The organism is Rhodococcus sp. UYP9 (genome assembly GCF_040547235.1).
GTDB lineage: Bacteria > Actinomycetota > Actinomycetes > Mycobacteriales > Mycobacteriaceae > Rhodococcoides.
Map to the genome: position 1 here is coordinate 225,734 of NZ_JBEPPH010000002.1, position 115,343 is coordinate 341,076.

At 63.4% G+C, this 115,343-nt stretch carries 106 protein-coding genes, 1 tRNA gene and 2 riboswitches (2 of these 109 running past the window's edge); of the genes, 76 read left to right on the plus strand and 31 right to left on the minus strand.

The annotated features are described in order from the left end of the window. Positions 1-1,608: the 5' portion of an acetate--CoA ligase gene (gene acs / locus ABIB36_RS07390; RefSeq protein WP_354559974.1), read on the minus strand. It extends 339 nt beyond the left edge of the window; 1,608 of the gene's 1,947 nt are visible here — the first part of the coding sequence; it begins with the start codon at positions 1,606-1,608; its stop codon lies off the left edge, out of view. Positions 1,609-2,090: 482 nt separating this feature from the next. Here acs and ABIB36_RS07395 point away from each other — a divergent pair, with 482 nt between their 5' ends. The 5 genes from ABIB36_RS07395 (at position 2,091) to ABIB36_RS07415 (ending at position 8,297) form a co-directional block, all read left to right on the plus strand. Then, entirely contained in the window at positions 2,091-3,719 is a 1,629-nt protein-coding gene (locus ABIB36_RS07395; protein WP_354559972.1) for a peptide ABC transporter substrate-binding protein, read from the plus strand. Between the two features lie 146 nt (positions 3,720-3,865). Further along, positions 3,866-4,792: an ABC transporter permease gene (locus ABIB36_RS07400; protein ID WP_354559970.1), complete on the plus strand. Its 927-nt coding sequence runs from the start codon at positions 3,866-3,868 to the stop codon at positions 4,790-4,792. Beyond that, positions 4,785-5,747, plus strand: a complete 963-nt coding sequence (locus ABIB36_RS07405) for an ABC transporter permease (RefSeq protein WP_354559968.1) — start codon at positions 4,785-4,787, stop codon at positions 5,745-5,747. Before ABIB36_RS07400 ends, ABIB36_RS07405 begins: the two co-directional genes overlap by 8 nt. A 23-nt stretch (positions 5,748-5,770) precedes the next feature. Beyond that, a complete protein-coding gene (locus ABIB36_RS07410; RefSeq protein ID WP_354559966.1) occupies positions 5,771-7,480 on the plus strand; it encodes a dipeptide ABC transporter ATP-binding protein in 1,710 nt (569 codons plus the stop codon). Between the two features lie 61 nt (positions 7,481-7,541). Then, positions 7,542-8,297, plus strand: coding sequence for a Fic family protein (locus tag ABIB36_RS07415; protein ID WP_084345622.1), 756 nt, complete (start codon positions 7,542-7,544; stop codon positions 8,295-8,297). A gap of 378 nt (positions 8,298-8,675) precedes the next feature. Here the strand turns inward: ABIB36_RS07415 and ABIB36_RS07420 are convergent, their stop codons facing one another. Beyond that, positions 8,676-9,509 (minus strand): HAD family hydrolase, encoded by an 834-nt coding sequence (locus tag ABIB36_RS07420; RefSeq protein ID WP_354559964.1) that lies wholly within the window; start codon positions 9,507-9,509, stop codon positions 8,676-8,678. Positions 9,510-9,831: 322 nt separating this feature from the next. On the opposite strand from ABIB36_RS07420, the gene ssd reads away from it, so the two are divergent. From ssd to ABIB36_RS07455, 7 genes are all read left to right on the plus strand, one after another. After that, positions 9,832-10,959, plus strand: a complete 1,128-nt coding sequence (ssd, locus tag ABIB36_RS07425) for a septum site-determining protein Ssd (protein ID WP_354559962.1) — start codon at positions 9,832-9,834, stop codon at positions 10,957-10,959. After that, a complete protein-coding gene (locus tag ABIB36_RS07430; RefSeq protein ID WP_179142182.1) occupies positions 10,956-12,137 on the plus strand; it encodes a TadA family conjugal transfer-associated ATPase in 1,182 nt (393 codons plus the stop codon). Before ssd ends, ABIB36_RS07430 begins: the two co-directional genes overlap by 4 nt. After that, the gene (locus ABIB36_RS07435) at positions 12,134-12,931 is read left to right on the plus strand and encodes a type II secretion system F family protein (protein WP_084345618.1); all 798 of its coding nucleotides are present in this window, start codon (positions 12,134-12,136) and stop codon (positions 12,929-12,931) included. The genes ABIB36_RS07430 and ABIB36_RS07435 overlap by 4 nt, the downstream gene beginning before the upstream one ends. Further along, positions 12,931-13,503: a type II secretion system F family protein gene (locus ABIB36_RS07440; RefSeq protein ID WP_143542054.1), complete on the plus strand. Its 573-nt coding sequence runs from the start codon at positions 12,931-12,933 to the stop codon at positions 13,501-13,503. The genes ABIB36_RS07435 and ABIB36_RS07440 overlap by 1 nt, the downstream gene beginning before the upstream one ends. 80 nt (positions 13,504-13,583) lie before the next feature. Beyond that, the gene (locus ABIB36_RS07445; RefSeq protein WP_084345616.1) at positions 13,584-13,787 is read left to right on the plus strand and encodes a DUF4244 domain-containing protein; all 204 of its coding nucleotides are present in this window, start codon (positions 13,584-13,586) and stop codon (positions 13,785-13,787) included. Positions 13,788-13,807: 20 nt separating this feature from the next. Then, entirely contained in the window at positions 13,808-14,104 is a 297-nt protein-coding gene (locus ABIB36_RS07450; RefSeq protein WP_084345903.1) for a TadE family type IV pilus minor pilin, read from the plus strand. Further along, on the plus strand, positions 14,101-14,448 hold the full coding sequence (locus ABIB36_RS07455; protein ID WP_084345615.1) for an Rv3654c family TadE-like protein: 348 nt from the start codon (positions 14,101-14,103) through the stop codon (positions 14,446-14,448). The genes ABIB36_RS07450 and ABIB36_RS07455 overlap by 4 nt, the downstream gene beginning before the upstream one ends. A 178-nt stretch (positions 14,449-14,626) precedes the next feature. On the opposite strand, the gene ABIB36_RS07460 is transcribed toward ABIB36_RS07455, so the two are convergent. Genes ABIB36_RS07460 through ABIB36_RS07475 form a run of 4 tightly spaced genes read right to left on the minus strand, consistent with a single transcriptional unit; the run spans position 14,627 to position 17,644 of the window. Next, positions 14,627-14,995: a hypothetical protein gene (locus ABIB36_RS07460; protein ID WP_084345614.1), complete on the minus strand. Its 369-nt coding sequence runs from the start codon at positions 14,993-14,995 to the stop codon at positions 14,627-14,629. A 59-nt stretch (positions 14,996-15,054) separates the two neighbouring features. Further along, positions 15,055-15,630: an LppA family lipoprotein gene (locus ABIB36_RS07465; protein WP_354559959.1), complete on the minus strand. Its 576-nt coding sequence runs from the start codon at positions 15,628-15,630 to the stop codon at positions 15,055-15,057. Next, positions 15,630-17,309, minus strand: coding sequence for an alpha/beta hydrolase (locus tag ABIB36_RS07470; protein ID WP_354559957.1), 1,680 nt, complete (start codon positions 17,307-17,309; stop codon positions 15,630-15,632). The genes ABIB36_RS07465 and ABIB36_RS07470 overlap by 1 nt, the downstream gene beginning before the upstream one ends. A gap of 38 nt (positions 17,310-17,347) precedes the next feature. Beyond that, entirely contained in the window at positions 17,348-17,644 is a 297-nt protein-coding gene (locus tag ABIB36_RS07475) for a hypothetical protein (protein WP_084345611.1), read from the minus strand. Between the two features lie 753 nt (positions 17,645-18,397). On the opposite strand from ABIB36_RS07475, the gene ABIB36_RS07480 reads away from it, so the two are divergent. The 5 genes from ABIB36_RS07480 (at position 18,398) to ABIB36_RS07500 (ending at position 24,405) form a co-directional block, all read left to right on the plus strand. Continuing rightward, positions 18,398-19,354 (plus strand): ABC transporter permease, encoded by a 957-nt coding sequence (locus tag ABIB36_RS07480; RefSeq protein ID WP_084345610.1) that lies wholly within the window; start codon positions 18,398-18,400, stop codon positions 19,352-19,354. Further along, positions 19,347-20,489 carry an ABC transporter permease gene (locus ABIB36_RS07485; protein WP_256895487.1) on the plus strand — a complete coding sequence of 381 codons (1,143 nt, stop codon included), beginning with the start codon at positions 19,347-19,349 and terminating at the stop codon, positions 20,487-20,489. Before ABIB36_RS07480 ends, ABIB36_RS07485 begins: the two co-directional genes overlap by 8 nt. Positions 20,490-20,580: 91 nt before the next feature. Next, positions 20,581-21,699: an ABC transporter ATP-binding protein gene (locus ABIB36_RS07490; protein WP_354560218.1), complete on the plus strand. Its 1,119-nt coding sequence runs from the start codon at positions 20,581-20,583 to the stop codon at positions 21,697-21,699. Continuing rightward, positions 21,699-22,685, plus strand: coding sequence for an ABC transporter ATP-binding protein (locus tag ABIB36_RS07495; protein WP_084345608.1), 987 nt, complete (start codon positions 21,699-21,701; stop codon positions 22,683-22,685). Before ABIB36_RS07490 ends, ABIB36_RS07495 begins: the two co-directional genes overlap by 1 nt. Positions 22,686-22,782: 97 nt before the next feature. Then, on the plus strand, positions 22,783-24,405 hold the full coding sequence (locus ABIB36_RS07500; RefSeq protein WP_354559954.1) for an ABC transporter substrate-binding protein: 1,623 nt from the start codon (positions 22,783-22,785) through the stop codon (positions 24,403-24,405). 595 nt (positions 24,406-25,000) lie between these two features. Here ABIB36_RS07500 and ABIB36_RS07505 read toward each other — a convergent pair. Beyond that, on the minus strand, positions 25,001-26,602 hold the full coding sequence (locus ABIB36_RS07505) for an ABC transporter substrate-binding protein (protein WP_084345607.1): 1,602 nt from the start codon (positions 26,600-26,602) through the stop codon (positions 25,001-25,003). Positions 26,603-27,057: 455 nt separating this feature from the next. Here ABIB36_RS07505 and tmpA point away from each other — a divergent pair, with 455 nt between their 5' ends. Both tmpA and ABIB36_RS07515 read left to right on the plus strand, forming a co-directional pair. Further along, complete coding sequence (gene tmpA, locus ABIB36_RS07510) at positions 27,058-28,179, plus strand: 2-trimethylaminoethylphosphonate dioxygenase (protein WP_354559951.1); 1,122 nt, start codon at positions 27,058-27,060, stop codon at positions 28,177-28,179. Continuing rightward, positions 28,179-28,736: an HD domain-containing protein gene (locus ABIB36_RS07515; RefSeq protein WP_143542051.1), complete on the plus strand. Its 558-nt coding sequence runs from the start codon at positions 28,179-28,181 to the stop codon at positions 28,734-28,736. The genes tmpA and ABIB36_RS07515 overlap by 1 nt, the downstream gene beginning before the upstream one ends. An 82-nt stretch (positions 28,737-28,818) precedes the next feature. Here the strand turns inward: ABIB36_RS07515 and ABIB36_RS07520 are convergent, their stop codons facing one another. The 6 genes from ABIB36_RS07520 to ABIB36_RS07545 all read right to left on the minus strand — a co-directional run bounded on the left by ABIB36_RS07520 (position 28,819) and on the right by ABIB36_RS07545 (position 36,173). Beyond that, positions 28,819-29,583 carry a GntR family transcriptional regulator gene (locus tag ABIB36_RS07520; RefSeq protein ID WP_354559948.1) on the minus strand — a complete coding sequence of 255 codons (765 nt, stop codon included), beginning with the start codon at positions 29,581-29,583 and terminating at the stop codon, positions 28,819-28,821. 16 nt (positions 29,584-29,599) lie between these two features. Next, the gene (locus ABIB36_RS07525) at positions 29,600-30,676 is read right to left on the minus strand and encodes an ABC transporter ATP-binding protein (RefSeq protein ID WP_218775707.1); all 1,077 of its coding nucleotides are present in this window, start codon (positions 30,674-30,676) and stop codon (positions 29,600-29,602) included. A 2-nt stretch (positions 30,677-30,678) separates the two neighbouring features. Continuing rightward, on the minus strand, positions 30,679-31,575 hold the full coding sequence (locus tag ABIB36_RS07530) for an ABC transporter permease (protein WP_084345604.1): 897 nt from the start codon (positions 31,573-31,575) through the stop codon (positions 30,679-30,681). Continuing rightward, positions 31,563-32,393, minus strand: a complete 831-nt coding sequence (locus ABIB36_RS07535; RefSeq protein ID WP_218775706.1) for an ABC transporter permease — start codon at positions 32,391-32,393, stop codon at positions 31,563-31,565. The genes ABIB36_RS07530 and ABIB36_RS07535 overlap by 13 nt, the downstream gene beginning before the upstream one ends. Before the next feature lie 77 nt (positions 32,394-32,470). After that, positions 32,471-33,607: an ABC transporter substrate-binding protein gene (locus ABIB36_RS07540; RefSeq protein ID WP_256895486.1), complete on the minus strand. Its 1,137-nt coding sequence runs from the start codon at positions 33,605-33,607 to the stop codon at positions 32,471-32,473. Between the two features lie 208 nt (positions 33,608-33,815). Continuing rightward, positions 33,816-36,173, minus strand: a complete 2,358-nt coding sequence (locus ABIB36_RS07545) for a DEAD/DEAH box helicase (protein WP_354559945.1) — start codon at positions 36,171-36,173, stop codon at positions 33,816-33,818. 431 nt (positions 36,174-36,604) lie between these two features. Here ABIB36_RS07545 and ABIB36_RS07550 point away from each other — a divergent pair, with 431 nt between their 5' ends. From ABIB36_RS07550 to topA, 3 genes are all read left to right on the plus strand, one after another. Beyond that, positions 36,605-36,808 carry a cold-shock protein gene (locus tag ABIB36_RS07550; protein ID WP_084345600.1) on the plus strand — a complete coding sequence of 68 codons (204 nt, stop codon included), beginning with the start codon at positions 36,605-36,607 and terminating at the stop codon, positions 36,806-36,808. Positions 36,809-36,984: 176 nt separating this feature from the next. Continuing rightward, positions 36,985-37,572 (plus strand): hypothetical protein, encoded by a 588-nt coding sequence (locus tag ABIB36_RS07555; protein ID WP_084345599.1) that lies wholly within the window; start codon positions 36,985-36,987, stop codon positions 37,570-37,572. 144 nt (positions 37,573-37,716) lie between these two features. Then, positions 37,717-40,716, plus strand: a complete 3,000-nt coding sequence (gene topA / locus ABIB36_RS07560; protein WP_354559942.1) for a type I DNA topoisomerase — start codon at positions 37,717-37,719, stop codon at positions 40,714-40,716. A 149-nt stretch (positions 40,717-40,865) separates the two neighbouring features. Here the strand turns inward: topA and ABIB36_RS07565 are convergent, their stop codons facing one another. Further along, entirely contained in the window at positions 40,866-41,513 is a 648-nt protein-coding gene (locus ABIB36_RS07565; protein ID WP_084345597.1) for a TetR/AcrR family transcriptional regulator, read from the minus strand. A gap of 69 nt (positions 41,514-41,582) precedes the next feature. Here ABIB36_RS07565 and ABIB36_RS07570 point away from each other — a divergent pair, with 69 nt between their 5' ends. From ABIB36_RS07570 to ABIB36_RS07590, 5 genes are all read left to right on the plus strand, one after another. Beyond that, positions 41,583-42,704: an FAD-dependent oxidoreductase gene (locus ABIB36_RS07570; RefSeq protein ID WP_354559939.1), complete on the plus strand. Its 1,122-nt coding sequence runs from the start codon at positions 41,583-41,585 to the stop codon at positions 42,702-42,704. 198 nt (positions 42,705-42,902) lie between these two features. Next, complete coding sequence (locus tag ABIB36_RS07575; protein WP_179142181.1) at positions 42,903-43,418, plus strand: DUF3558 domain-containing protein; 516 nt, start codon at positions 42,903-42,905, stop codon at positions 43,416-43,418. 73 nt (positions 43,419-43,491) lie between these two features. After that, a complete protein-coding gene (locus ABIB36_RS07580; protein WP_084345594.1) occupies positions 43,492-44,679 on the plus strand; it encodes a DNA polymerase III subunit delta' in 1,188 nt (395 codons plus the stop codon). A gap of 144 nt (positions 44,680-44,823) precedes the next feature. Continuing rightward, positions 44,824-44,896, plus strand: a tRNA-Thr gene (locus ABIB36_RS07585). A 386-nt stretch (positions 44,897-45,282) separates the two neighbouring features. After that, positions 45,283-47,130 carry an APC family permease gene (locus ABIB36_RS07590; protein WP_354559937.1) on the plus strand — a complete coding sequence of 616 codons (1,848 nt, stop codon included), beginning with the start codon at positions 45,283-45,285 and terminating at the stop codon, positions 47,128-47,130. Positions 47,131-47,169: 39 nt separating this feature from the next. Here ABIB36_RS07590 and ABIB36_RS07595 read toward each other — a convergent pair whose 3' ends face one another. The 4 genes from ABIB36_RS07595 to ABIB36_RS07610 form a co-directional block, all read right to left on the minus strand. Continuing rightward, positions 47,170-48,189, minus strand: coding sequence for an LLM class flavin-dependent oxidoreductase (locus ABIB36_RS07595; RefSeq protein WP_354559935.1), 1,020 nt, complete (start codon positions 48,187-48,189; stop codon positions 47,170-47,172). A gap of 271 nt (positions 48,190-48,460) precedes the next feature. After that, positions 48,461-48,871, minus strand: coding sequence for a hypothetical protein (locus ABIB36_RS07600; protein ID WP_354559933.1), 411 nt, complete (start codon positions 48,869-48,871; stop codon positions 48,461-48,463). A gap of 84 nt (positions 48,872-48,955) precedes the next feature. Next, positions 48,956-50,626 (minus strand): phospholipase D family protein, encoded by a 1,671-nt coding sequence (locus tag ABIB36_RS07605; protein WP_354560216.1) that lies wholly within the window; start codon positions 50,624-50,626, stop codon positions 48,956-48,958. Between the two features lie 73 nt (positions 50,627-50,699). Next, positions 50,700-51,059, minus strand: a complete 360-nt coding sequence (locus ABIB36_RS07610; RefSeq protein ID WP_084345898.1) for a YybH family protein — start codon at positions 51,057-51,059, stop codon at positions 50,700-50,702. A gap of 70 nt (positions 51,060-51,129) precedes the next feature. On the opposite strand from ABIB36_RS07610, the gene ABIB36_RS07615 reads away from it, so the two are divergent. Then, the gene (locus ABIB36_RS07615; protein WP_084345591.1) at positions 51,130-52,005 is read left to right on the plus strand and encodes a LysR family transcriptional regulator; all 876 of its coding nucleotides are present in this window, start codon (positions 51,130-51,132) and stop codon (positions 52,003-52,005) included. Between the two features lie 25 nt (positions 52,006-52,030). On the opposite strand, the gene ABIB36_RS07620 is transcribed toward ABIB36_RS07615, so the two are convergent. Continuing rightward, positions 52,031-53,182: an NADH:flavin oxidoreductase gene (locus ABIB36_RS07620; RefSeq protein WP_354559931.1), complete on the minus strand. Its 1,152-nt coding sequence runs from the start codon at positions 53,180-53,182 to the stop codon at positions 52,031-52,033. 79 nt (positions 53,183-53,261) lie between these two features. Here ABIB36_RS07620 and ABIB36_RS07625 point away from each other — a divergent pair, with 79 nt between their 5' ends. Together ABIB36_RS07625 and ABIB36_RS07630 are read left to right on the plus strand one after the other, a co-directional pair. After that, complete coding sequence (locus ABIB36_RS07625) at positions 53,262-54,083, plus strand: SDR family oxidoreductase (protein WP_084345896.1); 822 nt, start codon at positions 53,262-53,264, stop codon at positions 54,081-54,083. A 70-nt stretch (positions 54,084-54,153) separates the two neighbouring features. Next, the gene (locus ABIB36_RS07630; RefSeq protein WP_502944898.1) at positions 54,154-55,299 is read left to right on the plus strand and encodes an acyl-CoA dehydrogenase family protein; all 1,146 of its coding nucleotides are present in this window, start codon (positions 54,154-54,156) and stop codon (positions 55,297-55,299) included. A 73-nt stretch (positions 55,300-55,372) separates the two neighbouring features. Here the strand turns inward: ABIB36_RS07630 and ABIB36_RS07635 are convergent, their stop codons facing one another. Both ABIB36_RS07635 and ABIB36_RS07640 read right to left on the minus strand, forming a co-directional pair. Next, positions 55,373-56,482 carry an NDMA-dependent alcohol dehydrogenase gene (locus ABIB36_RS07635; RefSeq protein ID WP_084345589.1) on the minus strand — a complete coding sequence of 370 codons (1,110 nt, stop codon included), beginning with the start codon at positions 56,480-56,482 and terminating at the stop codon, positions 55,373-55,375. An 86-nt stretch (positions 56,483-56,568) separates the two neighbouring features. After that, positions 56,569-58,185: a sigma-54-dependent Fis family transcriptional regulator gene (locus ABIB36_RS07640; RefSeq protein ID WP_354559926.1), complete on the minus strand. Its 1,617-nt coding sequence runs from the start codon at positions 58,183-58,185 to the stop codon at positions 56,569-56,571. A gap of 108 nt (positions 58,186-58,293) precedes the next feature. Here ABIB36_RS07640 and ABIB36_RS07645 point away from each other — a divergent pair, with 108 nt between their 5' ends. Further along, entirely contained in the window at positions 58,294-59,295 is a 1,002-nt protein-coding gene (locus ABIB36_RS07645) for an aldo/keto reductase family protein (RefSeq protein ID WP_084345588.1), read from the plus strand. Between the two features lie 20 nt (positions 59,296-59,315). Next, positions 59,316-60,668 (plus strand): NAD(P)/FAD-dependent oxidoreductase, encoded by a 1,353-nt coding sequence (locus tag ABIB36_RS07650; protein WP_354559924.1) that lies wholly within the window; start codon positions 59,316-59,318, stop codon positions 60,666-60,668. An 85-nt stretch (positions 60,669-60,753) separates the two neighbouring features. Here ABIB36_RS07650 and ABIB36_RS07655 read toward each other — a convergent pair whose 3' ends face one another. The 3 genes from ABIB36_RS07655 to ABIB36_RS21925 all read right to left on the minus strand — a co-directional run bounded on the left by ABIB36_RS07655 (position 60,754) and on the right by ABIB36_RS21925 (position 64,474). Continuing rightward, on the minus strand, positions 60,754-62,595 hold the full coding sequence (locus tag ABIB36_RS07655) for an NAD(P)-binding domain-containing protein (protein WP_084345587.1): 1,842 nt from the start codon (positions 62,593-62,595) through the stop codon (positions 60,754-60,756). 137 nt (positions 62,596-62,732) lie between these two features. Continuing rightward, positions 62,733-63,677, minus strand: coding sequence for a LipP1 family hormone-sensitive lipase (lipP1, locus tag ABIB36_RS07660; protein ID WP_084345586.1), 945 nt, complete (start codon positions 63,675-63,677; stop codon positions 62,733-62,735). Between the two features lie 62 nt (positions 63,678-63,739). Continuing rightward, the gene (locus ABIB36_RS21925) at positions 63,740-64,474 is read right to left on the minus strand and encodes an IclR family transcriptional regulator (RefSeq protein WP_502950151.1); all 735 of its coding nucleotides are present in this window, start codon (positions 64,472-64,474) and stop codon (positions 63,740-63,742) included. A 171-nt stretch (positions 64,475-64,645) separates the two neighbouring features. Between ABIB36_RS21925 and ABIB36_RS07675 the strand changes: the two genes are divergently transcribed. From ABIB36_RS07675 to ABIB36_RS07815, 29 genes are all read left to right on the plus strand, one after another. Then, the gene (locus ABIB36_RS07675) at positions 64,646-65,401 is read left to right on the plus strand and encodes a class II aldolase/adducin family protein (RefSeq protein ID WP_084345584.1); all 756 of its coding nucleotides are present in this window, start codon (positions 64,646-64,648) and stop codon (positions 65,399-65,401) included. Then, positions 65,398-66,297 (plus strand): NAD(P)-dependent oxidoreductase, encoded by a 900-nt coding sequence (locus ABIB36_RS07680; protein WP_354559920.1) that lies wholly within the window; start codon positions 65,398-65,400, stop codon positions 66,295-66,297. Before ABIB36_RS07675 ends, ABIB36_RS07680 begins: the two co-directional genes overlap by 4 nt. A gap of 51 nt (positions 66,298-66,348) precedes the next feature. Beyond that, positions 66,349-67,914: an ABC transporter substrate-binding protein gene (locus ABIB36_RS07685; RefSeq protein ID WP_256895481.1), complete on the plus strand. Its 1,566-nt coding sequence runs from the start codon at positions 66,349-66,351 to the stop codon at positions 67,912-67,914. 48 nt (positions 67,915-67,962) lie between these two features. Beyond that, positions 67,963-68,904: an ABC transporter permease gene (locus tag ABIB36_RS07690; protein WP_354559918.1), complete on the plus strand. Its 942-nt coding sequence runs from the start codon at positions 67,963-67,965 to the stop codon at positions 68,902-68,904. Continuing rightward, the gene (locus ABIB36_RS07695) at positions 68,901-69,788 is read left to right on the plus strand and encodes an ABC transporter permease (RefSeq protein ID WP_084345580.1); all 888 of its coding nucleotides are present in this window, start codon (positions 68,901-68,903) and stop codon (positions 69,786-69,788) included. Before ABIB36_RS07690 ends, ABIB36_RS07695 begins: the two co-directional genes overlap by 4 nt. Beyond that, a complete protein-coding gene (locus ABIB36_RS07700; RefSeq protein WP_354559916.1) occupies positions 69,781-70,824 on the plus strand; it encodes an ABC transporter ATP-binding protein in 1,044 nt (347 codons plus the stop codon). Before ABIB36_RS07695 ends, ABIB36_RS07700 begins: the two co-directional genes overlap by 8 nt. Continuing rightward, positions 70,824-71,639 carry an ATP-binding cassette domain-containing protein gene (locus ABIB36_RS07705; protein WP_084345578.1) on the plus strand — a complete coding sequence of 272 codons (816 nt, stop codon included), beginning with the start codon at positions 70,824-70,826 and terminating at the stop codon, positions 71,637-71,639. The genes ABIB36_RS07700 and ABIB36_RS07705 overlap by 1 nt, the downstream gene beginning before the upstream one ends. 40 nt (positions 71,640-71,679) lie before the next feature. Continuing rightward, positions 71,680-72,858, plus strand: a complete 1,179-nt coding sequence (locus ABIB36_RS07710; protein WP_084345577.1) for an acyl-CoA dehydrogenase family protein — start codon at positions 71,680-71,682, stop codon at positions 72,856-72,858. 37 nt (positions 72,859-72,895) lie between these two features. Continuing rightward, positions 72,896-74,044, plus strand: coding sequence for an acyl-CoA dehydrogenase family protein (locus ABIB36_RS07715; protein ID WP_354559913.1), 1,149 nt, complete (start codon positions 72,896-72,898; stop codon positions 74,042-74,044). Then, positions 74,034-75,230: a CaiB/BaiF CoA transferase family protein gene (locus ABIB36_RS07720; RefSeq protein ID WP_354559911.1), complete on the plus strand. Its 1,197-nt coding sequence runs from the start codon at positions 74,034-74,036 to the stop codon at positions 75,228-75,230. Before ABIB36_RS07715 ends, ABIB36_RS07720 begins: the two co-directional genes overlap by 11 nt. Then, the gene (locus ABIB36_RS07725; RefSeq protein ID WP_354559909.1) at positions 75,227-76,498 is read left to right on the plus strand and encodes a CaiB/BaiF CoA transferase family protein; all 1,272 of its coding nucleotides are present in this window, start codon (positions 75,227-75,229) and stop codon (positions 76,496-76,498) included. The genes ABIB36_RS07720 and ABIB36_RS07725 overlap by 4 nt, the downstream gene beginning before the upstream one ends. Before the next feature lie 43 nt (positions 76,499-76,541). Then, positions 76,542-77,048, plus strand: a complete 507-nt coding sequence (locus tag ABIB36_RS07730; RefSeq protein ID WP_354559907.1) for a MaoC family dehydratase — start codon at positions 76,542-76,544, stop codon at positions 77,046-77,048. Positions 77,049-77,077: 29 nt separating this feature from the next. After that, positions 77,078-77,518: a MaoC/PaaZ C-terminal domain-containing protein gene (locus tag ABIB36_RS07735; protein WP_084345893.1), complete on the plus strand. Its 441-nt coding sequence runs from the start codon at positions 77,078-77,080 to the stop codon at positions 77,516-77,518. Next, positions 77,518-78,720: a thiolase family protein gene (locus ABIB36_RS07740; protein WP_084345572.1), complete on the plus strand. Its 1,203-nt coding sequence runs from the start codon at positions 77,518-77,520 to the stop codon at positions 78,718-78,720. The genes ABIB36_RS07735 and ABIB36_RS07740 overlap by 1 nt, the downstream gene beginning before the upstream one ends. A 2-nt stretch (positions 78,721-78,722) precedes the next feature. Beyond that, positions 78,723-79,145 carry a Zn-ribbon domain-containing OB-fold protein gene (locus ABIB36_RS07745; protein ID WP_088941921.1) on the plus strand — a complete coding sequence of 141 codons (423 nt, stop codon included), beginning with the start codon at positions 78,723-78,725 and terminating at the stop codon, positions 79,143-79,145. A gap of 15 nt (positions 79,146-79,160) precedes the next feature. After that, positions 79,161-79,961: a mycofactocin-coupled SDR family oxidoreductase gene (locus ABIB36_RS07750; RefSeq protein ID WP_354559904.1), complete on the plus strand. Its 801-nt coding sequence runs from the start codon at positions 79,161-79,163 to the stop codon at positions 79,959-79,961. Beyond that, positions 79,958-80,674, plus strand: coding sequence for an SDR family NAD(P)-dependent oxidoreductase (locus ABIB36_RS07755; protein ID WP_354559902.1), 717 nt, complete (start codon positions 79,958-79,960; stop codon positions 80,672-80,674). The genes ABIB36_RS07750 and ABIB36_RS07755 overlap by 4 nt, the downstream gene beginning before the upstream one ends. Before the next feature lie 61 nt (positions 80,675-80,735). Further along, the gene (locus ABIB36_RS07760) at positions 80,736-82,352 is read left to right on the plus strand and encodes a flavin-containing monooxygenase (RefSeq protein ID WP_354559900.1); all 1,617 of its coding nucleotides are present in this window, start codon (positions 80,736-80,738) and stop codon (positions 82,350-82,352) included. A 165-nt stretch (positions 82,353-82,517) separates the two neighbouring features. Next, positions 82,518-83,369 (plus strand): IclR family transcriptional regulator, encoded by an 852-nt coding sequence (locus ABIB36_RS07765; protein WP_502944892.1) that lies wholly within the window; start codon positions 82,518-82,520, stop codon positions 83,367-83,369. A 45-nt stretch (positions 83,370-83,414) separates the two neighbouring features. Then, entirely contained in the window at positions 83,415-84,716 is a 1,302-nt protein-coding gene (locus ABIB36_RS07770; RefSeq protein WP_354559896.1) for a GAF domain-containing protein, read from the plus strand. 44 nt (positions 84,717-84,760) lie between these two features. Then, a riboswitch (cobalamin riboswitch) is annotated at positions 84,761-84,906 on the plus strand. A 100-nt stretch (positions 84,907-85,006) separates the two neighbouring features. After that, entirely contained in the window at positions 85,007-86,002 is a 996-nt protein-coding gene (locus ABIB36_RS07775) for an ABC transporter substrate-binding protein (RefSeq protein WP_354559894.1), read from the plus strand. Continuing rightward, positions 86,002-87,090 carry a FecCD family ABC transporter permease gene (locus ABIB36_RS07780; protein WP_084345566.1) on the plus strand — a complete coding sequence of 363 codons (1,089 nt, stop codon included), beginning with the start codon at positions 86,002-86,004 and terminating at the stop codon, positions 87,088-87,090. The genes ABIB36_RS07775 and ABIB36_RS07780 overlap by 1 nt, the downstream gene beginning before the upstream one ends. Further along, positions 87,087-87,854 carry an ABC transporter ATP-binding protein gene (locus ABIB36_RS07785; RefSeq protein ID WP_084345565.1) on the plus strand — a complete coding sequence of 256 codons (768 nt, stop codon included), beginning with the start codon at positions 87,087-87,089 and terminating at the stop codon, positions 87,852-87,854. The genes ABIB36_RS07780 and ABIB36_RS07785 overlap by 4 nt, the downstream gene beginning before the upstream one ends. Then, complete coding sequence (locus ABIB36_RS07790) at positions 87,851-88,543, plus strand: (2Fe-2S)-binding protein (protein WP_354559891.1); 693 nt, start codon at positions 87,851-87,853, stop codon at positions 88,541-88,543. The genes ABIB36_RS07785 and ABIB36_RS07790 overlap by 4 nt, the downstream gene beginning before the upstream one ends. A 70-nt stretch (positions 88,544-88,613) precedes the next feature. Continuing rightward, complete coding sequence (locus ABIB36_RS07795; RefSeq protein ID WP_354559889.1) at positions 88,614-90,689, plus strand: FUSC family protein; 2,076 nt, start codon at positions 88,614-88,616, stop codon at positions 90,687-90,689. A gap of 60 nt (positions 90,690-90,749) precedes the next feature. Next, positions 90,750-91,277, plus strand: coding sequence for a hypothetical protein (locus tag ABIB36_RS07800; protein WP_256895479.1), 528 nt, complete (start codon positions 90,750-90,752; stop codon positions 91,275-91,277). 84 nt (positions 91,278-91,361) lie between these two features. Then, positions 91,362-92,768 (plus strand): PepSY-associated TM helix domain-containing protein, encoded by a 1,407-nt coding sequence (locus ABIB36_RS07805; protein ID WP_179142179.1) that lies wholly within the window; start codon positions 91,362-91,364, stop codon positions 92,766-92,768. Continuing rightward, positions 92,765-93,244: a copper chaperone PCu(A)C gene (locus ABIB36_RS07810; protein WP_354559887.1), complete on the plus strand. Its 480-nt coding sequence runs from the start codon at positions 92,765-92,767 to the stop codon at positions 93,242-93,244. Before ABIB36_RS07805 ends, ABIB36_RS07810 begins: the two co-directional genes overlap by 4 nt. Next, on the plus strand, positions 93,237-94,412 hold the full coding sequence (locus ABIB36_RS07815) for a Dyp-type peroxidase (RefSeq protein ID WP_354559885.1): 1,176 nt from the start codon (positions 93,237-93,239) through the stop codon (positions 94,410-94,412). Before ABIB36_RS07810 ends, ABIB36_RS07815 begins: the two co-directional genes overlap by 8 nt. Before the next feature lie 10 nt (positions 94,413-94,422). Here the strand turns inward: ABIB36_RS07815 and ABIB36_RS07820 are convergent, their stop codons facing one another. Beyond that, the gene (locus tag ABIB36_RS07820) at positions 94,423-94,857 is read right to left on the minus strand and encodes a hypothetical protein (protein ID WP_354559883.1); all 435 of its coding nucleotides are present in this window, start codon (positions 94,855-94,857) and stop codon (positions 94,423-94,425) included. A gap of 83 nt (positions 94,858-94,940) precedes the next feature. On the opposite strand from ABIB36_RS07820, the gene ABIB36_RS07825 reads away from it, so the two are divergent. The 4 genes from ABIB36_RS07825 (at position 94,941) to ABIB36_RS07840 (ending at position 97,864) form a co-directional block, all read left to right on the plus strand. Continuing rightward, positions 94,941-95,294 (plus strand): cupredoxin domain-containing protein, encoded by a 354-nt coding sequence (locus tag ABIB36_RS07825; RefSeq protein WP_354559881.1) that lies wholly within the window; start codon positions 94,941-94,943, stop codon positions 95,292-95,294. Between the two features lie 18 nt (positions 95,295-95,312). Further along, positions 95,313-95,762, plus strand: a complete 450-nt coding sequence (locus ABIB36_RS07830) for a DUF2752 domain-containing protein (protein WP_354559879.1) — start codon at positions 95,313-95,315, stop codon at positions 95,760-95,762. A 207-nt stretch (positions 95,763-95,969) separates the two neighbouring features. Further along, positions 95,970-96,632, plus strand: coding sequence for a GntR family transcriptional regulator (locus ABIB36_RS07835; RefSeq protein WP_354559877.1), 663 nt, complete (start codon positions 95,970-95,972; stop codon positions 96,630-96,632). Then, a complete protein-coding gene (locus ABIB36_RS07840) occupies positions 96,629-97,864 on the plus strand; it encodes an MFS transporter (RefSeq protein ID WP_354559876.1) in 1,236 nt (411 codons plus the stop codon). Before ABIB36_RS07835 ends, ABIB36_RS07840 begins: the two co-directional genes overlap by 4 nt. Positions 97,865-97,986: 122 nt before the next feature. Here ABIB36_RS07840 and ABIB36_RS07845 read toward each other — a convergent pair whose 3' ends face one another. Both ABIB36_RS07845 and ABIB36_RS07850 read right to left on the minus strand, forming a co-directional pair. Then, positions 97,987-99,330, minus strand: coding sequence for a M1 family metallopeptidase (locus ABIB36_RS07845; RefSeq protein ID WP_354559874.1), 1,344 nt, complete (start codon positions 99,328-99,330; stop codon positions 97,987-97,989). Continuing rightward, positions 99,327-103,256, minus strand: coding sequence for a Pls/PosA family non-ribosomal peptide synthetase (locus ABIB36_RS07850; protein WP_354559872.1), 3,930 nt, complete (start codon positions 103,254-103,256; stop codon positions 99,327-99,329). The genes ABIB36_RS07845 and ABIB36_RS07850 overlap by 4 nt, the downstream gene beginning before the upstream one ends. 221 nt (positions 103,257-103,477) lie before the next feature. After that, positions 103,478-103,593: riboswitch (SAM riboswitch) on the plus strand. Between the two features lie 54 nt (positions 103,594-103,647). Between ABIB36_RS07850 and ABIB36_RS07855 the strand changes: the two genes are divergently transcribed. Next, entirely contained in the window at positions 103,648-105,060 is a 1,413-nt protein-coding gene (locus ABIB36_RS07855) for an aminotransferase class V-fold PLP-dependent enzyme (RefSeq protein WP_084345888.1), read from the plus strand. 141 nt (positions 105,061-105,201) lie between these two features. Beyond that, positions 105,202-105,741, plus strand: coding sequence for a hypothetical protein (locus ABIB36_RS07860; protein WP_354559870.1), 540 nt, complete (start codon positions 105,202-105,204; stop codon positions 105,739-105,741). Between the two features lie 63 nt (positions 105,742-105,804). Here the strand turns inward: ABIB36_RS07860 and ABIB36_RS07865 are convergent, their stop codons facing one another. Both ABIB36_RS07865 and ABIB36_RS07870 read right to left on the minus strand, forming a co-directional pair. Then, entirely contained in the window at positions 105,805-106,278 is a 474-nt protein-coding gene (locus ABIB36_RS07865; protein ID WP_354559869.1) for a YbaK/EbsC family protein, read from the minus strand. A gap of 39 nt (positions 106,279-106,317) precedes the next feature. Continuing rightward, positions 106,318-107,310 (minus strand): hypothetical protein, encoded by a 993-nt coding sequence (locus tag ABIB36_RS07870; RefSeq protein WP_502944891.1) that lies wholly within the window; start codon positions 107,308-107,310, stop codon positions 106,318-106,320. 131 nt (positions 107,311-107,441) lie between these two features. Between ABIB36_RS07870 and ABIB36_RS07875 the strand changes: the two genes are divergently transcribed. From ABIB36_RS07875 to ABIB36_RS07890, 4 genes are read left to right on the plus strand one after another with little or no spacing between them, the layout of a single operon-like run. Then, positions 107,442-108,023, plus strand: coding sequence for a TetR/AcrR family transcriptional regulator (locus ABIB36_RS07875; RefSeq protein WP_084345887.1), 582 nt, complete (start codon positions 107,442-107,444; stop codon positions 108,021-108,023). A gap of 28 nt (positions 108,024-108,051) precedes the next feature. Beyond that, positions 108,052-108,273, plus strand: a complete 222-nt coding sequence (locus ABIB36_RS07880) for a DUF6480 family protein (RefSeq protein ID WP_084345549.1) — start codon at positions 108,052-108,054, stop codon at positions 108,271-108,273. 35 nt (positions 108,274-108,308) lie between these two features. Next, positions 108,309-109,136: a crotonase/enoyl-CoA hydratase family protein gene (locus ABIB36_RS07885; protein ID WP_354559865.1), complete on the plus strand. Its 828-nt coding sequence runs from the start codon at positions 108,309-108,311 to the stop codon at positions 109,134-109,136. Positions 109,137-109,142: 6 nt separating this feature from the next. Next, the gene (locus tag ABIB36_RS07890) at positions 109,143-109,595 is read left to right on the plus strand and encodes a MarR family winged helix-turn-helix transcriptional regulator (protein WP_354559864.1); all 453 of its coding nucleotides are present in this window, start codon (positions 109,143-109,145) and stop codon (positions 109,593-109,595) included. 67 nt (positions 109,596-109,662) lie between these two features. Here the strand turns inward: ABIB36_RS07890 and ABIB36_RS07895 are convergent, their stop codons facing one another. Further along, positions 109,663-110,136, minus strand: coding sequence for a PAS domain S-box protein (locus ABIB36_RS07895; RefSeq protein WP_084345546.1), 474 nt, complete (start codon positions 110,134-110,136; stop codon positions 109,663-109,665). Positions 110,137-110,254: 118 nt separating this feature from the next. Continuing rightward, entirely contained in the window at positions 110,255-110,746 is a 492-nt protein-coding gene (locus ABIB36_RS07900; RefSeq protein ID WP_084345545.1) for an inorganic diphosphatase, read from the minus strand. A gap of 132 nt (positions 110,747-110,878) precedes the next feature. Here ABIB36_RS07900 and dacB point away from each other — a divergent pair, with 132 nt between their 5' ends. The 5 genes from dacB to ABIB36_RS07925 all read left to right on the plus strand — a co-directional run. Then, positions 110,879-112,288 carry a D-alanyl-D-alanine carboxypeptidase/D-alanyl-D-alanine endopeptidase gene (gene dacB, locus ABIB36_RS07905; RefSeq protein ID WP_084345544.1) on the plus strand — a complete coding sequence of 470 codons (1,410 nt, stop codon included), beginning with the start codon at positions 110,879-110,881 and terminating at the stop codon, positions 112,286-112,288. After that, positions 112,285-113,352: an Rv3626c family coenzyme F420 biosynthesis-associated protein gene (locus ABIB36_RS07910; RefSeq protein WP_354559863.1), complete on the plus strand. Its 1,068-nt coding sequence runs from the start codon at positions 112,285-112,287 to the stop codon at positions 113,350-113,352. The genes dacB and ABIB36_RS07910 overlap by 4 nt, the downstream gene beginning before the upstream one ends. Before the next feature lie 14 nt (positions 113,353-113,366). Then, positions 113,367-114,347 carry a tRNA lysidine(34) synthetase TilS gene (gene tilS / locus ABIB36_RS07915; protein WP_373270516.1) on the plus strand — a complete coding sequence of 327 codons (981 nt, stop codon included), beginning with the start codon at positions 113,367-113,369 and terminating at the stop codon, positions 114,345-114,347. Between the two features lie 47 nt (positions 114,348-114,394). Continuing rightward, entirely contained in the window at positions 114,395-114,949 is a 555-nt protein-coding gene (gene hpt / locus ABIB36_RS07920) for a hypoxanthine phosphoribosyltransferase (RefSeq protein WP_084345542.1), read from the plus strand. A 378-nt stretch (positions 114,950-115,327) separates the two neighbouring features. Then, positions 115,328-115,343: the beginning of an acyl-CoA dehydrogenase family protein gene (locus ABIB36_RS07925; RefSeq protein ID WP_354559862.1), read on the plus strand. It continues 2,144 nt past the right edge of the window; 16 of the gene's 2,160 nt are visible here — the first part of the coding sequence; its start codon is at positions 115,328-115,330; its stop codon lies off the right edge, out of view.

Here is a 115,343-nt window from a genome sequence, read left to right on the forward strand (position 1 = left end):
CACCTCGGAGGTGGAGATCCGGTGGCCGGAGACGTTCATGACGTCGTCGACGCGTCCGAGGACCCATAGTGCGCCGTCCTCGTCGTACTTGGCGCCGTCGCCCGCGAAGTACCAACCTTCTTCGGCGTAACGGGACCAGTACGTGTCCTTGTATCGCTCCATGTCACCCCAGATGCCGCGGAGCATCGCCGGCCACGGCTCGTCGAGGATCAGATATCCGTTTCCGCCCTTGCCCAGTGGCTTTGCGTCGTCGTCGACGATCTTGGCGGAGATCCCTGGAAGCGGAGCCATCGCCGAACCGGGCTTGGTCGACGTCACGCCGGGCAACGGCGAAATCATGATCGCGCCGGTTTCGGTCTGCCACCAGGTGTCGACGATGGGTGCCGTTCCGCCACCGACGACGTCGCGGAACCAACGCCACGCCTCCGGGTTGATCGGTTCGCCGACGGAGCCGAGCAGCCGGATCGACGTCAGATCGTGGGCCTCGGGAATCTCCTTGCCCCACTTCATGAATGTGCGCACGAGGGTGGGCGAGGTGTAATAGATCGACACCTTGTACTTCTCGATGACAGTCCAATGCCGGTGCTCGTCAGGGGAATTCGGTGTTCCCTCGTACACGACCTGCGTCGCGCGGTTCGAGAGCGGACCGTAGACGATGTACGAGTGGCCGGTGACCCAACCGACGTCGGCGGTGCACCAATAGACATCCTTGCCTGGCTTGTGGTCGAACACATTGTGGTGCGTGTACGAGGTCTGAGTCAGGTAGCCGCCGGAAGTGTGCACGATGCCCTTCGGCTTACCGGTCGTGCCGGAGGTGTAGAGAATGAACAGTGGGTGCTCGGCCGGGAACGGCTGAGCCTCATGCTCTTTCGATGCCTCAGCGACGCTCTCGTGCCACCAGATGTCGCGTCCTTCGGTCCAGGCGACCTCGGAGTCGGTCCGCTTGACGACCAATACGTGTTCGACTGATTTCGCGCCGTCGACGGCGGTGTCGACGGTGTCCTTGATCGGCGCGGGCTTACCGCGTCGCCACTGCCCGTCCGTGGTGATGACGAGTTTGGCTTCGGCGTCGTCGATGCGTGAACGCAGTGCCGTGGCGGAGTAGCCGGCGAAGACGACGGAATGCATCAGGCCCAGGCGTGCGCAGGCGAGGATCGAGATGATGGCTTCGGGGACCATCGGCATGTAGATGGCGACGCGGTCGCCGGAGACCAGTCCGAGGTCGGTCAGGGTGTTGGCCGCCTGACTGACCTCCGCGAGAAGGTCGGCGTAGGTGAGGTCGCGGCTGTCACCGGGTTCGCCCTCCCAGTGAATCGCAACCTGCTCGCCGTGGCCGTCGAGGACGTGGCGGTCGACGCAGTTGTAGGCGACGTTGAGCTCTCCGTCGGCGAACCATTTGGCGACGGGCGCGTCGGACCAGTCGAGCACCTCGGTGAACGGGGTGTGCCAGTGCAGTCGACGTGCCTGCTCGGCCCAAAATGCGAGGCGGTCCTTGGCGGCGACGTCGTAGAGATCTGCTGTGGCGTTCGCCTGCGCGGCGAATTCTGCAGACGGCGGGTAGGTCTCCTCGGCGGCAGTGTCGTGGTCACCGGAGGTACTGATCGTCATCTCGAATGGCTCTCTTTCGTCGTGGTTCTCTTCGCGCTCGGGCAGCTACTGATGCCATCACGAACGAGCTGAACAGTCGCTCTGCAGCCTCCGCGCGAGCCCTTGTGAGGGTAGTCACATGTGAGCGCTGTCGCATCGTTGCATCTGCCTGCAACCCTCTGATCTGCGGTGATCGGTAGGTTTCGAGCGGTGGGCGGTACCGCACACTGCATGATCGGAGAGGTTGGCGGGAGATCGCTCTCACCTCGTGGGAATTCAGTTGCCGAATCGTTTCGAACATGTTGCGAGCCTGTGCGAGGGTCTGCTGTTTCCGGGGGAGTTCACAGGTTCGTTTCAGGGTGTGTCTAAAGTTTCAACCATTGGATCGTTGCTTCGGCTCATCGAGCTGTGGCCGGCGGTCGCCCCACATACCCCCGTGGGCGTGACGCCCCGGGGTCGACCACGGCTGACACCGTGGTCAAACCAAAGATGGAGGATTTGTCTTGCGCAGAACACGCATCGCGACGGCTGCAGTAGCAGTGGTCGTGGGAGCGGCGCTGGTGACGGCGTGCTCATCGAGTGATTCGACCAGCGGCGGTGGGTCCGGTGACGGCGCTGCAATCATCAACGCGTGGAGTGGTGAGCCGCAGAATCCGCTGGTTCCCACCAATACGAGTGAAAACACCGGTGGCCGAGTCGTGGACTCGATCTTCGCCGGGCTGGTTTCGTACACCCCCGAGGGCGGTATCGAGAACGAGGTCGCCGACTCGATCGATTCCGCCGACGGCCAGAACTACACCGTGACGCTGAAGGACGGCTGGAAGTTCACCGACGGCACGCCGGTGACAGCGAAGTCCTTCGTCGACGCCTGGAACTTCGGCGCGTTGTCCACCAATGCACAGCTGCAGGGGTCGTTCTTCGACCCGATTCTCGGCTACGACGAGGTCGCTGCCGAGAACCCGACGGTCCAGACGATGTCCGGGCTGAAGGTCGTCGACGACAAGACGTTCACCATCGAGCTCAAGCAGCCCGAGGCAGCGTTCCCCGATCGTCTCGGATTCGCCGCGTACTACCCGCTGCCCGAGGTCGCCTACGCCGACATGGCAGCGTTCGGGGAGAACCCGATCGGCAACGGACCGTACATGTTCGCCGCCGAAGGCGCGTGGCAGCACAACGTCCGCATCGATCTGGTGACCAACCCGGACTACGACGGGAATCGCAAGCCCGCCAACGGCGGCATCAACTTCATGCTCTACAGCAACCTCGACACCGCGTACACGGATCTGCTGTCGAACAACGTCGACGTCCTCGACAACGTTCCTTCCAGTGCGGTGACGACCTTCGAGTCGGATCTGCCCGGCCGTACGGTCAATCAGCCGTCCGCAAGCATCGAAACCTTCACCATCCCCGGCCGTCTGCCGCACTTCGGTGGCGAAGAGGGTGTGCTGCGTCGTCAGGCGATCTCCAAGGCGATCGATCGCGATCAGATCACCAAGCAGATCTTCAACAACACCCGCACGCCTGCAAAAGATTTCACCAGCCCCGCCATCGAAGGCTGGACCGGGGATCTCAGCGACGTGGACAACGTCGAGTACGACAAGGACGGTGCCAAGGCACTGTGGGCACAGGCCGACGCCATCGCACCGTGGTCCGGTAGCTTCGCCATCGCTTACAACTCCGATGGCGGACACCAGGAATGGGTCGACGCAGTCAGCAACAGCATCCGCAACACGCTCGGTATCGAGGCACAGGGTGCTCCCTACCCGACGTTCGCGCAGCTGCGGACCGAAGCCACCAACCGCACCATCCCGACGGCGTTCCGTTCGGGCTGGCAGGGTGACTACCCGCAGCAGTACGGCTTCCTTGCCCAGAACTACCAGACCGGTGGCAGCTCCAACGACGGCGAGTACTCCAACCCCGAGTTCGATCGTCTGCTGCGTGAGTCGGCAGGCGAGACCGACAAGGACAAGGCGCAGGACCTGATCAACCAGGCACAGGAAGTCCTCCTGAACGATCTGCCTGCAGTACCGACCTGGTACCGCAACGCAGCCAGTGGCTGGTCGGAGAATGTCACCAACGTCAAGATCGGTTGGGACGGAATCCCGATCTACAACCAGATCGAGAAGAACTGATCTTTTCTCACGGCTCTTGATTCAGCCGAGCAGGGCAGTAGGCCTGTTGCCTACTGCCCTGCTCGGCTGCTTGCCTTGCTCGCCTCGTACGACGCCCACGCTGAATTCCGCTGTGACGTCCACCTTCCTCCTAAGGAGGTGATCCGGTGCTCTGGTACATCGGACGCCGATTACTTCAGATGGTCCCCGTTTTCATCGGGGCCACATTCCTGATCTACGCAATGGTCTTCCTGCTCCCGGGGGACCCGATTGCTGCGCTCGCCGGAGACAAGGCGATCAGCCCCGCGGTGGCCGACCAGCTGCGCGCGCGCTACAATCTCGACCAACCCTTCATCGTGCAGTATCTGCTCTACCTCAAGGGCATCTTCACCTTCGACTTCGGTATGTCGTTCTCGGGTCGACCGGTCAGCGAGGTTCTGCTGCAGGCGTTCCCGATCACCGCGAAACTTGCCGCCATGGCACTCGTGATCGAAGGTGTCTTCGGTGTCGGCTTCGGTCTCATCGCCGGTCTGCGTAAGGGCAAGCTGTTCGACAGCTCGGTCCTCCTCGTCAGCCTCGTCATCATCGCCGTCCCGATCTTCGTCATCGGCTTCCTTGCACAGTTCTTCATCGGGATCAAATGGGGAATCGTGCCTCCCACCGTCGGTGGCAACACGAGTTTCAAAAACCTGCTGCTGCCGGCGTTCGTCCTCGGTTCGGTGTCGTTCGCCTACGTGGTCCGGCTGACCCGTACCTCGGTGGCAGAGAACCTGAGCGCCGACTTCGTCAGAACAGCGACAGCCAAGGGCCTTTCACGCAGGCGGGTCGTCAACGTCCACGTGCTACGCAACTCGTTGATTCCCGTCGTGACATTCCTCGGTGCCGATCTTGCTGCACTCATGGGCGGCGCGATCATCACCGAGGGCATCTTCAACATCAACGGCGTCGGTGGCACCATCTACCAGGCCGTCATCAGGGGCGAGGCGCCCACGGTCGTCTCGTTCGTGACCGTCCTGATCGTGGTCTACCTCATCGCGAATCTCGTCGTCGACCTCCTGTACGCCGCGCTCGACCCAAGGATCCGCTATGCCTGAGACGATTACACCCCAAGGCGGACGTGAGGTCCGTCAAGCACGCTTCGTGGAATCCGACGAAGTAGTCGACGTCAGCCAGACCGACGTCGTGAACATCGACGAGGCTCCTACGAGTATCTGGAAGGACGCTTGGCACAGCCTGCGGAAGCGCCCGATCTTCATCGTCTCGGCCTTCATCATCTTCGTCGTCATCTTGGTCGCAGCGCTCCCGAGCCTGTTCACCGATACCGATCCACGCTACTGTGACCTGGCGTTCAGCATGCAGGGCCCCGGATCCGGTCACATCTTCGGCTTCGACCGTCAGGGCTGCGACATCTACTCCCGAGTCATCTTCGGCGCGCGAGCATCGGTGGTCACCGGAGTAGGCGTCACGTTCCTGGTGGTCGTGGTCGGAGTTCTCTTCGGTGCCTTCGCGGGCTTCTACGGTGGCTGGGCCGACTCCCTGCTGTCACGGTTGACCGACATCTTCTTCGGTGTCCCGCTCATCCTCGCCGCGATCGTGCTCATGCAGTTGTTCACCGACCGGACGATCTTCACCGTCATCGTGGTACTGGCGTTGTTCGGCTGGCCGCAGATGGCTCGTATCACTCGTGGAGCGGTGCTGTCGGCCAAAGGAAACGATTACGTCATGGCATCTCGTGCGCTCGGGGTATCGAAGGTGCGCACCTTGATTCGGCATGTCCTGCCGAACTCGATGGCGCCGATCATCGTCATCACGACGATCTCGCTCGGTACCTTCATCGTCGCCGAGGCCACCCTGTCGTTCCTCGGTATCGGTCTACCGCCGACCGAAGTGTCCTGGGGTGGCGACATCAGTGCAGCCCAGGTCACCCTTCGTCAGGGATCGACGATTCTGTTCTATCCCGCTGCCGCGCTGGCGATCACAGTGTTGGGCTTCATCATGATGGGCGATGCACTGCGCGACGCCCTCGATCCCAAGGCTCGGAAGCGATGAGCGAACACGAAGGAGAAGTTGCGATGAGTGAGCAGCCGTTGCTCGACATCAAGGACCTCGAGGTGTCGTTCCAGTCCAATTCCGGTGCGGTACCAGCTGTTCGCGGCGTCAGCCTGACGGTCTATCCGGGCCAGACGGTAGCGATCGTGGGCGAGTCCGGCAGTGGCAAATCCACGACCGCGCACGCGATCATCAATCTCCTCCCGGGCACCGGCAAGGTGACCGCGGGCGAGATCTGGTTCGACGGAAAGAATCTGACGAACGCGAAGGAGAAGGACTTCGTCGCGATCCGCGGAAGCCAGATCGGGTTGGTTCCGCAGGATCCGATGTCGAACCTGAACCCGGTGTGGAAAATTGGCTACCAGATCGAAGAAGCGTTGGCGGCCAATGGAATCGCCAAGGGGAAGGCCGCACGCGCCCGTGCCGTCGAACTCCTCGACGAGGCTGGGTTGACGGACTCGGAGAAGCGTGTCAATCAGTACCCGCACGAATTCTCCGGGGGTATGCGCCAGCGGGCGTTGATCGCAATCGGATTGTCCGCGCGACCCAAACTGTTGATCGCCGACGAGCCCACCTCCGCTCTCGATGTCACGGTCCAGCGTCAGATTCTCGATCACCTCGAGGGACTGACGAAGGAACTGGGCACAGCGGTACTGCTCATCACCCACGATCTCGGCCTCGCCGCTGAGCGGGCGTCGCATCTGGTCGTCATGAGCAAGGGCCGAATCGTGGAATCCGGTCCGGCGCTGGAAATTCTGCAGAATCCGCAGCATGCGTACACCCAGAAGTTGGTCGCCGCGGCGCCGTCGCTTGCGTCGCAACGGTTGAAGTCCTCGGTGGTGCGTGGTGACATCGTCGCGCATGCGAAGCAGGCTGCCGAGGAGGTCGTCGCCGAGAAGACTGCCCACGGTGAAGGCGACTTCGAACCGGCAAAAGATTGCGTCCTCGTGGTCGACAAGCTGACCAAGGAGTTCAAGCTTCGTGGTGGCAGTCCATTCAAGTCAACGGTGTTCACTGCCGTCAAGGACGTCTCGTTCACCGTGGCACGTGGCACGACGACCGCCATCGTCGGTGAATCGGGATCCGGTAAATCGACTGTGGCACAAATGGTTCTGGGTCTACTGGAACCGACGGCCGGATCCGTCCAGTTCGACGGACGTGACGTCGCGGGTTTGAACAACAAGGATGCCTTCGCGTTCCGGCGTCGTGTACAGCCGATCTTCCAGAACCCCTATGGGTCGCTGGATCCGATGTACTCGATCTACCGCACTATCGAAGAGCCGCTGCGGACCCACAAGGTCGGCAGCAAGAAGGAACGTGAGGCTCGGGTCCGTGACCTGTTGGACAAGGTGGCGTTGCCGACTTCGGTCATGCGCCGATTCCCGAACGAGCTTTCCGGCGGCCAGCGTCAACGCGTAGCCATTGCGCGCGCTCTGGCTCTCTCGCCGGAGATGGTGATCTGCGACGAGGCGGTCTCGGCTCTCGACGTTCTCGTGCAGGCGCAGATTCTGTCCTTGCTGAACGATCTGCAGGCTGAGCTCGGTCTGACCTACCTCTTCATCACGCACGATCTTGCCGTGGTGCGGCAGATCGCCGATGACGTGCTGGTCATGCGATCAGGAGAGATCGTCGAGGCGGCCACGACCGACGAGGTGTTCGACAACCCGCAGCAGGAGTACACACAGCGACTGCTGGCCGCCATTCCCGGTGGTTCGGTTCAGCTCGGCGTATAGCGATCGGCTGGGGCAGTCCGGCGAGTCTGCTCCAGCCTGCGAGGGGGTACCGTCGCCTATCGTGACGGACCCTCTCGCCCCGCTGCTCGAACTCCCCGGCGTCATCGACGCCGCCGAACGTGCCCGCGACGCACTCGGAGCAGTGCATCGGCACAAGACGAACCGTCGAGGCTGGCCTGCCACGGCGGCAGAAGCCGCAGTACGTGCAGCTCGATCTTCGTCCGCCCTCGAAGGCGGGTCGATGGACTTCCCACGCGAAGGTGAAGACGGCGACCCGATTCTGGCAGGCGCTTTGCGGGTAGGTGCAGCGCTCGACGGTGATGCGCTGTCGATCATGCTCTCGACATGGAAGAGCGCGCCGCTTCAGGCCCTCGCTCGACTCCATCTACTTGCTGCGGCGGACCTGGTCGAGGACCAGTCAGCACTCGGGCGACCACGTTCGGACGGCGGGATCGGTGAGCGTCTGGACTTTCTGGCCCAGCTGGTCACCGGTGGATCCTCCGCGCCGGCGCCGGTCATTGCGGCGATCGTGCACGGTGAGCTGTTGACGTTGAAGCCGTTCGAGTCGGCCGATGGTGTCGTCGCCCGGGCAGCGTCTCGGCTCGTGGCCGCGTCTTCGGGTTTGGATCCGCACAATCTCGGAGTACCCGAAGTGAGTTGGCTGCGCCGATCGCAGGCCTACCGAGACGGAGCGGCAGGGTTCGCTTCCGGTACTGCCACCGGTGTCGGCAGCTGGGTCATCCTCTGCTGCGGCGCACTCGAGGCCGGGGCGATGGAAGCGACGTCGATCGCCGAGGCTGCAGGCTCCGACAAGTAACCACCTGGCTGTGTCGGCACATCAAAAGGGCGGCGCCGCCGACCTGAGTCGACTTCGCCGCCCGTTAGCACGGACTGCCGGGTTACCAAGCGTGCATTGGTGGGCTGTCACGATCGCTAGGATCGCATGGCCTCGGCGATGGTCCGGTGAGGTAGGAGGTCATCCCTGCAACCCGTGCAGGGTTCTTGCTGCTACATCCCGAATCTCGCAGACCCACAGCGCTTTTGCCATGTCAGCGGCGAGCTCAGCGTGGGTGCCTGGTGTCCGTGCTGGGAATCGCGGTTGGGAGAGGGAACCTTCTCTTCCGGTTCGATCTTGGCCTTCCGTTCTTCCGTAAGTCCTTTGTACCCCGTGACGGCGCTCACAGCAAGGGGTGCGTCACGGTTTTCTTCTCAGCAATCCGTAGGTAACCGCTCCGGCCAGCAGCGCACTGAAAAAGACTGCGGCACTTGCCGCCACGGTTGTACCCGATGGTGCTTGGATACGTGATCGAAGTGAGACCGGATTGGAAAAAGTCAGAATCGGCCAACCAAGCGATGCGGCCTCCTTGCGAAGCGCACGGTCGGGATTGACGGCAGTCGGATTGCCGACGGCATGAAGCATGGGAAGGTCTGTGATCGAGTCCGAATACGCGAAACACCTTGACAGGTCGTAATTTCGGGACTCGGCGAGTGCGTTCATCGCTTCGACCTTGCCCTCACCGTAGCAGTAGAAGGCGACGGTTCCGTTGTATCGGCCGTCCTCGACCTCCATCTGAGTGGCGGTGCTGAAGTCTGCGCCGAGCGCTTCGGCGATCGGACCGACGATTTCCTCACCGGATGCCGAGACGATCACGACGTCGTGTCCGCGGAGTTTGTGATCTGCGATCAAGTCCGCTGCTTCGGCGAATACCAACGGATCCACTATGTCGTGCAACGTTTCTGCAACGATCGACCGAATTTGTTCGACGTCCCATCCGGCGGACATTGCAGCAATATGCGCTCGCATTCGCTCCATTTGGTCGTGATCGGCGCCGGATAGCAGAAACAAGAACTGTGCATAGCTGCTTTTGAGTACGGCCCGTCTGTTTATCAGCCCCTGATCGAAAAATGGTTTGCTGAAAGCGAGCGTGCTCGACTTGGCGATGATCGTCTTGTCCAGGTCGAAGAACGCGGCGATCTTTCCGTCTGGACGGGGGGATTCGGCGTGGTCGATACCGGTGCTGGTGGTCACGGACTTCACAATAGAGCGTTTGGATTTTTCGGCCATTTCCCGGTTTGTCTCACTGTGTAAGAACGAAGGTTGAACTTGCAAACACCGTCATCGCCAGGTGTAGTATCGACCTGTCCGGATTCGTCCGGGCAAGTTCAGCCCGACCCCCCGGGGCTGAACTCGACGACCCTCGCCTCCTCCCCCCTGGCGAGGGTCGTCCTCGTTGTAGGGGTATGCGTGAATTTGGTACGGATGTACACGATCTCGTCCACACGTTGCGAGTTATCCCCATTCGGCATGAACGCTGTTTTCTCCGAGCGCAATTCACTGCAGGCTCGCACCCATGGAATTCCAGGACATGTCGCCGATTCGGCGCCCGATCGTGTTGTCCACCGGCGATCCCGTACTGCGCGACGAAGTACTCAGGATCGCCGCGGCGGCCGAATGCACTGTGCTGGAAAGGAACTTACCAGTCGGTATTGCCGCGACAGTAACTCCGCCGAGCAGGATCGAGTGGGATGAAGCCGACGCAATACTCCTCGACGCCGCCCACGCTCGCGAGGCGTCGTCCCGAAGACTGCCCCGTCGCGACGCGATCTTCGTGTTGGGCCGAGGAGAACCCGGCGTCGACCAATGGCGTGCTGCCACTGCCGTCGGAGCATCACACGTTCTGGGACTTCCGCAAGACGAAGCGACGTTGATCGGGCTCCTCGGACGGGAACACGACCGGACCGAGGGCGGCGGCGGGGTCATCACCGTCGTCGGTGGCCGGGGCGGTGCTGGAACGTCGACGCTCGCCGTGGCGTTGGCCCTGTCGGCCTCCGCGGCAGGAGCGCGCACGCTGTTGGTCGACGGCGACAGCTACGGTCCAGGACTCGATCTCATGCTCGGCTGGGAGGATCAGCCGGGCCTGCGATGGCCCGGACTCGTCGTCGAGGCAGGCCGGATTTCCGGCGATGCCCTACACAGTGCGTTGCCGTCGAGCGGCTCGTTGGCCGTCCTCTCGGCCGGCCGCGCGGACTCGGGATCTTCGGGCCTGGATGTGACGGCATGTGCCGCGGTGGTCGACGCCGGACGCCGATCCGGAGATCTGGTCGTGTGCGACGTTCCCCGTCACCCAGGCCCACACACCGACGTCTTCCACGACGCCGCGGACCTGGTGGTGTTGGTCGTCCCCGCCGAGATCGGAGCCGTCGCTGGCGCCGAGAATCTCCTCGGCTACCTCCGCGGCCGCAATTCGAACGTCGGACTCGTCGTGCGGGGGCCCGCGCCCGGGGGATTGCGCGGCACCGACATCGCCGACGCCCTCCGATTGCCCCTGCTGGCTACGATGCGACCCGAGCCAGGCTTGGCGCAGCGTATCGAACGCGGGGGGCTAGGGCTCGGACGTCGATCGCCTCTGACCGATGCCGCGGAGTCGATTCTCGCGACGTTCGCGCGCAAGCCGGCGCCGAGGCGGTGGGCGGCATGAGCGCCGTCGTCACGCCGGAGTTGTTGGACCGCGTTCGCGACAGGCTCGTCCACACGACGGGTGAACCGACGCCCGCGTTGGTCGCTGCAGCCATCAGAATCGAAGCGGGCGGGGTATTGAGCGATACCGATCTCTTGGCGGCGCTCCGTGTCCTGCAGACCGAGCTGACCGGTGCAGGCCCGCTGGAGACGCTGCTACTCGATTCCAGGGTCGCCGACGTTCTGGTCACGGCACCGGACGAAGTATGGGTCGACCGCGGCGCGGGACTCGAGCGCACCGACATCCGTTTCGCCGACGAGGCCGCGGTACGACGCCTCGCGCAGCGACTGGCACTGTCCGCGGGCCGACGGCTCGACGACGCTCAACCGTGGGTCGACGGGCAGCTACCCGGAGTGGGCGACGGCACTTTCGGCGTCCGACTGCATGCGGTGCTGTCGCCCGTCGCGCGAGGCGGTACCTGTCTGTCGCTGCGCGTGTTGCGCCCGACCACCCAGGGGCTCGGAGCCTTGGCGGACCGTGGAGCGCTCGAGCCGAGTGCTCTCGCTCTGGTGAAGCGGATCATCGAGGCGCGCTTGGCATTTCTGGTCATCGGCGGAACCGGCGCAGGAAAGACTACGTTGTTGGCCGCCATGCTGGGCGAGGTCGCGCGCAGCGAGCGCATCGTGTGCGTCGAGGATGCTGCCGAGTTGGCGCCGTCGCATCCGCACGTCGTTCGAATGGTTGCTCGGGCGCCCAACGTCGAGGGCGTCGGCGAGGTCACCGTTCGGCAGCTTGTTCGTCAAGCGCTACGGATGCGGCCGGACCGGCTCGTTGTGGGAGAGGTTCGCGGCGCAGAAGTCGTCGACCTGCTCACCGCGCTCAACACCGGTCACGACGGCGGAGCGGGCACGATTCACGCCAACTCTCCCGCCGAGGTGCCCGCACGCCTGGAAGCTCTTGCCGCACTGGGTGGTTTGGATCGTGCGGCTTTGCACAGTCAACTCGCGGCCGCGGTACAGGTGGTCTTGCATGTGCATCGCTCGTTCGATGGCCGGCGTCGGTTGCGTGAAATTGCCGTGGTCGTTCCCGATGATTCCGGTCGCGTGCAGATGGTGTCCGCGTGGAGTGTGGACGGCGATGTACACCGCGGCCGAGAACGGCTGGATGCACTCCTCGAGCAACGGTTGGCGCGGTTGTGACCGCGCTGGGTGTTCTATCTTGTGCCGCGGCACTTCTGGTGCTACCGCGTCCACGTGTGCGAGTGCCGTCGTTGCTGCGTGGCAAAGTCGCTCGTGCCGATCGAACGCGCTCTCGGGCACTGGGTCTCACGTCGGTGGTAGTGGTGGGGTTGGCCCTTGCCGTGGTGGCGGGTGGCCTGCATGCGCTCTGTGCCGCCATCATCGTCGGTGCAACGGTGGTCCGTCGGAGAAAGAAAGCTCAGCGGCGGAGATCGCATCGCGGTGAGCTCGACTCGCTCATCGCTGGACTCGACGTCGTCATCGGTGAGCTCCGAGTCGGCTCGCATCCGGCGTTGGCCTGCGCGAGTGCTGCTGCCGATTGCAGTGGAAGCGTGGCTGTCGCGTTCGGCACCGCGGCGGGGCGTGCGCGGCTGGGTGGTGATGCGTGTGCGGGCTTGCTCGTCGCGGATTCGCCGGTGCACGTGGAACTCTCGCGATTGTCCGCAGCCTGGCACATCGCGGACACCCGCGGATTGGGGCTTGCCGACCTGCTCGGGGCAGCGCGGCAGGACCTGTTGGGTAGGAGTCGGTTTCGCGATCGAACCGAGGCGAGCCTGGCCGGTGCCCGGGCGACGGGAACAGTGTTGTCGGGTTTGCCGGTCCTCGGGGTCATCCTTGGTCAATTCATGGGGGCGTCCCCGATCGGTGTGCTGTTCGGCGGCGGCCTGGGCGGAGTCCTTCTGGTGCTCGGCTCGATGTTGGCGTGCGCCGGGCTGATGTGGACCGATGCGATCACCGAAAAGGTGTGCCGTTGATGTGGGTGGCGGCGGTGTGCGCGGCGGCGTCACTCGCCGTGATCCCAACAGCTCCCTCGTACGTCTCTCGTATCGCGCCCAAGGATCCTTTCGACGAGAAGAGCGGAGACGACGCCGACATTGCCGATCCACATTCGGTTGCGACCACGTTCGATCTGCTGGCTGCATGTTTGCGCGGCGGACTTCCGGTGGGCATCGCAGCCGCTGCGGTTTCCGAGTCGACGAACGAGCCCTTCGCCGAGGCATTGCGCACCACCGCAGACTTACTCGCGCTGGGCGCGGACCCCGCTGCCGCGTGGGAGCCCGTAGCCGCCAGGCCCGACATCGAATCCCTCGCGCGAATGGCGCGGCGATCGGCAAGATCGGGAGCCTCGTTGGCACAGGGGATTTCCGAGCTCGCCGAGGCGCGGCGTGCACAGACCGAGGACTCGTCGGCAGCCGCAGCCGAGCGCGCAGGGGTGTTGATCAGTGGGCCGCTCGGCCTGTGCTTTCTGCCGGCGTTCGTGTGCCTCGGGATCGTTCCCGTCGTCATCGGACTCGCCGGGAACGTACTGGGTGGGGGACTGCTGTGAGCACACGAGGGTCGCTGTGACGAGACACAGAGGATTCCGAGGCGGAACCGCCGTCTCGGAGGTCGAGGGAGGGAATAGGCATGGTGCACAGGATGGTTCGAGAGCTTCAGGTGAGATTGATCTTGGCCGCGGCGGACGACGATGGAATGTCGACAGCCGAGTACGCAATCGGCACGATCGCCGCTGCGGCGTTCGGGGCGATTCTCTACACAGTGGTGACCGGCGATTCGATCGTGAGTTCGTTGACCGGAATCATCGACCGAGCCCTCAAGACAGCTGTGTAGCCGACGACGGCGCCGTGACGGTGGAGGCGGCTATCGCCATCGCGTCCATCGTTGCGGTCGTCGTGACATGCATCGGGGCGATACTTGCTGTGTCGATGTATGTCCGGTGTGTGGATGCGGCGCGGGAAGCAGCGCGATTGGCGGCCAGGGGTGATGCGGTATCGGTTGCCCAGTCGGTGGCGCCGAGTGGGGCGCAGATCACCGTCACCGAGCACGATGGGTTCGTGACAGCCCGCGTGCAGTCCGACACGCCGTTGCCGGGTTTGACTGTCAGTGCCGAAGCTGTCGCCGCGATCGAACCGGACACTGCGGAATGACGGTGTCCAGTGAGGAAGGCAGTGTGACGGTTCTTGCTGCAGCTGCACTGGCCGCATTGCTGGTGGTCGTGGTGGCGATCGTTCACGTCGGCTCGGCGGTCGGTGCCCGGCATCAGGCCCAGTCGGCTGCGGACCTGTCGGCTCTCGCGGCCGCCGGGGAATTGAACCGAGGCGTCGGGGATGCGTGTGCGACGGCGCGGGAGATCGTAAGCCGCTCGAAGGGTGAGGTGACGGAGTGCGTCGTAGAGGGTTGGGACGTCGTGGTCACCGTGACGATCACTCTGCCGCTCGGGCGATTCGGGATCGCCGACGCGGTCGCGTCGGCGCGGGCGGGGCCGGCGTGAAGTGTCGATGGGGTCGGAGGGTCCCGATGATTCCGGTCGTGTGCAGATGGCGTCCACGTGGAGTGTGGACGGTGTTGTGCACCGCGGTCGGAGCCCAGCCGGACGTGGCCGAGAAGGCAGCCCGACGAGCAGAGGAAGCGAATCGTGAAATGTGGGCTCTACCGAACTGAGTCGAAGGTCATCGATTCCGGCCGAGTGGATCCTGCTCGAGATTTTGGAAGTAGGTGTCGTCGTCCTCGACGGGCTGCGGATGGTGCGCTGGTATGACAGCGGAGCTGGTATGTACGAACGAGGTGATTGCGTGGACGTCGGGATCGTTGAGCATTTCTCGCATCGCTTCGTCCACCTGCGGCTGCTTGTCCAGGAGCGCCGCTCGGTACGCGGCCAGGATGATGTGTGCGTCCGGATGATGCAGTGCGACAAGCCGATTCTCGGCGTCGACCTCGACAGCGATGCCGCCGGCCCGTCCCACACCGCGGATCGCGGAGACAACTGCCTGTGCACGTTGAACTTTGATGCCCAGCTCGTCGAATGCGCTGTTGGGCATCGTCACGGGGGGTCCTTTCGATGCTGAGTGCAGGTCGGCCAAGGGTCCCGGCGAACGTGCTATGTTCCGGCCATATTCGCCTGCGGCAGTCGGCATCCCGTGTTCGCGGAGATGACGGCGCCCCTGGTGCCGATGAAGATGGACGTGCCCTCCGGGCTGTAGAAGCGAACCTCGTGATTGTCCGGGTCGTCGTGAAAGGTTTGCACCTTGGTTGCGCCTACAGCCGTAGCGAGGGTCGACGCGTGCTCGAGCACCTGCGGCCACACCGCATCCGGAATCGGCCCCACCGACACATAGTTTTTCAATTGGACATCGTCGCCGTCGGTATCGCTGAACGGCCGGCTGCAGCTGCCGGCGCTCCTCTGTCGTATCCAGGTCCACCCCATGTCGGGCACGAGGGTGTCGATGAAGGCCGCGAGCTGCTCGACGGCGTTCTGCATCTGCACCTCGGTTTCTTCGAGCGACGGGAGAGTCGCCAGAATCGCTGCTGCATCTGCCGTCTCGGCCGGGCTCGGCTTTTCGTAGGGATTATCGAGCACGTCGGATCCGCATCCTGTCAGGGTAAAGACTATGGCGACGGCTACCGTCGTCATCCACCGTCGCGATCGTGTGTCGGTAGTTCGTGTCTCGCGCATCAGCGCACCGCATCCATGAGTTGGGTCAATACATCGCGTCCGCCGGTCTGGATGGCCGAGTCGCCGATGACGAGTTGGCCGGGCACATCCGCCAGGCCGGCGATCACGACGGCCGTGTTGTAGCCGGACGTGCGCAATTCACCGTCGTCGCCCGACCTCGGATACTCGCTGTGCCCCGTCGCAGCCTGGCGCGCCACCCCGTCGGCGGTCGTCTCGGCGTCGGTGTCCAGGTGGGTGAATTCAGACATGTAGCCGGGACTCCAGCCGAATCGGTTCAAGTGCGCGACGGGATCGTCGTGCGCGGTCATCTCGTACGCGTGCCCCGGTTCGATGTTGAGCTTGTCGAGACTGCTGTCTACGAAGTCATGGCCGGTGCCCAGGCCGGGTGACCCGTAGACAATCACGTCGTCGACGATTCCCGCAGGAGTTTGTTGCAAGGCAAGTCCTGTGGTCAGAGAGCCGTACGAATGCCCCACTGCGGTCAGGTGCGGGTCGCCGTCGTGGTTCGAGGCGTCGATGCCTTCGTAGAATTGCGACAGGTTCGGCGCAGCGGCCTGCGCGTTCCATTCCTCCGACACCTGTATCAGCCCACCGAGACTTTCCTCGGAGGTGTAGTCCTCTTTGTCGAGTTGCGGTGCGTCGTAACCGATCCACGCAACGGTCGACACCGTCTCACCCGCGTGCCCGGGCATGTTGTCGAGTTGCTTCTCGGCGGTCAGCTTGATTTGCTCGCCCTCATCGGTCATGGCCCCGATCGCACCACCGACGGTGGTGCCCAGTCCCGGTGTGGTGACGGATACGTGATCCGCGGTGTCCGGGTTACCGACAGCCACCGCCGCATGGGTTTGCACACCCGACTGGGTGTCGAGGAGCAGCAACATCCGGTCCGGGTTGTTGGCGATGGTGTCCAGGACGGCCTGTAGATCCACGAGCCGATCCGACACGGCCGGGTCGCGGGCCTCGGCGCGAGACAACTCGTCGTCGAGTTTGATTCGGTTGTAGTGGTCACGATCGGTGACCGGGAGACCGTCGCTGTTGCCGATGTAGTTGTCGTGAGCGAACAGCGCGTCCTTGTCGGCCGGGGACAACGTGGACCACAACTCGCTCAAGTGGGCAGGGTCCGACGGCAGCGAGGTCTTGCCATTGACGATGTCCGATACGGCCGGGCTGATCGTCGCGGCCTCCGGCGAGTTCGAGACGGCGTCGAGCTGGTGCTGCGCTACTCGAATAGCCTGCGTCGCTTGCACTTCACCGTCGCCGAACTGTGCGAGGAGCGCCTTGATGCGCACCTCGATGGCGTCGGCCTGCGCGTCGAGTTGACTCTGCAGGAGCATCGCGATGACCACACCGCCGCCGACCGGGACCGTCGGCGCTGTCACTGAGCCGTCATCGGCAACCGTCATACCGGCACCGGGCACCTCGAAGTCGACGATGGCCAGCAGCGATGCGCGGATGCCGTCGAGTACTGACCCGTGGGATGCGTGCGCCTCGGCGATGGCTATGACGGCCGTGTCGATGTGGGAGGAGGCAAGGCTTTCCGACAGACTGCGCGCCGACGCGGCGGCTGCCGCATCTCCCTGCCACCTGTCCATCGCGGAGTCGACCGCACGATCCATCCGGTGCACCTGGTCGGTGAACGTACTGTTCGACGCCAGCAGAGACGTGGCGTAATCCGTCATCGACCTCGGCTGACAACCCCGCACGTGGGAGATCGTGGTCACCGCGGGGCCGCGCGGTCGTAGCGGAGCAACTGAGAACGAAACGTCCGGTCGACGTCCTCGTAGCTTGTTGCGTTCCACTTGCACGCTGCCGACATCTCGTTGACGTTGTTGCCGATGCGTGTGTAGGCGTCGGCCGTGGTCTTGGTGCTCTGCTCCGAGGCTGGGGCGATCGGCGAGCCCGGCATCGCGATAGTCGCGGTGACGCTGATTCCGTTGATCGTGATCGCCGTATCGGCGAGTGTTCTACTGAGTGCTCGAAGCTCTTCGACATCGACTGCCAGCAGTTCGCCCACTTCTCGCCCCCCAGCGGAATTGAATGACCTCAACCTGACAGCAGCGCCAAATTCGCCAGAAGGCTAACACGTACGCATTTGCCACGATCCAGCAATGTCCGACCTTCACTCCGTAGTCAGTGCGTTGGCCCAGACGCGCCGGTCGACGCTTCGACTCTCTATCGACACTGCTGCGATACTGGAATTACTCAGTCATCGAGAACGCTTCCGGCAGATGAGACGCGGCCAAAGATGAGCACTCGCAAAAGGCACCGGCGTCCACTCCTTGTTGTCGCGGACATCAACATCGGCGCCGGCTGCCAAAAGTTTTTCTACATCAGCTGGCCGGTCTGACGCTGCTCTATGCGGGGATCAGCCCGCGCAAGCCGGCCTCGAGCGGAAAGCGCCGAGCAGGCAGCCCCTACATGTCTGTATCTCATGCACCCGCCGCGAAGGTTCTTCAGTGGGTGCTTTCGGTGGCTGGATGCCTCCTTCGCTATGTGCCCGGCGACGACGCCTGGCTTGACTCGGTTCCCTTCGTGATCTAACCGATCGTGGGCAGTCTCGAACAGTGAGACTGAACCTTCATGATGTGTGACAGCAGTCATAATGAGACGCACGGAACAGTGAATGCTGTCGTTCCACGGTTCGGCGCTGTACCGACTCGGCGCCGGCTGATACCGCCCAAGACTCTGTGGCCGCAAGCGCGGCCAGCTGAGCATCGTATCGAAGTGAGGATGAACGGATGAACAGAGAAAGGGGGCAACGCCAGCAATGACCAAGGTTGTGTTCAAAAAAATTGGCGAGCTGATTGCTGTGCTGTTCGTCGTCAGCCTCGGCACGTTCGGACTTGTGTCGCTGATACCCGGTGACCCGTCGGTGGCGGCGCTAGGCGAGGGACGTACCCCTGAGGAGTACGCCCAGGCGCGTCTCGATATGGGCTTGGACGATCCGTTCTTGAGCCGCTACTGGGATTGGCTCACGTCCGCTCTGCAGGGCGATCTGGGCCGTTCGCTGGTTCCGCCGCAGTCGGACGTGATGGAGCGCATCGTCGCAGCGCTGCCGGTGAGTGTGCAGTTGGCTGTCATGGGGATGGTTATCGCACTGGTGGTATCGATTCCGTTGGCAATGTGGTCCGCGCGCCACAGCGGCGGCCTGGTCGACCGTGTCATCAGTGCCACCACATTCGGCGTCTTGTCGATCCCATCGTTCCTGTCCGGCCTGCTGCTGATCATGCTGTTCGTCAACACCCTCGGCTGGTTCCCGCGCTCCCAGTGGGTGCGTGTGTCCGAGGGGGGACTTGCCGACAACCTGTACCACGCGATCCTGCCGGCGGTCACGATCAGCCTCCTGGAAATGGCGATGTTCCTGCGCATCTTGCGCAGCGACCTGATCACGACCCTGCAAGAGAACTTCATCCTGGTATCCAAGGCGAAGGGCACCTCGAACCTGAGGTTGCTGATCTCCGATGCGTTCCGTCCCTCCTCGTTCTCCCTGATCACGATGCTCGGCCTGGTGCTGGGCTCGATGATCGGCTCCACCGTCATCATCGAGACGCTGTTCTCGCTGCCGGGGATGGGTTCGCTGATCGTGCGCGCCGCCCAGCAGGGCGATATGCCGATGGTGCAGGGAGCGGTACTGGTGATCGCGTTCATCTACGTGGTGGCCAACGGCATCATCGATATCTCCTATGGATATCTCGACCCGAGGAGCCGACGAGCCCATGTCTAATATCTCCCACCCCGACCTCAACGACCCCGATCAGGCCATCCCCGCGATGGCACAGGGTGCCGCGGTGATCGTCGCCGATCCGGTAGTGAAGGACCCCGCTGTCACGGCCGCCGCCGACGGCAAAGACGGACGTCGAAACCTGTACGTACGCGGCGGAATTCTGCTGGCAATCGGGGTGATCGCGTTCGGTTTCGCGCTGGGCGCGGGCCCGGTCGTGATGGCTGTGCGCATCGTGGTCGGCATCATCGGCCTGATGGGTATCTACATGGGCTTCCGTCGGATCGGGCTGGCCCGTTTCGGCCCGGACTTCGATCTGACGTTCGTGATCTCATGCGTGTGGCTGGCGTTGATCATCGGCGTAGCAATCATCGCGCCGCTGTTGCCGTTTGCTGAGCACGAGGACACCAGCAAGACTCTCGGATCCAAGGGTTACGCCCCGCCGGATCTGTTCTCCGGCCACCCGCTGGGGACGAACAACTTCGGCCTGGACCTGTTTGCGAGGTCCATCTACGGTGCACGGTCCTCCCTCGTGGTCGCGGTCGGCGCTGTGCTGATCGGCATCATTATCGGTGGCGCGATCGGCATCCTCGCCGGCTACTTCGGCGGGAAAGTCGACTCGATCGTCGGGATCTTGACGAACTCGCTGCTCGCAGTACCCGCATTGATCCTGCTGATCGCGTTGGCGTCGGTGCTCAAACCGAACCTGCGCAACATCGCGTTGGCACTGGCGGTGCTTGCGGTGCCGTCGATGATTCGAATAGCGCGGGCGAACACGTTGACATTCGCCCAACGTGAATTCGTCCTCGCGGCCCGCGCGATGGGCGCGAGCCGCTGGCGGGTGATGGTTCGCGAGCTGGCGCCGAACGTGGCGCTGCCGCTGGCCTCGCTCGGCATGGTGATGATCTCGGTGATGATTGTCGCCGAGGCATCGCTGAGCTTCTTGGGCCTCGGCATCCAGCCGCCGATCCCGACGTGGGGAAACATGATCGCCGAGGGCCAGGGCGGGGTGTTCGAGAAGCACGCGTTCGTCGTACTGGTCCCGGGCATGTTCCTGTTCTTGACAGTGTTCTCGTTCAACATTGTCGGCGAAAAGGCGCAGAAGGCCACCGGCGGCTCACGCCAGGCAAAGCTGTGACGGCGAGAGCGGACAGTGTCCGTATCGCCTCAGTCCTGGCCCTACATGGCAAAGCGGGAGTTCACCGATGAATAAGCACGAAAAGCCTGGCATGGGCGCTACGACGGCAGCCGCCGGAACGCCGGACCATGCGGCGGCGGGACCGCTGCTGACAGTGGAGAATGTGTCCACGCACTTTCGCACCAAGCGGGGCCAGTTGCGCGCCGTCGACCGTGTGAGCTTGACCCTCGCCGCGGGCGAGACCCTGGGCCTGGTCGGCGAGTCCGGTTCCGGAAAATCGGTGCTCGGGCAGACCATCATGGGCCTGGTCTCCAACGGTGGCGCGACCACCGTCGCCGGCGAGATTCGGTTTCAGGGCCGCGATATGCAGGCGCTTACCCGCAAGGAACAGCAGGGGCTGTGGGGCAAGGACATCGCGATGGTGTTCCAGGACCCGATGACGGCGCTCAACCCGTTCAAGCACATCGGCACGCACCTTACCGAGTCGATCCGAGCCCATCTGGGCCTGGACAAGAAGCAGGCCCGAGAGCGGGCGATCGAGTTGCTGCGTAAGGTGCGGATTCCCGAGCCGACTCGACGGGTGGACCAATACCCACATGAGCTCTCGGGAGGTATGCGCCAGCGTGTAGTCATTGCGATGGCGCTAGCGTGCGACCCCATCCTGACCATCGCTGACGAGCCGACGACGGCGCTCGATGTGACGGTGCAAAAGCAAATTCTCGAGTTGCTCGACTCGCTCCGCAAGGAAACGGGGATGGCCGGGATCTTGATCAGCCACGACCTGGGCGTCGTCGCAGGCCAGACGGACCGCGTCGCCGTAATGTACGCGGGCCGAATAGTGGAGACCGCGCCGACACGGCAGTTGTTCGCGCAGCCGCGTCACCCGTACACCGAGGCGCTGCTGTCGGCGATCCCGCGAATCGAGGATGCGCCGCACACTGTCCTCGAGGCCATCGAAGGCGGGTTGCCGGATATGACGAAGCCAGTTGAGGGGTGTTCATTCGCGACTCGCTGCCGGTACGCACAGGAGAAGTGCCTTACGGTGCCGCCGGAACTGGTCGCCACTGCAGACTCTGCAGCGGCGGTGCATCCGCACGAGGCCGCATGTCATTTCCCCGTCGGTACAGCCGAGGGTGCAGCGGCGTTGGCCGCCAACGAGAAGGCCGGGCGCACCGCGGCCGGACGCAAGCTGGACTTGGAGACTGTGTAATGGCTGGCAGCGGTACCGCACACATGCGCGAAGACGAGAAGCGGGTCTTGACCGTCGAGAACCTGTTGGTCGAATTCCCCGCAGGCAAACAGACCGTGCACGCGGTCTCCGGCATCAGCTTCGACCTCGTCCCAGGGGAGACACTGGGCATCGTCGGGGAGTCGGGCTGCGGGAAGTCCACCGCCGGGCGCGCTGTCCTACAGTTGCCCAAGCCCACGTCCGGCACCGTGACGCTCGATGACATGGTCCTCGGTGACATGTCCGCGTCGAGTCTGCGGATCACCCGCAACCAGATGCAGATGATCATGCAGGACCCGATCTCATCGCTGAACCCGCGCCGCAAGGTCAAGCATCTTGTCACCGAGGGACCTCGCATCTGGGGGACCAAAAACAAGGCCAAGCTCGAAACCATGACCCGTGAGCTGCTCAGCGCAGTGGGCCTGGATCCGGATGCGGTGATGGAGAAGACGGCGGGCGAACTGTCGGGCGGCCAATGCCAGCGTGTGTGTATCGCACGCGCTTTGATGCTTCGGCCGAAGCTGCTGATCTGTGACGAACCGGTCTCGAGCCTCGACGTGTCGGTGCAGGCACAGATATTGAACCTTCTGGAGAAAACCAAGAAGGAATTCGAGTTCTCGATGATCTTCATCGCCCACAACATGGCCGTGGTGAAGAACATCAGCGACCGGATCATGGTGATGTACCTCGGTAAGGTCTGCGAGGTCGCGCCGACCGACAATGTTCAGAACACCGGGATGCATCCCTACACCCGACTGCTGCTCGACTCGATTCCGGATCCGAACCGATCGCGGGATGGGGAGGACGAGATCGAGATCATCGAGGGCGACCTGCCCTCCCCCCTGAACCCACCGTCGGGTTGCCGTTTTCGGACCCGTTGCCCACTCGCGACCGAGCAGTGCGCAGCCGAAGAGCCACTGTTACGGGAGGTCGGCAAGGACCACTTCGTGGCCTGCCACAACGTGTAATCCCAGCTTTTACCCGCCCCCTCGCGGCGAACTGTCCCAGAGGGTCGTTGTCTGGCGTTCTCATCCGTCGAACCGCACGCACATACAAGGAACCCACATGATTCCCATGTTTTATGGACACCGGATGACCGGCCGCTCCGGCCGTATGGCAGCCGCGCTGGTCGGAGTCGGCGTCGTACTCGCAGCGTGCTCGAGCGGTGCCAACGGGGAGGGTTCCCAGTCCGGCAGCGACACGTACGAGACCGGCCTGGTGAACGTCCAATCCGAAGGTGGCGATCCGGTCGCCGGTGGCACCCTCACCTACGGTGTACAACTTCTCACTCCGACGCTGGACCCTCTCCGAGCCACAGCCCGCGGTGGCCAGGGTGGCGAGGCACTCGCCGCTGTGTACGACGTGCTCATGAAGTACGACATCGAGTCCGGGGAGTTCTCACCCCAGCTCGCCGAATCATTGCAAAGCACAGACGACACGACATGGACTCTGCGTCTACGTGAGGGAGTGCGCTTCAGTGACGGCACGCCGTTGGATGCTGCAGCGGTCGTCGCGAGCATCGAGCGCTACAACGCCGGCGGTGGCAATGGTGCAGATCTATGGAAGCAGTCGGTGAAATCGACCGAGGCGCAAGACAGTTCCACTGTGATCTTCCGTCTCGCAAATTCATGGCCCAGGTTTCCGTCGATGCTGGCGTTGGGCCACGGCATGATCGTCGCCCCAGGTGCACAGCAAGGTGAGAAGTTCACTCCGGTTGGGGCCGGTCCCTTCACAGAGGCAGGTTTTCTCCCCGGAGAGGAACGCACGTTCACCGCGAACCCCGACTACTACGGCGGGCCACCGAATTTGGCCAGTCTGCGTATGGTGGCGTTGAACGGCCCACAAGAGAACTTCGAGTCACTGGAAGCGGGCCAACTCGACGTTGCCTACATTCGCGGCCTGGGATCGGCAATCAACGCTGCGAAAGATGCCGGCTACCCCGGATTCGTCGATGTCCTCAATGCCGGCGGAGCCGAGCTGATCAACAATCGCGAAGGTCGTCCAGGCACAGACGTCCGGGTACGACAAGCGATCTCGTATGCCATTGACCCCGACCTCATCGATCAGCGCGCTGAAGAAGGCCAGGGCCTTCCCGGATCCGAGTTGTTCGGACAGACGTCGCAATGGCATACCGATGTTGCCGGCCCTGTCTACGATCCGGCCAAGGCCACCGAGTTGCTGAACCAGGCAAAGGCCGACGGTTATGACGGGCGTCTGAAGTACACCGTTCTCAACGAGCCCAAGGATCAAGCGATCGGCCTTGCGGTGCAGTCGTTGCTGCAAGCCGTCGGTTTTACAGTGGACATCGTCTACGCCAACAACGCTGGGGATCTACTGAACAGCGTCTATGTCAAACATGAATTCGATCTGGCTCATGCCGGGATCGGTCTTTACGAGTCGATTCCAGACGCGGGTTTGCAGTCCGTTCTCTCCAGCACATCGTTGAGGAACACAGCCGGGTATGCCAATCCGGAGATGGACGGCTTGTTGAAGGAGCTCCAGGCGGCCCCCGACGATGATGCTGCGCGCGATGTGATCGCTCGAGTCCAGAGCCTCTGGAACGACACTGTGCCGTCGGTTCCCATCAGCGGGCTTGCCGCGTTTTGGGCGTGGCAGAAGGACGTGCACGAAGTCGTGCCCACTGCCACTGGCATCATGTTGTTCGACAAAGCATGGGTCGAGTCCTGAACGCGCAGTTCGGAATTCCGGGGAAAGGCAAGCACGCCAACGAGGTGTAGCTCCCGAGATGGTTGTGGATGATGTGACGAAGGCGAGGGCCTCTCGGTATCGGTGTGCGTACCACGCACCCTGATAACCGAGAGGCCCTCGCTGTTTGCCGCTGATGCCCTGCCCGCGGCGTAGAGATGGGCCGACCTCAACAGGACCAGCGGCCCGCAACGTATCTCATACCACCTGCGACTGCCGCGCCACCCCGACTGTGGTGGAACCCGCGGACTCGACTCGGACGCCGACAAGGACGAAGGAATCGTTTCGGCTGGGTTGCATTAATGGACCAAGCCGCAGGCGCCCACTCTCGGCGGGCGTACTCGGAGATTCTTTCCGGCGAGCACACACCAGATCATGTTGTCGCTCTGGGCTATTCGACGAGACGCTCAGTCCGTGACGTGAAGCAAGAAGACTGGCCCGCCTACGCCGTCGAACAGTGGGGACAGCAAACTGCCCGGTACGACAACTGGCGTTGACGTACCGGGCAGGCGGCGTTCTATATGCAGTTTTCTAGGTCATGCCACCTTACTGTTCAGGTGACACGGTCGAGCGGCGACTACTCGATCCAGGCCTTGTCCAGAAGCACCATCGCGTCCAGGCTCGGCACTGCGCCGTGCACGTTGTCGGTCCACGCCAAGAAGTTGGCACCGGAGGCAAGGGCCAGGAACGGCACGTTCTCGTTGACCTCCACCTGTAGGTTGCTCAAAGCCTCGAGCTTCGCCTCGTCATTGGTTGCGGTTTGGACACTGGCGACGATCTCGTCCATCTTCGGGTCGTTGACCCCGCCGATGTTGTTCGTCGATGTGGAGTTCAACGCCCCGTACAGGCGCTGGAACGGTGCCGTGTCCTGGATGCTCAGCGCGCCGGTGGCGATGTCGAAGTCCTTGTCGATGTACAGGCGTTTGACGATGTCCGTGACCGATGCCGCGTACTCGATGTCGACGTTGATACCGATCGGTGCCAGCATCGCCTGGATTGTCAGTGCGGTGGCCTGGGCCGCCTGCGTCTGGGGGGTGAAGTAGGTCATGTTGCCGCTGAAGCCGTCTGCCTTCGCGGCCTCGACTAGAGCCTTGGCCTCTTCCGTATTCATCTCCACGGGCGCAATATCATTGTGCCACTTGGACCAAGGCTGGAAAATCTCGGTGCCGGGCATGCCCTTGCCGCCACGTGCACGCTGATCGATTGCCACGGGGTCGACGGCCAGTTGCATCGCCTTCCGTACCCGCACGTCGGCGGCGGGACGGCCTTCACGCTGGTTGATACTGACCACCGCAGAGAGACTGCTCGTCTCGTAGTAACCCGGAAGGTTGGCTGATGCCTCGTCGACGACTGCGGCGTCGCGTAGGTATGCCATATTGAGGCCGCCCGAGTTGAGGGCGTCGACCTTGGGCTGTTCGTCGCTGATCGTGACGAACTTCAGTGTGTCCAGGTTCGGCTTGCCGTTGAAGTAGTCCGGCCGGGCCTTCATCACAACGTCTGCGCCGGGGGTCAGGCTCTCCAATGTGAAAGCACCTGCGCCGATCGGCTTGAAAGTGCCGTCGGGCTGATCCGAGCTAGGTGCGACGACCATGCCGTGGCCGTAGACGAGAAGCGACGGGAACTCGGACCACGACTGATTCATGGTGTAGACCACGGTGGAGTCGTTGGTGGCCTCCATGGACTTCACGCCGGCGGTGAATGCCTGACTGCCGCCGCCCTTCCGTTCGTTGAAGCGATTGGTGCTGGCGATTACGGCCTTGGCATCGAGTGGCGTGCCGTCACTGAAGGTGACGCCGTCGCGCAACTCCAGGGTCCACGTCTTGAAGTCGTCGCTCGAGGTGAGCGCTTTCGCCAGTTGCGGCTCGTAGGAATCGGAGGCGGAGTCGTAGCGTACGAGGAGATCGTAGACCGCTGCCATCTCGGTGCCACCGGTTGAGCCAGTGGGCTGGGTCTTGGCAGGGTCGAGGCTCGCCACCGGTGAATAGCCGGCGAAGCTCAACGTGCCACCCTCCACGGGGGTGCCGCCCTCGGCCTGATCCCCGATCACACCGACAGCGCCTGGGTCGGTCTGTGGGCTGGAACTGCTACCACCACCGCTCGCACAGCCCGCCAACAGTAGGCCGCTGGTCAAGACGGCAAAAGCCACCGCGCCGCGCCTGCGTTGCCTTGAAAGTGTCACCTAAGAACCTCCTGGATTGTGTCGAGACGAACGGTCTCGGTGGAACATGTCGCGCTCGCCATAGGCGAACCACCATATGACTTGAATCACGGTAATAAGACCACAGTCTCTGTCACTGGGACGAAGGCTTTCGAAAGTCGCTAGCACCACTCCCTGGATCGCGGACACCGACCCGGCGGCGCCGCTGTAGAGGCTGGAGGAGGATGCCTTTGGCCTCGATTCTTCTTACTGCTGATGCGTCCGCCTGGTTGGGCGCACGCCGATGGAGATCGGATGGCCCCTGCCCGTCGTGATCGAAGTAGTTCCGGCGGCGCTGTTGATTCTGACCGCCTCCCCCCCCCCCCCCGCATGAACTCCCAAGTAGTCGATCGGCACTTTGAATAGGCGCGTGCCGGACACTCGGCGTTCACCGCAGCTTTGTCGATTGGTGACGAAAGCCGTGCACGATATTCAACATGTATAGCCACGTTGGTGAAAGACTAGGCATATCCGCATTGGTCGAGGACGGAGACCTGTATCTGAAGGTGGGGGACACCCAGGTCGAGATCGCGGCGATCTGGCTGCGGGACAGTTGCCCGTGTCCGGAAAGTCGCGCCGATAACGGACAGAAGTTGTTCAACATCGTCGACCTGCCTGCGGATACTCGGGTGGAGCGTGCTCGGGTCGTGGGCCGCAGTCTCGAGGTCGAGTTCGCTCCGGACGGTCACCGGGGGGTGTTCGATGTCGAGGCCCTGATCACGGCCGACGTGCCTCCCGGTTTGGCTGACGCGCGAAACGAGGAGGCAAAGCGCTTGTGGCGCTTGGCCGCAGAAGTATCTCCGGTGTGGAATGACTGGACTGACTACCTCGCTGATCCAGCACCCGCATTGCGTGCCTTGGTCGACGATGGTTTTGCTCTGGTACACGGTGTACCAACCGATTTGGGTCAGGTTGTGGCTGTCGCTGAGACCTTCGGCTTCGTCCGTGAGACCAACTACGGGACAATCTTCGACGTCCGCGTCGAGGAAAATCCCGTCAACCTCGCGTTCACCGGACTCGCGATCAGTCCGCACACCGACAATCCGTACCGGGATCCGGTGCCCACTCTCCAGTTGCTGCATTGCATTCACAACGAGACCACCGGCGGTGAATCCGGCCTCGTCGACGGATTTGCCGCTGCGAAGATGTTGCGTGAGAACAATCCTCGTGCGTTCGACGTTCTGACCCGCACGCCGGTGACCTTCCGCTTCGACAGCACCGACGCGCACCTGAGTGCGACCATGCCGATGATCGGTCTCGACCAGTCCGGCAGGGTGCGCGAGATCCGCTTCAACAACCGCTCGATGGTTGCGCCGCGTCTGGAATCGAGCCTGGCCCGCGAGTTCTACAGCGCCTACCGTACCTTCGCCGAACTGCTGTACCACCCCGAGGCTCAGCTCAACTTCCAGCTCGACGCCGGAGATTGCCTGATCTTCGACAACACACGACTTTTGCACGCCCGTACCGCATTTGCCGCGACCGGCGGACGCCATCTCCAGGGAACCTACGCAGACCTGGACGGGTTGCTCAGCACCCTGCAAGCCTTCGAGGAGAACTGATGACGCACGCGTACGACACCCTGACCAAGCTGTTCGACGGTGAAGGTGGGCAGGAGTACCTCGGTGAGCAAGTATCGATGGCGCAGCACATGCTCCAGACCGGACGAGCTGCTCGCGAAGCCGGCGCTCCCACGGTACTTGTAGTGGCGGCGGTACTGCACGACGTCGGCCATTTCTCCGGTGCGATCAGTGGACGAGACCTCATGTCGGGCAACGATAACCATCACGACGCCGTCGCCTCCGAGTGGCTGTCGACATGGTTCGCTCCTGAGGTGACCGAACCGGTTCGTCTCCACGTCGCCGCCAAACGCTACCTGTGTGCCACTGATCCGGCCTATTACGACAAGCTCTCCGACGCTTCGAAATTCACCATGTCCGTACAAGGCGGATCGATGACTGACGAGGAGGTGGCGGCGTTCGCAGCCGAACCCTTCGCGGAGGCTGCTTGCCAACTGCGCAAGTTCGACGACCTCGGCAAGGATCCGGACGCACCCGTAGTCACGCTAGCCGACTTCCGGGCCGACATCGACGCGCTGGACTGCACCCTTCAGGAGTAGTGACAGCAGTCTCCACAGCACGAAGGATCCGTTACCCGAATCGAACTCGGGCAACGGATCCTTGTGTCAGTCGATTACCGGGCTAGGTGTCGCGCCGCGAACCGACCCGACTGGTCCCTCCGGCGGCCAGTGAATTACGGACCACGAACGCAACGGATTCAGCGGCGTACAGGTCGATCGAGCACTCGAGGACCTCGCCGAGCGGGTTCGTCGTCCGCCTGATCGTGCGCAGCAGCGGCGCTCCGGGCGAAAGGCCGAGCAATTCGGCCTCTCCGGAAGTTGCTGCAACCGCGGCGATTGCATGTTCCGCATCGGCGAACACGATGCCGTGATCACCCAGGCGATCGGTGATCGACTGGGTGTCGAGGTCGATCGCTGCGATCAACGGCGCGAGGGACTCCGGGTAGTAGGTGCTCTCGAGCATGGTCGGCACGTCACTCAGCAGCCGAAGGCGATGGGTGTGAAAAACGTTCGCGCCCTCGGGAACTCCGAGCTTGTCCGCAACAAAGCCGGACGCCGGCACTGCTCCGACGCTCAGTGTTCGGCTACTCGGTGTCTCACCGAGGCTGCGCGCCCAGAGGGAGAAGCTGACCAGCTCGCTCATCGACTGTACGCGCGGGCCGCTCCGGATTTGTCTGCGCGCACCGCGGCGCGACGACACGACACCGGTGGATCGCAAGAATGCGAAGGCCTGCCGGATCGTCCCACGCGAAACTCCGTACGTCACCGTCAATTCGTTCTCCGAGGGCATTGTCGATCCGTCGGCGAAGTCCCCGCGTTCGATTGCAGTCTGGATATCCGTGGCAATCGAGCGGTAGAGCGGCAGGCTGTCGTCGCCCTTGGTCATCGTCACACCGTACCGATCATTCGGCTGGCGCCAGTAGTACCGGGCGGTTGAGCAGCGACACTCGGACCCGTGATCCGGGCGTCAACATTGCCGCGCGATGGCTTGCGACGTCAGCGAGTAGCACCTTTCCGGTCGAGTGAGTCAACCGCAGTCGCGTCGTCGCGCCGTAGAAGGTTGCTGTCGTGATGATCGTGTCGCCGCCGGGAGCCTCGTCGACCAATACAGCCTCGGGACGCGTCAGCACGGTGACGGGGCCTATGCCAGGCCATTCGCCGTCACAGGTCAGGGTTTGTTCACCCACCTGCACCGTGCCTCGTTCGACGGCAACGCCGGGGATGTGATTCATCGTGCCGACGAACTCGGCTACGAACGGCGTCGACGGGCGCTGGTAGACCTCGTTGGGCGGCGCGCACTGCTCGAGCTTGCCGGCACGCATGACCGCGACGCGGTCGGCGATTGCCAGAGCTTCCTCCTGGTCGTGGGTGACCAGGAGAGTGGTCACGCGCAGGTCCAGCTGGATGCGGCGGATCTCCTCGCGCAGTTGGTAGCGGACCTTGGCGTCGAGCGCGGACAGCGGCTCGTCGAGCAGGAGGACACGCGGTGAGATCGCGAGGGCGCGCGCCAGCGCGACTCGCTGCTGCTGCCCGCCCGACATCTGGTGCGGATACTTGTGCATGTGGTCGGCGAGACCTACCAGGTCGAGGAGCTCGCGGGCGCGGGCCAATCGGCCTTTGCCACGTTCGCTGCGCCCGCGCAGGCTGAGCCCGAATGCGACATTGTCCTGGGCGGTCATGGTGGGAAAGAGGCTGTAGGACTGGAAGACCATGCCCATGTCCCGGCGATTGACCGGGAGAGCGGACGCGTCGACGCCGTCGACGAGGACCTGTCCGCCGTCGGGTCGGTCGAAGCCGGCAAGGATGCGCAGCGCGGTCGTCTTGCCGCAGCCCGACGGCCCGAGCAGCGCCACCAGTTCGCCCGGCTCGAGGTTGAGATCGAGTCCGTCGAGCGCATTGACGCTGCCGAAGGCGCGGCGCACGCCGACGAAGCTGACGGCTGTGCCCTCGGTCGCGAGGAGAGCGTGGGGGTTCGTCATTATCATTCCTTTCGTAGACGTGCTTTTGATGTTCTGCCGGCAACCGCCACCGCAATAAGCAGCAGCGCCCACGTGAAGACCAAGCTGAGCAGGGACAGTGCGACTTGCAACTGGCCGTCGGTGGCACCGGACTGTGCGAGCCAGACCGGGAAGGTCGGGAAGATCAGGATTTTCGCGATCGTGTACTCGCCCATAACCAGAGCGAAGGCGAGGAAGGCGCCGTTGAGGATCGACGTGCGCAGAGCTGGGAGTACTACTCGCCAAAGCACGGTCGGCCACCGCGCCCCTAGGTTCTGGGCGGCCTCCACCAGGACTGTCACCTTCGAGCCGCGAAGTCCCGCGTCGAGGCTGCGAAAGGTGAACGGCAGGGCGACGACGACATACATCAGTGCGAGCACCAGTGGAAGCGACTTGTCTTGTAGCGCAGTGAAGAGCGACGAGATTTCGACGTACTCACTGCCGTTGCCCCAGCCGAGTACGCCGCGCACACCGACCACCAGGGCCACCGGAGGGATCACCAGCGGCAGCAGAGAGAACGCCTCGACGTAGCTGCGCATCTTCGGCAGCCTGAGGTGCACGATCAGCATCGTGGGCACCATGATCCCCAGCGTGATCGTCACCGCGATCACGCCGAGTAGTAGGGAACTCGTCATCGAGTCGGTGAAGCCGGGTGCGGAAAAGATTCGGGTGTATGCCGCCAGGTTGAGGCCGTCGGCGCCATCCACCGTGAACCAGAAGGCAACCAGCGCCGGACCGAGGAAGTAGATGGCCGCGATGGCGAGGACGATGCCGCGCCAATAGCGCACGGGTGGGGCGTTTTTGCTTGTGCGACGGCTTTTTCCGGATGCGACCGCACTATCGGCGATGTCGGACTTGGGTGCGTCGATCACTGCAACCATCGTGAACTCCTTCGCTGCATCAGCTGGTAGAGCAGGGTCAGGGGAACTACGACCACGATCATCGACAGTGCCAGGGCGGAGCCCAGATTCTCCTGTCCGGCAAGAACATTGCCGGACAGGGCACTGTCGATGCGCAGCGGCGTGATCGACAAGGTGCCGTTCGTGAGCGCCTCCGCCGTTGCGAACGAGGAGAATGCGGTGCAGAACAACAGCGCGAGGCTGCCGAGGAAGTGGGGCAGCAGGGCCGGGCCGGCGACGTAGCGCCAGTAGTGCCAGCCCTTCGCACCGAGGCCCTCAGCCGCCTCGCGCCACTCGGGGCGCAGGCCCTCGAGAGCCGGTGTGATGGTCAGGACCATCAGCGGGATCAGGAAGTACAGATATACGAACTGCACGCCGCTCTGTGAGTACAGGTCCAGCCTCAGGTCCTCGCGCAGCGACACCCCCAGGTGCTCCCGAACGAAGGAGGTGAGCACGCCGGCGTTGCCGATCGCCGCGACGAAGAGGAAAGCCAGGGGCAGTCCGCCGAAGTTGGCGAGGACGGCAGCACTGGTGGAGACCGTCCGCTGCAGCACGCCGCCGCGACTGGTGACTACCGCGTACGCGAGCACGAGGCCGAGCGCTGCCGCGATTACGGCGCTGATCAGCGACATCTTCGTACTGTTCCACAGTGCGTCCAGATACGGACCACTAAGCGCCGCAGTCATATTCGCGCCGCCAAAGGTGCCGACGCCGCCGTCGTCCTTGGCTTGGAAGGCAGAGTAGGCAATCACTGCGGTGGGAAGGATGAAGAAGACCGCGACGTAGCCGAAGAACGGCACCAGTCCCAGTCGACTCCACAGTTGAGTCGAACTGCTCTTCGTCTCGAGCCGGGTCGACGGTGGGCTCGTAGTTCTCATTACTCGACCGCGCCGGCCCAGGTCTGCGTCATCGTGTTCTTCGCAGCGGTGGACATTGCGTCCGTGGGGAATTCAGCTTTCACAGTGACGGCGGGCAGGTTGCCGGCGAGTGCCGGGTCGACGGTTCCGGCTTCTTCCATAGCCGGGAGACGCGCCGGGCGTGCGTATCCGGCGAGGTAGCCGTTCTGGCCCTCGTCGCTGTAGAGGTACTCCTGCCACAGGCGCGCGGCGGCGGGGTGCGGGGCTGTCGCGCTGACGGCCTGCGCGTAGTACGAACCGATGGTCGCGTCACCCGAGACTGCGACGGTCCACTGCACACCGGAGCTCGCCAGATCCTCGGTCTTCGCGGCGTTCAGGTAGTCCCAGTCGACGACGATGGGGGTCTCGCCGGATTCGATCGTCGCGGCGGTGGCCTTGACCGGGACGTAGTTTCCGGCGGCCTTGAGTTTGCCGAAGTATTCGATGCCGGGCGCAATGTCATCGACGGAGCCACCGTTGGCCAGGGCAGCCGACCAGACGGCCATCAGGGCTGAATTGCTCTTGAGGGGGTCGCCGGTCAGTGCGACCTTGCCCTTGTATTCGGGCTTGGCGAGGTCCGCGAACGACTCCGGACACACCTCGACCTTGGCCGCGTCGCAGCCGATCGAGATGTAGCCCCCGTAGTCCGCGTACCAGTCACCTTTGGCGGCTTTCTGCGACTCGGGAATGCTGTCCCAGGTTTCTACTTTGTACGGGGCGTACAGGCCCTCTTCAGCTCCGCTGATGGCGAACGCAGTACCGACGTCCACTGCATCTGGCGCGCGGTCCTGGCCGGCGAGGGACTTGATCGCGTTGACCAAGTCGGCGCTGCTGGCCTCCGGGTTGTCTACCGTGACCGCGATGCCGTACTTGGCGCTGAAGTTGTCCATCAGGTTGCCGTACCCGGCCCAATCACGGGGCAGGCCAATGAGATTCAGAGAGCCCTCCTCCTGTGCGGCGGCGATCAGGGCGTCCATCCCGCCGAGATCGGCAGCCGATGTCGCCGACGCTGCAGCAGTAGCGGGCGCATCACTCTTCTTGGTGCAGGCAGTTCCGGTGAGGGCCACTGTGCCTACCAAAAAGATCATTCCCGCTGTTCGAATCGTTGTACTACGCACGATGGACTCCAATCTGAATTCGCGTTCGCTGCCAGGTGGCAATCACGCGAAACAGACTTTGCGCGAGCAAGTTGTATAGCCAAGATATTCATCGGGTCTGCAAGATGAACGAGGACTGAACGTATCGAGTCCATCAGCCAACTGAACTGGCGCGCGTTGACGCTGCAGCGGTTTCCCAGTCGTCTTCGGACCCGCGGTAGGAGCTACCTCAGCGCGGCTCGGCCCGGAGCGCACCGAGGACCGTTTCCAACACCACGACGGCGCCAGGCTTGTCCAGCGGATCGTTACCGTTGCCGCATTTCGGTGACTGAATGCACGACGGACAGCCGGTCCGACACTCGCATGATTCGATGGCATCCTTCGTCGCGGCCAGCCATTCTCGGAGCGCGCTGTGCCCCCGGTCGGCGAATCCTGCACCGCCGTCGTAACCGTCGTATACGAAGATCGTGGGTAGCCCGGTGTCCGGGTGCAGGGCCGTCGATACGCCGCCGATGTCCCAGCGATCGCAGGTTGCGATGAGCGGAAGTAGGCCGATGGCAGCGTGTTCCGCGGCATGGAGTGATCCCGGGAATCGTTCCGCCGGTATCCCTCTGGCCTCGAGTAGCTCCGGTGTGATCGTGTACATCACCGCGCGTGTATCCAATGTCTGTTCGGGCATGTCGAGATCGATGGAATCGAGGACCTCGCCGGAGTGCAGACGTCGAAGATAGCCGACGACCTGATGGGTGACGTTCACCTGGACGAGTGCGGTGGTCACCTCGCCGAAATCCTGCTGCGAGTGCACCGCCGTGACCGCGATGTCGGTTCTCTCGCGGGCAGAGGTACTCCAGTCGGGCTGCTCCGGGTGGACGAGTGCGATTCCGTCCTCGAGATCCAGCTCGTCGACGACGAACGATTCACCCTGGTGAATGTGGACGGCGCCGGGATGCGCTGTGGCAGGGGCTCGGCCACCATCGACGGTTCCGAGCATGCGACCCGAGCCGCCGTCGACGATGGCGACCTGAACGCCGATGCCGCCGCGGATGTTCACGGCGGCATGCGGAGTCATCTGCTGGCCCTCGGGTGTGATGAACCATCCGTGTGGGCGTTTGCGAACCAGCCCGTCGGCAGCCAGGGCGGTGAGCACCGACTCGGCCTGAAGCTCCGCTGCCTCGTCGGCAGTGATCGGTAATTCTGCTGCAGCGCACAGTATTTGCGGGCGGAGGATATACGGGTTGGTCGGATCGGTGACCGTTGCCTCGATGGGCTTGTCCAACAGTGCTGCGGGATGGTGAACCAGGTACGTGTCGAGTGGATCGTCGCGGCCGACGAGGACGACGAGAGATCCCTCTCCTCGCCTTCCCGAGCGGCCGGCCTGCTGCCAGAACGAGGCGACGGTCCCGGGAAATCCTGCGACGATGACAGCGTCGAGACCGGCGATGTCGACGCCCAATTCGAGAGCGTTGGTGGTGGCGACCCCGAGCAAAGTGCCGTCGGAAAGATCCGACTCCAATTTCCGTCGATCGTCCGCGAGATATCCAGCACGATACGCGGCAACCCGAGCGGGTAGGTCTCGATCGACGTCGGCGAGCAGGCGTCGAGTGCCGAGAGCGGTGACCTCGGCTCCTCGCCTGGATCGGACGAATGTCAGTGTGCGAGCGCCTTCTATCATGAGGTCGGCCATGATGCGCGACGCTTCAGCGCCTGCCGACCGGCGAACCGGCGCCCCGTTCTCGCCCGTGATCGCTTTCAGCAGCGGCGGTTCCCACAGTGCCACTGTGCGAGGGCCGTGCGGAGATCCGTCCTCGGTGACCTGTGCGCAGTGAGCGCCGACGAGGCGGGTGGCCGCTGCTCCCGGATCGGCCGTCGTAGCACTCGCCAGAACGAAGGTGGGTGTGGCACCGTAGCGCGCGCAGATGCGTCGAAGGCGCCGAAGTACCAATGCGACATTGGAACCGAAAACGCCACGATAGTAATGGCATTCGTCGACGACTACGAATTTCAAGTTCCGCAAGAATCTCGCCCACCGCTCGTGCGCGCCGAGAATTCCGATGTGCACCATGTCCGGGTTCGTGAAAATCCAGCGTGCATTGGCGCGGGCCCACTGTCGGGTTTCGATGGGCGTGTCGCCGTCGTACGAGCTCGGGAAGACCTCACTCGATTCCGGTGCTTCGGTGCGTAACTCGTCGGTGATGGAGATGGTGCTGCGGAGTTGGTCTGCGCCCAGAGCCTTCGTCGGTGCCAGATACAGTGCCGTCGCGCGGGGCTCGTCGAGAAGCGTCGACAAGATCGGCATCTGGTATGCCAGTGACTTTCCCGATGCCGTACCGGTGGACAAGACGACGTGCTGACCGCCGATGGCGAGTGTCGCGGCGTGAGCCTGATGGCTCCACGGTCGGGTGATTCCTCGGGAAATCAGCGTGCGGCTTACTTCGGGCTTCAGCCACGACGGCCAGTCGACGAATTGCGAAGCCCGCCCCGGCAACTCCGCGATGTGGGTCAACGGGTCCTCACCGGAGGGGGTGCCGGCGAGCACTCGGTCCAGTAGTGCGCGACCGTAGCTCTGCTGTGGAACCGGTTGGGTCACGTGCTCTCCATACTTGAAAATCGAACGAACAGCATACATTTACGAGGGCTACGACCTGCGGTTTTCATGCTATCGGTCAGCAGGTCGATCACCTGCAGTGGGACGGTATCGCTGCTGGTGAAGGCACGCGACGGTGTCGTCGGTCGGCTCTGTGGTCATCAAGATCGACAAAATGTTCGGAAAGTGCGCATTCCGACTGTTGCGATTGCTGGGAACATGGTTCACTTGCCTTGGTCGCAGCTTCTGTGTTCGTTTCACGTTCACAGAAACTAATGTTGCGAACGGTGTGCTTTTCAGAGCGTTTCCTGAAGGGATCTCTGTTTTGCAGGGGTTCCTCGCGAGGGGGATTCAGGAAGTACAACGGTCGGAACCGGCCCGGCGGACTGTATGCGCTGTCCGCCGCATCCGGTGTTAGAAAGAGAAGGAACAGCATGGCACAGGGAACTGTGAAGTGGTTCAACGCCGAAAAAGGCTTTGGATTCATCGCACCAGAGGACGGGTCCGCTGACGTCTTCGTTCACTACTCCGAGATCCAGGGCAACGGATTCCGTACCCTCGAGGAGAACCAGCGCGTCGAGTTCGAGGTCGGCCAGGGCACCAAGGGGCCTCAGGCAACCGGAGTTCACGCGGTCTGATCGACAATCGCCCGCACTGCGGGTCGAGTCGACAATCGTCATCCCCCTCTTACGTTCCGCATTTTCTGCGAACGGCAAGAGGGGGATGAGTTGTTTTCGGGCAGACGCGTCATCTGCTCGGGCGAAACGCGCACATGAGGCGTCGGTTCTACCGGCAATGTCCTACTGTCCACACTGTGAACCAGCTGTCGTTCTTCTCCGCCGAGTCGTTGCCCCCGTCGGTGACCGACTTGAGCGGACTGCTGGCGTCGACCGGACAGGTCGTCGTGTCAGCTGCGGGCGCGCGTATCTCTGTCGTCGTCGACAGTGAATGGCGCGCCGAGGCGATCGCAGATCTGATCGCCGAGTGCGGGTTGGTCTCGGACTCGAGTCGGTCGGAGGAAGGTCGTCCACTAGTTCGTACGGCATCGGTCGCGGACCTGGCAGCGCTGGCCTCTCTGTGGACCAAGGGCGCGGTGAAGGCGATGCCACCCGGCTGGGTTCCTGGATCCCGTGAGTTACGGGCCTGGGTTCTGGCCTCCGGCAGGCCGGAGGCGGAGGGCGAACGTTACGTCCTCGGCCTCGATCCGCACGCTCCGGAAACGCATGCCCCGCTCGCGCAGGCCTTGATGCGTGCCGGAATCGCGCCGACCCAGATCGGCACTCGCGGTCCGATGCCGGGCCTGAGAATTTCCGGGCGCAGGCGCATGATGAGGCTGGTCGAGAACGTAGGCCCCCCTCCGGAAAACGCGGACGCTCGTGCCGGCTGGCCGCGCGCCGACTAGGTCGTTCAGAAGCCGATCTGCGAGAATTTCGACGGCGTATGTCACTCTGTTACCAGGCGGACCGAAAGAAAATGTCGGATTCGACCGGTAAAAATGCACACGGAGTGCTTCGAGTCAATGCAATAGGAAAGGTTCGGCAACAAGGTGGCAACACGGAATAACGGCACGGGGGACGGGTCCACCGGCAGCTCTGTTGAGCCGCGCCGTCTTGTCATCGTCGAGTCCCCGACCAAGGCGAAGAAGATTGCCCCGTACCTCGGTCCGAACTACGTGGTCGAGGCATCCGTCGGGCACATCAGAGACCTCCCACGTGGAGCGGCCGACGTGCCTGCCAAATACAAGGGTGAACCGTGGGCCAGGCTCGGCGTCGATGTCGATCACGACTTCGAAGCTCTGTACGTAGTGTCGCCGGAGAAGCGAAGCAAGGTCGCCGAGCTCAAGAGCCTGCTCAAGGACGCCGACGAACTCTACCTGGCCACTGACCCTGACCGTGAGGGTGAAGCCATCGCATGGCACCTCCTCGAGACCCTGAACCCGAAGATCCCGGTTCGACGGATGGTGTTCAACGAGATCACCAAACCAGCCATTCTGGCAGCGGCCGCCGACACCCGTGAACTCGACCAAGACCTCGTCGACGCGCAGGAAACCCGACGAATCCTCGATCGCCTGTACGGCTACGAGGTCAGTCCGGTCCTGTGGAAGAAGGTCATGCCGAAGCTCTCGGCGGGCCGTGTCCAGTCCGTCGCGACTCGCATCATCGTGCAGCGTGAGCGTGACCGGATGGCGTTCCGCACAGCCGAGTACTGGGACATTTCGGCGACACTCGACGCCGGAGCCGATGCGGCACCGCGCAGTTTCGGTGCCCGTCTGGTCAACGTCGATGGCAATCGTGTCGCGTCGGGTCGAGACTTCGGAGCCGACGGCAAGCTCAAGACCGACGCCGTGACCGTTCTCGACGAACCACGTGCGCGCAGGCTCGCCGACGCACTTCAAGGCGTCGACCTGACCGTCGCGTCTGCCGAGGACAAGCCGTACACCCGCAAACCGTACCCACCGTTCATGACCTCGACGCTGCAGCAGGAAGCCGGCCGCAAACTGCGTTTCAGCTCGGAACGAACCATGCGCGTTGCGCAGCGGTTGTACGAAAACGGCTACATCACCTACATGCGTACCGACTCCACGAACTTGTCGGAGTCCGCGATTGCAGCCGCACGGGCTCAGGCAACCGATCTGTACGGTGCGGAATACGTCCATCCGTCGCCGAGGCAGTACACACGCAAGGTCAAGAACGCGCAGGAGGCGCACGAGGCCATCAGGCCTGCGGGTGACGTCTTCCAAACGCCCGGCCAGCTTCATTCGGCGCTGCAGACCGACGAGTTCCGTCTGTACGAGCTGATCTGGCAGCGCACGGTCGCATCGCAGATGGCGGATCTTCGCGGCACGACTCTTACTTTGCGCATCACCGGAACAGCAGGCACCGGCGAAGAGTGCACGTTCTCCGCGGCTGGTCGCACCATTACTTTCGCAGGCTTCTTGAAGGCCTATGTCGAAAGTGTCGACGACGAGGCCGGCGGCCAGTCCGACGACGCAGAATCCAGACTCCCTGCGTTGAAGGCCGGGCATGCGGTGACCGCTACCGCGCTCGATCCGGATGGGCACACCACCAACCCGCCGGCACGGTATACCGAGGCTTCGCTGATCAAGACCCTCGAAGAGCTGGGGATCGGTCGACCGTCGACGTACGCCTCGATCATCAAGACCATTCTCGACCGCGGATACGTCTACAAACGTGGCAGCGCATTGGTGCCGGCGTGGGTGGCGTTCTCGGTCGTCGCACTCCTCGAGACGCACTTCGGTCGACTCGTGGACTTCGACTTCACCGCCGGGATGGAAGACGATCTCGACGCCATCGCCGGTGGTCGCGAACGTCGCGGTGATTGGCTCAACAGCTTCTACTTCGGTGGCGACACCGGCGCCGAAGGTTCTGTCGCGCGTTCTGGCGGACTGAAGAAGATGGTCGGCACCAACCTCGAGGACATCGACGCTCGCGAAATCAACTCGATCAGGCTGTTCGACGACAGCGAGGGACGCGAAGTTCACGTACGCGTCGGCCGCTACGGTCCCTATCTCGAGCGGATGGTCCGCAACGACGACGATCCCGATGGGGATCCGATCTCGCAGCGCGCCAACCTGCCCGACGACCTTCCCCCCGACGAGCTGACGCTCGAGTTCGCGGAAAAGCTGTTCGCGACCCCGCAGGAGGGCCGCAAGCTCGGCGCCGACCCACTCACCGGCAACGACATCGTCGCGAAAGAAGGCCGTTTCGGTCCTTACGTGACGGAGATACTGCCCGAGCCGCCGGCCGAACCGACACCTCCCGAGCCGGACATCGTTCCGATTCCGCAGGGCGAAGACGGTGGCGGCGGCACCAAAACTGCAGTCAAGAAGGCTGCCGCGAAGAAGGCGCCCGCCAAGAAGGCCGCGAAGAAGGCCGCCGGCCCGAAGCCGCGCACAGGCTCACTACTCAAGTCGATGGACCTCGCGACCATCACGCTCGACGACGCGCTCAAGTTGCTGTCGCTGCCGCGAGTGGTCGGCGTGGACCCCGAGTCGAAAGAGGAGATCACCGCTCAGAACGGCCGCTACGGCCCGTACCTGAAGAAGGGCACCGACTCTCGTTCGCTCACCGACGAGGAACAATTGTTCACCGTTACGTTGGAAGATGCGCTCAAGATCTACGCTGAACCGAAGCGTCGCGGACGTCAGGGTGAGGCGAAGCCACCGCTCCGCGAGCTCGGGATCGACCCGGTCAGCGAAGCGCCGATGGTCATCAAGGACGGCCGATTCGGACCGTACGTGACCGACGGTGAAACCAACGCCAGCCTGCGCAAGGACGACGACGTCGCCGACATCACCGACGATCGTGCGTCGGAGTTGCTGGCGGACAGGCGTGCTCGTGGCCCGGTGAAGAAGAAGGCCACCAAGAAGGCGACGACCAAGAAGGTCACCGCAACGAAGACTGCGGCCAGGAAGGCACCGGCGAAGAAGGCTGCAGCCAAGAAGGCGCCCGCGAAAAAGGCCGCGGCGAAGAAGGTTGCCGCAAAGAAAACCGTCGCGAAGAAGACGCCGCCGGCTGAGGGTTAGCCGCCTGCCCCTTTTTGCTTGAATGGTCCATTCATGTTCTCTGCCAACGCGAATGGACCATTCAAGCTATCTGTCATCTTGAATGAACCATTGAGGCGACGGGTCCGAAAGTTGTAGACATCCGCCATGTGCGTAACCGCCCCGGCTGCTCAATCGGCGGTGACTACGCCCGCCAGAAAGATGTCGATACCCGCGAGAAATTGTTCACGGTCGTCGTGTTCGCGTAGCTGCGGTGATACCTGATGCAGGAACGGAAACTTCGCGGGATCGAGCTGTGTCCACCGATCGGCGATACTGCCGAGGAATGTCGATCGGTCGGTTTCCCTGGTGAGAAGCTTTGCGACCGCTGCATGTTGGGCCGCAAGTCCGATGATGTAGTTCAGTACCGCGGAGACCGCGTCGAACTGTGCGTCTTGTGGAACTTTCAGTGCCCGAAGCTGTCGGCCGATCCCGTCGATGATCTGGGTGACAGCCGGTTGCCAGGGTTCGCCGGCCAGTTGGGTGCCCGCCCATGGGTGGGCGTCGATGGCGTCGAACAGTCCCGAGGCCATCGCGCGGATTGCCTCTCTGGGGTCTTCCTCGCCGACCGTCACTGTCACTGCGTGGGTGATGACGTCTTCGGTGGCTGCGGTAAGTAGGTCGCGTTTGTTGTCGATGTGCCAGTAGATCGCGCCGCTTCCGGTGCTCAGGCGGAGGGCGAGCGCGCGGAAGGTGAGCGCTGCCTCGCCGTCGGCGTCGAGGATGTCGATCGCGGCCTCGACGATGCGTTCCTTGGAGAGCTTCGGTTTGGTGGCCATGCCCTATCTTGACATGTTTGGAACGTTGTTCCATCATTGTGGAACAACGTTCCATAGAAGGGGTAGGACTTGAAATTCCAAGTAACCATCGTCGGCGCGGGGCTAGGCGGGCTCGTCCTCGCTCGCGTGCTCCACACGAACGGGATCTCCGCGGTCGTCTATGAGTCCGACGCCTCCCCTCAGGCCCGCACCCAGGGCGGGCAGCTCGATATTCACGTCGCCGACGGGCAGGCGGCGCTTGCCGAGGCCGGTCTCACGGACCAGTTCCAGGCGATCATTCACGAGGGTGGCGAAGCGACGCGTGCGGTCGACGCACAGGGCGTGGTGCTGTACGAAGACAAGGACGTCGGCAACGGAACCCGCCCCGAGGTTCTTCGCGGCGATCTCCGACGAATCCTCATCGAATCCTTGCCCGACGGCACTGTTCAGTGGGGAAGGAAGCTCGCGGGCGTCACGTCCCGCGGTGACGGCACGCATGAACTGGCATTCACAGACGGGTCGACGGTTGTCACTCCATTTCTCGTGGGCGCAGACGGTGCCTGGTCACGGGTGCGGCCTCTACTCTCGGATTCAATACCGGAATACTCCGGCGTTACTTTCGTCGAGACCTATTTGACCGACGTCGACGAAAGGCGCTCTGCCGCCGCCGCGGCCGTCGGCAGTGGTGCGATGTTCGCGCTCACCCCCGGTAAAGGGATTTCGGTGCACCGCGAGGCAGGGGACATTCTGCACACCTACGTTCAGCTGAAGCGATCCGAGGATTGGATCGCCCAAATCGACTTCTCCGACGACACCGCACCGCGCCGGATCGCAGCCGAATTCGAAGGCTGGGCACCCGAACTCACTTCACTGATCACCGATGGTGAGGCCCCGCCGGTTGCGCGGATGATCTACACGCTCCCGAACGAGCACCGATGGAATCGCGTTCCTGGTGTGACGCTCCTCGGTGACGCGGCGCATCTCATGCCGCCATCCGGCGACGGCGCGAACCTGGCGATGTTCGACGGTTCCGAGCTGGGGAAGTCGATCGCCGCACATCCGGGTGACATCGAGGCAGCGCTGACGGCCTACGAGGGGGAGCTGTTCCCGCGCAGCGCAGCAGTCGCCGCCGAGGCACACGAGACGTTGGATCTGGTTATCGGCGACAGCGCACCCTTCGGGCTGATCGAGCTCATTTCGGGTGCAAGCTAGCACTAGCACTAGCACTGGCGCGGGCCCAATGCCGGCAGTGATGGGAGCTCTTGGGTGTTCAGTACTGTTGTCTGCCAACGTGAATGGACCATTCAAGCTATCTGTCATCTTGAATGAACCATTGAAGCGGATGGGTGCCGACCGAACATGACTGGGTAACGCTGGAACCAGCGGGGCGTTCGCTACGTCCAAGTGGGTGTGAGGAAGAAACTAGCTGCAGCTGCATGCTGTCTACTCGTGTTGTCGGGGTGCGCTCGATCGGTCGAGGGTAAAGCTGTCGTCGAGGACCCGTGGCATGGGCAAGGCCAATCGAGTTCGGCGACGCCGCCGACGACCGAGGCGGTAACTTCTGCGGAGTTCGACCCATGCGATTTCGACGAAATCACGCTGACGGTAGCGGTAGGGGTGGATCCGGAGACGGTCGTGCCGATGTCGGGCGGGTGCGTCTGGACGGGTGAGGATGTTGCGTTCACTGCCACGGTCAAGGCAGGACTGCCGCTGGATTCGATCGAGACGACATCCGGCATCACCGATTTGTCTTCCATCGACGTAGGCGCGCGAACAGTTCAGATCTTCGTGTTCAAGGGCGACTCCTGTGTGGCCTTGGTCGATATCGACGGCCGAGCACTTCAGCTGACGATGATGGAGAAGGACTTCAGCTCGTTCTGCATCAGATTGAGGGTGGCGACGAGAATGCTTCTGGAGGACATCTAGGTCGGGTGGCCCGTTCATCCGGCAGTACCGCGATCGTCTACGGCGTCGTAGTCGACGACTAGGATCACCACCCATGGCAGGAGTATTCGATCGGCTGATCGGCCAAGAGGACGTCGAGTTGCAGCTGACCACTGCAGCCGTCGGTGCACGCAATGGCGATACCGGGTCCGCCATGACTCACGCCTGGCTTTTCACCGGGCCTCCCGGCTCGGGTCGTTCGGTGGCCGCACTGTGTTTTGCCGCAGCCCTCCAATGCACGTCGGAAGGTTCACCGGGCTGCGGCGAGTGCCATGCCTGTTCGACGACGATGGCAGGAACCCACGGCGATGTTCGACGCATCATCCCGCAGGGGCTGAGCATCAGCGTCAAGGAAATGCGCGACATCGTCTCGATAGCGTCCAGACGTCCGAGTACCGGCCGGTGGCAGATCGTCGTGATCGAGGACGCCGACCGGCTCAGCGAGGCCGCCGCCAACGCGCTGCTCAAGGTCGTCGAGGAACCGCCGACGCGGACCGTCATGCTGCTGTGTGCGCCGTCGACCGATCCGGAGGATATGTCGGTGACACTGCGGTCGCGCTGCCGCCACATCCCATTGGTGACGCCCACCGCGTCGGCCATCGCAGGAGTGCTGCAGACACGCGACAAGCTGGACCAGAAAACAGCGGAGTGGGCCGCGTCGATCAGTGGCGGGCATGTCGGCCGCGCTCGACGTCTCGCCAAAGACGAGGATGCCCGTGCTCGACGGATGCGTGCGCTCGGGCTCGCATCAGCCGCCGCTCGCCCCACACAGGCTTATCTTGCAGCCGAAGAGATGGTGAAGGCCGCCGAAACGGAAGCAGCGGAGATCAGCGCTGCGCTCGACGGCGTCGAGATGGAGGAGCTTCGCACCGCATTGGGTGCAGGCGGCACCGGCAAGGGCGCCGCGGGCGCGCTACGCGGGTCTGCAGGGGTCATCAAGGAACTCGAAGCGCGGCAGAAGTCGCGCCGCACCCGCAACGTGCGCGACTCGTACGACCGAGCGCTGATCGATCTCGCCGGCCTGTACCGCGATGCGTTGGCCCGCTCGTACGGGTCGACGGCCGTACTCAATCACCCCGACATGGCCGAACAGATCGAACGGATGGCCAAAGGTGCCTCACCGGAGGCGCTTCTGAAGAGCATCGAGGCCATTCTGCGCTGCCGCGAGTCTCTGGCCCTCAACGCCAAACCGAAGTTCGCCGTGTACGCCATGGTGGCGTCGTTGGGTTCGGCGCTGCGCTGACCCCATCGCCTGGGTGTTTCATCGAGGCTGGCCCATCGCTTCAATGGTTCATTCAGGCTGACAGATAGCTTGAAGTGGCCATTCAAGCAGCCGATTTTCATTTGGGCGGGATGCTCCGTTAGACTCACGATCGCCGAAAGGCACGCCGCCTTAGCTCAGTCGGTAGAGCATTTCACTCGTAATGAAAAGGTCAAGAGTTCGATTCTCTTAGGCGGCTCCGAGACGGAAAGCCCCTCACCAGCAAGCCGGTGAGGGGCTTTTTCGTGGGTCGACCCGGGCACGGCCAGATCGGCCGGCGACGTCGGAACGCGGTCGCCTGACATATTCGGACCTCCGATACGGCTTGTGTAGCCAATCGCCAAGCTGTGACCGAGGGCAGGGACACACCCACCAGTCGGCTCTACCCGCCTGCTTCGCTCACGAGGCGCGGTTTCAGCTGTGAAAACCATGGAGGGCACATTCGGGCCGAAGAGCCCTCTCGACCACGGCAGGTTCGCCCTGATCGGGGCCGTATCCGATCAATGTCGTCGATATTGGCGGCTATCCCGTCAATATTTCGACAGGAAACGATTCGAAGCCGATGGCCCGTGCGAGTCTCGAGCGATGAGACATTCAGTGATACTCGGGCACCGTGGGGCCGTATCGGCAACCCCACGGCCGGCGCGAAACACCGAAAAGCACAAGCTTTCCGTTGCAACAGGATTGGCGGGGTTGTCGCTCGACGCGATGGCCTCGGTGTCGTATGGCCCCGAGGCCATCGTGCTCGTTCTCGCCCTCGCCGGTGGTGCCGGTATCGGGTTCACTTTGCCGGTGACCATCGCGATCGCGGTGTTGCTTGCGGTTCTGGTGGCGTCGTACCGTCAGGTGATCGCTGCGTTTCCCCAAGGTGGTGGTGCCTACGCCGTCGCGAAGAAGCATCTGAGTCCTCGTGCAAGCTTGGCGGCCGCCGCGTCGTTGATCGTGGATTACACCCTCAACGTCGCGGTGTCGATCGCCGCTGGTGTGGCGGCTTTGACCTCGGCTTTCCCCGCACTGCTTCCTTATACGGTCTGGATTGCGCTGGCGATACTCGGTGGGATCACTGCGTTGAACCTACGTGGAATCGCGGAGTCGGCGCGGGTGTTCATGCTCCCGACTGCGATCTTCGTCGTGAGTATCTTCACCGTCATCATTGCGGGACTGTTTCGTGATCAGCCCGCCGCGGTCGCGACTCCGTTTCTCGCCGACAATGCACATTCGATCGGTATTCTTCTTCTCCTCAAGGCATTTTCGAGTGGCTGTGCTGCACTGACAGGTGTCGAAGCGATCGCGAATGCGGTACCGAGCTTCAAGACGCCTCGGGTGCGCAATGCTCAGCGCGCCGAGGTCGTCCTTGGAATTCTGTTGGGCACCATGCTGATCGGGCTCGCGGTGCTGATCGAGAAGTTCTCCTTGACGCCGGTGCACGGTACGACGGTCCTATCGCAGCTCACCTCCGCATCACTCGGAAATGGTGTGGGCTACTACGTCGTGCAATTCTCCACGGTGATACTGCTTGCACTGGCCGCGAACACGTCGTACGGCGGACTTCCCAACCTGATGCGGCTTCTCGCCGAGGACAATGTGCTTCCGCATCGCTTCAGTCGGAAGTCGCGACGCGAAGTCTTCACCTACGGCGTTCTGTCCCTCGGTGGCGTAGCGGCACTGCTGCTCCTCGCCTCCGGCGGACACATGAACACGTTGGTCCCGCTGTTCGCCATCGGAGTGTTCATCGGATTCACCCTCGCTCAGTTCGGCATGGTGCGGCATTGGCTGGCCGAGCGCACTCCAGGCTGGAAGTGGCGCTTGGCGCTCAACGGTTTCGGTGCACTGCTGACGGCCGTGGCCGCTGTGGTGACCACCGCAATGAAGTTCACCGAGGGAGCGTGGCTGATCGCGTTTGCCCTGCCGGCACTGATCCTCGGGATGGAACGCATTCGAGGTGCGTACACGCACATCGGCACACGACTCACTACCGTCGACGGGGTCGAGACCTCCCGCGGCGTCCGAGTCGAACCTGCTGTGCTGGTTCCGGTAGCGGAACTCACGGCACTGTCCGCTCGGGCGATGGCTGCAGCGACTGCTATGTCTTCGGAGCCGATCGCGATTCACGTCTGCATGGGCGACGAGTCGACGGCCGACTTCACACAACGCTGGGAAGCCCGCTACCCGGATTCGCATCTGATCGTCATCGACGACACCGAAAACTCGGTCGGGTTGTCCATTGCCCGGTACATCCGGACCCACTTCCCGCATCAGGAAACGTTCGCGGTGGTGGCCACCATCGACCCGGCCGCCAGATGGCACAAGTTCCTGCCCAGCCAACGTACCGACGAAATCGCCGGTGTACTACGCAAACACACCGAAGCGGTGGTGTGCCAGATACCGGTCCGCATCGATCCTGCAGACCGATACCGCCCCTTGCGCGCCTGACGACCAGGTCGCCGCCGAGAACCTCTGCGAATCGGCGCGCTACCGCCACCCGAGTGCTGGGGCAACTTCGGTGAGTAGCGCGTCGAGGACGTGGGCGCAGTAGTCGACGCCCAGTTGATTGGGGATGGTCAGCAGCAGGGTATCGGCGGCAGCGATGGCCTCGTCCTCGGCCAGGTCCGCGATGAGTCGATCAGGCTCTCCGGCATATGTTTTGCCGAAGCGGGCTTTGCCGCCGTCGAGGTAACCCACTTGGTCTCGGCTGGTGCCTTCGCGGCCGAAGTAGGCGCGGTCGAGATCGCTGACGATGGGAAAGATACTGCGGCTGACCGAGACCCGGGGTTCGTGTGCGTGGCCTGCGTCGGACCAGGCTTTACGGAATCGAACGATCTGCTCGGCCTGGAGTTGATGGAACGGGACTCCGGTGTCTTCGCTGAGGAGTGTCGAACTCATCAGGTTCATGCCCTGCTCGGCAGCCCATTCGGCGGTCTGCCGCGTGCCGGCCCCCCACCAGATTCGGTTGCGCAGGCCCGCGGAGTGCGGCTCGAGGCGCAACAGTCCGGGAGGATTGGGGAACATCGGCGACGGATTCGGTTCGGCGAATCCCTTGCCTTCCAGTAGCTCGAGGAACTGTCGGGTGCGCGCGCGAGCCATCGCCGCGTGGTCGGACCCGTCCGGCGGCGTGTGCCCGAAGTAGCAGTATCCCTCGATGACCTGCTCGGGCGATCCCCGGCTGATCCCGAGCTGAAGCCGGCCGCCCGAGATGAGATCCGCGGAACCGGCGTCCTCGGTCATGTAAAACGGGTTCTCGTAGCGCATGTCGATGACACCGGTGCCGATCTCGATCTTGCTCGTTTTGGCACCGACTGCCGCGAGTAGCGGGAACGGTGAAGAAAGTTGGTTGGCGAAGTGGTGGACGCGGAAGTAGGCACCGTCGGCACCCAGTTGCTCGGCAGCAACGGCGAGATCGATGGATTGCAGTAGGACGTCGGAGGCCGATCGAGTCTGCGACTGCGGATTTTCCGTCCAGTGGCCGAAGGACAAGAACCCGATGTTCTTCATACGCGTCTACTTCCTCGAAGTCCGGTAAAAGATGAATGCAATCCCCAACATACACAGGTTAGGTTCTAGCTTCAACCAAAGTTACTCACAGCCTTGTAATTCAGATTTACCCTTCTCTAGCAGGGGTAATGGTGACGAGCTTCAGATCTATCCACAAGCCATCCACAGCCTGAAGGCCTTGGTCCTCGAGTTATCCACAGTTTCATCCACACCCTGTTAGTGCATATGTTCGAAACAGAAATATCGGCAGGTATCGAGTGGAGTTTTCGCACTAAACGGCATGACGCACCTGCCGCACTCGCGACACAAGACCCCCAGCGACTACGGCTTGGCCGATGAACAGCGCGAGAGGCAGCATCAGCAACTCCCATCCTGTCGTGGCGAAGTAACCCGCCCAGAGAACGATCGCGAAAGCGATTGTGCAGGTGATGATCTGACCTGTGGCCATAACTGCGGTTGCGTACTGGCCGCCGCGCACCACGCGCGGAAGAGCGATCGCCCCCGCGACTGCTCCGATCAGGGAAGCAGCTACGCCGACCACCGTTGGAAACACCACCATCAGCTCGAACAGCGGCCCCGGTTCGATCACACCGGAGACCACCAGTTGAGGTACGCAGTACAGCAAGACCAACACCGTGCACAGCACCGTGAGGGCCGAAAGGTACGTCAGTGTCACCTTCACGATCAGGTCGCTTTTCGCACAGTTCGATGCCAGGCACTCGTCATGCCCCACGATCTCATGCTTCGAGTGGACACCCGGTCGGACTCAGAAATGCTTTCGCAACCGCATCCCGAAAGGGCGACCGTCCGGATCGACGAACAACCTGTATGCCAACGATGCGAGCCGTTGCTGCCACTCCGGTGGCACCTCGATGTTGTGTGCGCGCAACCTCCCCGCAGGCCGTGGTGTCGCCCCCGGTGCGCGGTGCCAGGCGTCGAGACGATCGGCACTCGCACCGACGACGTCGAAGAACGAGCCGGGATCGAGAAGATCCGCATCGTCCCCCGGCGCGCGATCGAGGTGCTCACGTATCAACTCGAGGCGTAGTGAACGTGCGAATAACCGGGCATGATCGCCTTGACCGCCCGGGTCGATCGGCTCGCGTCGGTCGACGTCTTCGTCGATGATCGCGGCTGTCAACTCCGAATCATGCGTCCACGAGCGGCGATTGAAGTTGTCAGAGCCCACGGCCGCCCACACGTCGTCGATGATGCAGACCTTCGAATGCACGTACACGGGTATGCCGCGGTCATTCTCCAGATCCAGCACCAATACTCTCTCGCCGCCCGCGTCACGAATGACATCGAGCGCCGCCGAGTGACCGAGCAGCGCCGACGGGATGGTGATCGCGCTGTCGTCGTCGAGATGCTTCGGTACGACGATGACGAGGCGAAGATCGGGTGAACGCCGCAGTGCAGCGGCGAAGACCCGCGCGACGTCGACGGACCACAGGTACTGATCCTCCACGTACACCAGCTGGCGAGCGCGACGAAGGGCTTTCGCATACGCGCGCGCGGCACTGCGCTCACCCTTGGTAGCGAACGGATATGCCGGTCGGCGGCGGGGGTACGTCCGCAGTAGCTGCACGGAGCACGAGCCCAGCGGATCGGGGCCGGCAGGCGAATCCGGGAGCTCCGAAGGCTCGCGCGTCACTCCCCGGAGAATATCGGGTAGTGCGTGCCAGGGCAGCCGCGACAAGGCAGCCGGGTCCTCCCAGCGTTCTCGAAACACATCCTCGACGTCGCGGACTGCGGGGCCCTCGAGCTGAACCTGCATGTCGTGCCACGCGGGAGTCTCGCCGTACTCCGGCGGGAAGGGCCGACTGACGGGGTCGCCGAAGTGATCGGCGTCGTCCCGCCGGGCGCGTGCGAGATCGATGCCCCCGACGAACGCGACGTCCGGACGGTCTTTGCCGACGTAGCGAATGACGACGAACTTCTGATGATGGCTTCCCAGCATCAGTACTCGCTGGTCGAGGATGACCTCGCCGCCAGACTCTTCCAGTCGCTTGGCGAGCTGGCGGTTCTTCGGTCCCGTGAACCCGAGAGTCTCGATGTGCGAGCGCCACACCATGCCCTTGACGATCCCGCCGCGCTCGGCGACGCCGGAGAGTGCATCGTCGACTGTCTCGCCGTCGTCGGTGAGGAGCTGCTCGGGATCGCCGCGCCAATCGGTGAAGAAGACCAGGTCGTCACGCCCCGCTTTGGACAAGGCCTCGGCCAGATGCGCGAAGTAAGTCTTCCCATGCACAAGCGACGTGACGCGATTGCCCTCGGTCCACGCCGCGATCCGGGTATCGGGATTGTCGCGTTCCTCGGCGCTCAGAAACCACGGATGGGCCGAATCGAAACCGCGAACCTCGTCGTCGAGGGCGGTGATGCTGCGTCCGAGTCGCTTCGCCACCACGTCGATCATGCGGCGTGCCCGCTGCGTCATCACGCACGAGATTCTGTCAGAGCCCGCCGCGAGATGCCTCATCCGGTGTGCCGCCGTCCCGGGTCGGTCTTGCTCAGGTCGTCGGGTTGAACTCGGGCTGATCGACGATGCGTAACCATGACCCGTCGGGCTGCCGCTGTACGACCTGCGCACGTGCGCCTGCTCCGTCCTTCGGTGCTGTGGACGTCAGCGCAATGTCACCGTGAAGGAGCGTCGGGAGGCCGTCCTCCGCTTCGAAGTGCGGACCGTGTGCAAGAACCGATGCCCACAGTTCTTCGATCGCGACGCGTCCGACGGTTGTTTTTCCTGTGGGATAGGCCATGACTGCATCCTCGGCGTACAACGCGGCGACCCCTTCGGCATCGCCTGCGTTGGACCGCTCGACGAAAAGTCGGGTGATGTCTTCCGGGGTGAGTGCTTTCTCTCGTGTCATGTCTCCAGGTTGCGCGTGCGCGAACCAGAAGTCCAACAGATTGTAGCGATCGAAACTAGAATTCCAAGTTATGGAGTTACGTCAACTGGAATACTTCGTGGCAGTAGCGGAAGAGGCGAACTTCACCCGTGCTGCGGAACGGGTGAAGGTCAGTCAGTCCGGCATCAGTGCCCAAATCCGTGCACTCGAGCGCGAGGTCGGCGCACAACTGATCGATCGCAGCAGCCGTGTCGCGACGCTCACGGTCGCAGGCAAGGCAGCGATCGAACATGCTCGGACCGCCCTGAAATCTGCTGCAGACCTTCAGGTTTCCGTCGACGAGGTCCACTCGCTGGTTCGGGGCCGCGTAAGCGTCGGCATGGTGACTGCGTGCACCGTTACCCCGATGTTCGACGCGCTGGCCGACTTCCACTTCGAGTATCCCGGCGTCGATATCTCATTGGCCGAGGGTAATTCGGACGATCTGATCGCAAAAATACGATCGGGTGCACTCGACCTGGCCCTCGTCGGCACCGCCTCGGCCCCACCCGAGGGGCTCGATTCGTTGGTCATCATTGCCGAAGGACTTGCAGCGTGCGTCCCCCCACAACACCCACTCGCATCCGAGATCACAGTGAGCCTGAGGCAGGCCTCCGCTCATCGAATCGTCTGCCTGCCCACGGGCACCGGAATTAGAGCGGTCTTCGACGACGCCTGCGCAGACCAGGGCATCGTCGCCGACATTGCGTTCGCCGCGAGCGCCCCAGCTGCAGTCGCGGACTTGGCCGCGCGCGGCATGGGCGTCGGGATACTCAGTCGATCTATGGCATCTGCCTTCACCGATCAGTTGATTGCAGTGCCGATATCCGGCCTCACCATCGACGCTGTTCTCGCTCTGGTGTGGTCGGACAGGCCGAGCGCAGCAGTAAAGGAACTGGTCGCCGGCATGCGAAGACGTTTCGCTTAGCTGATGCTGAGCCGCCGGGCCAGCCTCAGTTCAGCGAGGTGATGTGCTCGCGGGCGAACGGGATGCGGTCGTCGAGACGTCCCTGCTGAACCTTGTTGACCCATTCGGGGTCGGACAGTAATGCCCGGCCGACGGCGACGATGTCGAACTCTCCGCGCGCGAACTGCGCGAGCAGTGGGTCGAGGCTGGTTGTTGCGGCGGTGGAATCCTTGCCCCACGCACCGGTGAATACCTGGTCGAGGCCGACCGAACCGACTGTGATGGTCGGCAATCCGGTGATCGACTTCGTCCAACCGGCAAGTCCGCGTTCACCTTCCACGCCGGACAGCTCAGGGAAGGCGGGCTCCCAATGACGTCGTGTAGAGGGGTGCAGAACATCGACACCGGCGTCGACCAGCGGAGCGAGGATGCGTTCGAGTTGCTGGGGAGTCTGGGCCAGGCGGGCATCGTAGTGTCCCGATTTCCACTGCGAGAATCGGTAGACGATCGCGAACTCCTGCCCGACGGCAGCGCGAATGGCTGCGACTACCTCGGCAGGGAATCGGGTACGGGCTTCCAGCGAACCGCCGTATCCGTCTTCGCGAGTGTTGGTCTGCTCCCACAGGAACTCATCGAGAAGGTAACCGTGTGCACCGTGAAGTTCGACGCCGTCGAATCCGGTCTTCTTGGCGTTGACCGCGGCATCGACCCAGAACTGCTTGTGCTCTTCCAGATCGGCGTCGGTGAACGCTCGGCCGACCGGCGAGCCGTCGAGAGCGATTCCTGACGGGCTGACGGTGACGACGTCGGGGTTGAACCTCGGCGTCGCGCCTCGTTCGACACCGAGATGCCATAGCTGAGGGATGATCGCGCTGCCCTCGGCGTGTACTGCGTCGACGACGCCTTTCCAGCCTTCGAGGCTTTCGTCGCCGTGGATGTGGGGGACTCGGGAGTCCGGGCCTGCTGCCGGGTCGGGGATCAGCGTGCCCTCGGTGATGATCAGCGAGGTTCCACCTGCGGCCCGCTTGCGGTAGTACTCGGCGACATTTTCGCGGGGCACTCCGCCTGGAGAGAACGCGCGTGTCATCGGTGCCATCGCGAAGCGATTGCGCAACTTCAAGGACTTCACCTCGATGGGGGTGAAGAGTCCGGCTGCGTCAAGGTCGAGGTCGAGGTTGCTCACTGCGGGTTGGGTCACGTAGCGGTCCAACTACTAGGGCGTGGCCGCTATTCCTTCGGGCGGCAATCTGCGACGGGGAGCGTGCTATACCTGGGTGATGAAGGTTACAGGCAAGGTCGCGATCGTCACCGGTGGTGGCGGAGGAATCGGTGGAGCGCTCGCCGAGCGACTGGTCGTAGAAGGCGCCCGTGTGGTCGTGTCCGATCTGAATGCAACCGCTGCTTCGGAGGTCGTCTCCCGTATCGAGCAGACAAGTCCGGGCGCGGCGGTATCTCTCGGCGGGGACGCGTCGGTAGTCGAGGACATCACTGCACTCATTGCGCTCGCCGAGGATACTTTCGGCCCGGTAGACCTTTATTTTGCGAACGCCGGGATCGGCGGCGCACCGGGATTGGAAGCCAGCGAGGCAGACTGGGATCTGTCCATCGACGTCAATCTTCGTGCGCACATCAGAGCTGCGCAGCTCCTGGTGCCCACCTGGATCGAACGCGGTGAGGGATACTTCGTCAGTACCGCTTCCGCTGCAGGGCTGCTCACTCAAATCGGTTCTGCCACATACTCGGTCACCAAACATGCCGCCGTCGGCTTCTCGGAGTGGCTCAATGTTACCTACGGAGATCGTGGCATCCGAGTCAGCTGCCTGTGTCCCATGGGCGTCAACACCAAGCTGTTGTACGAGGGACAGGAGTCCGGAAGTGCCTTGGGTGCTGCCGCTACCAAGGCAGTGTTGGCCGCCGGTGACGTCCTCGAACCGGCCGATGTCGCCGAGATCGTGCTCGCCGCGATGGACGCCGAACAATTCCTGATCCTCCCGCACGCCAACGTGTTGGACATGTACCGCAACAAAGGATCCGATTACGACCGGTGGCTTCGTGGAATGCGCCGCTACCAAACCGCCCTCACGGGCGAAAACAACTGAGGGGAAACACGTGTCGTTCTTCGAAACTACCGACCGGGCCAAGAAGTACGAAACCGACCTGCTCGAGTTCATGGACTCGCACATCTACCCGGCCGAGGCCGTGTACAGCGAACAGATGCGAGAACTCGGCGATCCACACGGTCAACCTCAGATCATCGAGGACCTCAAGAAGGAAGCCCGGTCACGGGGACTCTGGAATCTCTTCCACCCGCACCCCGAATGGGGGCCAGGGCTGACCAACCTCGAATATGCACCGCTCGCCGAAATCATGGGTCGAAGCCTGCTCGCGCCGGAGGCATGCAACTGCAACGCCCCCGACACCGGAAACATGGAGGTCTTGACGCTTTTCGGGACCGAGGAGCACAAGGAAAAGTATCTGAAGCCCTTGCTGGACGGCACAATTCGGTCCGCATTCGCCATGACCGAGCCTGCAGTTGCCAGTTCCGACGCCACCAACATCGAGATGAGCATGGTGGAAGACGGTGACGACTACATCCTCAACGGCCGCAAGTGGTGGACTTCCAACGCGATGCACAAGAACTGCAAGGTGCTCATCGTCATGGGCAAGACCGATCCGAGCGCGGCTACCCACCGTCAGCAGTCGATGTTGGTCGTCCCGATCGATGCTCCCGGCGTCACGGTTGTCCGCAATCTCCCGGTCTTCGGCTACATCGACAGAGAAGGTCACGCCGAGGTCCTCTTCGAGAATGTTCGAGTGCCGTCGAAGGACGTGTTGAAAGGCCCGGGTGAAGGTTTCGCCATCAGCCAGGCGCGTCTCGGGCCCGGTCGCATCCATCACGCGATGCGCACCATCGGCGTGGCCGAGCGTGCACTCGAATTGATGTGCCGGAGAGCGTCGTCGCGGGTGACATTCGGTCAACCCATCGCGACACGAGCCAACATTCAGGACTGGATCGCGGAGTCTCGCATCAATATCGAGATGACGCGGCTACTGACCTTGAAGGCCGCATACCTGATGGACACGGTCGGCAACAAGGAAGCGCGAACCGAAATCGCAGCCATCAAGGTCGCGGCACCGATCATGGCGCTCGAGGTCATCGATCGCGCCATCCAGGTCCACGGCGGCGGCGGCGTCAGCGACGATTTCCCACTCGCCATGATGTACGCCCACATCCGGACGCTGCGACTCGCCGACGGTCCCGACGAGGTGCACAAGATGTCGATCGCGAAGATGGAGTTGCGCAAATACAGGTGAACACATCCGGGTCCTGACACACGAGGGCGGACATACCTCCTCGGGGGTACGTCCGCCCTTGTGCGTCGGGAGTCTAGAAGTGGATGACACCTCGCATGTTCTTGCCGTCGCGTAGATCCTGGTAGCCCTCGTTGACCTGCTCGAGGCTGTACGTCGTGGTGATCAACTCGTCCAGTTTCAGCTGTCCGGCGTCGTAGAGACGCAGAAGTCGAACGATGTCGTACTGCGGATTTGCCGAACCGAACAAGGTGCCCTTGATCGTCTTCTGGTTCAGCGTCAGATCGGTGCCCGAAACATGCACGGTCAGAGCCGAAGGATCTGCAAGGCCGGTGATGACGACGGTTCCGCCTTTGCCGATCGCGGCCGTCGCAGCCTGGACGACCTCTTCGTCGACGGTCCCGACGAGGATCAGCGCTTGATCAGCGCCCTGGCCCCAAGTGAGCTCGGTGAGCTTTTCCTGAGCTGATGCGTAGTCCGCGAAAGCATGTGTGGCACCGAATTTCAGTGCTTGGTTGCGTTTGAATTCGAGCGGGTCGACGACGATGACGTGCTTGGCGCCGGAGTGAACAGCGCCTTGCACGGCGTTGATGCCGAGGCCACCGATGCCGTAGATGATGACCGAATCACCCGCTCGGACCCCGCCTGCATAGACGGCGGTTCCCCAACCGGAGGGGACACCGCAGCCGACGAGCACTGCGATTTCCAACGGCAGCCAGTCGTCGACCTTGACGACCGAATGTTGGGAAATGGTCGCGCGATCGGCGAAGGTGCCGAGCATGCACATGGCGCCGAACTCGGTGCCCTTGCTGTCGCGACGGCGGAAACTGCCGTCGGTCATGCTGCCTTCGAGAATGGTTGCGCCCATGTCGCACAGGCTTTGTCGGCCGGTCGAACAGTAGCGGCAGGTGCCGCAGTTCGGGATGAACGAGCATACGACGTGATCGCCGGGCTTGACCTTGGTGACGCCGGGCCCGACTTCTTCGATGATGCCGGAGCCTTCGTGCCCGCCGACGATCGGGAAACGTGGGGGTAGGTCCCCGTCGAGGAGGTGCAGATCCGAATGGCACAGCCCGGCGGCGACGTACTTGATGAGTACCTCGCCGGGTCCTGGGCCGTCCATGTCGAGTTCGATGATCTCGAACGGCTTGTGAGGCTCGAACAGAACGGCTGCTTTGATCTTCACGAAAATCTCCTACCGGTAGATGGCGCTCGTACACCATCGTGACCTGGATCACGCCCGCCGAGTGTTCAGATATTGGACAACCTTATTCAGCCCACGATGCCGAGGTCTTTCATCCGCTTGTACAGCGTGGTCCGGCTGATCCCCAATTGCTCTGCGGTGGTGCGTTTGTTGCCACCGTGGCGTTCGAGTTCGCGAACGATCGCCTCGCGCATCGCGGCATCGAGGGTCCCCAAGCCGGCGGCAGGTGCTCCCGCCGTCGGCCTGATCAGATCCCGCGCCGTGATGTCGCCGACCGAACGTCTGGCGGCGACCTCGGTCACCTCGGTCCGAAGTTCGGTCAGATTGCCGGGCCAGTCGTAACCCATCAGCGCAGTCATCGCAGCTGCCGTGATGCGGCGGTCGTGTCCGCGCGGTACCTGCGCCAGGAAGGTGCGCACGAAGCCGGGGATCTCGTGCTTACGCGTCCGCAGTGGTGACAGTTCTATCGTCGAACTACACGCGGTAAGGAGCTGACGGTGCTCAGCGGACACCGCGGCCCCTGAACTCGAAGACACGGCAAACCACGCGGTCGCGCTCTGGAGCTGCACATAGAGACTTCGCGCGATCGCCGGAGAGAGCAGATGAACATGTTCGATCACTACCGCACCGGCGGAATCGGCGAGTGCGGCACCCACGAGCGTCATCCACTCGTGCGGATCACTGGTCACGAGATCGACGGCGTCGAAGAACTTCGCATTACCGGCCAGCTCGGACAGCACCGTAGTTCGCCCGGAGCCGGGTTCGCCGCTGACACTGACGGTGGCTTCACGCTTCTTCTCGGCGCGGATCAACGGTGCAGCCGGTCTGCTGCACGACCCTTCGCGCAGCGGATCGATCTCGATCACGATGCCCGCACCGGAAGCCGGACGTTCCCATCGCACGGTGGCACGCACCCCCGAACTCAACGTCATCGATCGGACGACGCCTTGGCGGTGGACCGGATCGTCGGTCAGTGCCCGCAAGGCGGCGTGATCGATAGCATCGAGAAGTGTTCCCGCGCTGGTGTTCTCCAAGAATATTTCTTCGGCTATCGCGATGGCCGGTGCGCCGCGTCTGCGTGCCGACGCGCGCTGGAACGCTCCGAAGAGGAGCTGTTCGCTCCACCGGGTTTCCTCGAACAGTCGGTCCTGAATATCCGAGACAGCATTCCCGAGCATCGGCTCGAGCAACGGATTGTCGTCCGGCTCGAGGAAGGTGATGTCGAGTACGCCCTCGATCCGGCGGGTGACGGGGTGGACGATCGGATATCCGTAGCAGCTGAACATCTTCATCGATTCCATGTAATGCTCGTCGCCACGCACCGATACCGGTTTTCTGAGCTCGTGCACCGTCGCGATCGAATTGGTGCCCGAGGTGTTCTCGGTGAACGTCCGACCCACCACCGTGCCCGTCGACTCCACGAGAGTGCGGACGGCGTCGGTACCGAATCTGATGTCGACAAGCTTGGCGTCGCGGTCGGCGAGGATGACGCAATACCGACTGCCGCGCAGAACGCTGTCCATACGGTCGAGGACGGGTTCGGCAGCGGAGAGCAAGCGTGAGCGTCGGTCCACGTCGGAGACGCTGAAATCCTCCAACGTGTCCGACGGAGCGAGGCCGCTGAGCCTGGCTCGACTCCACGACTGCGCGATCTGTTCACGAACCAGTTCCACGGTGTTCTCCACTCGGTGCACCCTCACCGAACGGTATCGAAGACTTACGAGGTACCGAGGGCTTCTGCGCAAACTCGGTTCTTCCTGTACACAGCTGGGTTCGCGGGTAGCGTTTTTCTCATGGCATACAGATATCTGGGCAACAGTGGATTCAAAGTTTCCGAGATCACCTACGGAAATTGGCTGACACACGGTTCGCAAGTGGAGAACGACGTCGCCACGAAGTGCGTGCATGCGGCCCTCGACGCGGGCATCACCACCTTCGACACCGCCGACGTCTACGCCAACGGTGCTGCAGAATCGGTACTCGGGGAGGCCCTGAAAGGGGTGCGTCGGGAATCGCTCGAGATCTTCACCAAGGTCTACTTCCCGGTCGGACCGAAAGGCCCCAACGACACCGGATTGTCACGCAAACACATCTTCGAAGGCATCGACGCGTCGTTGCACAGGCTTGGGACCGACTACGTCGACCTCTATCAAGCACATCGGTACGACGTCGAGACCCCGCTCGAGGAGACCATCGCCGCGTTCGGCGACATCGTCCGTCAGGGCAAGGCGCTGTACATAGGCGTCTCGGAGTGGGACGCCGACCAGCTGCGGCGAGGCCAGTCGCTGGCCAGGGAAAACGGATTTTCCATCGTCTCCAATCAGCCTCAGTACTCGGCACTGTGGCGGGTCATAGAGAAAGACGTGGTCCCGACGTCGAAGAAGCTCGGTATCTCGCAGATCGTCTGGTCACCCATCGCGCAGGGCGTGCTGACCGGCAAATACCTGCCCGGGCAGCCGCTGCCGGAAGGCTCGCGAGCGACCGACGACAAGGGTGGAGACAAGATGATCTCCCGCTACCTCGAAGACGAGACGCTCACACGGGTGCAGAAACTCGCGCCCATCGCCGCAGACCTCGGCATCACCATGGCTCAGCTCGCCGTCGCCTGGGTCTTGGCGAACGAGAACGTGGCCGCAGCGTTGGTCGGCGCCTCGAGGCCGGAACAGATCGCAGAGAACGTCAAAGCCTCCGAAGTCGTCCTGGACGCGGAGGTGTTGGGGAAGATCGACGACGCCCTTGCCGGATCCATCGTCACCGATCCGAAACTGACGCGGTCTCCCGACGCCCGCCTCTGACCCGCAGTAAGGTGTCGTTCATGCGCACATTCGGTCGTGGCTCCCGAACGAAAACGCCGCTGCCCCTGGCTCCCTCGAGGATTGTCGTCGTCGGAGGCGGGTTCGGTGGATTTCACGCATTGAGGCGTTTACAGAAACTTCTCGAACCCGAACGAGCGAGCCTGACGCTCGTCGCGCCGACCGACTATCTCCTCTACAGCCCACTCCTCCCCGAAGTCGCGACGGGTGTGCTCGACCCACGTGACATCGCCGTCTCCATCAGACAGACGTTGCGACGCACTCGCACCGTGCTCGGGCATGTGTCCTCGATCGACTTCGGCGATCGCACGCTGAGCGTCGAGGGCAGGGACGGGATCACCGAAATCGAGTGGGACAAGCTGATTCTCTCGCCGGGATCGGTCACCAGACAGTTCGACATACCGGGTGTAGCCGAGAACGCGCACGGGCTCAAGACATTGAGCGAGGCAACGTTCATCCGCAACCATGTCCTCGCGCAACTCGATGCCGCCGATTCATTGCCCGATACTCCGGCCGGTCGCGCAGAGCGGATCGAGCGGCTCACCGTCGTGGCTGTCGGCGCGGGGTACACGGGCACGGAATTCGTTGCACAGATGCAGAACTGGGTCAAAGGAATAGCGACCCGATGGGCGAGCATCGACCCGAGTGATGTGCGATGGCTTCTCGTCGACCTGGCGCCAGCGGTTCTACCGGAGCTGGGGGACAAGCTCGGCAAGGAAGCGATGGACGTGTTGACCGCACGGGGGGTCGAGATCCGTCTCGAGGTGTCGGTAGCGTCGGCCACTGCAACCTCGGTGACGTTGACCGACGGAACCGTCGTGCCGTCGAGGACTCTCGTGTGGGGCGCGGGAGTCGCGCCTAGTCCGCTGATCGCCAAGCTGGACCTGCCGACCGAGAAGGGTCGCCTCGTGGTGGAACCCGACATGACGGTTCCTGGAGTACCGAACGTCTGGGCCATCGGCGACGCGGCTGCGGTGCCCGATCTCGCGTTGGACGCGTCGAAACCCACACCGCCGACCGCTCAACATGCGCAGCGGCAGGGGGTGCGGGTTGCGAAGAATGTGGCGGCAAGCCTCGGCGTCGGAGAATCGAAGCCGTATTTCCACAAGGATCTCGGACTCGTCGCGGATTTGGGCGGATTCGATGGTGTTGCAAAACCTTTGGGCATTCCGCTGAAGGGGCCGGTCGCGAAGTTCGTCGCCCGCAGCTATCACCTGTATGCGTTGCCGACTGCCGCGGCGCGAGTTCGAGTTGCCACCGATTGGCTCTATTCGACGGTTCTGCCGACTCGGGTGGTCAACCTCGACCAAGTGCGCGCCGAGGACGCACTGATCGCGAAAGCGCAGGGCCAGTAGCTCGCGAAAGCGCAGGGCCAGTAGCTCGAACGGCCTTGTACGCACCCGAAAGTGCGCACAAGGCCGCTGAAGGTCGTTCCGAACGTTACTTCAGGTGGTGTACTTCCTGCAGGCCGAAGGTCGGGGTGTCGATACCCTCGTAGCGCGCCTTGATCTGCAGTGCCAGGTACAGCGAATAGTGCCGCGACTGATGGAGATTGCCGCCATGGAACCACAGGTTCTTCTGCTGCGTCGGCTTCCACATGTTGCGCTGCTCTCCCTCCCACGGGCCTGGATCCTTGGTGGTGTCCGAGCCGAGGCCCCAGCACTTGCCGACCTTGTCCGCGGTCTCCTGGTCGATCAGGTCGGTGACCCAGCCGTTCATCGACCCGTAACCGGTGGCGTAGACGATGAGGTCTGCGGGCAGTTCTTTGCCGTCGGCCAGTACGACACCGGTCTTGCTGATCCGATCGACTTGTCCAGCAACAAGTTTGATCTTTCCGTCAGCGACGAGCTCCGAGGCGCCGACATCGATGTAATATCCCGAACCCCGGCGCAGGTACTTCATGAACAACCCTGAGCCGTCGTCGCCGAAATCGTGCTGGAAGCCGGCCTTCTCCAGTCGATCATAGAAGTCCTTGTCCTTCTCCGCGATCTGCTGGTACACCGGGATCTGGAACTCGTGCATGATCCGGTACGGCAAGGAGGCGAACGTCAGATCGGCTTTCTGCGTCGTCATCCCGGACTCGACGGCACGCTCGGAATACAGGTCACCGAGCGCGATCTCGCACAATGAATCGGACTTGACGATGTGCGTGGACGATCGCTGCAGCATCGTCACATCGACGCCTGTTTCGTACAGTGCCTTGCAGATGTCGTGCGCTGAATTGTTCGATCCGACGACGACGACCTTCTTGCCGACATACGCGTCGGGACCAGGGTGTTCGCTCGAATGGTGCTGCTCGCCCTCGAACTCGTCCATTCCTGGGAAGTTCGGGACGTTCTTCTTACCGGACATTCCGGTGGCCATCACCAACTGCTTGGGCCGCAGGATCACTTCCTCGCCGTCGCGATCGAGGACGACGGTCCATTCTTCGGCGGTCTCGTCGTAAGTCGCGGACTTCGCGGTGGTCCGGCTCCAGTACGGAACCTCCATGACCTTGGTGTACATCTCGAGCCAATCGCCGATCTTGTCCTTCGGGGCGAAGACCGGCCAGTTGGCTGGGAACGGCAAGTACGGCAGGTGGTCGTACCAGACCGGATCGTGCAGGCACAGGGACTTGTAGCGTCCGCGCCACTGATCCCCGGGGCGGTTCGCGCGATCGACGACGATCGCGGGGACACCCATTTGGCGGAATCGTGCACCGAGCGCGATCCCGCCCTGGCCACCGCCGACGATCAATGCGTACGGCTGCACCGTGTAACCGAGTTCCTTCTCCTCGATCTCCTTCTTCTCCGCCCAGTTCTGGGTGTCGGCGTTGGACCCGTGCACCGCGCCCTTGATCCGGGTGTGGCCCTGGCGCTCCTCGTAGCCTTTGAGTTCCTGCATCGTGGTGAGCAGCGTCCAGGCAGTGTCCTCCCCGGTCTCCGGATCGCTCTTCAATCGCAAATGCCCCTTGCCGCGGCTGGTCGCGGTCTCGAACTCGATCCACGCCGAAGTGACACCGTCGGCCTCGTCGGGCGCCTCGATCGTCCGAAAATTCGACGGGTCGGTGTCGTCGAGACGGTCTTGGAGCATGCCCGCGATGCCGTCACGGCCTTCGACGGTATTCAGGTTCCACGTGAACGTGACCAGGTCTCGCCAGAAGCTGTCGACCGCGAACTTGGCAGTGACCCGCTCTATGTCCCGGGCCGTCAGTGCTGCCTCGAAGTCGGCCAACCAGGCGTCGACGCGTTCCTGCGGGCTCTGAAACCGTGTTGCTTCTACCGGCTCGATGGTCTGGGTCATGCCAACTCCCTTGTTGCTCGTGTGCGTGCTCTGTGAGCCAGCACACACCTTCGGTGCGCATTGGTCGAGAGTTGCAATGGGTTGCACGCGGCAGAGCTCGAGAGGGCTGAACGTTTCTCCAGGTCGTGCTCGGTGACTCAGGCGAGCATCTCGTTCAGGTCGGCCCACAGTTGGGTTCGGGCTTCGGTAGTGATCGTCAGGGAGGGAATGGTCAGGAAGCCGTGGAAGATGCCATCGTAGCGGCGATGGGTGGTAGTCACTCCGGCAGCGCGGAGTTGTTCTGCGTAGGCGGTGCCTTCGTGATCGAGTGGATCGCATCCGGCGGTGATGACGATGGCAGGCGGCAGGCCTGCGAGTGTGTCGGCTCGGGTGGGGGAGATGTGGTGGGGGTTGTCGGCAACGTGAACGCCGCCGGGTGCGTATTGCTGCCAGTACCACTGCATCGCGTTCCGAGTGTTGAAGTAGCCCTCGGCGTATTTCAGGTACGAGGGGGTGTCGAAGTCGTCGTCGATCACCGGGTAGATCAGAACTTGACCGGCGATCGCGGGCCAAGTGCTGTCGCGGTCCATCAGGGCGGTCACTGCCGCCAAGTTTCCGCCTGCACTGTCTCCGGCGACAACGACCCGATCGAGGTCGGCGTTCAGCTCTCCGGCGTGCACGCGAACCCACTCGAGTGCCGCATGTACGTCCATGGCCGCAGCCGGCGCAGGATTTTCGGGAGCCAATCGGTAGTCGACCGAGACAATCACTGCGTCAACAGCATTGGCCATGGCTCGGCATAGTTCATCGTGGGTGTCGAGGTCGCAGAACACGAAGCCGCCGCCGTGTGCGAAGACGACGACGGGCCGCGTCGTTGCTGCAGGCGTGGTGCTCGAGAACGGTTGGTAGATGCGTAGCGGGAGCGGGCCGCCGGGGCCATCGATGGCTGTATTGGCCACCGAGCCAACGGGTTCCGGGTTCGGAGCAATCTGCTTGCGGGCCAGTACCGCGGCGCGCGCGTCGGCGCCCGTCATCTGCTCCACACGTGGAAATCCGGTGTTCAGAATGTCGAGCAAGGTTTGGACCTCGTCGGTGAGACGCATGATGCTCCGTTTCTCGGGGTACTTTTCAGCGGGTCGAGTGGGGGAATTCGGTGAGCGCGAGTTCAGTGGTGGTGGGACAGCGCGTGAATCGTCTCGGTCAGGGCCACGCCCAACTCCTCGCATCTGTCCGGAGTGAGGCGGGATGCGGGGCCGCTGATCACTATCGCACCCATCGGCGTTCCCGCGGCATCGAGTATCGCTGCACCGATGCTGTTCGACCCTTCGAGAACTGCACCTGCGCTCGAGGCCCAACCCCGTTGGCGTATCTGCTCGTATTCTGCCGTTGTCAGCAGCTTTTCGGGATTCTGGGCTCGCGCCATACGCTGCACCGGGTTCAAGTGGGCGAGGATCGCTCGGCCGGCGGAGCTCGTTTCGAATGGGTGCAGCTGCCCGACCGGCAGGGCGGTCCGAACCACCTGCATGCCCTCTGCGACGTCGGCCACGACGAGGTTGGTGTTGGTGAGCAGCGCGAGATGGACCGTCTCGCGGGTCGCATCACGCAGCGGTCCGAGGAGTTGGCGTGCCTGTCCTTGCAGGGATGAAGACTGGCGGGCCCGTCCGGAGACGACGATCGGCTTGGCGCCGAGCTCCCACTGGGGTGAGGAACCAGGGGCGGGTTGGATCCAGCCGGCCTCGTGCAGCGTGGCAAGTGTCCGCTGAAGTGCGCTTTTGTCTTCGCCTGTGGCCGTGCACAGTGCGGTGAGGCCGATCGGCTGTTGGGCAGCGATCGCCTCGAGTATCTCGAGGCCGCGGGTCAGACTGCGGATCGTCTTGACTGTGATTTGAATCCCACCTATCCTTCACCTGAAAGTGATACCCAGTATCGCTAGACGATACCACAGTGTTTTCAGCCACAGTGTTGCTAACGACAGTGTCGACCATCCGAGCCGTTGGGTCGTGAATGGCCCCTCGGGGCCGGCCATGGCCGGGTCGATGGACATTCGACTCGAATCGACAAGGAGCCATCGATGGGATTCATCCCGACCGCGGATCGCCTGATGCCCGAACTCACCCCAGCAGAAGAGATCGTCATGCTGGCTCGCACCCTGTGGGCCGAAGGCTACTGCGACCACCTCGCGGGACACATCACTTACGCGGTCGGCGACGGCACTCTGCTCTGCAACCCATGGCTACTGACCTGGGAAGAATTCGGTCCCGAGGATGTGCTCCGCATCGACATGGACGGAAATCTGATCGAGGGCAACTGGCCGGTACCGCTGGGAATCCCGCTGCACCTCGCCCTGCACAAGGCGCGCCCAGACGTCACGTTCGCGCTGCACAATCACTCGGAGTACGGGACCGTCTGGGCCGATCTCAAAGAGATTCCGCCGATGCACGATCAGAGTTCGAGCCTGGGCGGAGGCGAGCTCGTCCTCGTCGACGAGTACGACGGTGGAGTGGACAACATGACCGCGGCCGCGGCTGCGATCCAGGGCGTCGGCGATGCGGATGTCGCACTCCTCGGTGGCCACGGTGTGTTCGTTCTCGGCAGCACCGCCCGTGCGATCTACCTTCGCGCGGTGAGTCTCGAGATTCGCTGCAAGAATGCGTGGCTGACACGCGTCGCGGGTGGACCAGCGAAGACCTCGCTGCCCGACTGGTGGGTCAGCAACCAGGCTCGTAGCGACGGAAACGGCTACCACGGTTTCTGGGAGGCAGCTGTTCGTGCGGCGTTGCGGACCGAGCCCGAGCTGCTGGGGAAGATTGCGTCGGTGTCGGAGTGACGACTGCGCCCGCGAGCGCAGTCGTAGTACTGGTGCCGGATCAGTGGGGAATCGAAGCCTTCGATGGCCTGCCCGGAATCGAACCGATTCTCTGGGACTTGTCGGGCCCGCGTCCCGCCGGGGCCGACCGGGCCCAGGTCCTGGTCAGCCGCGGAGTAGATCCAGAGTTCGCAGCGCAGATGCACACCGAACTGCCGAACCTACGGATGGTTCAGCTGTTCAGCGCCGGACGAGATGGTTGGACCGGCATCGTCCCGGCGGGTGTTGTGATTTCCGGAGCGGATCGGGCACATGGCGGTCCGGTCGCGGAATGGGTTGTGGCGCAACTGCTCAACCACTACCGCGACCTGGCGGGTTACCGCGCGAAGCAGAGTGCGCAGTTGTGGGAACGGCATCCCACCGGCACGCTTGCCGGTAAACGAGTACTCGTACTCGGAGCCGGCGACATCGGGTCGAATGTCCAACAGCGAACTGTGCCGTTCGGCGCCGACGTGATGTTGGCGGCTCGCAGCGCGCGAGAGGGCGTCGTCGATCTCGTGCAAGCGCGGGAGATGCTGCCCGAGCAGGATGTCGTCGTCCTGGCGCTCCCACTCACACCGGACACCCACCACTTGGTCGACGCGTCGTTCCTGGCGGCAATGCGCCCCAGGAGTGTGCTGGTCAACGCGGGCCGAGGACCACTCGTCGACACCGATGCACTGCTCGCCGCGCTCGAGGAACGACGGATCCACGCCATCCTCGACGTCACCGACCCGGAACCACTGCCGTCCGGGCATCCGCTGTGGACCGCTCCGGGTGTGGTGATCACGCCGCACAGTGCGGCCATAACCGATGACACTGCCAACCGCTGCTGGGACGCCATCGTCCGAAACGTCAGCGAATTCGTAACTCGGTAAATGTTGTCCGAACTCCAAATTCAGTGTGAAGTTCTCTACGAGAGGAACGCCGTGAAGGTTCGAAAGCAAGGTACGGCAAAGGTTCTGGGGGCGTCCGCCGCCGCACTCATGTTGTTGTCGGCATGTGGTGGTGGGGCTACCGGGGGCAGTGCGTCCAACTCGTCGGGCGAGATCGACCGGGACGCGGTCCTGCGGGTGACCACCGCAGCCCCTTCTCGAAACCTCGACCCACATCTACAGGCCAGCTACAGCGGGGTCAGCTATATGACACCGATTTTCGATCGCTTGACGATGATCGACGGCGACGACAACGTGGTGCCCGGCCTCGCCGCATCGTGGGAATTCGCTCCGGACGGTTCCTACTTGGAGCTCGCTCTTCGCGACGACGTCACGTTCAACGACGGCACGCCGTTCGACGCGGCGGCAGTGGCCGCGAACATTCAGCGCGGAAAGACCTTGCCCGGCAGCACCGTAGTGAAGCCGCTCAGTGACATCACCACGGTCGACGTCGTCGATCCCACCACGGTGCGCCTCAACCTCGCTCCCGGTTCCGGCGTGGAATTGCCGAGTGTGTTCGGCACCAATGTGGGAATGATGATCAGTCCCAAGACGATCGAAGCCGGCACCGACATTCAGAACGATCCCGGCAAATCAGGTTCCGGCCCGTACGTCGTCACCGCGTACATCCCTCAGGAGTCGCTGACTCTGGCACGCGCGGACGAAGACTACTGGGACGAGAAGGCCGGCCGTCTGAAGGGTATCGAGATCGTCGGAATGCCCGACGCGTCCACACGGCTCAACGGTGTACGTACCGGTGCAACCGATCTGACGTGGGTCAGCTCGGCGAACGAGATCGTGGAAGCACAGAGCCTCGCCAAGCAGAGCGCTCTCGGTGTCGAAGAAGTCGAGTTCCGAAACGTCCTCGGCTTGATGATGCGTGCGCAGGGTGACATGACCGACCCGGCCGTTCGACGGGCAGCGGCGCGGGCGATCGATCCGGCAGCCATCAGTGCGCTGTTTTCCGATACCTGCACCCCGTACCAGCAGATGTACCCGGAGAGCAGCTGGTCTACGGACGGCTCCTACGAGTACCCCTACACCTACGACGAGGCCGAGGCCAAGAAGCTTGCCGGCGGATCGCCGACGATTGCTCTCACTTTCGCTGCAGGCACGAACACCGAGAAGCCTGCCAACGTGATCCAGTCGCAGCTCTCGCAGGTGGGATTCGACGCGACGCTGAACCCGGCCCCGATCACCCAGACGGAGCCGCGATTCATCGCCGGGGATTTCGAGGCGATGGTCACCAACAGCTTCAGCCCGAAGATCGACCCGGAGGAGACGGTGGAAACCTACATCACCGGTGCCTACGGCTTCGGTAACGGCAACGCCGAGATCGCCGCGAAGGCAAAGCAGGCTGCTGATCCGACACTGGCACAAGATGATCGCGCCGCGCTGTACAAGGAAATCTGGGCCATGGTGTTGGACGAAGCACTGTTCGTTCCGATCTGCCACCAGACGAACGCGACCATCTACTCCGACAAGGTCGTCGACGCGGAAAACATGCCGTGGGCGAACACCGGCACCTTCGATATCCGCACGGTGGCAATGGTCGAGTAACACCCGACTCACCCCCAAGTCCGAGTTTTTCGACCCGAGAGGCAAGCCATGTTGCGATACGGAGGCCAGCGGCTGCTGGCCGCAGTGCCGCTGCTGCTGATAGTGCCGTTTCTGATTTTCGTGCTGATCGACCTCACTCCGGGAGATCCCGCCGTCGTACTCGCCGGTGAGAACCCCACTCCCGAGCGGTTGGCGGCGATTCGCGAGAATCTGCGACTCGACGACAATGTGTTTTTTCGCTACGTGGACTGGGTCGGTGGGGTACTTCACGGCGACCTGGGCATGTCGTTCCTGTCGAATCAGTCGGTCACCGAGCTGATCAGTCGCCGGATGGCCACCACGATGTCGCTGGTTCTGTTCGCGATGGTCATCGCGGTGCTGGTCGGCGGGCTTCTCGGCATCGTGGCGGCCATCCGGCCGGGCGGAGTGATCGATCGAGCGGTCAACGTGGTGGCATCCATTGCCATCGCAATCCCCGCATTCTGGTTCGGGCTGGTGCTGGTCTCGCTGTTCGCAGTGAGCAACCAGATCTTTCCCGCGTTCGGCTACGTACCGTTGTCCGAGGGCGTGGTCCCGTGGCTGCAACACCTGGTGTTACCGGGCATAGCGTTGGCGCTACTGCCCGCCGCCGAAGTGACGTTGCAGCTGCGGTCCGCGCTAGGCAAGGTGCTCGAGAGCGCTTACATTCTCAACGCCGAGGCCCGCGGGTTGTCCAAGACCAGCGTGATGTTCAAGCATGCACTCAAGAACGCATGCATCCCCGTGGTCACCGTTCTGGGCTTCCGAGTCTCCGAGGTGCTCGGCGGCGCCGTGACCATCGAGATCATCTACGGCATGCCGGGATTGGGCAGCCTGGCCGTCGACAGCGTGCAGAACCATGACATCCCGGTGCTGTTGGGCTTCGTCCTGTTCACCACGATCGTGGTGGTGCTGGTGAACCTTCTGGTGGACATCTCCTACGGCTACTTCAACCCGAAAGTTCGCTCATGACAACGCAGTCAGACGAAGAGTCGAAGACCGCGCCACGGAAAACCGGTGGTGTGCTCAGCGGGATGCGCCGACGGCCCGCTGCCCTGATCGCTCTGGTGTTCGTAGTTGCCCTGGCATTGATGGCCATCTTCGCGCCATGGATCGCCCCCTACGACCCGTACGCGCAGGACCTACTCGACAGGCTCTCGCCACCGAGCGCGGAGCACTGGCTCGGCACCGATGACTACGGCCGGGATGCGTTGAGCCGATTGATCTTCGGAGCGCGGATCTCATTGACTGCCGCACTGCAGGCGGTGGGTCTTGCATTGGTGCTCGGCCTGCCGTTGGGTGTGATCGCCGGCTACGTCGGCGGATGGATCAACACCGTGCTGACCAGAATCATGGATGCGCTGATGAGTGCCCCCGCCCTGGTACTGGCCATCACAATCGTGGCAGTACTCGGCTCCGGAATCACCAACGCGATGGTTGCCGTCGGATTGGTCATGACACCGCGGTTCTTCCGTGTCGCGAGGGCTTCCACGATGGACGTGTGTCATGAGACGTACATCGAATCCGCTGTGGCACTGGGATGTCGGCCGATCCGCGTGATCGTGCGGCACGTCCTGCCGAATGTGATGCCGCCGGTGGTGCTGGTGATCTCGGTATCTCTCGGTTCGGCCGTTGCCGCGGAGGCTTCGTTGAGCTTCTTGGGTCTCGGCGCGAAGGCGCCGGCTGCGAGCTGGGGTTCCATGCTCAGCACCGCGGCATCGAATATGCAGCTCGCCCCGTATCTAGTGTGGCCGCCCGGGGTCATGATCTTCCTGGCAGTACTTGCTTTCACCTACCTCGGTGACGGTGTGCGACGAGCGATGGTGAGGAGCCGAAGTGGTAGCGAAGATGCTTGACAAGAACTCGATGGAAAGCTCTGCCCGGAAAGACTCACCGCTCCTGCAGGTCCAGGACCTGACGGTGCAATTCCCCGCGGGCCGCGGCAAGTGGCTGACCGCGGTGGACGGAGTCTCGTTCGACCTCGCAGCCGGTGAATCCGTCGCTCTGGTCGGTGAATCCGGTTCGGGTAAGACCGTGACCTCGCTGGCCCTGATGGGGCTGACCGGCAGAACCGGGGGCAGGCTTGCGCCGGGCTCCAAAGTGGTGTTCGACGGCCAGGATTTGACCGCGGCACCCGACCGCGTCTGGCGGGACCTGCGTGGCGGCGGAATGGGAATGATCTTCCAGCAGCCGATTCGTAGCCTCAATCCCGCGTTCACCGTCGGTGACCAGATCGCCGAGTCGGTCCGCCGACACCTCGGACTGGGACGCAAGGCCGCGATGGCGAAGGCCGTCGAAATGTTGGAATTGGTCCAGATTCCCAGGGCTGCAGACAGAGTCGACGAGTACCCCCATGCGTTCAGTGGCGGCATGTGCCAGCGGGTCATGATCGCGATGGTGATGGCCAGCAAACCACGAATGCTCATCGCCGACGAGCCGACCACCGCACTGGATGTGACGGTGCAGGCGACAATCCTGTCCTTGCTTCGGGATCTGCAGGAGCAGACGGGCGTTGCGATGCTGTTCGTCAGCCACGACCTCGCCGTCGTCGCCGAACTCTGCCAGAAGGTAATCGTCATGTACGCCGGCGAGAGCGCCGAAGAGGGCACGATCGACGACGTATTCTTCCGGCCGGCTCACCCGTACACCTCGGGTCTGCTTGCCTCCATCCCGCAGCCGAACTCCGGCACACGGCGTCGACTCTCCGCCATTCCCGGTGGCATTCCCGCCGCCGCGGACTGGCCGTCGGGTTGCCGGTTCTTCGATCGCTGCGAGTATGCAAAGCCCGGCCTGTGCGATGCGGTGCATCCGCCGATGACTCAGGTGGACGGCACCAGCCATGCGCGCTGCGTGCGCGCCTCCGAACTAACACTTGCCGGGGTGACGATCTGATGAGCCTTCTCGAAGTATCGAACGTGTCCAAGACCTTCGACTCGGGCCGAAACTGGTGGGGCCGGCCGAAACCGGGCGCCCCCTCGGTCAGTGACGTCAGTTTCACGCTCGAGGCCGGTGAATGTCTGGCCGTCGTCGGGGAATCCGGCGCGGGCAAGTCGACGGTCGGGCGCATCGTGCTGCGGTTGATCGAACCCGACACCGGCACGATCATTTTCGACGGTGAAGATGTGCGCGCTGCCAAACCGGCAGCACTGCGTCAGATGCGACGTGGAATGCAGATGATCTTCCAGGATCCCCACAGTTGCCTGAACCCGCGGATGACCATCGGGGAAGCTGTGGCCGAGCCGTTGGTCGTGCACACCGATCTCGATCGGACCGCGCGTGCGAAGGCCGTGCGCGAGCTGCTGAGCAAGGTGCACATCGGCTCTCGCTACCTGGACCGCTACCCATCGGAGCTGTCCGGCGGGCAGCTCCAGCGCGTCGCGATCGCCAGGGCACTGACGCTGAGCCCGAAGATGATCGTCTGCGACGAACCGGTGGCGGCATTGGACGTCTCGGTGCGCGCGCAGGTACTCAACCTGCTGCGCGACCTGCAGGACGAACTGGGCTTGGCCTACCTGTTCATCGGCCACGACCTCGCTCTGATCGAAGTGATCGCCGACCGGGTACTGGTGATGGCTGCAGGCAAAATCGTGGAGTCGGGCGTGGTGGCGGACGTCTTCGCGAATCCGCAGGAGCAATACACCCGCACGCTGCTCGACGCGATCCCCGTCCCGATCCCTCGACTGGCCAGGACCGTCGAAACCAGTTGATTTCTTATTTTGATTTTCACCCTATCGAAAGCTGTGAGGCATGGATTTCCAGTTGGACGCAGACCAGAAGCGCTGGCTCGAGGAGGTACGCGCGTTCCTCGCCGAGAATGTCACCCCCGCACTGCGCGCCGAGATGGCAGAGCACGACATCGAGTTTCTCGGTGGCGAGGTCACCGCGTTCCGTAAGAAGATCGGCGACAAAGGCTGGTTCGGGCTGAACTGGCCCAAGGAGTTCGGCGGGCTAGGGCTGGGCGCGGTGTACCAGCATCTTCTGGTCAGCGAGTTCGAGTACTGGGGTGTGCCCGGGCCGGACCTCACCGTCACCTCGGTAGCACCGATGATCATGCGAAATGGCACCGCTCGCAACCGGGAAGAGTTCCTGCCGCCGATCGCGCGCGGTGAGATGACCTGTGCGGTCGGCTATTCCGAGCCCGATGCCGGTACCGACCTCGCCAGCCTGCGGACCACCGCGGTGCTCGACGGTGACGAGTGGGTGATCAACGGATCCAAGATCTGGAACAGCATGGCGCAGCGCGTCACCCACGAGTGGCTGTGCGTGCGCACCGACAAGGATGTGCCCAAGCACAAGGGCATCTCGGTGATCATCGTGCCCATCGACGCACCCGGCATCACCATCCGTCCGATCATGGCGTGGTCGGATTACCGCACCAACGAGACGTTCTTCGACAACGTCAGGGTGCCGGTGACCAACCTGATCGGTGAAGTCGACCAGGGCTGGCGCTACATCATCGGCGCGCTGGATCTCGAGCGAGGTGCCCTGACCAACGTCGGCGACCTGCGTCGCTCGGTGGACGAGCTCATCGGCCTGGCCAAGGACGAGCGCGCGGACGGTCTTCGCCCGATCGACGACCCGGCGCTCCGTCGCAAGATCGCACAGCTCGACGCCGAGGTGGAGGCTGCCCGGCTGATGGGCTTCGAGGCCTCGTCGCTGCTCGAGGACGGCATCATTCCGTCGGTACTGGTCAGCGCCGAGAAGATCTACTCGAGTGAGCTGCGCCAGCGCATCGCCGACGTCGGTACCCAGGTACTGGGCATGGCGGGTGTTCTCGCGATCGGTACCGAGGGTGCCCCGCTCGATGGAAAGTTCGAACGGCTCTACCGCGCCGCACCGCTGCTGCGGTTCGGTGCAGGCGCCAACGAAGTGCTCAGAGACGTCATCGCCCAGCGTGGGCACGGCTTGCCGCGCGGCGGACGATGACCATGAGCTGCGTAGACGAGATCAAGAGGAGAAAGTCATGAGACTCGTTCCCACGGAGGAGCAGTCGGAATTGCGAGCGGTTCTCCGTTCGCTGTTCGTCAAGGAGTGCACGCCCGATCTGGTGCGTAAGTGGAAAGCTGCCGGTTCCGAATCGTCCGGGACAGTGTTCCCGGACTCGCTCTGGCGCGCACTGACCGAGATGGGCGTGTTCGGTTTGGCGCTCGAAGAGGAGCTCGGCGGGGCGGGTGCCACGCTCAACGAGCTCGGCATCTTCTACTCCGAGGCCGGACGGGCACTGTGCCCGTCCATCGTCTACAGCACGCTGGCGTTCGGCATCGCGCTGGACCGACTGGCCGGTCAGGAGATGCGCGAGCAATACCTTCCGCGTGTCGCGGCGGGCGAACTTCGTGCCGGGGTAGCCCTCTGGGACGCCGCGGACGCCCACAATGTGAAGCCCACTCTGACGGCGACGCGCGCAGACGGAGGCTGGACGCTCAGCGGACTCCTGCCGTTCGTGGAGAACGCCGAGCTGGCCGAACTCCTGCTCGTGACTGCCACCGCGACCGTGTTCGCGGAGCCGAACCGAGTGCTCGGCTTGCTCGTCGAGCCCGGCGGGCAGGAATGGACGAGTACGTGGCAGCCGACCATCGCAGGTGAGCACCAGTACCGCGTCGAGCTCGACGAGCTCTTCGTGCCGGACGAGCGGGTTCTCGCCGGCAATGCCGGGCTGGCCCTCGTCGACGTGCGGTGGGTGGCAGACGTGGTCACCGCTTTGCAGTGCGTGGAAATGTCCGGCGGCGGCGCTGCCGTGCTGGAGCGGACCGTGGATTACGTGCGTACCCGCGAGCAGTTCGGACGCCCGATCGGCATCTTCCAGGCGGTCCAGCACATCGTGGCCGACATTCACATCGCACTCGAGGCTTCGCGACTGTCCGCAGATTCGGCAGTCTGGTGGCTCGCACGCGGCGAGCAGGCCGGCCGCAACGTGGCGATTGCCAAGATGCACGCCAGCGAGGCCTACAAGTGGGCAACGCTCAACGCACACCAGGTCCACGGCGGAATGGGGTACGTCCGAGAGACGGACCTGCATCTGTGGTCCGAGCGGGCCAAAGTATCCGAGATCCGTGGCGGTACGGCAGACGTGGCCGCGCGCTGGCTAGAGGAGGAGATCGGCCTTGTCCATTGAGCCGCAAGCACTTTCCGGACTCCGTGTCATCGACCTGTCTCGGTGGGTGGCGGGTGAGTACGCGAGCAAGCTGTTCGCAGACTTCGGCGCAGAGGTCATCAAGATCGAACGGCCCGGCGAAGGCAGCCTGACGCGTCGATGGGGACCTTTCCCCGGTGATGTTCCGGACCCCGAGGCCAGCGCGCTGTTCCTGCACCTGAACACCAACAAGCAGTCGGTGGCACTCGATCTACACGACCCCGCCGATGTGGAGGTCCTGCTCACCTTGATCGAGACCGCCGACGCGGTGGTCGAGTCGTTTCGTCCGGGGCATCTCGAGAGCCTCGGTATCGGTCCCGACGTGCTGCGCGCGCGGAACCCACGGCTGGTGGTGACCCGCATCAGTGCCTTCGGCCAGGACGGGCCCAACCGGGACCGCGAGGCCACCGGGCTCGTTCTGCAGGCAGCCGGCGGCCCGATGAACGCGACGGGCGCGGCCGACCGTGCTCCGCTGCGCAAGCCGGGTCTGCTCGAGCACTACACGATCGGGCGTTCGGCGGGTGAGGCCACGATGGCCGGCATCTTCCATGCCCGACGCACAGGTTCGGGTTCGGTGATCGATGTGTCCGGGCAGGAAGTGTTGCTCGCTGGGGCAGACCGTCGCGCGTCGTACCTGCTCTCGGCGTCCTACTCGGGAATGGTGGCGCCGCGAGGGGTCCGTAGCCCGCATCGGCATGGGGCGACCTTCACCGGGCCGTTCCGCACCAACGACGGCTTCGTGATGATCTACGTGACCAACCAGGTGTTCTGGAACCGGCTGATCGACCTCGCCGGCGCCGACGACCCGGAGTTCCACGAGCGCTTCCACAACATGCCGACCGTGAGCGGCCAGGGCCGCGAGGACTTCATGGCGTACATCGAGGCCTGGTGCCTGGCGAACGACAAGATGGACCTGATGGAGCGCTGTGAGGAGGCTCGTATCCCGGTCACCGCCTTCATGGAGGTCTCGGAGCTGCTGGCACACGAGCACTTCCGCGGCCGCGGGGCGTTCACCGAGGTGGAGCATCCCGTCGCGGGAACCCTGACCTATACGGGCGCACCGTGGCGGATGCGCGGCGGTCATGCGATCAAAACGGCCGCGCCGCTGCTCGATCAGCACGGTGCACGGATTCGGGAGCAGAACGAGCAGAAGGCGAGCCTGGCATGAGCTATCCACTCGAAGGGATCCGCGTTGTCGATCTGACGGTCGTATGGTCCGGGCCGGGTGCGACGGCACTGCTGGGTGACCTCGGTGCCGAGGTGATTCGGCTCGAGGGCAACAACCGCGCCAGCAGGCAGGTGTCCGCGAAGACGACCAAGGAACTCATCGCCTCCACCGGCTACCACGGCGGCACGTACCCGGACAAGGACCCGGGTGAACGACCGTACGAGCGGACCGCGCTCTTCAATTGGCACTCAAGGAACAAGCTGGCCGCGTGCGCGAACTTGGAGACCGAAGAAGGCCATGCCGCCGCTATCGAGCTGCTCGAGATCAGTGATGTGCTGGTGGAGAACAACTCCAACGGCACGCTCGAGAAGCTGGGGCTGGGCCACGAGGCGCTGCTGGCGATCAACCCACGCCTGGTCGTGGTACGGATGCCGCCGATGGGAATGAGCGGACCCATGAGCGACTATCTCGGTTACGGGCCGAACTTCAACTCGCTCGTCGGCATCGCAGCAATGGACGGGTACGAGGGCGAAGAGCCCGATTCGGCAGGCGAGAACTACCACATGGACGAGGCGGCCCCCGCGGGCGTCGCGTTCGCGGTGATGGCAGCGCTGTGGGATCGCGAACGCACCGGGCTCGGCGGCTTGGTCGAGTTCCCACAGGCGGAAGCGGTCATGGCCGACATCGGCGAGTTCGTGCTCGACTGCCAGATGAACGCTCGCAACCCGCAGGTGCTCGGAAACACCGATCTGCACATGCTGCAGGACGTGTTCCTCTCGGCCGACGAGGACCGTTGGGTCGCCGTGTCGGTGCGCGACGACCGAGATTGGATCGCGATGGCAGCACTCGTAGACCCCGAAGGACTGGCGGGGATGGGCGAGACCGCCGCGCTGCGCGCGGAGAACTCCGCCGCAATCCGGGCAGTGCTGGCAGGTTGGTGCCAAAAGCGGTCGGCTGAGCAGATCGTTCGAGAATTGCAGGACGTCGACGTGCCTGCCGGCGAGGTGATGAGCGAAACTCGGTTGCTCGAGGATCCGCACCTGGCAGCACGCGGCTGGTTCCAGGAGCGCAGCCACCCGTCGGTGGGCACGCACCGCTACCCCGGCCACCCGTGGCGAGCAGAGGGTTTCGACCTGGCATTCGGCCGGGCGGTTCCGGGCTTCGGTGAGGACAACGAGTACCTCTACAAGGAGTTGCTCGGTTACTCCGCTGAGCAGTACGCCGACCAGGTGGCTCGTGGCTTGATCACCGACCACCAGATTGCCTGACAGACAGATGCATTCGAATTCAACACAGTTAGGCGGGCAACCGATGCCAGAAACAGTAGAGTCGTTGATCCCGGACGAGGTCGCGGCCCGGATTGGAACGGTCGTAGCGACCGCGAAAGGTGCTGTCGTTCAGCGTGATTGGCAGCGTTGGGCCGTGTCCGTCCGCGAGGACAACCCGCTGTACTTCGACGGGGACTACGCACGTGAACACGGCTACGCAGACGTCATCTGCCCGCCGCTCTACGTGCAGTACTCGATCCTCGGCGTCACCCCGATCGACACCCTGCGCGTCGACGGCTCCTCCGGTGCCGCATCCGGGAACCTGACGTTTCCCAAGTGCCCCAAGCGGATGGCGGGCGGCGAGAGCACCACGTTCCTGCGCCCCTCCTACGACGGCGACGTGATCACCTCGGTGCGCACAGTCGAGTCGATCGTGGAGAAGCAAGGCCGCTCAGGACGTTTCGTGCTGGTGACGTGGAAGACCACGTACACCAATCAGCGCCGCGAACTGGTCGCCGAAGCAACGACATCGATGATCGCGCGGCCATGAGAGAAGGAAAAGAGTTGAGGGAGAACGCGATGGCGGACCAGCTGCACTTCGACGACGTCACGGTAGGGGACCAGATCACCACCCTGCGCACGAGCGTCGACGAGATCCAGATGTTCTTGTTCAGTGCTGCGACGTACAACGCGCACCGGATCCATTACGACAAGACCTGGGCAGTCGATGTCGAGGGTTACCAAGCGCCGCTGGTGCAGGGACCGCTTCAGGCCGCACTACTGGCGCGTGCCGTCACCGATTGGATCGGCGGCGCCGGCACCTTGGTGACGTACTCGGCGCAGAACCGCGCCGTCGCCTTTCCCGGCCAGGAGCTGGACTTCGTGGGAACGGTCACGGCCAAGCGTGAGGAAGACGGACGCGCTTTGGTGGACTTGGAGATTCGCGGTGAGCGCGACGGCGAGCTGTTGATGCCGGGCACTGCCACCGTCACCCTGCCACGCCGGACCGAGGCTGCCTGATGAGCGGACTACGCGGCGAAGCAGCCATTCTCGGCTTCTGCGAACTGCCGTCCCAGCGCAAGCAGACTCGCCCGGAGCAGTTCACCATCGAGCAGTGGGCGAGATTGTCGAAGATGGCGATCGACGACGCGGGCATCGACGCCTCCCAGGTCGACGGCATCGTCGCGCATGGTCTGGCCGAGTCTGACATGTTCGTTCCGGCCACGCTGTCGGAGTACATGGGACTGCCGTTGAACTTCGGCGAGCGGGTCGACCTCGGCGGCGCCACTGCAGCCGGCATGGTGTGGCGTGCGGCTGCTGCCGTGGAGCTCGGCCTGTGTGAATCCGTGCTCGTGGTCGTCCCGGGCTCGTACATGTTGCCGCGCTCGCAGCAACGCCCGGCCAAGGACCCCGGTTACTTCGGCGCGTCGAGCAACAACTTCGGCTCGCCTCAGGCGGAGTTCGAGATCCCCTACGGCAACCTCGGCCAGAATGCGCCGTACGCGCAGATCGCCCGACGCTACGCAGCCGAGTTCGGCTACGACCCGGAGGCGACCGCGAAGATCGCCGTCGACCAGCGGACGAACGCGTGTGCGACCCCCGGTGCGGTGTTCCACGGTAAGCCGATCACTCTCGACGACGTGCTCGCCAGCCCGATGATCGCGGACCCTATCCGGATGCTCGAGGTCGTCATGCGGGTGCAGGGCGGCGCGGGTGTGATCGTCGGTAACGCCGACGTGGCGCGCAAGTCGAAGAACCGTCCAGTGTGGGTCAAAGGCTTCGGCGAGCGGATCTCGTTCAAGACGCCTACTTACGCCGAGGACATGGTCCGCACACCCATCAAGGCGGCGGCGGACAGAGCCTTCGCGATGGCAGGCGTCGAGCGCTCCGACATCGACGTGGCGTCGATCTACGACTGCTACACGATCACCGTGCTGATGAGCCTGGAGGACGCAGGGTTCTGCGAGAAGGGCACCGGCATGGAGTGGGTCAAGGAACGCGACCTCACCTTCCGTGGCGACTTCCCGCTGAACACCGCAGGTGGCCAGCTCTCCTTCGGGCAGGCAGGCATGGCAGGCGGCATGCACCACGTGGTCGATGGCGTCCGGCAACTGATGGGACGAGCAGGCGAGGCACAGGTCGAGGACTGCAACACGGCATTCGTCACCGGCAACGGCGGAATCATGAGCGAGCAGGTCGCTTTGATCCTGCAAGGAGAATGAGTATGAGCACCGCAGAAAAGCCGTTTCCCGAGCCCACCCCGGTCACCAAGCCGTTCTGGGACAGCCTCCGCGAGCACCGGATCGAGATCCAGTACTCGCCGTCCTCGGACGAGTACGTGTTCTACCCGCGGGTGCTGGCGCCGCGGACCCTGGCAGACGATCTCGAATGGCGGGAAATCACCGGGCTGGGCACGCTGTACACCTACACCGTGGCCGATCGCCCCACCGCGCCGCCATGGGCGGACTCGCTCCCGCAGATCCTGGCCGTCGTCCAGTGGGACGTGGGCCCGCGGCTGAGCACGGAGATGGTGGAGGTAGACCCGGCAGACCTGGAAATCGGCATGCGCGTCGAGCCGGTGTTCTGCGACTATCCCGACCGCGACATCACGCTCCTGCGTTATCGCCCGGCCGCCAACCGAGACTGACGAGAGGAATCACAGATGTCACGGATGGCCGGCAAGGTCGCGTTGATCACCGGCGCAGGCGGAGGAATGGGCCGCACCCACGCGGTGCGGTTGGCCCAGGAGGGCGCGGACATCATCGCGCTCGATCTCGTCGAGGCAGGCCTTGCCGAGACAGCGGCGCTGGTTCGGGCCGAGGGCCGTCGAATCGTCACCGGTGTTGCGGACGTGCGAGACCTGGCGGCGACGAAGGATGCAGTCGCACTCGGCGTGGCCGAGCTCGGCAGGTTGGACACGGTGGTCGCCAATGCCGGAGTGACCGAGAACGTCGGCCCGTCGTGGACGATCGACGAGGCCCTGTGGGAGCGGTCGATGGCCGTCAACCTCACCGGGGTCTGGCACACCGTGCTGGCGGGTGTCGCGGCGCTGGAGGTCGCCGGCGGTTCGGTGATCATCATCAGCTCGACGGCCGGCATCAGCGCGGCTCCCGGCGCCTCGCACTACAGCGCAGCCAAACATGCGGTGGTCGGACTGGCCAGGACGCTGGCCAACGAGCTCGGCCCACAGTCGATTCGCGTCAATACCGTCCATCCAGGCGCGGTGGACACGGCGATGACACTCAACCCGGCCACGTTCGCCCGGTTGCGACCGGACCTCGAGGATCCAACGGCCGAGGACGTCGTCGATGTCCTCGCCGCGCGGCACCTGTTGCCGGTCCCCTGGGTGGAGTCGGTGGATGTGAGCAATGCGGTGGTGTTCCTGGCCTCGGACGAGGCGCGGTACATCACCGGCACACAACTGGTGGTCGACGCCGGACTTACACAGAAAGCGATGTCATGAGTGGGCGATTGGCGGGCAAGACGGCATTGATCACCGGCGGAGCCCGGGGGATCGGACGCGCGCAGGCGGTGCGATTCGCTCAGGAGGGTGCCGACCTGATCGTGGTGGACTGCTGCACCGCGGTAGCGCACTCGACGACCCCTGCCGCCAGTAGCGCGGATCTGGCGGAGACTGTCCGACAGGTCGAACTGCTCGGGCGACGGATCTTCGCCATCGAGGCAGATGTCCGCGAGCAGAGCGCGCTCGATGCGGCGGTAGCCCGCGGCGTCGACGCACTCGGCAGGCTCGACATCGTCTGCGCAGGCGCCGGAATCAGTTCCACCGGCAAAACCATGGAGCTCTCGTCCGAGGTCTGGCAGACGATGCTGGATGTGAACCTCACCGGGATGTGGAAGACCTGCAAGGCCGCTATTCCACACCTGATCGAGGGCGGGAGCGGTGGTTCGCTCGTCCTGGTCAGCTCCACGGCCGGCGTGCGGGGCCTGAACGGCATGGGCCACGTCGCCGCGGCCGAGCACGGGCTGGTCGGGCTGATGCGATCGCTGGCGAAGGAGCTCGAGCCACACAGTATTCGAATCAACATCGTGAACCCTTCCATGAGCACGGACGGAAGGGCGAGCCAGGACATCGCCGACGTGAGCCTGTTCCTGGCCTCCGACGAAGCCCGCTCCATCACCGGGATCACGATGCCTCTCGACATGGTCTACGCGTGAGAGCCCGGGTGACGTGCGTGCCAGTCGAAACAACACACTCTTCAGAAAGAAGGAATCGATCATGACGCGAACCAATGTGGACGTGGTGGTTGTCGGAGCAGGCCTCGCCGGCCTGTACGCGATGCACAAGTTCCGCGGGCAGGGACTCGACGTCCAGGGCTTCGAGGCAGCTTCCGACGTCGGTGGCACGTGGTACTTCAACCGCTACCCGGGTGCCCGCTGCGACGTGGAAAGCGTCGACTACTCGTATTCCTTCGACGATGACCTGCAGCAGGAGTGGGACTGGTCCGAGCGCTACGCTACGCAGCCCGAGATCCTGGCATACCTCGAACACGTCGCGGACCGATTCGACCTGCGTAGCGGCTTCGAGTTCGACACCCGAGTGGTGTCCGCGACGTTCGACGAGCAGGCCGCACGGTGGAACATCGTCACTGACAAGGGCGAGAAGGTGACGGCGCGATTCTGTGTGCTGGCCACCGGCGCGCTGTCCACCACGAACCTGCCGAACATCCCGGGCCGCGACAGCTTCGGCGGAGAGATCCTGCATACCGGCGACTGGCCGCGCACCGGGGTCGATTTCGCCGGAAAGCGGGTCGGTGTCATCGGCACCGGATCCTCGGGCATCCAGTCCATCCCGCTGATCGCCGAGGAGGCAGCGACGCTGCACGTCTTCCAGCGCACCCCGAACTTCTCCGTGCCCGCGAGCAACCGCCCGCTGGACGAAGAGACTCGCCGTGAGCAGAAGGCGACTTACGCCGAGCGTCGACGCAAGAGTTGGGCCAGCGGTGGTGGTTCACCCTTCGTCTCGAACCCGAAGAGTGCGCTCGAGGTTCCGGCGGACGAACGGGAGGCAGAGTTCGAGCAGTACTGGGAGCTCGGCGGGGTGTTGTTCGCCAAGACGTTCGCGGACCAGATGAGCGACATCGAGGCCAACAACTTGGCTCGAGGCTTCGCTGAGCGCAAGATTCGCGCGGTCATCGAAGATCAGTCCGTGGCCGACGTACTGATCCCGACGGACCACCCGATCGGGTCCAAGCGCATCGTCACCGACTCCGGTTACTTCGCGACCTACAACCGCGACAACGTCACACTGGTGAATCTCCGCAAGGCGCCGATCACCGCCATCGACGAGACGGGCATCGCGACTGCCGACGCGCACTACGACCTGGACATGATCGTGTTCGCCACAGGCTTCGACGCGATCACCGGTTCACTGGACCGCATCGACATCCGTGGACGCGACGGGGTACTGCTGCGTGAGGCATGGGCGGCAGGACCGCAGACACTGCACGGCATCGCTGCGGCCGGCTTCCCCAACATGTTCCTGATCACCGGACCCGGCAGCCCCGGCGTGCTGGCAAACATGGTGCTGGGTTCCGAGCAGCACGTGAACTGGATCGCGGACGCGATCGCGTACCTCGACAGCAACGATTACGCGGTCATCGAGGCAAGCGAACAAGCTGCTGTGGACTGGATGGCCGAGTGTGCCGCCGTCGCCGCGAAAACTTTGTTCCCACAGGCCAACTCCTGGTACATGGGTGCAAATATCGAGGGCAAGCCGCGTGTCTTCATGATGTATGCGGGTGGTTTCGGCAACTATGGCCAGAAGATTGCCGAGGTTGCTGCGGCGGGGTACAAGGGGTTCGATCTCTCCGCGCTCGCTGCAAGTCAGGAGTGACGTCACGGCGGGTCTGCAGCGGGGATGCGGGCCCGCTTGACGGTGATCTAAATCTCTTTTACTCTTTGGTGTGTGATGAGATACCAAGTATCACTCAGTGATTCATGCCCTCGGTTCGGCTCCGTAAAGCTGTGATTCGACTCGAAACTGATCTGGGGGAGTGCCATGACCATCGTTGACATGAACGACACAAGGTTCGCCGGCCGGGCCATCGGCGCACAGTCCAGGTCGGTCCTGCCGCCGTCGATGGTCGAACGCATGACCCTGATCCTGGACGCGTTCGACGGTCGAGCAGCCCGGCTGTCCCTCGAAGAGATCTCGTTCTGCACTCAGCTTCCGCGGTCCACTGTTCACCGCATTCTCGATCAGCTCATCCGGCTCGACTGGGTGAATCACTCTTCGGTCGGTTATGGCCTCGGTGCGCGTGCCCTCGGACTCGGCGGCGGTGACGGTGGACGTAGCCAGATTCGCGAGGCTGCAGCACCGATCCTGCACGAACTGCACATGCAGACCGGGATGGTCGTCCATCTGTCCGTGCTCGACGGGCCCGAAAGCGTCTGTCTCGACAAGGTCGGTGGACGGTTCGCCTCCGCGCTGCCATCCCGCGTCGGTGGCCGGGTGTCGGCACACGCGACGGCCGGTGGAAAGGCGATGCTGGCGTGGCTGGATCCCGAGCATGTCGACACCTTGTTCGGTCCGACCCTTCCCCGCTTCACCGACCACACCATTACCGACCTAGCGGTCCTGCATCTGGAGTTGAACCGCATTCGTCAGCGCAAGGGGCTGACGTTCTGTCTCGGCGAGTCGGTCAGTGGGATCGCATGCGTGGCATCGGCGATTCGTGGCTACGAGGGTCCGGCCGGCGGTATCGCGCTGTGTGGGGAGATGCGGACTGCACAACTCGAGCGAGTTGCGCCTTTGGTGGTGGATGCCGCTCGTGAGGTCACGCGGACTCTGTTCCCCGAACTGGGAGCCCCTCGCCGTGCCCGCAAAGCTCTGTCGATGAAAGCCAACTGACCCCACCTCTGCATAGCGATGTGAGCTGGCGCACAATTGTCGGCAATGACTCAGTCGACAGGTCCCGAGCCTGCGCTGGCGGCAGGTGAAGACCCGCGCCGCTACGCGCAGATACTGGCGGCCGTCTACGACGCGACAATGGCGGGCGGTAAGGGTCCCGCCCGGCCGCGCGAGGTGATCGGCGACTCGTGGCGTCGGTTGCAGACTCTCGGGATCGATCCCGAACAGAAATCGATCTCACCCTCGCTCGTCGACATCTCCGATCTCGAGCTGAGCCGTCGAGATTCGGGTCTGTTCGACGTCCTCGACGATCTGGCTCGAGGTTTGGAATCGGTGGTCCAGGACGGCAACAACATTCTCGTCGTGGCGGATCGTCACGGGCGGGTGTTGTGGCGCAGTGGCTCGACATCGGTGCTCGATCGCGCAGACGGACTCGGATTCGTCGAGGGCGCCAGCTGGGCCGAGGATTCGGTAGGAACCAATGCCATCGGAACAGCGTTGGTTTCACGTCGGGCCGTGCAGATATTTTCCGCGGAACACTACGTGCGCAGTCACCATCCGTGGACGTGCGCAGGCGCGCCCATCAAGGACCCGCGCACCGGTCACGTCCTCGGCGCACTGGATGTCAGCGGGCCCGCAAACACCGTGCACCCGACGACCCTCGCATTGGTCGATGCCATTGCCCGTCTTGCCGAATTCCAACTGCGTGAACATCATCGGCAGAACTTGGACCGGCTGCGTTCGGTCGCTGCCCCCATGCTCGCCCGGCTGCATTCCCCCGCATTGGCCGTCGACGCCAACGGGTGGGTAGCGGCCACCTCGTCCATAGCGCTGCGCACTCGAGTTCTACTGCCCGAGGATCTGGCCACGGGACGATTCTGGATGCCGACGCTCGGTGTGTGTGAAGTCGAGCCGTTGCCCGGTGGTTGGCTCGTCCGGCCGACCGGGATGGCGGAGAGCGCATCGGTATCCGAGACGGCCGGGGCCACCACGATCTACATCGACTTACGCCATCCGCAGCACACGCGGGTACAGATCCGTAGCGAGGTCGGGGAGTGGACACACGAGCCGACGCCTCGTCACGCAGAGATTCTCTACCTCCTGGCGTGCCATCGGGAGGGGCGGACTGCGGCACAGATGGCGGCGGATCTCTTCGGTGACGGCGGAAGGGCGATCACCGTGCGAGCCGAAATGTCACGCCTCCGAAAGCAGTTGTCCGGCGTGGTCATGACCCAGCCCTACCGGTTCGACGCGTCGGCGACCGTCGAAATTTTGCTGCCCGAGGACATCAGCAGACTGCTGCCGCATTCTTCGGCACCCGCGGTTCGGGCACGACGTATCAGCTGACGACATGTTGAGCGCTCGGTAGGCGCGCTCGACTGCTGCCGAAAGCTCTCGTGCATACTGCTGGACGAAGCACTAAGCAAGCCAGTCGCAGGGGGAAGCCGGTCGAAATCCGGCGCTGACCCGCAACGGTGGGCTGTCTCTTCTCGTAGAGATGGCGAGTCCGATTACCCAGCGGCTGTGTGTGCGACACCTATTCGTCGTGGTCTACGAATCGGCAGTCCTGCGCGTGGGTGATTTTTTGCTGCGCGTCGACTCTCAATTTCGTGGCTCTGAGCTCCAGTGAGGTTCATATGTCACCATCTACTCCCTCCATCGTCCGAATTGTCGCGGTCGGATCCGCTGCAGCGCTGCTCTTCGCGGGCTGTTCGCGTGGCGACTTGGTAGACGCCACCTCGACCGGGGCCGCGTTCGACGAGCCGGTCTCCATCTCCAACTGCGACCTCACCCAGCAATTCGATGTCCCTCCGCAACGCATCGTTTCCATGAACGACCACGTCACCGAGGTGCTCATCGCGATGGGAGTCGCGGACCGGATCGTCGGGATGGGCTACCAGAACGCGTCGCCCACTGCGGAGACGGCAGATGCATTCGCACAGATCACCGGCCTCGCCGATGAATACCCGACGAAAGAGCAGATCCTCGATCTCGACCCCGACCTCGTCGTGGGCGGCATGCGAAGCGCATTCAACGACAAGGAAGGCCGCTCCCGCGAATCGTTCACCGACGTCGGCATCGCGACGTTCCTGTTCTCCGAGTATTGCGGATCGGGATTCCCCGACATCGGGATGCTCGAAGACGACTATTCCCAACTCGGTGAGATCCTGGGAGCCGAGGATGCTGCGAAAGACGTCACCGACGGGGTCGTGGCAGGCCTGAACGCGGTGGGCGAGAAATTGACCGGCGTGCCTCCGACCCCGACGTTCTTCTACGACTCCGGTGAAGACGTTCCCACGACCATCGGGGGCGTCGGCGTCGGGCAGGTCATCGCGGACTACGCCGGGGCGACGAACATCTTCCCCGAAGGCGAGCGGCCTTACCTGGACACGACGTGGGAGATCATCGGCGAACGCGCACCACAGGCGATCGTCGTCCTCGACTACGGTGATACCTCCGCGCAGGGCAAGATCGACTTCCTGAAAAGTCAACCGATCATGGCGACGACGCCTGCCGTCCAACGCGACAACTTCATCGTCGTACCGCTCGACGACTTCTTCGAGAGCCCGCGACTGGTGATGAGCGTGGACACCATCGCACGCGCACTGCACCCGGACCGGTTCCAGGACTGATGGCTACCGCCGTCGAAACACGCACTGCGCCTGTCGAACCCGCGTCGAACCGGCGTTCACGCTTTCCGCTCGGAGTGGTTCTTGCACTGCTGACCATCGGTCTTCTGGCTGCGATCGCCGCGGCAGCATCCTTCGGGTCGGTGCGGATTCCCGTCGGCGACGTCTGGGCGATCGTGATGCACAAGGTGATGCCGGGAGCGTTCGACTCCTGGTGGACCGAGGCTCGCGCAGTGATCGTCCTCGACTCACGTCTTCCGCGGTCGTTGACGGCAGCGGTCGTCGGTGCCTCGCTTGCGATCGCGGGCGGTGTCGCACAGGCAGTCACGCGTAACCCGCTTGCTGATCCGTACCTGCTGGGAGTCTCCTCGGGAGCGGGCTTCGGCGTCGTGGTGGTGATGGTGCTCGGTATCGGAGCGGGTGCGCTCGGGGTCTTCACCATTCCAGCGGCCGCCTTCATCGGGGCGATGATCCCGTTGTTCCTGGCATTGTTGATCGGTGGCAGGTACCCACAGTCGACGGCGATCATCCTCGTCGGCGTCGCATTGGGCGCCGTGTTCTCGGCGTTGATCACCTTCACTCTTCTCGTATTCGCCGACGAACACACCCTGAGCGGTGTGTTGCATTGGCTGGCAGGAGGATTCGGCGACGCGCGCTGGTCGACGCTGACTTTCCCCACTCTCGCACTCCTGGTGGTCGGCACCGTGGTGTTGCTCAGTGCGCCGCGGATTGACCTGCTGAAGACGGGTGACGACGGCGCCGCGGCTCTGGGATTGAACGTCCAGCGATTCCGTGTACTTCAGCTCCTGGCAGTCTCGATGCTTGCCGGTGCGGCCGTATCCGTCGGTGGCGGAATCGGTTTCGTGGGTTTGCTCGTACCTCATCTCGCGGGGTACATCGTCGGTACCCGGGCCATCAGGTTGCTTCCCGTGGCGGCGCTGCTCGGGGCGGTCGCGTTGGTGGGGGCAGATACGCTTGCGCGATCGGTTGCCAGCAGCACCGAGGTGCCGGTCGGAGTGGTCACCGCACTGGTCGGCGCACCGATCTTCGTGTTCATGCTCTCTCGTCAGTACGGAAGGGCCGAGCGATGACTCTGTCGATACACGAGGTCACTGCCCGGCTCGGATCACGAGAAGTGTTGCACAGCATCGATTTCAGCGTCCGCCCCGGGGAAATTCTGGGGCTCGTCGGACCCAACGGTTCAGGTAAGACCACGGCGCTGCGCTGCTGCTACCGTGCGCTGACACCGGCATCCGGTTCCGTCCTCGTCGACCATGTCGACACACGGTCGATGAAACGCGCGGAACTGGCCCGGACCGTCGGCGTCGCAGCACAGGAACCCGAGGCGTCCGTGGGACTGACGGTCCGAGAATCGGTCGCGCTCGGGAGGGTGCCGCACCGCGGCTGGTTCTCTCCCCCGACCGCATCCGACGACGAGGTAGTGGCATCCTGTTTGCATCGGATGGAATTGTCCGCTCTGGCCGACCGTGATGTCGGCGCATTGTCCGGCGGTGAGCGGCAACGTGTCTCCATTGCCCGCGCGCTGGCTCAACAGCCGCGCATTCTGCTGCTCGACGAGCCGACCAACCATCTCGATCTGCGCCACCAACTGATCGTCATGAGTGCCATTGCCGACCTTGCTGCCGACGGGCTCGCTATCGTCGTCACCGTGCACGATCTGCGTCTGGCCGTCGAGTACTGCTCCTCGCTGGCGGTTCTCGACGGTGGATCCGTCGTTGCCTCGGGCCCGACCGCCGAAGTGCTGACCGACACGTTGCTGGCGGAGGTGTTCGGGATTCGCGCGACGGTGCGTACCCATCCGAGGCCCGTCTTCGATGTACACGGGCTGGCGTGAGCGTCTATGCGCGTGCTGCGGCGCGAGTACCGGGCCTCGGTGAATACCTCGAAGGCCCGTTCGATCTTCCTGCGTCGGTGATGCTCGACGCCGACTGGATTCGGGCTCGCGTCGTCGACACCGGGGTGCGGTGGAACTGCGTCGACGATCGGGTCAACGGCACCCTGTGGTGGTATTCGGCCAGCTCGACCCTCGCTTTCGTTGCTGTCGCCACCGCGATGGTGACCGGTGAGGCCGCAGATCCAAGCCTCGATACCGCACGCTGCTTCCTGCGGCCCAACGGCTATCTAGGTGGGGTGAGCACCGAGCGGACCATCTCGACCGAGCAACTGGCACCCGCACTGGACGCAGCGTTCGCGCGCATCATCGACGTGCTCGCCGAGGTGTCGGGAGCCCGCCGACAGGCGTTGTGGGCAATCGCGACGGACTCCATCGCCAACCGCAGCCTCGACGTGGGGGCCGCCCTCGGTGACAGGACCATCGGCAGTCGCTTCGCTATGTCGTTGATCGCGAATATGCAGGAAACGCTGCCGTCGCCGAGATTCGTCGACGTGGGGGGCTGCCGGTTCACCCAACGCTGCTCGTGCTGCCTTTTGTACGAGACCGCGGGAGCCGACAAATGCACCAGCTGCCCTCGACGAACGCCGGCGGATCGTCGGCGTGGACTCGAACGAGCCGCCCGCTACTAGAGCTCGAGCGATACGACCACACTGTCCACCGATTGTGCGGCCAATGTAGGAGGGGCCGCATAATCGGTGGATGGCAGTTCGGTTCTTGCACGAGACGTCGCGTTTTCTTGCCGTCTCCGACCCTGGCAGGCTTCGACTGCGCAGTGCAACGGCAACGACGCTGACCTTGGTCCTCGCTATTGCATTCCTTCTACCGGCGTCGAATCTGATCGGTCAACCGATCACGGTCGCGCTGTTGGGCTCCGTCGTTGCGATGCAGTCGGCTGCGGCGGTGAAGGACAAGGACCAGCGCAGCCGCGTCATTACCACCCTGCTGCTGTTCTTCCCGGCCGCCGCTGCGGTCTCGCTGTCGGCGGTTCTGTCGCAGTTCGGCGCGGTCGCCGATGTCGGATTCATCATCGTGCTCTTCACCGCGGTCTGGGTCAGGCGGTACGGCCCACGTGGAACCGCACTGGGCATGGTGGCCTTCATCTGCTATTTCTTTGCCCTTTTCCTGCGTGCGCAGCCAAGCCAGATTCCAATTTTCTTGGTATCGATCGCGTGCGGTGTCGCGATATCGCTGCTCGTTCGGACGGTAATCCTCCCGGAGCGGCCAGCGGTAGAACTGCGAAGACTTGTACGGGCGCTGCGGGCGGCGTCGATAGATGTGCTCGAAGTCGCATCGAACCGAAGCGAGCGGGATCTCGCGACACTGCGCAAGAAGCTGGATCGGTTCGGCCGCACCGCCCTGTTGATCGACGACTGGCTCGACCGCAACGACGCCGCCCAACTCTTCAGCGTCAGCAGCAAAGACCTTGCGCTACGCATCTTCGATGCCCAGATCGTCACCGAACAATTGGTGAGCGCACTCTGGGCGCTCGATCCGAAGGAATCATGGCCGGAGCCGCTCGGTGAGGCTACGGCTGCCTTGGGTTCGAGCCTGCAGAACAATCCATCCGAAGATCAACTGCGCGCCGCGCGACGTCTCGCGGTGGCAGCGGCGGACAAGGCGGACCCGTCGACCCAAGCCGGAATTGCCACAACTATCACCATGCGGGCAGTGCAGGCGCACAGCGCAATTCACCACATCGCCAGCAATGCCTTGCGCAAGGATCCGCAATCCCATGCGGGCGAGAAGGACGAGGTCGCCGGCGGCGATGAATCCACCGGCTTGAATCCCAGTACGAAGGCAGCCATTCAGGTTGCCGTAGCCACCAGCGCTGCAACGATTCTCGGCGAACTCATCTCCCCCGATCGCTGGTACTGGGCAGTTCTGACGGCATTCCTGGTCTTCACGGGAGCATCGACACGCGGTGAGATACTCTCCCGTGCCAGCCACCGTGTTGTCGGAACCATCGCCGGCGTACTTGCGGGAGTTGTGTTGTCCGCCCTCGTCGGACCTGATCGACCACTTCAACTCGTATTACTGGTCGTATGCGTGTTCTGTGCGTTCTACCTCGTCACCGTTGCCTACTCGCTGCTCGCCTTCTTCATCACGGTGATGCTCGCGATGTTGTACGGCCTCCTGGGAACTTTCAGTCTCGAGGTGCTCGAGCTACGAATATACGAAACCGTCGCGGGAGGACTGGTAGGCATCGCGTCGGCCTACTTCATCTTCTCCACCGGAACACGATCGACGTTTGTAAAGAAGGTCGACGACTACCTCGACCAGATGGCGACAATCATCGACACGAGCATCGACTCTGTGGTCGAACCTGGGAATGCAACGAACCTCGTTGCCGACATGCGCAGGCTCGACAACGCGTTGAAAGAACTCACGACGGCCGGCAAACCGCTGGAACTGGGTCCGACCACCCGGACTCGTCAGGGTGCCAAGCGGTTGCTGCGGATAATGGCGGTGAGCAACAGGTGCGGACATGCGCTAGCCCGAGCAGGGGTCGGCGCATCACGCGCCGAACCGGAATCACGACCGTGCGAGGCGACGATACTGGCTGTCCGAGAGGCCGCGGAGGTAACGAAATCTACGATCAGCGATGTCAAACGAGCCATCTCAGGTGAACACGTCGAGCCACCGGAGAAACTCACCGAAACTTCCGCCCACGACGTCATGCTCGAGTCCAAGACCACCTCTGGATCCGTGCGTAGCCTGGTCCGCGCGCTCGGTACCTTGAATCGCACGATGGGGGAAGCTCTCAGCCGCGCCTGACCGTCGCCGAAGTTTCCAGCCGCTACTAGGGGCTGTAGTAGTCAGTTGTAAGGTGTGCCCATGACTTCCCGGCCCGACGGTCGCGCACGCGTGCGCGGTGCATTCGTCGGTGCCGCATCCGGTGCGCTGAGTGTCGCCGCGCACGGTGTCGGTGGGGGAGCCATGATGCCGAGCGAAGCGGCTTTGATTCTGCTCCTCGCAATCAGTGCCGCGGTGGGTGGAGCGGTCGCAGCTCTCGGGGAGCGTGGGGGATGGGCTTCGACGCCGGCGACCCTGATCTTCGGACAGCTGCTCGGCCACACGATCTTGACGATTGCCGCCGAACATGATCACGGGTCTTTCCTGACCCCCACGATGGCCTGTGCTCACGCATTCGCAACGGTATTGTGTGCGTTACTGATTCGCGCCGCCATTCTGGGGTATGGGCATGCACTGTCCATCCTCCGTCGTATTCTCCCGGTGCTGAACCTGTCGATTCCGGTGCAGGAGTTTCCCCGCGCCGGTGCACCCGAATATCGTCCCGATGTCGTTCTTCGGCTGTTGGTGTGTTCCGGGGTCGGTACACGCGGGCCTCCCCGCCCCGCCTGACCTCACCCTTTTCCGAAGCGGCGCGCCAATTGATGGCGGAGTCTCGCTTCGGCACATCCACATCCGAACGAATCGAGCACACCCATGCCTGAAACCGGCACGGTCGAAGGCGGCACAGTTCTGCCCTCGACCGATGCATCGGGGTCGACAGGTTCCCGACCCCGCCCGTCCCTGGTGATGCGATTGCACTTCTACGCAGGCATTCTCATCGCCCCGTTCATTCTCGTCGCCGCCATCAGCGGCGGTCTCTACGCACTTGCTCCCACCGCGGAGAACATCGTCTACAGTGATCTGCTGCAGACGAATTCTTCTGGCCCGACTGTCTCCGTCGCCGAACAAGTCACTGCAGCGCAACAGGTTCGACCCGACCTGACGGTGTCGGCAGTGAGGCCTTCGACCGAGGTGGGCGACACCACCCGGGTCATGTTCACCGACACCTCTCTCGGCCAATCCGAGCAGATGGCGGTGTTCGTCGACCCGGTGACCGGTCGCTCCGTCGGTGAGTCCGTCGTCTACGGCAGTAGCAATGCTCTTCCGATGCGCACCTGGATCGGTCAGCTACACCGAAACCTGCATCTCGGTGAACCGGGACGCATCTACAGCGAACTCGCTGCCTCCTGGCTGTGGGTCGTCGCGCTCGGCGGCGTTGTCCTATGGGTGCGACGCTACCGCCGCGGTGGACGCCTGTTCACCGTCGACCGTTCTGTCGAAGGTCGCGTCCGTACCAGGAATTGGCATGGAGGAGTGGGTATCTGGATCGCGGTCGGGCTGATCTTCTTGTCCGCTACCGGTCTGACCTGGTCGGCCTATGCGGGCGAGAACATCACCGGGCTCCGGACTGCGCTGAAATGGACCACTCCGGCATTGAGCACGTCGGCGGGCGAACATGCAGGGCACGACATGTCCGCGATGGCACCCATCGCCCCGGACTCGTTCGGTTCCACCGTCGGCCGGGTCGATGCCGTGCTCGGAACTGCTCGATCGCAGGGTATCGACGGCACGGTCGAGGTCACCATTCCCACCGATCCGAGTTCCGCGTTCGTCGTTACACAGACCCGGCAACCGTTCGTATTCTCGCCCAGCTCGATCGCCATCGACGGAGCCACGAACGATGTGGTGGACACCAACTGGTTCAGCGAGTGGCCCCTCGCGGCGAAGCTCTCGACGTGGGGTATCGCGTTGCACATGGGCATTCTGTTCGGCTTGGTCAATCAGATCGCGCTGGCTCTGCTCGTGGCCGCACTGGTCACCGTCATCCTTCGCGGGTACCTGATGTGGTGGCAACGACGTCCCGTGGGCGCAGCGGTGGGTAGGCCAGCTGCTCGCGGCGGGTTCGCACGCCGATCCCTCTGGAAAAAGGCGGCTTTCGCGATCGGGTTCGCCGCCCTCGGGTGGTTCGTGCCACTGCTCGGAATCAGCCTTCTTGCATTTCTCATCATCGATGCCGCACTCGGACTTCGGCATCGAACCAACACTATGGAGGCATCATGACATTCGGAAAAACATTGCTTGTGGCACTGGCTGCCGGAACGCTGCTCGTCGGCTGCTCCTCGAACGACGCCCCGACGACCGAGGCGGATTCCGTCACCGTCAGGGAAGCGTGGGTCAAGGCGGCAGACGACGGCATGACCTCGGCATTCGCTGAAATCCAAAACACCGGGGAGGGGCAGGTGCGCGTCGTATCCGCGCAGTCGCCTTCGTCTCCGCTGGTGGAATTGCACGAGATAGTTTCCAGCGCAGATGGTTCCATGGTCATGAAGCCCAAGGACGGTGGCTTCGTCGTCGCAGGTGGCGACACCAAGGTGCTTCAGGCAGGCGGCGACCACATCATGCTGATGGGGGTGAGTGCACCGTTGGACCCGGGTAGTGACACCGAGTTCACGCTGACCTTCGAGGACGGGTCGACTTCGACGTTCACGGCGCAGGTCCGCGAGTTCGCGGGCGCGCAGGAAAACTACGGTGGCTGAGCGGACACCTCCGCATCGCACGAGAATCAGTCGGCGACACCTCCTCGGTGGAGGTGTCGCCGCACTCGGCGCTGCCGGATTGACCTACGGAATCGCCAGGGAGCCGGCTGAATCCGAATTCGGAGGCCTGACAGTTCCCTACTACGGTGAGCACCAGTCCGGGATCTCCACCCCAGCGCAGGCCCATGGAATGTTCGTGGCTTTCGACTTGCGGGCGGGCACGACCAAGTCCGATGTCGTCGGCATCATGAAGATGTGGACAGCCGATGCTGCGCGATTGACGCAAGGATTGCCGGCATTGGCCGATACCGAGCCCGAACTGGCACTGGACCCAGCAAGGCTCACCGTCACTGTCGGATTCGGCCCCGGCGCATACGACGCCTCCGGCATAACCAAGCCGGGGTGGTTGGCCCCATTGCCAGAGTTCGGTATCGACCGACTCGAATCACGTTGGAGCGGAGGTGATCTACTGCTACAGCTGTGCGCCGATGACCCCGTTTCCCTCGCGCATGCAGTCCGCGTGTTGGCCAAGAATGTGCGCTCGACGTCGTCGATCCGCTGGGTTCAACGCGGCTTTCGAGCAGCACACGGAGCGCAGCCCCCTGGCACCACGATGCGGAATCTGATGGGGCAGGTCGACGGTACGGAGAATCCAGATCCAGCAACGGATTTCGATGCTCTGGTGTGGGACAGCACCGGCGGAACTTCACTGGTGTTGCGCCGAATTGCCGTCGAACTCGATACTTGGGACGAGTTGGATCGTGGAGGAAGAGAGTTCGTACTGGGGCGTCGACTCGACACCGGGGCGCCGCTGACCGGGAAGCTCGAGCGTGACGTCGCGGACTTCGAGGCTACCGACCGCTTCGGTATACCGGTGATCTCACCGGCTTCGCACATCGCCCGTGCGCACCACACGCATGACGGTGAGCGCTTCTTCCGTCGCGCCTACAACTACGACGACCCACCGTCGGATGACAAGACCAGCAACTCGGGCCTGATCTTTGCGGCTTTCCAACGCGATATCGACAGTCAATTTCTGCCGGTGCAACAACGTCTGGACGCCCATGACGCGCTCAACGAGTGGACGACCCCTATCGGGTCTGCGGTCTTCGCGATTCCGCCGGGGGTCGAGGAAGGCGGCTATCTGGGCGAGCAGGTGTTCCGATAGCTTCGAAAACCTAAGGAACCCACCAGTGACCGTTGCCGCGGACGATCGTCCAGCCGCCCGGGATGTCGGTCCACGCCGAGACGTCACCGGATCCGGTGCGGATGGGCCCGGTATCCAGCGGTCCGGGGAATGCGACACCACCGACCTGGGTGGTGTTGTTGAACCAGTTGATGGCGCAATTGCACCAGTTGTTGAGGGAGAAGTCGGTCAAGCCGGGGAGTGCGGGATCGACCCGGACGAAGATCGGTTGGTTGATGAAAACCTGATCGAGCCGCCATTGGAGAACCCCGGCAGGATCGAAGCCGACGGTTGGGCTGATCTCCCCTGCAGGTACGAAGCGTGCAGGCGCTGCCTGGGCGGTAGCCGACCCCATCAGTGAAGCGACGAGGACGAACAGGAGGGAGAACAGGGCGGCTGCGCTGCTGCGGCCGTGTCGCTCGGTCATGGGTTGTGCCTCTCGCAGGGGTGAACTTCCGCGATGATGTTACCCGAGCTCACGACCACCCACCTGCCGGTAGCCTCGGTGTAGTGAAAACTTCGAGGGCCTTCTCAGGGTGTATCGCATCGGCATTCGTCCTCGCGTCTCTGATCGGCTGTTCGTCGCCGGAACCCGAACAAGCTCAGGCGCCGGTGGCGAACCAGGTGACGGTGAAAAACCGCACCTACACGCCCGCGAGCATCACCGTCGACGTCGGCGACACGGTGACCTGGGTGTTCGACGACGGCGGCATGACGCACGACGTCGTCGCCGATGACAAGTCCTTCCGTAGCCCGCTGATGACCTCGAATACGTTCACCCACACGTTCACCGAGCCGGGAACGTACACGTATCACTGCACCCCGCACCCGGACATGATGGGAACCGTTCTCGTTCAGGGCTGAGTTGTAGTAGTTGGTCGGATGACCTGGGCTCGCATCACCGATATCGTGGAACAGGTGATCTCACTCGACCTGCGTACGGGGACAAGAGCGCCGTTGGCCATCGGCGGTCTCGCCGTCGCGGCCGGGGCACTGCTGTACATCCGGGACCCGCGGACGTCGACGTATCTTCCCTGCCCGATCCATGCCGTCACCGGGTTGTGGTGTCCAGGGTGCGGCACGACGCGGGCCCTCGGTGACCTGGTGCGCGGTGACCTACAGTCCGCCCTGACCACGAACGCGCTGGCCGTCGTACTCGTTGTCGTGGGGGTTGTGGTGTGGGGCGTGTGGCTGCGCGCCCGTGCGCGCGGCATGGTCTTCGGTATCAGGCGTCCGCCGACGTGGTTGTTCGTCGCGAGTGTCGCCGTCGTGGTGGCGTTCACGATTCTGCGCAACATCCCGGTCGGCAATTGGCTCGCGCCGGCATCGTAGTTGTCCGCTCTTGGTTTTCCCGAAGGAGTAAGCGCATGTGGCTCGAAGTGTTTTCGGTCGTGGTTCTCATAGGTGCACTGGTGGTGCTCATTCCGACTGCTCGGCGTGTGTTCAAGAAGGGCGAGGACGAGTGAGCGCTTCGACGTAGGGGGTGTGTGACGAAGCCCCAGCTGGGGCAGGGAAGCGTCGGCATCTAGTATCTATGTTGTGTCTATCCCTGCATCGAACCAGACTTCGGCATCGGAGCAGGCCTACCTGACCGTCAAGGAACTCATCGTCACCGGTGAACTTCCCGGCGGTGAGCTGGTCAGTGAAGGTGACATCGCCGGACGTATGGACGTGAGTCGGACTCCGGTTCGCGAGGCGTTCCTCCGACTTCAGGTCGAAGGATGGATGCGCCTCTATCCCAAGCGAGGGGCACTCGTTGTGCCGATCGCGCCCGGCGAGGCCGAACATATCGTCTCGGCACGCTGGATCGTCGAGATTGCCAGCGTTCGCACTGTCGTCCGTGACGAACGGGTCCGAACCGAACTTCTCGCTGATCTCCGCAGCAACCTCGAGCGCCAACGCCGCCTCGTCGAGACGGGCACGGCAGCCGAATTCAGCGCTGCCGACGCAGACTTTCACCGGCTGATAGTGCGTGCTGGCGGAAACCCACTTCTCGACGAGTTCTACACCGGTCTTCGCGAGCGTCAGCGACGGATGACGGCGCATTCACTCATCCGCGATCCCGGGCAGATCTCACGGATCGTCGACGATCACGCCGAGCTCGCCGACTTGATCGAAGCAGGCGACGTCGACGGTTTCGCTGATGCGGTCGAGCAACACATGAACCGGGTGCATGGATTGTCCGAGGGTGGTCGGCGATGACCACTGTCTCCACCGGGTCGAACGTCACCGAGGTCGGTACTGCTCGCTGGCTACTCGTCGCGGCAGGTATGTTCGCCGTCGCGTGGGGCGGAAACGAATTCACCCCACTTCTGGTGATGTACCGGCTCGAGCATGGCTTCTCCGCCGTCACGGTCGATATGTTCCTGTTCGCGTATGTCATCGGGATAGTGCCCGCGCTGCTCATCTGTGGGCCGCTGTCCGATCGGCTGGGTCGACGGCCGGTGATGTTGCCCGCGACGGCGGTGGCCGCTGCCGGATCGATTCTCATCTCGCTCGGCGCAGACAGCGCAGGTGTGCTGTTCAGCGGCCGGGTTCTCAGCGGAGTCGCTCTCGGTATCGGGATGGCCGTCGGAGGCAGTTGGGTGAAAGAGCTTACCGCCCTGGACCCTTCGGCGTCAGGCGGCGCGGGAGCGCGTCGCGCGGCGATGAGTTTGACTGCAGGTTTCGCGCTCGGTGCAGGCGTCGCGGGCATCCTGGCCCAGTGGGCGCCTTGGCCGACGCACCTCGCGTACCTCGTTCATGTGGGCATCTGCGTCCTCGCGGGGATCGGCATGGCTTCGGTGCCGGAGACGCGTGCTGCGGTGCCGGCTGCGGATCGTGAACCGCTTCGCAAAGATCTGTTGATCCCCGCGGCGTCGCACCGCAGATTCCTGTTGGTCGTCGTTCCGTTGGCGCCGTGGGTGTTCGGTGCAGCGAGCGTCGCGTACGCGGTACTGCCGTCGTTGATGGCCGACAGCAGTGGGGGCTACCCCATCGCACTATCGGCACTGATGTCGGTGATCGCGCTCGGCTCCGGCTTCGCCATTCAGGCGGTCGGGCGCAAGATCGACACTCCGACCCACGCCAGAGGAGCACTCGTTGCGCTCGCCATTCTGGTCTTCGGGATTCTGCTCGCAGCGTGGGCCGCATCGGTACTGACGATCGCCGCCGCTCTCATCGCAGCGGCAGTGCTCGGTTGCGGTTACGGCATGGCGTTGGTCTCCGGATTGCAAGAGGTGCAACGTATCGCCGGCCCTGATGATCTCGCCGGGCTGACCGCCGTCTTCTATTCACTCACGTACCTGGGGTTCGCGATACCGGCGATTCTGTCCGCGCTCACCGAGCAGTGGCCGGGGGTCGTGACCTATCCCGTCATCTTCGTCTTCGGTTCGGTTCTCGCCGCGCTCTGCTGGGTGTTCGTTCGCACTCGGTCGAGAGCGCACCTTCCCTGAGTTTCGTGAGCGGGGCGGCAATTTACTCCCCTATTCGGAATCCGTACCCCCTGCAGGCGGTACGGATTCCGAATGGAGGAGTAAATTTGCGCCGGCGGAGTCTACGAAAGCTCCGGCGGCGCCTACGGAAGCGCCGGCAGCTCCGCCTGATAGAGCCAGCTGTCCCAGAGGGTTCGCGGACAACCGAAGCGCGAAGCCAGGTCGATGAAGTCCTGGCTCGATACCGTCGAATAGCGATAATCCTTGGTCCACAGCTGAATCAGTGCGAAGAACCGCTCGTCGCCTACGGTCCGCCGCAGTGAATGCAGTGCCAGCGCGCCACGTTTGTAGACCCGATCATCGAACAGCTTGGCCTTGCCTGGATCGCCGAGTATCAGATCCTTCGGCAATGTCTGCTGTATGGCGTATGCGCGCTGCGCCTTGTCGTGAGCGCTTGCGCCACCGGAGTTTTCGACCCAGATCCATTCGGAGTAGCACGCGAAGCCTTCGTGCAACCAGATGTCCGCCCAGGTTCCGAGTGTGAGGCTGTTGCCGAACCATTGGTGCGCAAGCTCGTGTGCGACAAGGCGTTCGGAGCTGCGATCACTCGAACAATGGTTGGCGCCGAAGATCGAAATGCCTTGCGCCTCGATCGGAATTTCCAGTTCGTCATCGGTGACGACAACGGTGTAGGCCGCGAACGGGTACGGGCCGTACAGACGTACGAAGGTCTCCATCATCTGGGCTTGACGACCGAAATCGTGATCGTAGTGCCGACGCAGCCGTGGAGGGATGATCGCCTCGATCGGTACGGGCTCGGTGCTGGTGACGCGATGCTCGTAGTGCCCGATCTGGATGGTGGCAAGGTATGTAGCCATGGGCTCGGGCTGCTCGTACACCCACGTCGTTCGGCTCGCCCGAGCCTGCTTGCGCACCAACGTTCCGTTGGCCACCGCGTAGTAGGGCGAGTCCGTGGTGATCGTGATGCCGTAGCTTGCTTTCGATACCGGATGGTCGTCGCAGGGAAACCAGGATGCGGCACCGTTGGGTTGGCTTGCGACGATGGCTCCCTCGGCGAGTTCGTCCCAGCCGACTTCACCCCAGAAACTGTTGATGGGCTTGGGGATTCCGCCATAATGCACGGTCACGACGAGCGCCCCACCCGAGAGGATCGGCTTGGCCATGGTGATCTTCAGCTTGCCGCGCTGCTGCGAGAACTTCACCGAGCGGGACCCGTTGACCGACACCTTGGATACCCGCAGCGCGGGCCCGAGATCGAGTGCGAACTTGGCGATGGTCGCGGTGGTGACGGCAGTGATCTGCGCTGTTCCGGTCAATCGATTGCTGTCGACCTTGTACTCGAGATCCAGCTCGTACCGCGAGACCCGATATCCGCGGTTGCCACTCTCGGGTAGGTACGCGTCGATCGGCGCATCGTTGGCGTCGAGGTCGAACGTCGGCGTCACCGTCTTCGAGCCAGGTTTCACAGGGTCGCCTCGGCCGCCGCAGTGATCCGGCGGTACGGATCGCCCTTTGCCCACGGTGCGATCGGGTTGCCTTGCCAACGCGTGTGCGCAGGCACGGTGTCGCCGCGCATCACCAGAGATGCAGGCCCGACGGTCGCGCCGTCGCCGATTCCTGCGGCCGGAAGTGCGACGCAATGCTGCCCCAATGTGGCTCCTCGCCCGAGGGTGACGCTGTCCATGGACATGATCCGATCATGGAACAGGTGCGTCTGCACAACGCACCCACGGTTGACTGTTGCGCCGTCGGCAAGTGTCACAAGATCGGCTTCCGGTAGCCAGTACGTTTCACACCAGACTCCGTGGCCGATGTCCGCGCCGAGCCAACGAAGCCACATGTTGAGCACTGCCGTGCCTTCTGCTGCCCGCGCGAACCACGGGGCCGCGACGGTTTCGACGAACGTGTCGGACACTTCGTTGCGCCACACGAAGGAGCTCCACAGTGGGTGTTCCACCTTGTCGATACGGCCGACCCAGGCCCACTTCGCCAGCGCAGACACCGCAGCGGCGACGGCACCGGCAATCAGCAGTACGACTCCGCTGAGTAGCGCGGCAAGCCAGTACCCATGACTGTCGGCCAGTGCGAGGAGCCCGAACAGCACTCCCAGGCCGATCGCGAATGTCACCACCACCGGAATCAGTCGGCAGGTCTCGACGAATGCCCGAGCGATCTTCAGCTCGGTCGGCGGATCGAATGTGCGTGAGGAGTCGGTCTTCCCGGAGGTGCGGCGCAACCGCACGGGTGGGCTGCCGAGCCAGGAAGATCCGGATTTCGCCTTGTCCGGGGTAGCCGACAGCACGGCGACGAGGCCGTTCTTCGGGACGGTGCGACCCGGACCCGTCATGCCGGAGTTGCCGAGGAACGCCCGCTTGCCGACCTTGGCATCGCCCAGGCGCATCCAGCCGCCGCCGAGTTCGTAGCTGGCGATCATCGTGTCGTCGGCGAGGAATGCACCGTCGGCGACGGTGGTGAATTTCGGAATCATCAGCACTGTCGAGGCCTCGACGTCCTTGCCGATCTTCGCGCCGAGAAGTCGCAGCCATCCCGGCGTCAACAAGCTGGCGTAGAGCGGGAACAGGAAGGTGCGCGCGGAGTCCATGAGTCGTTCCGTTGCCCACACCTGAAAGCCGATTCGGCTGCGAACCGGGTGATAGCCCTCGGTCAGGCCGATGCTGCACAGACGCACCGCGGCCACCGTGATGAGCGCGAACGTTGCGAGGGAGACCATCGTGGCGACAGGTAGCAGCAGTACGCCGCGGCCGAGTGCGCCGAGCAACGTCGTCGCAGTGTGCAGCCACCAGCCCATCAGTACCAACGAGACGCCGATGGAGAAGATCGCCATACCTGACAGGAACAGGGACGCGACGCCGTAGGCCACGATCCACCGGGTCGCGCGAGGTGGTGTTTCCTCGGGCCACGGGTGCTCGGCCTTGCCGATTTTCGTGGCGGGGGAGCCGGCCCACATCTGGCCGGCTTTGACGCGTCCGACGACGGCGGAACCGGCGGTCACGACGGCGTTCTTGCCGACCGAAGTGCCTGGTAGGAGCGTCGATCGAGCGCCGACGGTTGCCCCCGCACCGATCCTGATGCCGCCGATGTAGACGATGTCGCCGTCGATCCAGTGACCGGTGAGGTCCACCTCGGGTTCGACCGAGCAGCCGTCGCCCAGCTCGAGCATGCCCGTCACGGGAGGCATGGTGTGCAGGTCGACGCCCTTGCCGATCTTCGCGCCGAGTGCTCGGGCGTAGTAGACCATCCATGGCGCGCCGGACAGGTTGGAGGCGCCGCTGGCGTCGGTGAGACGCGTTGCCGTCCACAGGCGCAGGTGCACGCTGCCGCCGCGGTCGTAGGCGCCGGGTTTCACCCCGGTCAGCAGCAGGCGAGAGCCGACGACCGAGATCGCCATCCGGCCGACCGGGGTGATGAACAGCGAGAACGCGACCAGGAGCCACCACCAGGACACCGTCGGCGCCCATGGCACGTCGGCGAACCACGACATGACGTTGGCGAGGATGCCGAGCCAGGTGACCCACTGCAGGCCGGTCAGCGTGGTCAGCGGCACTGTTGCGGCGATCTGAATCCACTGAGCCCGGCGCGGCGTCGGGATCACCTCGCGTGGCACGACGTCGACCGGCGGTGCAAGGTCGTCGAGCATGCGGGCAAGTGAGCCGAGCCGCGGGTGGTCGTACAACTGCGCGACGGTGACCTCGGGAAAACGTTGACGCAGCGCTGTCACCAACTGCGCGGCGGACAACGATCCGCCACCGTTCTGGAAGAAGTCGGCGTTGTCGTCGGAGACCTGAGCGCCGAGAATTTCGGTCCACAGTTCGGCAACCCATCCTGCGGTTCCGCCGAGCCCGGACTGTTCGCCCATGCCGGGAAGTGGCCACGGGAGCGCGTTTCGATCCACCTTGCCCGACGTCCGCGTCGGCAGCTCGTCGACGAGGGTGAGCCGCGGAACGAGCGCCGACGGAAGTTGCTGGGCGAGCAGGGTCCGCGCGGCGTCGAGATCGAAGTTCGGGTCGGTGCTGGACAGATACCCGATGAGCACGGAGTTGCCCGCACCCGTGGTGCGGATTGCCGCGGCAGCACCGGCGACACCGGGGAGGGCCTGTAGTGCGTTGTCGATCTCACCGAGTTCGATGCGTCGCCCGCCGAGCTTGATCTGATCGTCGGCGCGCCCCTGGAAAAGTAGGCCCTCGAGCTCGAGTTCGACGAGGTCTCCGCTGCGGTAGGCGCGCTCCCAGCCGAGTGTGGGCATGGGCGCGTACTTTTCGGCATCCTTCTCGGGGTCGAGGTAGCGGGCGAGTCCGACACCCCCGATCACCAGTTCACCGACTTCGCCGACGGCTACGGGATTGCCTGCAACATCGACGACCGCGAGATCCCAGCCGTCGAGCGGTAGACCGATGCGCACCGGACCCTTGCCGTCCATGATCGATGCGCAGGCGACGACGGTCGCCTCGGTCGGACCGTAGGTGTTCCACACTTCACGCCCGTCCACGGCGAGACGCTCGGCCAACTCGGGCGGGCAGGCCTCGCCACCGAAGATGAGCAACCGGACTGCTTCGAGGGCAACGGCGGGCCACAGGGCCGCCAGAGTGGGAACCGTCGATACTACGGTGATGTCGCGCGAGACGAGCCATGGCCCCAGGTCCAGGCCGCTGCGCACGAGCGATCGTGGCGCCGGCACCAGTGCGGCGCCGTGACGCCAGGCGAGCCACATTTCCTCGCACGACGCGTCGAACGCCACGGACAGGCCCGCAAGTACACGATCACCGGGGCCGAGCGGATCGTCCTGCATGAACATGCGCGCTTCTGCATCGACGAAGGCCGCCGCGCTGCGGTGGCTCACGGCCACCCCCTTCGGGGTCCCGGTCGAACCGGAAGTGAAGATGACCCAGGCGTCGTCCTCGGGTGTCGGGACGCCGACGTCCGAGGCGGGTGGTGTGTTCTTCTCGGCAGTACCGGCAACGATTCCGTTCGCGGTCACTACCGCAGTGACCTGGGCCTCGCCGAATACCAGTTCGGCGCGCTCGTCGGGGTCGTCCGCGTCGACGGGCACGTAGGCCGCCCCCGCGTTGAGAATCGACAGGATGGCGACGTACAGAGCGAAGGATCCCGAAGGCATCCGAATTCCGACGCGATCGCCGCGGCGAACACCGGCCCGATACAGCCACTGCGATCCCTCGTCGATGTCTACGAGTAATTCGCTGTAGGACACCGCGACAGTGCCGTCGTCGATGGCGGGTGCGTCAGGGTACTGCTCTGCTGTGGCGCGAAGAACATCGATGAGCGTGCGCTGCTCGGGCGCGTGCTCGGAGCGCAAGAAGTCGGTGGGTACGTCGTTCGAAGGCAGTTCGGGGGCCGAATCCGATTGTGGTTGCACAGAAAACGGGGTGTCCTTCTTCTCGTTGATTGCCGAATTGCGAGTGAACCTCGATGGTCGTTATCTCATGTTCGGGTGGCCGGAAGGTGAACGGACGGATGGATCGGTGAGGCTCGACACCGCGCGAATTCTACTCGGGATACGGCTTCGGATCGGCTGGAGACGCGATTTCCTACCGGAGGGGTTGACAACCTCGTAGACCGTTTGCCATCCTCTTCACAGGTCATGAGTACCAGCATCGAGCCCCGGCTTGCTGGTCGGCAACCCTCCTCCGCGGTGGGGTGCTCCGGGTGACGACCTGGCTGACGCCGGAATACCGGCGCGGCAAGCGCGGACTCGATCGTCCTTCTTCGATATTTCGAGTCCCTTGATGTACAAGGGGATATTTGTCATGACTGCTGTTCTCGAAAGCTCGTGCGCACCGTTCGCCGTGGTCAGTGGGGCAGACCTTCAGGTCCCGCTGGTCGACGGCAGTACCTGCACGTATGCGAATTTCGACTATGCCGCCAGCGCTCCTGCTCTCGCCGCGGTGACCGATCGGATCGTCGAGTTGCTGCCCTACTACTCGAGTGTGCACCGCGGCGCGGGTTACGCCTCGCGCGTGTCGACGGCGGCGTACGAGAAGGCTCGTACGACTGTGTCGAATTTTGTTGTAGCACAGAGCGATTCAGTGACGATCTTCACCAGGAACACCACCGACTCGCTCAACCTGCTGGCGCGGTGCGTGCCCGGTGAGACCGTGGTACTCGACATCGAGCACCACGCGAATCTATTGCCGTGGCGGGACCGCCGTGTCGTCGTTGCCGCCGACACCCTTGCCGAGACAGTGGCGCGCATCGAGGTCGAGCTCGCCACGAAACCGGCTGCGTTGCTTGCCATTACCGGCGCCTCGAATGTCACCGGTGAAGTGTTGCCCATTCGTGAACTTGCAGAGCTGGCTCATCGGTACGGTGCTCGCATACTCGTCGACGGCGCCCAGCTGGTACCGCATCGCCGAGTCGACATCAGCGACCTCGGTGTCGACTACCTCGCCTTCTCCGGCCACAAGCTGTACGCCCCGCATGGCGCAGGAGTGCTCGTGGGTCGTCGCGATTGGCTCGATGCGGCTCAGCCGTACCTCGCCGGGGGCGGTGCCGTGCGCAGTGTGAGTGTGGAATCCACCGCATGGGCGCTCTCGCCCGCGCGTCACGAAGCCGGCACGCCCAATGTCCTCGGCGTCGCCGCAGTGGCTGCCGCTTGCGAGGCGCTCGCCGAGCACGAGAGGTCGGGATCCGTCGAACACGAGCGTGCTCTGTCGGACCGATTGCGCGCCGGACTGACGGCAACCCCCGGCGTGCGCTTGCTCGAAGTGTGGACCGACTCTCCGGATACTGTGGGGATCGTCACATTTACGATCGACGGCTTTGGGCCCGGTGAGATCGCTGCTTACCTGTCGGCTGAGCATGGCATCGGTGTTCGAGACGGCAAATTCTGTGCGCACCCTCTTCTTGCGCGCCTCGGTCGTCCCGACGGGGCAGTGCGTGCGAGCCTCGGTCTGGGAAGCTCCAGCGCCGACGTCGATCGCCTGCTCGGAGCCATAACGAAGCTCGTGCACGAGGGCGCGTCGTGGACGTACGCGGAGGAGGACGGATGGTGGAACCCGGTGCCCGATCCGCGTCCCTTCCCCGATCTGGTGGACGGAAAGGCAGGAGTGGGATCTCCCTGTGTCCCGGCCACGGTGCCGGTGAGTGCCATCGGGGAGTCAGGTGCCGCTGAGTGGGACGAAGCCCCATCGCCGGCTGAAGCGGTTAGCATCGGAATATGACAGCAATTGTCTTGTGGCGCAACCGTCGCTGGTACGACAGGTACGTCGATTTGTGCCGGACAGCGTCCGGATCTTGTAGGCGCTCGGGTTAGACCCCAGACAGAAGCCGCATCCCTTGCCTTGTACGAAGGACACAATCGCATGTCGCACAGTTCCGATATCACCTCCGATCACCTCCACGCTCGCCCCATCCGGGTGGCCCTCGACCTGAATGGGCAGTGGACCGAGCTCACCGACTCGACTCCGACTTCGGAAATGGTGAGAATTCAGGCCGAAGACCTGCGGGAAGCGCAGAATCTGCGTACTCGGCTTCGCGCGGAGGCCGTCGAGTCGGGCAAGGACGCCGACGAAGTGGCCGTGTTCCTCGATATCGAGATTCACATCGCTGACGATGCACGCACTGCCCGTCGAGAGTTTGCAGGCCTCGACGCCCCGGTGGTTCCGGCCTCGATTCGTTATATCGGTACACCCGTCGGGCTGGCAGGTCTGATAGCCGATGTGAAAGCTGCTGACGTCGCCGATGGCGTCACCCTGATCGCAGCGGGTCCCCAGGAAGCGAATTTCGGCAAGGTCGCGTACGGCGTCGTGCCGTGGCTGGAAGATCGTGGAGTCGTGTTCTCGGCGTCGAACGTGGCGGGAGCCACCGGAGTTCGACCTGCCTCGCGAGTGCTCGCCTCGTAGCTCGCACTACTACTACGAGCGGGCCGCATCTGTCCTCAGGTTCCCGCAGCCTCTGCTGTCATGTCATGTCATGGACAGGGCAAGTCCGGCGGTGATGCGCAGCAGTTCCGAATAGGTCGTCCGAAAGATCGTGTTCGGATGCCCTGCAGCAGACCACAATTCGGGATACTCGGCCATCTGCTCGTCGACGTATGTGGGCAGATTCGTCGGGTGACCCACCGGTGCGATGCCTCCGATCGGTTGACCGGTGCAGTGCTTGACCAGCTCGAGTGGAGCTTGCGACAACCTCCCCTCCAGTCTCCGGCCTGTCCGATCGAGGTTCACCCGGTGCGCACCGGAGACGAGCAGTAACACTGGGTCGTCGTCGAGCAGAAACACCAGGGACTTCACGATCGCGCCGACGTCGACGCCGAGAGATTCGGCGGCGGCGTCGGCGGTCACTGTCGGCACGGGCGCGGTGACGACCACCCCGTGATGTCCACGCGAGATCAGGACGTCCGCGACGTGGGCTGCGTTCGGGTGAAGAAGCCGGGGCATAGGGCAAGCGTATTGCCAATCGGCAGTCCGTGCCTCGTACTAGGCGTAGACGGGGAGGTTTGCCGGTTTCTGTTGTGTGCGGTAGGTGAAGCCGAAGAACAGGGCGAGACCGACCACCGTATAGAGGACGAGTGCCAGCGCGGGCTGCCCGACGCCGTTGCCGGCGAAGTAGACGATGCTCCGAACGCCTTCGGTGCCGACTCCCGGGGTGATCCAGCGGCCGACGGCCGAATAGAACTCCGGAAGCACGTTCGGACCGAATGCCCCTCCGGCGCTGGGGTTTCCGAGAATGACGAACACGACGATCGCGATCGGAACAGCGACAACACCGACCGCAGCGCGTAGCCCGAGCGTGAACAGTGCCGTTGCCAGGACCACCGCTGTTCCCAGTACCGACAGAGGGAACCAGTGGCCGGCGAACGTGCCGAGAACATGCGTGGTGATGAACGCACCGAGGATTCCGGACAGGATCGAATAGCCGACGAGTACCCCGAGCTGAGTCGACGCTTCGCGTAGCGACTTCGGTGCGCCGATGAGGAGTCCGATTGCCGCGGCGAGCAGATACCCGCCGACGACCCAACCGACGGAGAGGTAGAAGCCGGACAATCCTCGGTTGTCGTGGATGCCCACCGGAATATCGTCGCGAACGACGAAGGTGCGGTTCTGACTCTTGTCGATCTTGGTGAAGATCGCGTCGAGCGAGGTGGCAATGGAGCTGCCTGCGGCGCTGGCGGTGATGAGTGTGTCCGTGCCCGTCGGGCTCAGAACGTAAGCGCCGAGCACCTCTCGGTTCCGGATCAGCGCACGCGCATCGCCCGTGCTGGCAGCGGTGCGGGCATCGAGGGGAGTGCCTTCGATGGCGTTGAGCTTGTCGGCCGTATCGACGTCCAGGCCGGCAGGGAGCCCTCGCGCGGCAACGACCACGATCGGAATCTCGCGCGGGGTCGGCTGATGGAAAGCAGCTACGTAACTGAGGATGAAGCCGAGTTGGAGTATCAGCACTCCGGCCGCTAGCCAGACAACCTTGCGCATGGATGTGAACTTTCCTGTCGAATGGATTGTCAATACCTAAGGTATTGAATACTCTAGGTATCGTGACGGTAGACGGTCAAGAAGAGTGGTTGTCGACACAGATCGCGTCGGGCCGGCCCGGGCGCGAGAACGTGCGTGAACGGCTGCTCGACGCGGCAGCCGACGAGTTCACCGAACACGGATTCGCTGCGGCCAAACTCCAGGACATCGCCAGACGCGCAGGCTTCACCAAGGGCGCCGTCTACTCCAATTTCGAGTCCAAGCAGGCACTGTTCGCCGAGCTGCTCTCGCGCCGCTCGATGGAACTCGCCGCACGAGTCATCGACGACGTGTCCGACCTCGGCCCCGACGATGCTGCCGGAGCAGGCGGCAGCGCCATCGCGTCGTGGATCGTCGCCGAGCCCCGGTGGCCACTGCTGGTGACCGAGTTCGGCATCCATGCTGGTCGAGAACCAAAGTTGGCGGAAAGCTACCGACGTGAGCGTCGAGTACTTCGGGAAGAACTTGCCACCCTGATCTCCGCCAGGGCCGAGGCGTGGGGCGTGGCGGCCACTCTCGATGCGCGAGAAGTAGCGACGTCACTGCTGGCGCTGATCTCCGGCCTGTCCGTCGAGCATTCCGTCGATCCGGACGAGATCGACGAACGAGCCATCGGTGCAGCGATCACCGAACTCTTCGCTGGCGCAATCGCCCGGGCGACCGAGCAAGATTGAAGCGGATCTCATCGGGTACCCGACCCACATGAGTGCTCAGAACCCCGACCCGAACGAAACCGCAGGATTGGAACCAGGCGGCGGTGTTCAGCCCGGAGATACGCCACCGGCAGAAACTAGCGTCGGTGGTCCGCAGCACGAACCGCCGCAACGAGGGTTGGCATTGCCGATCGTGTTTCTCGGGCTCATCGGGCTGGTGGTGATCATCGTCGCAGCTGGGCTGATCGGTCGAATCTTCGGTCTCTACTAGTAGGTGAGAACGGGCGGCCCGCTAGGCTCAGCGGCATGAAGGAACAAATCTGGAACGCATTTTCCGTCGAAATCGCCGACCATGTGGCGGTAGTTACCCTGATCGGTCCTGGCAAGGGTAATGCGATGGGCCCGGACTTCTGGAACGAATGTCCACTGGTTTTCGCGCAGCTCGACGCTGATCCCGACGTACGCGCAATCCTCCTCGTCGGCTCGGGCAAACACTTCACTTTCGGTCTCGACCTGGCATCGATGGCAGGTGAGTTCGCCCCGCTGATGGCAGACAAGGCCCTCGCCGGTCCGCGTACCGCCTTCCACAACACGATCAAGCGGATGCAGTTGGCCACCAACGCAGTTGCCGACTGCCGCAAGCCCGTCGTTGCAGCCGTGCACGGCTGGTGCATCGGCGGCGGCCTCGATCTCATCAGTGCCGCCGACATCAGGTACGCCAGCTCCGACGCCAAGTTCAGTGTTCGTGAAGTGCGGGTCGCCATCGTCGCCGACATGGGTTCGCTCGCGCGCCTGCCCGCGATCATCGGCGACGGTCACCTTCGCGAACTCGCATTGACGGGCAAAGACATCGACGCCGCTCGCGCCGAGAAGATCGGACTGGTGAACGACGTGTTCGAGGACCACGACGCGCTGATCGCCGGTGCTCGGGCCACAGCAGCAGAGATTGCCGCCAACCCGCCGCTGGTGGTGCAAGGCGTCAAGGAGGTCCTGGACAACTCACGGGCAGCCGACGTCGACGCCGGCCTGCGATTCGTAGCTGCCTGGAACGCTGCTTTCCTCGCCTCGAACGATCTGACCGAGGCGATCACCTCAGTGTTCGAGAAGCGCCCGGCAGAGTTCTCCGGAAGCTGACCCACCGTGGATTACGCCGAAGAAATCGGTACCCAACTGGTGCGTCTGCAGCGCGCACGGGACCGCAAGATTGCGCAGCTGACCGAAGAGTCCGGTGGCGTCGACGGAGCAGCATTCGTGTGCTTGTTTCGATTGCTTCGCGACGGCCCGATGAGGTCCAGTGAGCTGGCGGCACTGGTCAACTCGGACCCGTCGACGGTGAGCAGGCAGGTCGCCCAGCTTGTCGACCGTGGGCACGTCGAACGTGTTCGCGACGAGAGCGACGGCAGGGCGTTCGCCCTCGCAGTCACAGAGTCGGGCAAGCAGGTAGTCCATCGAATTCAGCTGCGTCGGACCGCGCACATCGGCAAGATCATCGAAGACTGGTCGAACGACGACCGCGCGTCATTGGTCGAACTGCTGGACAGATTTCTGACCGACTACGAGCGATCCAGAGTGGATACGTCCAAAGGCTCGTGACGGCAGAACCCCAGGTCGGTCATGTCTCCTTCTCCGGCTTCCCAGAGCGAGGCATGACGACCCGGCGTCAGCGCAGCGCGCTTTTGGGGTCGTTCCAGAGCTGATCGGTGAAGTCCTCCAGCGCGACGAGTACGACCGTGTCCTCGGCTCGACGAAGAATCGACTTGCTGGCCCGAACCTGCACCACATCGCCGGTCTTGTCGGTCATGCGCCACAGCGAATCGGCTCGCGTGGCAACCGTCGTCAAGAACATCTCGGCGACGTTGACACCCTCGGGAGCCTGATCGGGAAAGATGTCGTGCAAATGAAAGTCCGCACGAGCCGATTCCTCGGTGCCGAAAAGTTCGTCGAAGGCTTCGTTCGCGAACACGATTGCGCCACTGGGATCGACGGCGAGAATCGGCACGGGGATGCGGTCGAGAACGACCGTCACCGGCAGCTCTGGAAATTGTCCTGCATCGGAGACGAAGCTAGCTTGCCTGTTCTTACGACGCTCGCCCGTATCTCCTGCGGACGAATCGACGGAATTGCTTTCGCTCATAAATCTCCCCACTAGTGCGTCGAAAAGAACCAAGCTGTGTTGCATACCCGCAGGGGAAGGGTGAACACTTCCCCTGCCGGAAACATCCAAGTACGGAACTGCCGGTGCCTAAAAGTTGTCAGTGCTCTGGATTGTCTGCCAAACGCTTGAACGATGCAGCGATTTCGGCTTCTGCTTCGGCCCGGCCTACCCAGTCCGCGGCCGTGACGTGCTTGTTGGGCTCGAGGTCCTTGTAGTGGACGAAGAAGTGCTTGATCGCGTCCAATTCGAACGTCGAGACATCGCTGAGATCCTGGATGTGGTCCCAGCGTGAGTCGCCTGCAGGCACGCACAGAACCTTGTCGTCACCGCCGGCCTCGTCCACCATCTTGAACATTGCCACTGGGCGGGCCTCGACGATGACTCCGGGGAAAACGGATTCCGGGAGAAGAACGAAAGCATCGAGCGGATCGCCGTCCTCACCGAGGGTGTTCTCGATGAAGCCGTAGTCGGCCGGGTAACCCATCGCCGTGTACAGGTAGCGGTCGAGGCGAACTCGACCGGAAACATGGTCGATTTCGTACTTGTTTCGCTGACCCTTGGGGATCTCGATGGTGACGTCGAACGACACGCGCTGCCCTCGCTCTTCTTTGTTCTCGTCTTGCGTCTCGAGTGACGCACGATGGTGGCGGGGTCAGCGTACCGGACCCGAGGATACTGTTGGAGAAACTGGCAACGGGAAGAAGAAGACACCGATGGAGGAATGTTGGCCAGGTTGACCAAGCGAAATCTCGGTCCCACCGCTGGAAGGCGGCGACGGAGAACCCGCATTCTTCTGATTCTCGTTGCGGTGTCGGTCGTTGCGGCGGGCGGAACAGCACTTGCGGCCATCGTCCCGCGCGAATCCGACACGAAGGCCGAGGTGCATCTCGCGCCCGAGCCGGACCCGGTAACACTCGTACCGACCATCGCGCCGATATCGGACATCTCACCTGCACCCTCCGTCGCAGGTATCGCTGCCGCGCTCGCGCCGGTGGTCGCATCGCCGGATCTCGGCGCATTCACCGGATCGGTTGCCGACGCCGTCACCGGGGAGGTGCTGTGGTCCTCGGGTCCGGACACCCCGATGACTCCCGCATCGACGACCAAGGTGCTGACGGCAGGGGCGGCAATGCTCGCGCTGTCACCGGAACATCGCGTCACCACCCGTGTGGTGAAGGGACAATCCGATGGTGAGATCGTCATCGTGGCCGCAGGCGATCCGACGATCACTGCTCGGCCCCTGGGCAGCGAAAGCTTCTACTCAGGCTCGGCGCGTATAGACGATCTGGTGGAGCAGATATCCAAATCAGGTACGCCGGTCGACAGAATCGTCGTCGACACGTCCATCTACAGCGGTCCGACGATGGCACAGGGATGGTTTGCTCCTGACATCGCGGCCGGTTACATCACGCCGATCGAACCGATCATGATCGACGGCGGCAGATCGGATCCGCTGGAAGACGAGTCGCCCCGAAGCGTCGAACCGGCTCTCGATGCCGGTCGCGCGCTGGCCCGGGGCCTGGGGCTCGACCCGGCACGGGTATCCATCGGTGCGGCGCCACCCGGTGCCGATCAGGTGGCGAGTGTCCAATCTGCGCCTCTTCGTGATCGTCTCGGTCAGATGATGGGCCGCTCGGACAACGTCCTCGCAGAAGCCATCGGGCGCGAGATCGCCATCGAGACCAATGCGCAAGCTTCTTTCACCGGTGCAGTGGACTCGATCGAGCAGACATTGTTCGCCGCCGGGTACGACATGTCCGGACTCGAGCTGCACGATTCGAGCGGACTGTCGGTCGACGGGGTGATTCCGGCCAGACTGCTCGATCGGATATTGACTTCGGCCGCAGGATCGGGCAAACCCGAACTCCGCCCGATGCTCGACTACCTTCCCGTTGCCGGGTCCACCGGAACGCTGTCGGATCGATATGCCAGCGCCGAACGCGTCGGAGCAGGCTGGGTCAGGGCCAAGACCGGCACCTTGTCGGCCGCAAGTGCTCTCGCCGGGTACGTCGTGGACATGGACGGCCGGACGTTGACGTTCGCGTTGATGTCCAACGACCGCCCACCCGAAGTCAGCAGACCGGCGCTCGACGCGGTGGCGGCTACTCTCAGACTGTGTGGTTGCCGATGACGAACGACGCAGCGGACACCGAAGGCAATGTCTCAGGCTTCAGCGGGTCCGTGGATTGGGCACTGGCCGCGAAGACCGGTGCCAAATTCGCTCCGAAAGAACCGTCGATCTCCCGATACACCGCTGAAGCTGTCGTCGCCGAGTTGTCGGAGGCGTCGGTGCGCGCCGAAGGACCGGTACGTGAAACGACCGGTCTCGCCGACGGACTTCCGGTACCTCAGGCCTTCGTCGTCGATCGTGCAGGGTGGATCGACGCAGCATCGGCATCGATGAAACACCTGACCGGCGACGCCGAGGCAGAACCTCCGTCCGGCCTGCTCGGTGGTAAACCCGCGGGCCTGCAAGCAGGTGCGATGCTCGCGTTCCTGTCCAGCGCGATTCTCGGGCAGTACGACCCGTTCACCGGTGAGCACGGGACGCTTCTGCTCGTCGCACCGAACGTCGTCGCCGTCGAGCGGGCGTTGCGAGTGTCGCCGAGCGACTTCAGGCTGTGGGTCTGCCTGCACGAGGTGACGCATCGAGTTCAGTTCTCTTCGGCACCGTGGTTGGGCGAGTACATGCGCAGTTCCGTCGCACTGTTGTCCGGTGGTGTCGACGAACCGATAGGTGAGTTCGCGACGAGATTGACGAGCGCGCTGAAGAACCGTAGGCAGTCCGACAAAGCCGAGGACGCGGGCATCGTGGGGCTGCTGCGCGCAACGCAGGCCCCGGCCCAGCGGGAAGCGATCGATCGGCTCCTCGTGCTCGGGACGCTCCTCGAAGGTCACGCCGATCACGTCATGGACGCGGTCGGGCCGGCAGTGGTGCCCTCGGTCCTGCAGATCCGCCAGGCGTTCGACAGCAGGCGTCGACGAAAGACCAACCCACTCCAACGCGTCATCAGGGCCCTTCTCGGGATGGACGCGAAGATGGCGCAGTACGTGCGAGGCAAAGCGTTCGTCGACCACGTCGTCGGCAGGGTCGGCATGGAGCAGTTCAACACCATCTGGACCGATGCCGCCACGTTGCCGCTGCTCGACGAGATCGAGGACCCCGACCGGTGGATCGCCCGCGTACTTCGATGACGCGGCGTATCGCGGTGGCGCTGCCGGAGAAGCCTGCGATCCTCGAGCTGCGCCAGGCAGTTCGTCGGTGGCTCGCGTCGAGCCCGGGCCCAGTGGTCCTCGCACTGTCCGGCGGTGCCGACTCGCTCGCGCTGACCGCTGCGGTGGCCGCGGAGGCCCCGGACGTCCGAGCGCTCGTCGTCGACCACGGGCTTCAGCAGGGGTCGGACACTGTGGCGAAAGCTGCCGCAGCGACGGCACTGGAGCTGGGGTGCGTGGACGCGTCGGTGCTGACGGTGACCGTCGGTGGCTCGGGCGGAATGGAGGCCGCGGCTCGTCGCGCGCGGTACGAGGCATTGGACCGCCACCGAGGCGACGCCACGGTCCTTCTCGCGCACACTCTCGACGATCAAGCGGAGACCGTTCTGCTCGGACTCTCGCGGGGCTCCGGGCCGCGATCGATCGCCGGTATGTCCCCGGTGGATCAGCCGTGGGGCCGACCACTGCTGGGGGTTCGGCGAGCAGTTACCCGGCAAGCGTGCGCCGAGTTGGGGTTGACGCCGTTCGAGGATCCGCACAACACCGACACCGATTTCACTCGCGTCCGGCTTCGGCACGAGATTCTGCCGCTGCTCGAAGATGCGCTCGGCGGTGGCGTCGCAGCGGCTCTTGCTCGCACGGCGACGCAGCTTCGTGAAGACCTCACGGTTCTCGACGCCATGGCCGAGACCTTGGTACGGGAGAACTTCGCCGAACCCGAGGTGGACGTGACGACCCTCACGTCGGTCCCCGCTGCGCTGCGTCGTCGGGCATTGCGGTTGTGGTTGCTGCGCAGTGGAGTGAAGGCACTGTCGGACAAGCAGTTACGGCTGATCGACGATCTCGTCGGACACTGGCGTGGACAGGGCGGGGTTGCCGTCCGTTCAGGGGCGTCCGACGCCAGGTTGGTGGTCGCGCGTCGACGTGGCAGGCTGGTGCTCGAGCAAGAGTGGAGCCTGCGAAACGGCGGTGCTTGAATCTGCAACAGTTGTGAAGGTACGAGAAACAATTGAAGGGAAGCGCCGTGTACGAGGGCGATATCGAATCGATTCTCATCTCCGAGGAGCAGATCAAGACTCGTACGATCGAGCTTGCCAACGAGATTGCCGAGCGCTATCCCCAGGGCGCGCCGGAAGGTGATCTTCTCCTGGTCGGTGTCCTCAAAGGTGCTGTCATGTTCATGACGGATTTTGCTCGCGCGCTCCCGATTCCGACGCAACTCGAGTTCATGGCAGTCAGCTCGTACGGCTCGTCGACGTCCTCTTCCGGAGTGGTTCGGATTCTCAAGGACCTCGACCGGGACATCAGCGGCCGTCACGTACTCATCGTCGAGGACATCATCGATTCGGGTCTGACGCTGTCCTGGCTCAAGCGCAACCTCGCCACTCGTAACCCTGCCTCGTTGGCGGTGGTGACCCTGCTTCGCAAGCCCGATGCAATCAAGGTGGACATCGAGGTCGCGAACGTGGGTTTCGACATTCCCAACGAATTCGTCGTCGGATACGGCCTCGATTACAACGAGCGCTACCGCGACCTGCCGTACATCGGAACTCTCCACCCGAAGGTCTACGGCGGCTGAGACCGGCCTGGTCTTCGCCTGACCTGGCCTCGTGCTTTCATCCCGGTTCACGAGTAGCACCGTCTGGCCGAACCGGCGCCGACTACTCCGAGCGCGGGAACGTATTGGACAACGGTTTCACTAGGATGTGGAGACGGCGTCGATGCTCGAGATCCCAGGGCGCAGATATTGTCGGCGTACATCGCGAAGGAAGAATTACGGACATTGCTGTTGTGTGATGGACGGGAAACACCGGATCGACGGCGAGTTGGGACGGCCTCGAGCAGACGAGCAAGTTGGTCTTACATCTGGCCGGCCGCGAATTTTGCCTACTGACGGTGCCGGCCTACGCCTACGACGTGTCCAACCTCACCCCAGCCTTACAGTAATGTCCGCAATATGCCTATTGCGCTTA

Coding starts and splice junctions, on each gene's coding strand:
- ABIB36_RS07605 (WP_354560216.1), bottom strand. CDS start 50,626: ATGACGCAGCGGGCACGCCGCATGATCGACGTGGTGGCGAAGCGACTC.
- ABIB36_RS07895 (WP_084345546.1), bottom strand. CDS start 110,136: ATGAGCGAAAGCAATTCCGTCGATTCGTCCGCAGGAGATACGGGCGAG.
- ABIB36_RS07445 (WP_084345616.1), top strand. CDS start 13,584: ATGGTGCACAGGATGGTTCGAGAGCTTCAGGTGAGATTGATCTTGGCC.
- ABIB36_RS07690 (WP_354559918.1), top strand. CDS start 67,963: ATGTTGCGATACGGAGGCCAGCGGCTGCTGGCCGCAGTGCCGCTGCTG.
- ABIB36_RS07910 (WP_354559863.1), top strand. CDS start 112,285: ATGACGAACGACGCAGCGGACACCGAAGGCAATGTCTCAGGCTTCAGC.
- ABIB36_RS07410 (WP_354559966.1), top strand. CDS start 5,771: ATGAGTGAGCAGCCGTTGCTCGACATCAAGGACCTCGAGGTGTCGTTC.
- ABIB36_RS07800 (WP_256895479.1), top strand. CDS start 90,750: ATGACTTCCCGGCCCGACGGTCGCGCACGCGTGCGCGGTGCATTCGTC.
- ABIB36_RS07820 (WP_354559883.1), bottom strand. CDS start 94,857: ATGACCGAGCGACACGGCCGCAGCAGCGCAGCCGCCCTGTTCTCCCTC.
- ABIB36_RS07810 (WP_354559887.1), top strand. CDS start 92,765: ATGACATTCGGAAAAACATTGCTTGTGGCACTGGCTGCCGGAACGCTG.
- lipP1 (WP_084345586.1), bottom strand. CDS start 63,677: ATGCGTCTCACCGACGAGGTCCAAACCTTGCTCGACATTCTGAACACC.
- ABIB36_RS07705 (WP_084345578.1), top strand. CDS start 70,824: ATGAGCCTTCTCGAAGTATCGAACGTGTCCAAGACCTTCGACTCGGGC.
- ABIB36_RS07780 (WP_084345566.1), top strand. CDS start 86,002: ATGGCTACCGCCGTCGAAACACGCACTGCGCCTGTCGAACCCGCGTCG.
- ABIB36_RS07805 (WP_179142179.1), top strand. CDS start 91,362: ATGCCTGAAACCGGCACGGTCGAAGGCGGCACAGTTCTGCCCTCGACC.
- ABIB36_RS07515 (WP_143542051.1), top strand. CDS start 28,179: ATGACGCACGCGTACGACACCCTGACCAAGCTGTTCGACGGTGAAGGT.
- ABIB36_RS07465 (WP_354559959.1), bottom strand. CDS start 15,630: ATGCGCGAGACACGAACTACCGACACACGATCGCGACGGTGGATGACG.
- ABIB36_RS07610 (WP_084345898.1), bottom strand. CDS start 51,059: ATGACACGAGAGAAAGCACTCACCCCGGAAGACATCACCCGACTTTTC.
- ABIB36_RS07440 (WP_143542054.1), top strand. CDS start 12,931: ATGTGGGTGGCGGCGGTGTGCGCGGCGGCGTCACTCGCCGTGATCCCA.
- ABIB36_RS07735 (WP_084345893.1), top strand. CDS start 77,078: ATGGCGGACCAGCTGCACTTCGACGACGTCACGGTAGGGGACCAGATC.
- ABIB36_RS07830 (WP_354559879.1), top strand. CDS start 95,313: ATGACCTGGGCTCGCATCACCGATATCGTGGAACAGGTGATCTCACTC.
- ABIB36_RS07840 (WP_354559876.1), top strand. CDS start 96,629: ATGACCACTGTCTCCACCGGGTCGAACGTCACCGAGGTCGGTACTGCT.
- ABIB36_RS07695 (WP_084345580.1), top strand. CDS start 68,901: ATGACAACGCAGTCAGACGAAGAGTCGAAGACCGCGCCACGGAAAACC.
- ABIB36_RS07520 (WP_354559948.1), bottom strand. CDS start 29,583: ATGACCAAGGGCGACGACAGCCTGCCGCTCTACCGCTCGATTGCCACG.
- ABIB36_RS07550 (WP_084345600.1), top strand. CDS start 36,605: ATGGCACAGGGAACTGTGAAGTGGTTCAACGCCGAAAAAGGCTTTGGA.
- ABIB36_RS07730 (WP_354559907.1), top strand. CDS start 76,542: ATGCCAGAAACAGTAGAGTCGTTGATCCCGGACGAGGTCGCGGCCCGG.
- ABIB36_RS07750 (WP_354559904.1), top strand. CDS start 79,161: ATGTCACGGATGGCCGGCAAGGTCGCGTTGATCACCGGCGCAGGCGGA.
- ABIB36_RS07525 (WP_218775707.1), bottom strand. CDS start 30,676: ATGACGAACCCCCACGCTCTCCTCGCGACCGAGGGCACAGCCGTCAGC.
- ABIB36_RS07455 (WP_084345615.1), top strand. CDS start 14,101: ATGACGGTGTCCAGTGAGGAAGGCAGTGTGACGGTTCTTGCTGCAGCT.
- ABIB36_RS07495 (WP_084345608.1), top strand. CDS start 21,699: ATGGCTGGCAGCGGTACCGCACACATGCGCGAAGACGAGAAGCGGGTC.
- ABIB36_RS07530 (WP_084345604.1), bottom strand. CDS start 31,575: ATGGTTGCAGTGATCGACGCACCCAAGTCCGACATCGCCGATAGTGCG.
- dacB (WP_084345544.1), top strand. CDS start 110,879: ATGTTGGCCAGGTTGACCAAGCGAAATCTCGGTCCCACCGCTGGAAGG.
- ABIB36_RS07490 (WP_354560218.1), top strand. CDS start 20,581: ATGGGCGCTACGACGGCAGCCGCCGGAACGCCGGACCATGCGGCGGCG.
- ABIB36_RS07595 (WP_354559935.1), bottom strand. CDS start 48,189: ATGAAGAACATCGGGTTCTTGTCCTTCGGCCACTGGACGGAAAATCCG.
- ABIB36_RS07580 (WP_084345594.1), top strand. CDS start 43,492: ATGGCAGGAGTATTCGATCGGCTGATCGGCCAAGAGGACGTCGAGTTG.
- ABIB36_RS07755 (WP_354559902.1), top strand. CDS start 79,958: ATGAGTGGGCGATTGGCGGGCAAGACGGCATTGATCACCGGCGGAGCC.
- ABIB36_RS07650 (WP_354559924.1), top strand. CDS start 59,316: ATGCGCACATTCGGTCGTGGCTCCCGAACGAAAACGCCGCTGCCCCTG.
- ABIB36_RS07870 (WP_502944891.1), bottom strand. CDS start 107,310: ATGCGCAAGGTTGTCTGGCTAGCGGCCGGAGTGCTGATACTCCAACTC.
- ABIB36_RS07765 (WP_502944892.1), top strand. CDS start 82,518: ATGACCATCGTTGACATGAACGACACAAGGTTCGCCGGCCGGGCCATC.
- ABIB36_RS07480 (WP_084345610.1), top strand. CDS start 18,398: ATGACCAAGGTTGTGTTCAAAAAAATTGGCGAGCTGATTGCTGTGCTG.
- ABIB36_RS07590 (WP_354559937.1), top strand. CDS start 45,283: ATGAGACATTCAGTGATACTCGGGCACCGTGGGGCCGTATCGGCAACC.
- ABIB36_RS07760 (WP_354559900.1), top strand. CDS start 80,736: ATGACGCGAACCAATGTGGACGTGGTGGTTGTCGGAGCAGGCCTCGCC.
- ABIB36_RS07500 (WP_354559954.1), top strand. CDS start 22,783: ATGATTCCCATGTTTTATGGACACCGGATGACCGGCCGCTCCGGCCGT.
- ABIB36_RS07775 (WP_354559894.1), top strand. CDS start 85,007: ATGTCACCATCTACTCCCTCCATCGTCCGAATTGTCGCGGTCGGATCC.
- ABIB36_RS07785 (WP_084345565.1), top strand. CDS start 87,087: ATGACTCTGTCGATACACGAGGTCACTGCCCGGCTCGGATCACGAGAA.
- ABIB36_RS07725 (WP_354559909.1), top strand. CDS start 75,227: ATGAGCTATCCACTCGAAGGGATCCGCGTTGTCGATCTGACGGTCGTA.
- ABIB36_RS07675 (WP_084345584.1), top strand. CDS start 64,646: ATGGGATTCATCCCGACCGCGGATCGCCTGATGCCCGAACTCACCCCA.
- ABIB36_RS07860 (WP_354559870.1), top strand. CDS start 105,202: ATGTCGCACAGTTCCGATATCACCTCCGATCACCTCCACGCTCGCCCC.
- ABIB36_RS07865 (WP_354559869.1), bottom strand. CDS start 106,278: ATGCCCCGGCTTCTTCACCCGAACGCAGCCCACGTCGCGGACGTCCTG.
- ABIB36_RS07700 (WP_354559916.1), top strand. CDS start 69,781: ATGCTTGACAAGAACTCGATGGAAAGCTCTGCCCGGAAAGACTCACCG.
- ABIB36_RS07470 (WP_354559957.1), bottom strand. CDS start 17,309: ATGACGGATTACGCCACGTCTCTGCTGGCGTCGAACAGTACGTTCACC.
- ABIB36_RS07655 (WP_084345587.1), bottom strand. CDS start 62,595: ATGACCCAGACCATCGAGCCGGTAGAAGCAACACGGTTTCAGAGCCCG.
- ABIB36_RS07625 (WP_084345896.1), top strand. CDS start 53,262: ATGAAGGTTACAGGCAAGGTCGCGATCGTCACCGGTGGTGGCGGAGGA.
- ABIB36_RS07795 (WP_354559889.1), top strand. CDS start 88,614: ATGGCAGTTCGGTTCTTGCACGAGACGTCGCGTTTTCTTGCCGTCTCC.
- ssd (WP_354559962.1), top strand. CDS start 9,832: ATGGAATTCCAGGACATGTCGCCGATTCGGCGCCCGATCGTGTTGTCC.
- ABIB36_RS07565 (WP_084345597.1), bottom strand. CDS start 41,513: ATGGCCACCAAACCGAAGCTCTCCAAGGAACGCATCGTCGAGGCCGCG.
- tmpA (WP_354559951.1), top strand. CDS start 27,058: ATGTATAGCCACGTTGGTGAAAGACTAGGCATATCCGCATTGGTCGAG.
- ABIB36_RS07710 (WP_084345577.1), top strand. CDS start 71,680: ATGGATTTCCAGTTGGACGCAGACCAGAAGCGCTGGCTCGAGGAGGTA.
- ABIB36_RS07880 (WP_084345549.1), top strand. CDS start 108,052: ATGAGTGCTCAGAACCCCGACCCGAACGAAACCGCAGGATTGGAACCA.
- ABIB36_RS07460 (WP_084345614.1), bottom strand. CDS start 14,995: ATGCCCAACAGCGCATTCGACGAGCTGGGCATCAAAGTTCAACGTGCA.
- ABIB36_RS07645 (WP_084345588.1), top strand. CDS start 58,294: ATGGCATACAGATATCTGGGCAACAGTGGATTCAAAGTTTCCGAGATC.
- ABIB36_RS07855 (WP_084345888.1), top strand. CDS start 103,648: ATGACTGCTGTTCTCGAAAGCTCGTGCGCACCGTTCGCCGTGGTCAGT.
- ABIB36_RS07745 (WP_088941921.1), top strand. CDS start 78,723: ATGAGCACCGCAGAAAAGCCGTTTCCCGAGCCCACCCCGGTCACCAAG.
- ABIB36_RS07770 (WP_354559896.1), top strand. CDS start 83,415: ATGACTCAGTCGACAGGTCCCGAGCCTGCGCTGGCGGCAGGTGAAGAC.
- ABIB36_RS07885 (WP_354559865.1), top strand. CDS start 108,309: ATGAAGGAACAAATCTGGAACGCATTTTCCGTCGAAATCGCCGACCAT.
- ABIB36_RS07405 (WP_354559968.1), top strand. CDS start 4,785: ATGCCTGAGACGATTACACCCCAAGGCGGACGTGAGGTCCGTCAAGCA.
- ABIB36_RS07630 (WP_502944898.1), top strand. CDS start 54,154: ATGGACTCGCACATCTACCCGGCCGAGGCCGTGTACAGCGAACAGATG.
- ABIB36_RS07615 (WP_084345591.1), top strand. CDS start 51,130: ATGGAGTTACGTCAACTGGAATACTTCGTGGCAGTAGCGGAAGAGGCG.
- ABIB36_RS07485 (WP_256895487.1), top strand. CDS start 19,347: ATGTCTAATATCTCCCACCCCGACCTCAACGACCCCGATCAGGCCATC.
- ABIB36_RS07430 (WP_179142182.1), top strand. CDS start 10,956: ATGAGCGCCGTCGTCACGCCGGAGTTGTTGGACCGCGTTCGCGACAGG.
- ABIB36_RS07740 (WP_084345572.1), top strand. CDS start 77,518: ATGAGCGGACTACGCGGCGAAGCAGCCATTCTCGGCTTCTGCGAACTG.
- ABIB36_RS07715 (WP_354559913.1), top strand. CDS start 72,896: ATGAGACTCGTTCCCACGGAGGAGCAGTCGGAATTGCGAGCGGTTCTC.